At 68.8% G+C, this 112,725-nt stretch carries 121 protein-coding genes and 1 tRNA gene (2 of these 122 only partly in view); 28 read left to right on the top strand and 94 right to left on the bottom strand.

Annotated features, from left to right (window positions below; translation table 11 throughout):
* A protein-coding gene (locus OG589_RS42700) for an ABC transporter permease (protein ID WP_405144589.1) crosses the window boundary here: on the top strand, window positions 1-213 show its final stretch. It extends 504 nt beyond the left edge of the window; 213 of the gene's 717 nt are visible here — the last part of the coding sequence; its start codon lies off the left edge, out of view; its stop codon occupies window positions 211-213.
* Between the two features lie 12 nt (window positions 214-225).
* Here the strand turns inward: OG589_RS42700 and OG589_RS42695 are convergent, their stop codons facing one another.
* A complete protein-coding gene (locus tag OG589_RS42695; RefSeq protein ID WP_405144587.1) occupies window positions 226-573 on the bottom strand; it encodes a hypothetical protein in 348 nt (115 codons plus the stop codon).
* Window positions 574-766: 193 nt separating this feature from the next.
* On the opposite strand from OG589_RS42695, the gene OG589_RS42690 reads away from it, so the two are divergent.
* On the top strand, window positions 767-1,312 hold the full coding sequence (locus tag OG589_RS42690) for a hypothetical protein (protein WP_405144586.1): 546 nt from the start codon (window positions 767-769) through the stop codon (window positions 1,310-1,312).
* Between the two features lie 129 nt (window positions 1,313-1,441).
* On the opposite strand, the gene glmM is transcribed toward OG589_RS42690, so the two are convergent.
* The 3 genes from glmM to rplM are packed head-to-tail and all read right to left on the bottom strand — an operon-like array spanning window position 1,442 to window position 3,824.
* Complete coding sequence (glmM, locus tag OG589_RS42685; protein WP_405144584.1) at window positions 1,442-2,803, bottom strand: phosphoglucosamine mutase; 1,362 nt, start codon at window positions 2,801-2,803, stop codon at window positions 1,442-1,444.
* The gene (gene rpsI, locus OG589_RS42680; RefSeq protein WP_405144583.1) at window positions 2,800-3,327 is read right to left on the bottom strand and encodes a 30S ribosomal protein S9; all 528 of its coding nucleotides are present in this window, start codon (window positions 3,325-3,327) and stop codon (window positions 2,800-2,802) included. Before rpsI ends, glmM begins: the two co-directional genes overlap by 4 nt.
* Before the next feature lie 53 nt (window positions 3,328-3,380).
* Window positions 3,381-3,824, bottom strand: coding sequence for a 50S ribosomal protein L13 (rplM, locus tag OG589_RS42675; protein ID WP_405144581.1), 444 nt, complete (start codon window positions 3,822-3,824; stop codon window positions 3,381-3,383).
* Between the two features lie 375 nt (window positions 3,825-4,199).
* Between rplM and OG589_RS42670 the strand changes: the two genes are divergently transcribed.
* Window positions 4,200-4,937, top strand: a complete 738-nt coding sequence (locus tag OG589_RS42670) for a CAP domain-containing protein (RefSeq protein WP_405144580.1) — start codon at window positions 4,200-4,202, stop codon at window positions 4,935-4,937.
* Window positions 4,938-4,972: 35 nt separating this feature from the next.
* A complete protein-coding gene (locus OG589_RS42665) occupies window positions 4,973-6,370 on the top strand; it encodes a hypothetical protein (protein WP_405144578.1) in 1,398 nt (465 codons plus the stop codon).
* 1,374 nt (window positions 6,371-7,744) lie between these two features.
* On the opposite strand, the gene OG589_RS42660 is transcribed toward OG589_RS42665, so the two are convergent.
* On the bottom strand, window positions 7,745-8,185 hold the full coding sequence (locus OG589_RS42660) for a hypothetical protein (protein ID WP_405144576.1): 441 nt from the start codon (window positions 8,183-8,185) through the stop codon (window positions 7,745-7,747).
* Window positions 8,186-8,856: 671 nt separating this feature from the next.
* Between OG589_RS42660 and OG589_RS42655 the strand changes: the two genes are divergently transcribed.
* Window positions 8,857-9,735, top strand: a complete 879-nt coding sequence (locus OG589_RS42655; protein ID WP_405144575.1) for a hypothetical protein — start codon at window positions 8,857-8,859, stop codon at window positions 9,733-9,735.
* Window positions 9,736-9,751: 16 nt separating this feature from the next.
* On the opposite strand, the gene truA is transcribed toward OG589_RS42655, so the two are convergent.
* The 50 genes from truA to OG589_RS42405 all read right to left on the bottom strand — a co-directional run bounded on the left by truA (window position 9,752) and on the right by OG589_RS42405 (window position 49,131).
* Window positions 9,752-10,645 (bottom strand): tRNA pseudouridine(38-40) synthase TruA, encoded by an 894-nt coding sequence (gene truA, locus OG589_RS42650; RefSeq protein WP_405144573.1) that lies wholly within the window; start codon window positions 10,643-10,645, stop codon window positions 9,752-9,754.
* A gap of 210 nt (window positions 10,646-10,855) precedes the next feature.
* Entirely contained in the window at window positions 10,856-11,407 is a 552-nt protein-coding gene (gene rplQ, locus OG589_RS42645) for a 50S ribosomal protein L17 (RefSeq protein ID WP_405144572.1), read from the bottom strand.
* Between the two features lie 109 nt (window positions 11,408-11,516).
* Window positions 11,517-12,533: a DNA-directed RNA polymerase subunit alpha gene (locus OG589_RS42640; RefSeq protein WP_114032755.1), complete on the bottom strand. Its 1,017-nt coding sequence runs from the start codon at window positions 12,531-12,533 to the stop codon at window positions 11,517-11,519.
* Window positions 12,534-12,660: 127 nt separating this feature from the next.
* The gene (rpsD, locus tag OG589_RS42635) at window positions 12,661-13,287 is read right to left on the bottom strand and encodes a 30S ribosomal protein S4 (RefSeq protein WP_405144570.1); all 627 of its coding nucleotides are present in this window, start codon (window positions 13,285-13,287) and stop codon (window positions 12,661-12,663) included.
* Window positions 13,288-13,307: 20 nt separating this feature from the next.
* On the bottom strand, window positions 13,308-13,712 hold the full coding sequence (gene rpsK / locus OG589_RS42630; RefSeq protein ID WP_012887860.1) for a 30S ribosomal protein S11: 405 nt from the start codon (window positions 13,710-13,712) through the stop codon (window positions 13,308-13,310).
* Between the two features lie 93 nt (window positions 13,713-13,805).
* Window positions 13,806-14,186 (bottom strand): 30S ribosomal protein S13, encoded by a 381-nt coding sequence (rpsM, locus tag OG589_RS42625; RefSeq protein WP_262849274.1) that lies wholly within the window; start codon window positions 14,184-14,186, stop codon window positions 13,806-13,808.
* 205 nt (window positions 14,187-14,391) lie between these two features.
* Window positions 14,392-14,505 (bottom strand): 50S ribosomal protein L36, encoded by a 114-nt coding sequence (rpmJ, locus tag OG589_RS42620; RefSeq protein ID WP_003956441.1) that lies wholly within the window; start codon window positions 14,503-14,505, stop codon window positions 14,392-14,394.
* A gap of 106 nt (window positions 14,506-14,611) precedes the next feature.
* Window positions 14,612-14,833 (bottom strand): translation initiation factor IF-1, encoded by a 222-nt coding sequence (gene infA / locus OG589_RS42615; RefSeq protein WP_012887858.1) that lies wholly within the window; start codon window positions 14,831-14,833, stop codon window positions 14,612-14,614.
* Between the two features lie 573 nt (window positions 14,834-15,406).
* Window positions 15,407-15,874 carry a hypothetical protein gene (locus OG589_RS42610; RefSeq protein ID WP_405144553.1) on the bottom strand — a complete coding sequence of 156 codons (468 nt, stop codon included), beginning with the start codon at window positions 15,872-15,874 and terminating at the stop codon, window positions 15,407-15,409.
* A gap of 173 nt (window positions 15,875-16,047) precedes the next feature.
* Window positions 16,048-16,479, bottom strand: coding sequence for a DUF1707 domain-containing protein (locus OG589_RS42605; protein WP_405144551.1), 432 nt, complete (start codon window positions 16,477-16,479; stop codon window positions 16,048-16,050).
* Between the two features lie 62 nt (window positions 16,480-16,541).
* Window positions 16,542-17,384, bottom strand: coding sequence for a type I methionyl aminopeptidase (gene map, locus OG589_RS42600; protein WP_405144549.1), 843 nt, complete (start codon window positions 17,382-17,384; stop codon window positions 16,542-16,544).
* A 126-nt stretch (window positions 17,385-17,510) separates the two neighbouring features.
* Window positions 17,511-18,164 carry an adenylate kinase gene (locus OG589_RS42595; protein ID WP_358546915.1) on the bottom strand — a complete coding sequence of 218 codons (654 nt, stop codon included), beginning with the start codon at window positions 18,162-18,164 and terminating at the stop codon, window positions 17,511-17,513.
* Entirely contained in the window at window positions 18,164-19,471 is a 1,308-nt protein-coding gene (gene secY / locus OG589_RS42590; RefSeq protein WP_358546918.1) for a preprotein translocase subunit SecY, read from the bottom strand. The genes OG589_RS42595 and secY overlap by 1 nt, the downstream gene beginning before the upstream one ends.
* 166 nt (window positions 19,472-19,637) lie before the next feature.
* On the bottom strand, window positions 19,638-20,111 hold the full coding sequence (gene rplO, locus OG589_RS42585) for a 50S ribosomal protein L15 (RefSeq protein ID WP_405144547.1): 474 nt from the start codon (window positions 20,109-20,111) through the stop codon (window positions 19,638-19,640).
* Between the two features lie 2 nt (window positions 20,112-20,113).
* Window positions 20,114-20,296, bottom strand: coding sequence for a 50S ribosomal protein L30 (gene rpmD, locus OG589_RS42580; RefSeq protein WP_030451484.1), 183 nt, complete (start codon window positions 20,294-20,296; stop codon window positions 20,114-20,116).
* A 3-nt stretch (window positions 20,297-20,299) separates the two neighbouring features.
* Complete coding sequence (rpsE, locus tag OG589_RS42575) at window positions 20,300-20,932, bottom strand: 30S ribosomal protein S5 (RefSeq protein ID WP_114032746.1); 633 nt, start codon at window positions 20,930-20,932, stop codon at window positions 20,300-20,302.
* Between the two features lie 49 nt (window positions 20,933-20,981).
* Window positions 20,982-21,362, bottom strand: coding sequence for a 50S ribosomal protein L18 (gene rplR, locus OG589_RS42570; RefSeq protein ID WP_405144544.1), 381 nt, complete (start codon window positions 21,360-21,362; stop codon window positions 20,982-20,984).
* A gap of 2 nt (window positions 21,363-21,364) precedes the next feature.
* A complete protein-coding gene (rplF, locus tag OG589_RS42565; protein ID WP_405144542.1) occupies window positions 21,365-21,907 on the bottom strand; it encodes a 50S ribosomal protein L6 in 543 nt (180 codons plus the stop codon).
* 19 nt (window positions 21,908-21,926) lie between these two features.
* Complete coding sequence (gene rpsH, locus OG589_RS42560; protein WP_262849247.1) at window positions 21,927-22,325, bottom strand: 30S ribosomal protein S8; 399 nt, start codon at window positions 22,323-22,325, stop codon at window positions 21,927-21,929.
* A 177-nt stretch (window positions 22,326-22,502) separates the two neighbouring features.
* Window positions 22,503-22,688, bottom strand: a complete 186-nt coding sequence (locus tag OG589_RS42555) for a type Z 30S ribosomal protein S14 (RefSeq protein ID WP_248964959.1) — start codon at window positions 22,686-22,688, stop codon at window positions 22,503-22,505.
* Window positions 22,688-23,263 (bottom strand): 50S ribosomal protein L5, encoded by a 576-nt coding sequence (gene rplE, locus OG589_RS42550; protein ID WP_405144539.1) that lies wholly within the window; start codon window positions 23,261-23,263, stop codon window positions 22,688-22,690. Before rplE ends, OG589_RS42555 begins: the two co-directional genes overlap by 1 nt.
* On the bottom strand, window positions 23,263-23,562 hold the full coding sequence (rplX, locus tag OG589_RS42545; protein WP_405152231.1) for a 50S ribosomal protein L24: 300 nt from the start codon (window positions 23,560-23,562) through the stop codon (window positions 23,263-23,265). Before rplX ends, rplE begins: the two co-directional genes overlap by 1 nt.
* A gap of 9 nt (window positions 23,563-23,571) precedes the next feature.
* On the bottom strand, window positions 23,572-23,940 hold the full coding sequence (rplN, locus tag OG589_RS42540) for a 50S ribosomal protein L14 (RefSeq protein WP_189162756.1): 369 nt from the start codon (window positions 23,938-23,940) through the stop codon (window positions 23,572-23,574).
* Between the two features lie 148 nt (window positions 23,941-24,088).
* Window positions 24,089-24,373: a 30S ribosomal protein S17 gene (gene rpsQ, locus OG589_RS42535; protein ID WP_344952248.1), complete on the bottom strand. Its 285-nt coding sequence runs from the start codon at window positions 24,371-24,373 to the stop codon at window positions 24,089-24,091.
* Complete coding sequence (gene rpmC, locus OG589_RS42530) at window positions 24,366-24,602, bottom strand: 50S ribosomal protein L29 (protein WP_114032840.1); 237 nt, start codon at window positions 24,600-24,602, stop codon at window positions 24,366-24,368. The genes rpsQ and rpmC overlap by 8 nt, the downstream gene beginning before the upstream one ends.
* On the bottom strand, window positions 24,602-25,021 hold the full coding sequence (gene rplP / locus OG589_RS42525) for a 50S ribosomal protein L16 (protein ID WP_184608221.1): 420 nt from the start codon (window positions 25,019-25,021) through the stop codon (window positions 24,602-24,604). The genes rpmC and rplP overlap by 1 nt, the downstream gene beginning before the upstream one ends.
* Before the next feature lie 2 nt (window positions 25,022-25,023).
* Window positions 25,024-25,878 carry a 30S ribosomal protein S3 gene (rpsC, locus tag OG589_RS42520; RefSeq protein ID WP_358546937.1) on the bottom strand — a complete coding sequence of 285 codons (855 nt, stop codon included), beginning with the start codon at window positions 25,876-25,878 and terminating at the stop codon, window positions 25,024-25,026.
* The gene (gene rplV / locus OG589_RS42515; protein ID WP_262849231.1) at window positions 25,878-26,246 is read right to left on the bottom strand and encodes a 50S ribosomal protein L22; all 369 of its coding nucleotides are present in this window, start codon (window positions 26,244-26,246) and stop codon (window positions 25,878-25,880) included. The genes rpsC and rplV overlap by 1 nt, the downstream gene beginning before the upstream one ends.
* Window positions 26,247-26,271: 25 nt before the next feature.
* Window positions 26,272-26,550 (bottom strand): 30S ribosomal protein S19, encoded by a 279-nt coding sequence (gene rpsS, locus OG589_RS42510; protein WP_248964954.1) that lies wholly within the window; start codon window positions 26,548-26,550, stop codon window positions 26,272-26,274.
* Window positions 26,551-26,561: 11 nt separating this feature from the next.
* Entirely contained in the window at window positions 26,562-27,398 is an 837-nt protein-coding gene (rplB, locus tag OG589_RS42505) for a 50S ribosomal protein L2 (RefSeq protein ID WP_214414915.1), read from the bottom strand.
* 46 nt (window positions 27,399-27,444) lie between these two features.
* The gene (rplW, locus tag OG589_RS42500; RefSeq protein ID WP_358546942.1) at window positions 27,445-27,747 is read right to left on the bottom strand and encodes a 50S ribosomal protein L23; all 303 of its coding nucleotides are present in this window, start codon (window positions 27,745-27,747) and stop codon (window positions 27,445-27,447) included.
* Entirely contained in the window at window positions 27,747-28,394 is a 648-nt protein-coding gene (gene rplD, locus OG589_RS42495) for a 50S ribosomal protein L4 (protein ID WP_405144536.1), read from the bottom strand. The genes rplW and rplD overlap by 1 nt, the downstream gene beginning before the upstream one ends.
* A complete protein-coding gene (rplC, locus tag OG589_RS42490) occupies window positions 28,391-29,044 on the bottom strand; it encodes a 50S ribosomal protein L3 (protein ID WP_344952269.1) in 654 nt (217 codons plus the stop codon). Before rplC ends, rplD begins: the two co-directional genes overlap by 4 nt.
* A gap of 14 nt (window positions 29,045-29,058) precedes the next feature.
* On the bottom strand, window positions 29,059-29,367 hold the full coding sequence (gene rpsJ, locus OG589_RS42485) for a 30S ribosomal protein S10 (protein ID WP_012887830.1): 309 nt from the start codon (window positions 29,365-29,367) through the stop codon (window positions 29,059-29,061).
* A gap of 273 nt (window positions 29,368-29,640) precedes the next feature.
* Window positions 29,641-30,834, bottom strand: coding sequence for an elongation factor Tu (gene tuf, locus OG589_RS42480; protein ID WP_405144533.1), 1,194 nt, complete (start codon window positions 30,832-30,834; stop codon window positions 29,641-29,643).
* Between the two features lie 181 nt (window positions 30,835-31,015).
* Window positions 31,016-33,064: an elongation factor G gene (gene fusA / locus OG589_RS42475; protein ID WP_405152230.1), complete on the bottom strand. Its 2,049-nt coding sequence runs from the start codon at window positions 33,062-33,064 to the stop codon at window positions 31,016-31,018.
* A gap of 90 nt (window positions 33,065-33,154) precedes the next feature.
* The gene (rpsG, locus tag OG589_RS42470; protein ID WP_358546952.1) at window positions 33,155-33,625 is read right to left on the bottom strand and encodes a 30S ribosomal protein S7; all 471 of its coding nucleotides are present in this window, start codon (window positions 33,623-33,625) and stop codon (window positions 33,155-33,157) included.
* Between the two features lies 1 nt (window position 33,626).
* Window positions 33,627-34,001, bottom strand: coding sequence for a 30S ribosomal protein S12 (gene rpsL / locus OG589_RS42465; RefSeq protein WP_061253213.1), 375 nt, complete (start codon window positions 33,999-34,001; stop codon window positions 33,627-33,629).
* Between the two features lie 622 nt (window positions 34,002-34,623).
* On the bottom strand, window positions 34,624-38,499 hold the full coding sequence (locus OG589_RS42460) for a DNA-directed RNA polymerase subunit beta' (RefSeq protein ID WP_405144531.1): 3,876 nt from the start codon (window positions 38,497-38,499) through the stop codon (window positions 34,624-34,626).
* A 22-nt stretch (window positions 38,500-38,521) separates the two neighbouring features.
* Window positions 38,522-41,989 (bottom strand): DNA-directed RNA polymerase subunit beta, encoded by a 3,468-nt coding sequence (gene rpoB / locus OG589_RS42455; protein WP_405144529.1) that lies wholly within the window; start codon window positions 41,987-41,989, stop codon window positions 38,522-38,524.
* Between the two features lie 461 nt (window positions 41,990-42,450).
* Complete coding sequence (locus OG589_RS42450; protein ID WP_405144528.1) at window positions 42,451-42,948, bottom strand: hypothetical protein; 498 nt, start codon at window positions 42,946-42,948, stop codon at window positions 42,451-42,453.
* A 68-nt stretch (window positions 42,949-43,016) separates the two neighbouring features.
* Window positions 43,017-43,535, bottom strand: a complete 519-nt coding sequence (locus tag OG589_RS42445) for a hypothetical protein (protein WP_405144527.1) — start codon at window positions 43,533-43,535, stop codon at window positions 43,017-43,019.
* A 294-nt stretch (window positions 43,536-43,829) separates the two neighbouring features.
* Entirely contained in the window at window positions 43,830-44,219 is a 390-nt protein-coding gene (rplL, locus tag OG589_RS42440; protein ID WP_262846532.1) for a 50S ribosomal protein L7/L12, read from the bottom strand.
* Between the two features lie 90 nt (window positions 44,220-44,309).
* On the bottom strand, window positions 44,310-44,891 hold the full coding sequence (rplJ, locus tag OG589_RS42435) for a 50S ribosomal protein L10 (RefSeq protein ID WP_405144525.1): 582 nt from the start codon (window positions 44,889-44,891) through the stop codon (window positions 44,310-44,312).
* 343 nt (window positions 44,892-45,234) lie between these two features.
* On the bottom strand, window positions 45,235-46,122 hold the full coding sequence (locus tag OG589_RS42430) for a DUF1396 domain-containing protein (RefSeq protein ID WP_405144524.1): 888 nt from the start codon (window positions 46,120-46,122) through the stop codon (window positions 45,235-45,237).
* Window positions 46,123-46,339: 217 nt separating this feature from the next.
* On the bottom strand, window positions 46,340-47,059 hold the full coding sequence (rplA, locus tag OG589_RS42425) for a 50S ribosomal protein L1 (RefSeq protein ID WP_405144523.1): 720 nt from the start codon (window positions 47,057-47,059) through the stop codon (window positions 46,340-46,342).
* Between the two features lie 139 nt (window positions 47,060-47,198).
* Window positions 47,199-47,630 carry a 50S ribosomal protein L11 gene (gene rplK, locus OG589_RS42420; RefSeq protein ID WP_405144522.1) on the bottom strand — a complete coding sequence of 144 codons (432 nt, stop codon included), beginning with the start codon at window positions 47,628-47,630 and terminating at the stop codon, window positions 47,199-47,201.
* A 180-nt stretch (window positions 47,631-47,810) separates the two neighbouring features.
* On the bottom strand, window positions 47,811-48,653 hold the full coding sequence (nusG, locus tag OG589_RS42415) for a transcription termination/antitermination protein NusG (RefSeq protein WP_405144521.1): 843 nt from the start codon (window positions 48,651-48,653) through the stop codon (window positions 47,811-47,813).
* Between the two features lie 76 nt (window positions 48,654-48,729).
* Window positions 48,730-48,987, bottom strand: a complete 258-nt coding sequence (secE, locus tag OG589_RS42410; RefSeq protein ID WP_392837660.1) for a preprotein translocase subunit SecE — start codon at window positions 48,985-48,987, stop codon at window positions 48,730-48,732.
* A 71-nt stretch (window positions 48,988-49,058) separates the two neighbouring features.
* Window positions 49,059-49,131 (bottom strand) — tRNA-Trp (locus OG589_RS42405).
* A 171-nt stretch (window positions 49,132-49,302) separates the two neighbouring features.
* Between OG589_RS42405 and OG589_RS42400 the strand changes: the two genes are divergently transcribed.
* Complete coding sequence (locus tag OG589_RS42400; RefSeq protein ID WP_405144520.1) at window positions 49,303-50,517, top strand: pyridoxal phosphate-dependent aminotransferase; 1,215 nt, start codon at window positions 49,303-49,305, stop codon at window positions 50,515-50,517.
* 118 nt (window positions 50,518-50,635) lie between these two features.
* On the opposite strand, the gene OG589_RS42395 is transcribed toward OG589_RS42400, so the two are convergent.
* On the bottom strand, window positions 50,636-51,556 hold the full coding sequence (locus tag OG589_RS42395; RefSeq protein WP_405144519.1) for a peptidylprolyl isomerase: 921 nt from the start codon (window positions 51,554-51,556) through the stop codon (window positions 50,636-50,638).
* Entirely contained in the window at window positions 51,553-52,053 is a 501-nt protein-coding gene (locus tag OG589_RS42390; RefSeq protein ID WP_405144517.1) for a SigE family RNA polymerase sigma factor, read from the bottom strand. Before OG589_RS42390 ends, OG589_RS42395 begins: the two co-directional genes overlap by 4 nt.
* A 99-nt stretch (window positions 52,054-52,152) precedes the next feature.
* On the opposite strand from OG589_RS42390, the gene OG589_RS42385 reads away from it, so the two are divergent.
* Window positions 52,153-53,172, top strand: a complete 1,020-nt coding sequence (locus OG589_RS42385) for an adenosine deaminase (RefSeq protein ID WP_405144516.1) — start codon at window positions 52,153-52,155, stop codon at window positions 53,170-53,172.
* Window positions 53,173-53,243: 71 nt separating this feature from the next.
* Here OG589_RS42385 and OG589_RS42380 read toward each other — a convergent pair whose 3' ends face one another.
* Window positions 53,244-54,878, bottom strand: a complete 1,635-nt coding sequence (locus OG589_RS42380; RefSeq protein ID WP_405144515.1) for a hypothetical protein — start codon at window positions 54,876-54,878, stop codon at window positions 53,244-53,246.
* A gap of 27 nt (window positions 54,879-54,905) precedes the next feature.
* Window positions 54,906-56,615: an RNA polymerase sigma factor gene (locus OG589_RS42375; RefSeq protein WP_405144514.1), complete on the bottom strand. Its 1,710-nt coding sequence runs from the start codon at window positions 56,613-56,615 to the stop codon at window positions 54,906-54,908.
* A 321-nt stretch (window positions 56,616-56,936) separates the two neighbouring features.
* Here OG589_RS42375 and OG589_RS42370 point away from each other — a divergent pair, with 321 nt between their 5' ends.
* A complete protein-coding gene (locus OG589_RS42370) occupies window positions 56,937-57,476 on the top strand; it encodes a hypothetical protein (protein ID WP_405144513.1) in 540 nt (179 codons plus the stop codon).
* Here OG589_RS42370 and OG589_RS42365 read toward each other — a convergent pair.
* Complete coding sequence (locus OG589_RS42365; protein WP_405144512.1) at window positions 57,473-58,207, bottom strand: hypothetical protein; 735 nt, start codon at window positions 58,205-58,207, stop codon at window positions 57,473-57,475. The two genes, OG589_RS42370 and OG589_RS42365, sit on opposite strands and share 4 nt — an antisense overlap.
* Complete coding sequence (locus tag OG589_RS42360; RefSeq protein ID WP_405144510.1) at window positions 58,194-58,817, bottom strand: RNA polymerase sigma factor; 624 nt, start codon at window positions 58,815-58,817, stop codon at window positions 58,194-58,196. The genes OG589_RS42365 and OG589_RS42360 overlap by 14 nt, the downstream gene beginning before the upstream one ends.
* A 130-nt stretch (window positions 58,818-58,947) precedes the next feature.
* On the opposite strand from OG589_RS42360, the gene OG589_RS42355 reads away from it, so the two are divergent.
* The 4 genes from OG589_RS42355 (at window position 58,948) to OG589_RS42340 (ending at window position 62,403) form a co-directional block, all read left to right on the top strand.
* Window positions 58,948-59,679, top strand: coding sequence for a class I SAM-dependent methyltransferase (locus tag OG589_RS42355; protein WP_405144508.1), 732 nt, complete (start codon window positions 58,948-58,950; stop codon window positions 59,677-59,679).
* A gap of 75 nt (window positions 59,680-59,754) precedes the next feature.
* Window positions 59,755-60,255 (top strand): hypothetical protein, encoded by a 501-nt coding sequence (locus tag OG589_RS42350; protein WP_405144506.1) that lies wholly within the window; start codon window positions 59,755-59,757, stop codon window positions 60,253-60,255.
* Between the two features lie 11 nt (window positions 60,256-60,266).
* A complete protein-coding gene (locus tag OG589_RS42345; protein ID WP_405144504.1) occupies window positions 60,267-61,004 on the top strand; it encodes a response regulator transcription factor in 738 nt (245 codons plus the stop codon).
* A 34-nt stretch (window positions 61,005-61,038) separates the two neighbouring features.
* Complete coding sequence (locus OG589_RS42340) at window positions 61,039-62,403, top strand: sensor histidine kinase (RefSeq protein WP_405144502.1); 1,365 nt, start codon at window positions 61,039-61,041, stop codon at window positions 62,401-62,403.
* Here the strand turns inward: OG589_RS42340 and OG589_RS42335 are convergent.
* The 4 genes from OG589_RS42335 to OG589_RS42320 all read right to left on the bottom strand — a co-directional run bounded on the left by OG589_RS42335 (window position 62,391) and on the right by OG589_RS42320 (window position 66,754).
* Complete coding sequence (locus OG589_RS42335; RefSeq protein WP_405144500.1) at window positions 62,391-62,948, bottom strand: dihydrofolate reductase family protein; 558 nt, start codon at window positions 62,946-62,948, stop codon at window positions 62,391-62,393. The genes OG589_RS42340 and OG589_RS42335 overlap by 13 nt on opposite strands.
* Window positions 62,949-63,621: 673 nt before the next feature.
* Window positions 63,622-64,767: an acetyl-CoA C-acetyltransferase gene (locus OG589_RS42330; protein WP_405144498.1), complete on the bottom strand. Its 1,146-nt coding sequence runs from the start codon at window positions 64,765-64,767 to the stop codon at window positions 63,622-63,624.
* A gap of 138 nt (window positions 64,768-64,905) precedes the next feature.
* Window positions 64,906-65,745 (bottom strand): class F sortase, encoded by an 840-nt coding sequence (locus OG589_RS42325; protein WP_405144496.1) that lies wholly within the window; start codon window positions 65,743-65,745, stop codon window positions 64,906-64,908.
* A 70-nt stretch (window positions 65,746-65,815) separates the two neighbouring features.
* On the bottom strand, window positions 65,816-66,754 hold the full coding sequence (locus OG589_RS42320) for a hypothetical protein (RefSeq protein ID WP_405144494.1): 939 nt from the start codon (window positions 66,752-66,754) through the stop codon (window positions 65,816-65,818).
* A gap of 341 nt (window positions 66,755-67,095) precedes the next feature.
* On the opposite strand from OG589_RS42320, the gene OG589_RS42315 reads away from it, so the two are divergent.
* A complete protein-coding gene (locus tag OG589_RS42315) occupies window positions 67,096-67,932 on the top strand; it encodes a nucleotidyltransferase domain-containing protein (RefSeq protein WP_405144492.1) in 837 nt (278 codons plus the stop codon).
* 126 nt (window positions 67,933-68,058) lie between these two features.
* Here OG589_RS42315 and OG589_RS42310 read toward each other — a convergent pair whose 3' ends face one another.
* Together OG589_RS42310 and OG589_RS42305 are read right to left on the bottom strand one after the other, a co-directional pair.
* A complete protein-coding gene (locus OG589_RS42310; protein ID WP_405144491.1) occupies window positions 68,059-68,298 on the bottom strand; it encodes a DUF397 domain-containing protein in 240 nt (79 codons plus the stop codon).
* The gene (locus OG589_RS42305) at window positions 68,289-69,092 is read right to left on the bottom strand and encodes a Scr1 family TA system antitoxin-like transcriptional regulator (RefSeq protein WP_405144489.1); all 804 of its coding nucleotides are present in this window, start codon (window positions 69,090-69,092) and stop codon (window positions 68,289-68,291) included. Before OG589_RS42305 ends, OG589_RS42310 begins: the two co-directional genes overlap by 10 nt.
* Window positions 69,093-69,250: 158 nt before the next feature.
* Here OG589_RS42305 and OG589_RS42300 point away from each other — a divergent pair, with 158 nt between their 5' ends.
* Complete coding sequence (locus OG589_RS42300) at window positions 69,251-69,667, top strand: ATP-binding protein (protein ID WP_405144488.1); 417 nt, start codon at window positions 69,251-69,253, stop codon at window positions 69,665-69,667.
* Window positions 69,668-69,680: 13 nt separating this feature from the next.
* Here the strand turns inward: OG589_RS42300 and OG589_RS42295 are convergent, their stop codons facing one another.
* Window positions 69,681-70,214: a hypothetical protein gene (locus OG589_RS42295; RefSeq protein WP_405144486.1), complete on the bottom strand. Its 534-nt coding sequence runs from the start codon at window positions 70,212-70,214 to the stop codon at window positions 69,681-69,683.
* 116 nt (window positions 70,215-70,330) lie between these two features.
* Here OG589_RS42295 and OG589_RS42290 point away from each other — a divergent pair, with 116 nt between their 5' ends.
* Both OG589_RS42290 and OG589_RS42285 read left to right on the top strand, forming a co-directional pair.
* Window positions 70,331-70,900, top strand: coding sequence for a TetR/AcrR family transcriptional regulator (locus OG589_RS42290; protein WP_405144484.1), 570 nt, complete (start codon window positions 70,331-70,333; stop codon window positions 70,898-70,900).
* 378 nt (window positions 70,901-71,278) lie between these two features.
* Entirely contained in the window at window positions 71,279-72,709 is a 1,431-nt protein-coding gene (locus tag OG589_RS42285; protein ID WP_405144482.1) for a sensor histidine kinase, read from the top strand.
* 85 nt (window positions 72,710-72,794) lie between these two features.
* On the opposite strand, the gene OG589_RS42280 is transcribed toward OG589_RS42285, so the two are convergent.
* Window positions 72,795-73,655 carry a class F sortase gene (locus OG589_RS42280; RefSeq protein WP_405144480.1) on the bottom strand — a complete coding sequence of 287 codons (861 nt, stop codon included), beginning with the start codon at window positions 73,653-73,655 and terminating at the stop codon, window positions 72,795-72,797.
* Entirely contained in the window at window positions 73,652-74,878 is a 1,227-nt protein-coding gene (locus OG589_RS42275; RefSeq protein WP_405144478.1) for a hypothetical protein, read from the bottom strand. Before OG589_RS42275 ends, OG589_RS42280 begins: the two co-directional genes overlap by 4 nt.
* 388 nt (window positions 74,879-75,266) lie before the next feature.
* Here OG589_RS42275 and OG589_RS42270 point away from each other — a divergent pair, with 388 nt between their 5' ends.
* Window positions 75,267-76,412, top strand: coding sequence for an acyl-CoA dehydrogenase family protein (locus OG589_RS42270; RefSeq protein ID WP_405144476.1), 1,146 nt, complete (start codon window positions 75,267-75,269; stop codon window positions 76,410-76,412).
* A 173-nt stretch (window positions 76,413-76,585) separates the two neighbouring features.
* Window positions 76,586-76,750 (top strand): hypothetical protein, encoded by a 165-nt coding sequence (locus OG589_RS42265; RefSeq protein ID WP_405144475.1) that lies wholly within the window; start codon window positions 76,586-76,588, stop codon window positions 76,748-76,750.
* A 6-nt stretch (window positions 76,751-76,756) separates the two neighbouring features.
* On the opposite strand, the gene OG589_RS42260 is transcribed toward OG589_RS42265, so the two are convergent.
* Complete coding sequence (locus tag OG589_RS42260) at window positions 76,757-77,536, bottom strand: alpha/beta fold hydrolase (RefSeq protein ID WP_405144473.1); 780 nt, start codon at window positions 77,534-77,536, stop codon at window positions 76,757-76,759.
* Window positions 77,537-78,300: 764 nt separating this feature from the next.
* Here OG589_RS42260 and OG589_RS42255 point away from each other — a divergent pair.
* Complete coding sequence (locus OG589_RS42255) at window positions 78,301-78,471, top strand: hypothetical protein (protein WP_405144471.1); 171 nt, start codon at window positions 78,301-78,303, stop codon at window positions 78,469-78,471.
* 257 nt (window positions 78,472-78,728) lie between these two features.
* Here the strand turns inward: OG589_RS42255 and OG589_RS42250 are convergent, their stop codons facing one another.
* The 9 genes from OG589_RS42250 to OG589_RS42210 form a co-directional block, all read right to left on the bottom strand.
* Window positions 78,729-80,303 (bottom strand): aldehyde dehydrogenase (NADP(+)), encoded by a 1,575-nt coding sequence (locus OG589_RS42250; protein WP_405144470.1) that lies wholly within the window; start codon window positions 80,301-80,303, stop codon window positions 78,729-78,731.
* A 48-nt stretch (window positions 80,304-80,351) separates the two neighbouring features.
* Window positions 80,352-82,082, bottom strand: a complete 1,731-nt coding sequence (locus OG589_RS42245; RefSeq protein WP_405144469.1) for a dihydroxy-acid dehydratase — start codon at window positions 82,080-82,082, stop codon at window positions 80,352-80,354.
* Window positions 82,083-82,115: 33 nt separating this feature from the next.
* Window positions 82,116-83,039: a hypothetical protein gene (locus tag OG589_RS42240; RefSeq protein ID WP_405144467.1), complete on the bottom strand. Its 924-nt coding sequence runs from the start codon at window positions 83,037-83,039 to the stop codon at window positions 82,116-82,118.
* A 53-nt stretch (window positions 83,040-83,092) separates the two neighbouring features.
* A complete protein-coding gene (locus tag OG589_RS42235; RefSeq protein ID WP_405144465.1) occupies window positions 83,093-83,326 on the bottom strand; it encodes a hypothetical protein in 234 nt (77 codons plus the stop codon).
* Entirely contained in the window at window positions 83,323-85,101 is a 1,779-nt protein-coding gene (locus tag OG589_RS42230) for a hydantoinase B/oxoprolinase family protein (RefSeq protein ID WP_405144463.1), read from the bottom strand. The genes OG589_RS42235 and OG589_RS42230 overlap by 4 nt, the downstream gene beginning before the upstream one ends.
* Window positions 85,098-87,236 carry a hydantoinase/oxoprolinase family protein gene (locus OG589_RS42225; RefSeq protein WP_405144461.1) on the bottom strand — a complete coding sequence of 713 codons (2,139 nt, stop codon included), beginning with the start codon at window positions 87,234-87,236 and terminating at the stop codon, window positions 85,098-85,100. The genes OG589_RS42230 and OG589_RS42225 overlap by 4 nt, the downstream gene beginning before the upstream one ends.
* A complete protein-coding gene (locus OG589_RS42220) occupies window positions 87,233-88,783 on the bottom strand; it encodes a sugar ABC transporter ATP-binding protein (protein ID WP_405144459.1) in 1,551 nt (516 codons plus the stop codon). The genes OG589_RS42225 and OG589_RS42220 overlap by 4 nt, the downstream gene beginning before the upstream one ends.
* Window positions 88,780-89,832, bottom strand: coding sequence for an ABC transporter permease (locus OG589_RS42215; protein WP_405144457.1), 1,053 nt, complete (start codon window positions 89,830-89,832; stop codon window positions 88,780-88,782). Before OG589_RS42215 ends, OG589_RS42220 begins: the two co-directional genes overlap by 4 nt.
* 66 nt (window positions 89,833-89,898) lie before the next feature.
* Entirely contained in the window at window positions 89,899-90,912 is a 1,014-nt protein-coding gene (locus OG589_RS42210) for a sugar ABC transporter substrate-binding protein (RefSeq protein WP_405144455.1), read from the bottom strand.
* Between the two features lie 272 nt (window positions 90,913-91,184).
* Between OG589_RS42210 and OG589_RS42205 the strand changes: the two genes are divergently transcribed.
* The 4 genes from OG589_RS42205 to OG589_RS42190 all read left to right on the top strand — a co-directional run bounded on the left by OG589_RS42205 (window position 91,185) and on the right by OG589_RS42190 (window position 94,292).
* Window positions 91,185-91,976 (top strand): IclR family transcriptional regulator, encoded by a 792-nt coding sequence (locus OG589_RS42205; protein WP_405144453.1) that lies wholly within the window; start codon window positions 91,185-91,187, stop codon window positions 91,974-91,976.
* Between the two features lie 144 nt (window positions 91,977-92,120).
* Window positions 92,121-92,726: a dihydrofolate reductase family protein gene (locus tag OG589_RS42200; protein ID WP_405144451.1), complete on the top strand. Its 606-nt coding sequence runs from the start codon at window positions 92,121-92,123 to the stop codon at window positions 92,724-92,726.
* On the top strand, window positions 92,723-93,070 hold the full coding sequence (locus OG589_RS42195) for a YciI family protein (RefSeq protein ID WP_405144449.1): 348 nt from the start codon (window positions 92,723-92,725) through the stop codon (window positions 93,068-93,070). The genes OG589_RS42200 and OG589_RS42195 overlap by 4 nt, the downstream gene beginning before the upstream one ends.
* A gap of 1 nt (window position 93,071) precedes the next feature.
* Complete coding sequence (locus tag OG589_RS42190; protein ID WP_405144447.1) at window positions 93,072-94,292, top strand: RNA polymerase sigma factor; 1,221 nt, start codon at window positions 93,072-93,074, stop codon at window positions 94,290-94,292.
* A 38-nt stretch (window positions 94,293-94,330) separates the two neighbouring features.
* On the opposite strand, the gene OG589_RS42185 is transcribed toward OG589_RS42190, so the two are convergent.
* Window positions 94,331-95,170 (bottom strand): oxidoreductase, encoded by an 840-nt coding sequence (locus tag OG589_RS42185; RefSeq protein WP_405144446.1) that lies wholly within the window; start codon window positions 95,168-95,170, stop codon window positions 94,331-94,333.
* A gap of 117 nt (window positions 95,171-95,287) precedes the next feature.
* Between OG589_RS42185 and OG589_RS42180 the strand changes: the two genes are divergently transcribed.
* A complete protein-coding gene (locus OG589_RS42180; protein WP_405144445.1) occupies window positions 95,288-95,848 on the top strand; it encodes a TetR family transcriptional regulator in 561 nt (186 codons plus the stop codon).
* 3 nt (window positions 95,849-95,851) lie between these two features.
* Here OG589_RS42180 and OG589_RS42175 read toward each other — a convergent pair whose 3' ends face one another.
* The 4 genes from OG589_RS42175 to pdxH form a co-directional block, all read right to left on the bottom strand.
* Window positions 95,852-98,080: a SpoIIE family protein phosphatase gene (locus OG589_RS42175; RefSeq protein WP_405144443.1), complete on the bottom strand. Its 2,229-nt coding sequence runs from the start codon at window positions 98,078-98,080 to the stop codon at window positions 95,852-95,854.
* Window positions 98,081-98,245: 165 nt separating this feature from the next.
* Window positions 98,246-98,950, bottom strand: coding sequence for a metal-dependent transcriptional regulator (locus OG589_RS42170; RefSeq protein ID WP_405144441.1), 705 nt, complete (start codon window positions 98,948-98,950; stop codon window positions 98,246-98,248).
* A gap of 249 nt (window positions 98,951-99,199) precedes the next feature.
* Window positions 99,200-100,456 carry an MFS transporter gene (locus tag OG589_RS42165; protein WP_405144439.1) on the bottom strand — a complete coding sequence of 419 codons (1,257 nt, stop codon included), beginning with the start codon at window positions 100,454-100,456 and terminating at the stop codon, window positions 99,200-99,202.
* A 69-nt stretch (window positions 100,457-100,525) separates the two neighbouring features.
* Window positions 100,526-101,179, bottom strand: coding sequence for a pyridoxamine 5'-phosphate oxidase (gene pdxH / locus OG589_RS42160; RefSeq protein WP_405144437.1), 654 nt, complete (start codon window positions 101,177-101,179; stop codon window positions 100,526-100,528).
* Window positions 101,180-101,349: 170 nt separating this feature from the next.
* On the opposite strand from pdxH, the gene OG589_RS42155 reads away from it, so the two are divergent.
* Both OG589_RS42155 and serC read left to right on the top strand, forming a co-directional pair.
* Window positions 101,350-102,456: a citrate synthase 2 gene (locus OG589_RS42155; RefSeq protein WP_405144435.1), complete on the top strand. Its 1,107-nt coding sequence runs from the start codon at window positions 101,350-101,352 to the stop codon at window positions 102,454-102,456.
* Between the two features lie 179 nt (window positions 102,457-102,635).
* A complete protein-coding gene (gene serC / locus OG589_RS42150) occupies window positions 102,636-103,748 on the top strand; it encodes a phosphoserine transaminase (RefSeq protein ID WP_405144433.1) in 1,113 nt (370 codons plus the stop codon).
* Window positions 103,749-103,797: 49 nt separating this feature from the next.
* Here the strand turns inward: serC and OG589_RS42145 are convergent, their stop codons facing one another.
* From OG589_RS42145 to OG589_RS42105, 9 genes are all read right to left on the bottom strand, one after another.
* Window positions 103,798-104,208: a BlaI/MecI/CopY family transcriptional regulator gene (locus OG589_RS42145; RefSeq protein ID WP_405144431.1), complete on the bottom strand. Its 411-nt coding sequence runs from the start codon at window positions 104,206-104,208 to the stop codon at window positions 103,798-103,800.
* Window positions 104,209-104,314: 106 nt separating this feature from the next.
* Complete coding sequence (locus OG589_RS42140) at window positions 104,315-104,959, bottom strand: rhomboid family intramembrane serine protease (protein ID WP_405144429.1); 645 nt, start codon at window positions 104,957-104,959, stop codon at window positions 104,315-104,317.
* Window positions 104,960-105,137: 178 nt separating this feature from the next.
* Window positions 105,138-105,902 (bottom strand): crotonase/enoyl-CoA hydratase family protein, encoded by a 765-nt coding sequence (locus OG589_RS42135; RefSeq protein WP_405144427.1) that lies wholly within the window; start codon window positions 105,900-105,902, stop codon window positions 105,138-105,140.
* Between the two features lie 21 nt (window positions 105,903-105,923).
* Window positions 105,924-106,697 carry an SDR family NAD(P)-dependent oxidoreductase gene (locus tag OG589_RS42130; RefSeq protein WP_405144426.1) on the bottom strand — a complete coding sequence of 258 codons (774 nt, stop codon included), beginning with the start codon at window positions 106,695-106,697 and terminating at the stop codon, window positions 105,924-105,926.
* A gap of 48 nt (window positions 106,698-106,745) precedes the next feature.
* On the bottom strand, window positions 106,746-107,087 hold the full coding sequence (locus OG589_RS42125) for an STAS domain-containing protein (protein WP_405144424.1): 342 nt from the start codon (window positions 107,085-107,087) through the stop codon (window positions 106,746-106,748).
* 118 nt (window positions 107,088-107,205) lie between these two features.
* A complete protein-coding gene (locus OG589_RS42120; protein WP_405152229.1) occupies window positions 107,206-107,952 on the bottom strand; it encodes an energy-coupling factor ABC transporter ATP-binding protein in 747 nt (248 codons plus the stop codon).
* Window positions 107,953-107,954: 2 nt separating this feature from the next.
* Window positions 107,955-108,719: a cobalt ECF transporter T component CbiQ gene (gene cbiQ / locus OG589_RS42115; protein ID WP_405144422.1), complete on the bottom strand. Its 765-nt coding sequence runs from the start codon at window positions 108,717-108,719 to the stop codon at window positions 107,955-107,957.
* A complete protein-coding gene (locus OG589_RS42110) occupies window positions 108,719-109,753 on the bottom strand; it encodes an energy-coupling factor ABC transporter permease (protein WP_405144420.1) in 1,035 nt (344 codons plus the stop codon). The genes cbiQ and OG589_RS42110 overlap by 1 nt, the downstream gene beginning before the upstream one ends.
* A gap of 140 nt (window positions 109,754-109,893) precedes the next feature.
* Complete coding sequence (locus tag OG589_RS42105; RefSeq protein ID WP_405144419.1) at window positions 109,894-111,696, bottom strand: glycosyltransferase; 1,803 nt, start codon at window positions 111,694-111,696, stop codon at window positions 109,894-109,896.
* A 139-nt stretch (window positions 111,697-111,835) separates the two neighbouring features.
* On the opposite strand from OG589_RS42105, the gene OG589_RS42100 reads away from it, so the two are divergent.
* Together OG589_RS42100 and OG589_RS42095 are read left to right on the top strand one after the other, a co-directional pair.
* Window positions 111,836-112,207, top strand: coding sequence for an STAS domain-containing protein (locus tag OG589_RS42100; protein WP_405144418.1), 372 nt, complete (start codon window positions 111,836-111,838; stop codon window positions 112,205-112,207).
* Between the two features lie 177 nt (window positions 112,208-112,384).
* Window positions 112,385-112,725, top strand: the start of a protein-coding gene (locus tag OG589_RS42095; RefSeq protein ID WP_405144417.1) for a HelD family protein. Its footprint extends 1,987 nt past the window's final position; the window shows 341 of its 2,328 coding nt (coding positions 1-341); its start codon is at window positions 112,385-112,387; its stop codon lies beyond the right edge, outside the window.

Genomic DNA, 112,725 nt, shown 5'->3' with positions numbered 1-112,725 from the left:
GAGAACCTCGTCGGCGGCTACGTGCCCGGGGCGCGCAACTTCTCCATCCAGCAGTGGGCGCAGACCTTCGCCGCCCAGATCAGCGACTCGTCCTTCTTCAAGGCGTCGGTGGGCATGGGATTCGCGGTGCCCGCCGTGCTGATCGTCACCATCGGCTCGGTCATCTGGGCCGGCCAGCGCCTCCGCTCCCTCTCTCTGACGGGCGACGAGTAGGCGTCGTCCGCCTCAGCGGCGGAACATCAGGCGGACGCATACGCCTATCGCCACGCAGCCGATCGAGAACACCATCAGCACCGTCGAGGTGACGAAGCCGAGCACCCACAGGCCGTTGCCCTCCGGGCCCGGGCCCATGCCCTCCCAGAGGGCCACGAGGGGCTGCGGAGCCGCGAACGGCACCAGGATCGCCACGGCGCTCCTGACCGAGACGAAGACCCCGAGGACCACCCCGCCCAGCAGGACCGCCGCGCACAGCCAGGGATACATCAGCGAGCGGAAGAAGTCCCCGTCCGTGCCGGTGGCGGACAGCATCCACGTCGACAGCGCTCCCGCGACGAGCGAGATGAGGGCGATCAACTGATGCCTGTGCCTGTGGACCACGAGCAGTCACCCTAAATCACATCGCTCGCCCGGCGATCCGTCCTCGGCGCCGCATTCCCGGGGCCGGTGCGTGGGATGGGCTTGAGTCTCCACCAACTGGAGGATGCAGGGTTGGCCCTTGGGGCGCGCCCGCGGGCCGCCCGCATCATCCACCGAGGAGACGAGAAACGTGACCATACCGACCACGCCGTCCGCGCGAGAGCGCCGGCAGATCATCGACGACTTCGTCGGCCGGGCCTTCGCCGGTGTCGACCCCGGGGCGCCCGGAGCCCACGTCGCCCAGGGCATGCGCCAACTCCCCGCGGACTCGCCGGACGAGCCCGGCGCCGAGCAGGCTGAGGCGTGGGCGGAGCTCGCCCGCCTCGTCGCCGACGAGTCCTTCGGGCGGCGCGTGCGCCAGATGGCGCTGGCGGGCGCCGAGGCCGGCGAGCGGCCGTCGTACGACCCCGCGCCGGTGATCGAGCACGCGGGGGGCGCGGTCGCCGCGGGCGTCGCCCCAGGCTCGCCGGAGGGCAGGCTGATCCTGGACCAGATCGTCGACGCCGGCATGCCGGCCGAGGAGCGCGCCCGGCTGGCCGCCCAGGTCGAGACGTTCACCGACCGGCGGGTGGAGCGCTACTGGAAGCTGATGGGCGTGCTCAACGGCCGGGCGCCGTTTCCGTCCAGCGCCCCGGCGTTCGAGTGGTTCGCCGCCGCGCTGCGCGCCCACGGCTGAGCCGACCGGCACAGGAACGCTGGGAACGCTGGGAACGCTGGGAACGCTGGGAACGCTGGGAACGCGACAAGGCGGGGTCCTCAGTGAGGACCCCGCCTTGTCTTTCGCGTGGTTCGTGACTACGGACGCTCAGGCGCAGGCCGTGCGCACGACGTCGGCCAGCCGGTGCGCGATGAGCTCGGCCTCGTCCTGGGACTCGGCCTCGACCATCACGCGCACCATCGGCTCGGTGCCGCTGGGACGGATGACGACCCGCCCTGCGTCGCCGAGCGACTTCTCGGCGGCGGCCACCGCGGCGGCCAGCTCCTCGGACGTCGCCGCCTTCGCCTTGGAGACGTCCCTGACGTTCACCAGAATCTGGGGAAGCCGGGTCATGACCGACGCCAGGTCCTCAAGGGAACGGCCCGAGCGTGCCACCTCGGCGAGCAGGTGCAGCGAGGTCAGGAGCCCGTCACCCGTGGTGGCGTGGTCGAGCATCACGACGTGACCCGACTGCTCGCCACCGAGGTTGAAGCCCCCGGCCTTCATGGCCTCCAGCACGTAACGGTCACCGACGGCCGTCTCGACCATGGTCAGCCCGGCCTTCTTCAATGCGATCTTGAAGCCGAGGTTCGACATGATCGTGGCGACGACGGTGTTCTTCACCAGGGAGCCGCTCGCGCGCATGGCCAGCGCGAGGACGGCCATGATCTGGTCGCCGTCCACGACCTCTCCCGAGGCCGTCACGGCCAGGCAGCGGTCGGCGTCGCCGTCGTAGGCGATGCCCGCGTCGGCGCCGCGCTCCACGACGGCCTCGCGCAGCGCGTCGAGGTGGGTGGAGCCCACGCCCTCGTTGATGTTGAGGCCGTCAGGCGAGGCGCCGATGGTCTCGACGACGGCCCCGGCACGCAGCAGCGCCTCGGGCGCGACCATGTGGGCGGCGCCGTTGGCGCAGTCGACGATCAACCGCAGGCCGTCGAGGCGCCCCGGGATGCTCGTCAGGACATGGGAGACGTAACGGTCGGCCTCGCCGAACGCGTCACGCACCCGGCCGACGGCCGCGCCCACCGGGCGGTTCCACTTCTCGCCGAGCCGCTGCTCGATGTCGTTCTCGACCGCGTCGGGCAGCTTGAAGCCGCCGCGGGCGAAGAACTTGATCCCGTTGTCCGGGGCGGGGTTGTGGGACGCCGACAGCATGACCCCGAGGTCGGCTCCGAGAGCGGAGGTCAGATAGGCGACGGCCGGGGTGGGCAGCACGCCTAGGCGCAGCACGTCCACTCCGGACGACGCGAGGCCGGCGACGACCGCGGCCTCGAGAAACTCTCCCGAGGCACGCGGGTCCCGGCCCACGACGGCGACCGGGCGGCCACGCCGCCCGACGCTCGACTCGAACGCACCGGCATCACCGAGGACGTGAGCCGCCGCGACCGACAGGTCCATGGCCAGCTCGGCCGTGAGGTCGCGACCCGCGACCCCACGAACCCCGTCGGTGCCGAAAAGGCGACCTGTCAACGCTTGCTGTACTGCGGAGCCTTACGGGCCTTCTTGAGACCGGCCTTCTTGCGCTCCTTCATCCGGGAGTCACGGGTGAGGAAGCCGGCCTTCTTCAGGGGCGCGCGGTTGACCTCGGTGTCCAGCGCGGTGAGCGCACGGGCGAGGCCCATGCGGACGGCGCCGGCCTGACCGGTCACGCCGCCACCGTCGATGCGGACGAAGACGTCGAACTGGTCCTCGGCGCCGAGCGTCACGAAGGGCTCGTTGACGATCTGCTGGTGGACCTTGTTCGGGAAGTAGTTGTCCAGCGAGCGGCCCTCGATGGTCCACTTGCCGGTGCCCGGCGTGATGCGCACGCGGGCGATGGCTTCCTTGCGACGGCCGGTGCCGTACGAGTTGCCCGTGGTGATGGGCTTACGCGCGGGGACGTCGCTGCTGGGAGCGGACTCGCTGGTGTACTCGGACGGGAACTCCTCAGCGGAGTGGTCCGCAATGTCCAGCTCGCCCTCGATGGGCGTCTCGACACCGGTGGGCTCGGCCACGGTTCTCCTCTAACTTTCGATCTTGGCGTCAGCCGTCGGCCAACGGTGTGCGACTACTGGGCGATCTGGGTGATCTCGTACGTCACCGGCTGCTGCGCCAGGTGCGGGTGCTCCGAACCGGCGTAGACCTTGAGCTTCTTGGCCATCTTCCGGCCGAGGGAGTTCTTGGGAAGCATGCCCTTCACGGCCTTCTCGATGGCGCGGTCGGGACGCTTCTCGAGCAGCTCCTTGTAGGACACGGAACGCAGACCGCCCGGGTAGCCGGAGTGGCGGTACGCCTTCTTCTGCTCCAGCTTGTTGCCGGTCAGTGCCACCTTGTCGGCGTTGATGACGATGACGAAGTCACCGGTGTCGACGTGCGGCGCGAAGATCGGCTTGTGCTTACCGCGGAGCAGCGTGGCGACCTGGGTGGCCAGCCGACCCAGCACGACGTCGGTGGCGTCGATGACGTACCACTGACGCTGTACGTCGGTGGACTTAGGGGTGAACGTGCGCACGGTGGTAAGCCTTCTGTCTGGTTGACATCTGTCGGTAGGTCATGGGCGGGCGCACGACAAGGCCCAGACCTTCCGTCTCCACGAGCAGGGAGATGACGCCGGACGCGCCGCGCATCGGTCGCGAGGGACCAATCGCACACAACGAATCAGCAGACTACCGGTTGTGACAGGCGTGGGTCAAAACGAAGCACCGACGCAGGGACGTCACACCGGATCCGCACGACGAGTCTACCGGCGACCGGACCAATGCCTCAACGAAAACCAGTCCCCCGCGTCTCTTCTTTAACATGAGCCGACCTCTCTATATTTGGCAGCGGTATGTGTCAGCCTCTCCGACCCAGGCACACCCAGCGGTTCCCCCGTCGGCGGACCCACGTGGGTCTCTTGGCGTGCCTGACGGCGGCGCTGCTCGCAGGGGTCGTGATCTCACAGCTCGACACCTCCAAGGCCACCAACGAGGTCTACCTGGAGACCGGCACCCCCGCGCCTTCCGCGAGCCGGCTCCTCGCGGCTCCCGAGCACCAGGCCGAGGCCGACGGCAAGCGCCCGTCGCTCGGCCACGTGTCGCGTCCGAGCGCGCCTCCCACGAGCCAGGCCAGGCCGACCCCGACGCCCACGGCCACCCGGCGGCACAGCTCCATCGAGGGCTCGGGGTCGGAGGTTCCCGCCGGCACGACCGTGGGCACGGCGAGCGACGGCCAGGGCGGCGACACCGAGGAGAACGCCCCTCCCACCGGCGAGCTGGAGGCGGCGGCGGTCGACCTCACCAACAGGGAGCGGATGCGCGCCGGGTGCGCGCCCCTGAGGGTCGACTCGCGGCTCGCCCGGTCCGCGCGCGCCCACAGCCGCGACATGGCCGCTCGTAACTATTTCGGCCACACCGGCCCCGACGGCCGCAGCCCCTGGGACCGCATGGCCCGCGCGGGGTACTCCAACAGCGCCGCCGAGAACATCGCCCGAGGCTACGAGTCGGCCGACGAGGCCGTACGCGGCTGGATGGCCAACAGCGGCCACAGGCGCAACATCCTCAACTGCAAGATCACGACCGTTGGCATTGGCGTCGCCTACGGTTCCGGGGACACATGGTGGACGCAGGACTTCGGCTATTCCTGACCTGTTATGTCGCGCTGCCGGGCTAGTCTCGGCGCATGGGTTACCCCGGGGATCGTCAACCACGCCGCCAGCCTTACCGCCCGTACGAGACACCTCAGTCCACCGGTGACCTCCGGCCCGAGGCGCAACCGCACGAGCAGGCTCCCGAGTCGGCGTGGCCTCCCGTGGAGGAGCGCGACCCTGGTCAGCGGCCATGGTCACGGCGCGACCTCGCCCACGACCCGCTCTTCGGCCCCGCCCCCGGCACGCCCGCTCAGGGCACGCCCGCTCACGGCACGCCCGCTCACGGCACCACCGGCCCGGGTCACGTGAGCGGCCAGGGATTCGGCGCAGGAGAGCCCGCGTTCGGCGCGGGCCGGTCCTTCGGCGGGGACCCCGCCGCACCTGGCGGTGACCGGCCGTTCGAGGCGTGGCAGGCGCCCAGGGGCGCGTTCGAGACGTCCTCCCCGCCGAGCCGCCCGTTCGTGGCGTCGCAACCGCAGGGGCACGCGTTCGAGACGTCGCAACCACAGGGGCACGCGTTCGAGACGTCGCGGGGCAACCCTTTCGATGTCGGGCAGCAGCCGCGCAGCCGTCCGTTCCAGGAGACCGAGAGCCGCTCCTTCGAGGAGCGCGGAAGCGACCGGCCGCCGGAGACCGAGAAGCCGCCGTCCCAGCCCCCCATGGAGAGGCGGAGGCGCGAGCCGGAGGAGCCCTCCGGGCGGCGGCGCTCCCGCACCCCGTACTTCGTCGCGGGCGGTGTCGTAGCCCTGATCGTCGCGGCGGGCGCGGGCATCGTCATCTTGGGCGGCGGCCAGGATCCCGTGAGCACGGCCGCCCCCGCCAGCACGGGCCAGCCCGCGCAGGTCCCCCTCGTGGGCAGCCCCTCCGACAAGTACGGCTACACCGCCTCGCGGAAGAGCGACCCCCAGCCGCTCACCCTCAACGAGCTGTTCGGCCACAGGAAGGTCACCGCGCACGGTCGCTCCTACCTGATGACGGTGCGGCGGGCCGACAAGAAGTGCAAGGACGCCGTGCACGGCACGGGCATGCAGAAGGCGCTGACGGCGGGGCAGTGCACGCAGTTCCTCCGGGCCAGCTTCCGCGACGCCCCCGGCAAGCTCATCGGCACCGTCGGCGTCGGCAACCTCAAGACCTCCAGCGCGGCCAAGAAGGCCGCCAAGGCGGGCACGGGCGGCGAGCTGGAGGACTACGTCACCCCGCTTCCGGGGAAGGACTCGGCGACCAAGCTCCTCGGCAGCGGCAACGACTCCTATGCCACCGCGTGGTCGCAGGGCCACTATTTGGTCCTGCTCTGGTTCCAGTACAAGGACGGGCACAAACCGACCAAGGCGGAGCTGAAGGCTCTCAACCGAGCGGCCATCGACATCACCGAGGCGAGCGTCTTCTCCGCACTCGACACCCGAGCCCTCACCGGCGCGCGGGGCAACTGACCCCTAAAGCCGCCCAAATGCATCATTAAGCGGACAAACATGCCGTCGAGCTAGACCGGGAAACGCCCATAGCGGTATGCCGATCTCCGACTGTGGATACGCTTCCGCGTATGCGTGGCCAGGATTCCGGATCCGAGCACGAACGCGAGACCGATAGCTCGGGGGCTCCGCCGATGCCACCCCCAAGCTTCGGGCAGGCGCACAAACCCGTGCCGCGGACCGAGCAGAGCGTGACGGACCCCGACTCCCCCAAGGAGACGCCGCGGGTCCAAGACGCGTCCACTGACCAGCCGCGGCGGCCCGCGCCCTGGGGCGGCCCGGACGCCCAGCCGTGGGACCCCGCCGAGCGTTTCCCCACCGAGTACGACTGGTTCGGCCGCACCGACCTGCCCGACCAGGACGCCGAAGGCCTAAGCGGTGGAATGAGGCCGGAAGGCCTGGGCGGTGCGGGGTCTTCGGAGGGCGTGAACAGCGCGGAGGCACAACGCCCAGGCCCGGTCATGGACCCATGGCCCGGACCGAGCAGCCCGAACGCGCCTGGCGCGCAGGATCCCGCCGTCGACCCGGCGTACAGACCTCCCGGCGAGATGCGTGTCTGGGCGGCTCCGGTCGCCTTTCCCACGGAGGCACCTCCCGCTGAGCCGTTCGCCCCTTCTTCTGGCTCGGACCGTCCTGTCCGACCCGGCCACGACCCGTCTGCCGCTCCTGCCTTCCCTGCTTCGCAGGACGCCCAGCGTCCGACCTCGGCTCCATCCGAGGCAGCGCCCGCCGAACCCCGGCGAACCGCCAACTTCGTGGCACGTGACATTCCGGTCTGGCCGCCGTTTCCTGCTCCAGGAGAGCAGGAGCAGCACGGGCAGACGGCGCCACAGTCGGCCGGCGGGCTGCTCTCGGGCGAGGCCACCATCCCCGGCACCCGTACGCCCGGGTCCACCGGCGAGACGGGACGGCATGAGATGCCGGCAGCCGGTGCGGCCCTGCCTTCCGCTTCAGCAGGCGACGCCTCCAGAACGGCCACGCACGGCGCAGACACCGCCAGAACGGACGTACGCGCGTCAGAAACGTCGAGCACGGCGGCACACGCATCAGAAGGTTCCAGAGCGGACGCGCTCGGACCGCACGCATCTGGATCGGACGGACTCGCAAGAGATACGCCGGGCACGGACCCGCGTGGATCGGCCGAGCCCACCGCGAACACGCCTAGAACAGACACACTTGGAACAGGCGCCCCCGGCGCGGAGACGCTTGGGGGGAACGGGCCTGGGGTGGGCGGGCTTGGGATGGAGGGGGCTTGGCCTTCTCCTGCCGCGACTCCTTCGCCGTTGACGGCCTCTGGTCAGTCCACAGCCTCTGGTGCGTCCGCGAATCTGGCTCCTACGTCCCCATCTCCGGCTTCTGCTCCGTCCGCAGGTCCAGGCTCAGGTTCGGCTCCGTCCGCAGCTTCAGGCTCAGGTTCCGCTCCGTCCGCAGGTCCAGGCTCAGGTTCGGCTCCGTCCACAGCTTCAGGCTCAGGTTCGGCTCCGTCCGCAGCTGCTCCGTCCGTAGGTGCAGGTTCCGTTCCGGCCACGGGTTCCGCCGCCTTCGCAGGTTCGCCTCAGGGCACCGATTCCACTCCATCTGGTTCGTCCACTCCTTCGACTCCGTCCACGCCGCCGCCTCCGCCGCCGGGGCAGCCTGGGCCCGGGCCGAGGCCGGCTCCTCCGATTCCCGCGCCCTCGCCTCCGCCGGTGCCTGGACCTTCCATCCCCGCGCCGCGTCCCCCTGCGCCCGCCACCGCCCCTGAGCCCCCGCCGGGATCACCTGGCTCCGACCCATCCGGGCCGACGATCTCCCGGCGGAACCTGCCTTCGATCCTCCGGTCCCAGGCGGGCCCCCCGCCGAAGGCAGGCGCCTCCCAGCCTTCGGCGCCGGCGCCGGGCACCCCGCTGCCTCCCGCTCCGGTGAGCCTGCCCGCGCTTCCCGGGTCTTCCCCCCAAGGCGCGTCCGCGTCCGGTACGGGCGCGCCGGGCACCGGCTCATCCGGTACGGGCGCGTCAGGGGCCGGCTCGTCCGGGACGAGCCCGTCGGCGGGGGGATCGACAGCGTCCGGGCCCTCGAAACCGGCTCCGGGCACCCCGCTCCCACCAGCGCCTCTCACCAGCGACGCGCTCTCGCCCGCGCCCGGCACGCACAGACCACCCGCGCCAGGATCCTCATCCGGTACCGGCCTCCAAGCCATCTCCGGTACGGGCGTTCAAGGCACCCCTGGCACCGGTGTCCAAAGCGCCTCCGGTGTTCAAGGCACCTCCGGTGGTCAGGGCGCTTCCGGCCTCCAGGCTTCTCCGGGCGGTGGGCTTCCCCCCGCACCGGCTCCCGGGACACCGCTTCCACCGGCGCCGCGGAGCCTCTCGCCCCTCGGACCTCCCCCGCTGACCGGCCTGTCCGGGCCGGGCTCCCCCTCGACCGCCGTCACGAAGTCCGGCGCCTCCAACCCGAGCACCTCCGATATGAGCCCCTCCAACATCAGCACCTCAAAGCCGAGCGCCTTCAACGCGGAAAGGCCGCCGTCCGCGCCGGTGGTCGAGCGCCCGCCGTTCGTCCCTCCGGGCGCCGTCCGGCCCGAGCTGCCCCCCGCTCCCAGCACCGCCAAACCCGCGGGCGGTTCTTGGAAGAAGGTCGTGCTGGCCGCCGCGGTGGCGGTGGCCGTCGCCGTCATCGGCACGGCCGCCTTCTTCGGCTACCGGAGCTACAGCGACGACCCGGCGCCGGTGAGCCTGCCGACCCCCATTCCGTCAGTGGACGTCGATCTGCCCGAGCCCGACGAGTCGATCACTGCCGAGCCGACGCCCGCCGCGACCACCGTGCTCAACTCCGAGCAGACCGACCCGAAGAAGCTCACGCTCAAGGAGGCGTTCGCGCGGCAGCGCGTGAGCGTCGGAGGGCGCGTGTACACGCGTACCAAGGTCAACATCACGGCCCAGTGCGACAAGGTCGCCGTGGGCACGTTCGCCACGGCGCTCAAGCGCCAGAAGTGCAGCCGTGTGCTGCGGGCCACCTACGTCGACAGCAAGCGGAAGTACGCGGTCACGACGGGCATCGCCGTGTTCCCCACCAAGGAAGCGGCCGTGGCGGCGGACAAGAAGAAGAACCTCTCCAAGACCGTGTGGTTCCGCGGCCTCGCGGGCAACACGGGTAGCGGCGCGGACAAGGCCGACATCTCCGGTGGTTACGCCGCCGGGCTCGTCTGGGGCCGCTACATCGTCTTCAGCTTCGCCACCTACAGCGACGGCCACACGCCGAACGGGCAGGAGAAGGACCTCGGGCCGGTGAGCGGCGCCTTCCGCGACTACACCGCCCACGTGATCGAGAAGCGCGTCACCGGCTGACACCGGACGCCTGCGGTCAGCGCTCCAGCGTGCGTACGCGGCGAGTCAGCCGGGCGCGGCCGGTCAGCTCGCCGGGCTCTGGGTAGCGGACCTCTTCCAGGCACAGGCCGTGCGCCGGGGCGACGTTCACCCCAGCCGCCCGTACGCCGTTGGCGAGCACTTCCCCGGGCCACTCCACAGGCTGGTGCCCCTCGCCGACGGGGAGCAGGGACCCCACGAGGGCGCGCACCATGGAGTGGCAGAAGGCGTCGGCGACCACGGTGGCCACGAGCAGCCCGGCGTCGTCCCGCACCCAGTCCAGCCGCTGGAGCTCCCGGATGGTCGTCGCGCCGTCCCGCCTCTTGCAGAACGCGGCGAAGTCGTGCTCCCCCAGCAGGCGCGCGGCGGCCTGGTTCATGCGGTCCATATCGAGCGGACGGGCGTGCCAGAGGACCTCCCTCCTGCGCAGAGGGTCCCCCCCTCCCGGAGCGTCACAGACGCGATAGGCGTAACGCCGGGACAGGGCGGAGAAGCGCGCGTCGAAGCCCTCAGGGGCCTCTGTGACCGAGTAAACCCGCACATCTTGGGGAAGTACGCCCGCAAGGCGTCGCATGAGCGCAGAGAGCCGCTCAGCCGTGCTCATGGGCTCCTGCGCAGCGGCCCTGCGGCCCTCGACCGCCTTCAGTGCCTCGGCGGGCAGATCCACGTGGGCCACCTGACCGCGCGCGTGCACCCCCGCGTCCGTACGCCCGGCGACGGTCAGGGACGGAGCGGGGTCGAGGCGGAGGACGCGGCCGAGCGCCGCTTCAAGCTCCCCCTGGACGGTCCGGCGTCCCGGCTGGCGCGCCCACCCGGAGAAATCCGTGCCGTCGTAGGCCAGATCGAGCCGGAGCCTGCCCGTCGCGGTCTCCGGTCCAGTCGTCTCCACCACGCCGGTCCGGCCTCCTCTCCTACCGTTCACAACGCTCACCAGTGGGCTTGAACCGCCAGGACCGGCGGTACAGCCCGTTCCATCCTCATCCCCCGCGCCATGGCGGGGTCCGCCAACGCGAAGGGCCCAGCACACCGGTCGGTGCGCTGGGCCCGTTCACGATCAATCACCAGCCGGGGAGGAGAACCCCCCGCGCTACCACGGCGAAGATCAGGCCTCGTCCTTCTTGGACTCGGTCTTCTCGTCGGCGGGAGCCTCGTCGGCCGGGGTCTCGACCTTGTCGGCCGGGGCCTCGTCGGTCTCCGTCGCGGTGACGTCGTTCTCAGGGAGCTCGACGACCTCCTCGGCGGGGGCGGCGGCCGGCGCGGCGGCGGGCGTCGTGCGGCCAACGCTGACCGCGTTCAGCGGCTCGGCCACCAGCTCGATCAGCGCCATGGGGGCGTTGTCGCCCTTACGCGGGCCGAGCTTGGTGATGCGGGTGTAGCCACCGGGACGCTCGGCGAAGGTCGGAGCGATCTCGGTGAACAGGTGGTGGACGACGCCCTTGTCCTTGACCACGGCCAGGACCTGGCGGCGGTTGTGGATGTCGCCCTTCTTGGCCTTGGTGATCAGGCGCTCGGCCACGGGCCGGAGGCGCTTGGCCTTGGTCTCGGTGGTGCGGATGCGGCCGTGCTGGAACAGCTGGGTGGCGAGGTTCGCCAGGATCAGCCGCTCGTGAGCCGGGCTGCCACCAAGACGTGCGCCCTTGGCTGGCTTGGGCATGGTCGTTCTCCTTTGGGATAACCCGCTCCGGCCGTATCAGGTACCGGAGTCGGGCCGGGAGCCTCGGGCGAGGCTCCCGTTGTCAGAAAAGCGGTGAAGCCGGAGCCGATCAGTACTGCTCGGTCTCCACGTAACGGGCGTCGTCGTCGTCGTAGTCGCCACCGGCGACGGCCGTCGGGTCGAACCCGGGCGGGGAGTCCTTGAGCGCGAGCGTCATCTCGTGCAGCTTCTGCTTGACCTCTTCGATCGACTTGGCGCCGAAATTCCTTATATCGAGAAGGTCCTGCTCGCTGCGCGCGACCAGCTCGCCCACGGTGTGGATGCCCTCGCGCTTGAGGCAGTTGTAGGAGCGGACCGTGAGATTCAGCTCCTCGATCGGCAGCGCCAGGTCGGCGGCGAGAGCCGCGTCCGTCGGCGACGGGCCGATGTCGATGCCCTCGGCCTCGACGTTGAGCTCGCGGGCCAGGCCGAACAGCTCGACCAGGGTCTTGCCGGCGGAGGCCACCGCGTCGCGGGGCTTCATCGACGGCTTGGTCTCGACGTCCAGGATCAGACGGTCGAAGTCGGTGCGCTGCTCGACTCGGGTGGCCTCGACCTTGTAGGTCACCTTGAGAACCGGCGAGTAGATCGAGTCGACGGGAACCCGACCGATCTCCTGGCCGGGCTGCTTGTTCTGGGCGGCCGAGACGTAGCCGCGACCGCGCTCGACGGTCAGCTCCATCTCGAGCTTCGCCTTGCCGTTCAGCGTGGCGATGTGCAGGTCGGGGTTGTGCACCTCGACACCGGCCGGCGGCGCGATGTCGGCGGCGGTGACCTCACCCGGGCCCTGCTTGCGGAGGTACATCACGACCGGCTCGTCGTGCTCGGACGAGACGACCAGCGCCTTGAGGTTCAGGATGATGTCGGTGACGTCTTCCTTGACCCCGGGCACGGTCGAGAACTCGTGCAGCACGCCCTCGATGCGGATGCTCGTGACCGCCGCCCCCGGGATGGAGGACAGCAGCGTGCGGCGCAGAGAGTTGCCGATGGTGTAGCCGAAGCCCGGCTCCAGCGGCTCGATGACGAACCGGGACCTGGTCTCCTCGATCGACTCCTCGAGGAGGGACGGGCGCTGTGCGATCAGCATTTGGGTTCTCCCCTGGTTCCGCGGGGCCCGCTATTTGACCACCGCGACGGTGTACTTCGTTTCCTGCCTGAAGCTGTACGGCCTCCATGAAGGCCGTACAGCCCCTTGACAGACTATGCGCGAGCGCCTACTTGGAGTAGAGCTCGACGATCAGCTGCTCCTGCACCTGCGTGTCGATCTGCTGGCGCACCGGGAGCTGGTGCACGAGGACACGCAGCTTGTCCGGGACGACGCCGAGCCAGGCCGGGACGGTGCGGTCGCCCGTGGTGGCGCGAGCCACCTCGTACGGCATCAGGTTCCGGGACTTCTCACGGACCTCGACGATGTCGTGCTCGCGGACGCGGTAGGACGGGATGTCGACCTTCTTGCCGTTGACCAGGATGTGGCCGTGGCGAACCTGCTGGCGGGCGGCGTCACGCGAGACGGCGAGGCCGGCGCGGAAGACGACGTTGTCCAGACGGCTCTCCAGGATCTGGAGAAGGTTCTCACCGGTCTTACCGGTCTTGCGGTTGGCTTCCTCGTAGTAATTGCGGAACTGCTTCTCGAGGATGCCGTAGATGCGGCGGGTCTTCTGCTTCTCGCGAAGCTGGAGCTGGTACTCAGACTCCTTGGGACGGCCGCGGCCGTGCTCACCCGGGGGGTAAGGACGGATCTCGATCGGGCACTTGGGGGACTCACACTTGGCGCCCTTGAGGAAGAGCTTGGTCTTCTCACGGCGGCAGAGCTTGCAGTCCGCTCCGGTGTAACGAGCCATTTCTCTATATCTCCTGGGCCTCAGACGCGGCGGCGCTTGGGCGGACGGCAACCGTTGTGGGGAACCGGGGTGACATCCTGGATGGAACCCACCTCCAGACCGGTGGCCTGGAGGGACCGGATGGCGGTCTCGCGACCGGAACCGGGGCCCTTCACGAAGACGTCGACCTTGCGCATGCCGTGCTCCATGGCCCGGCGCGCGGCGTTCTCGGCGGCCATCTGCGCCGCGAACGGCGTGGACTTGCGGGAGCCCTTGAACCCGACGTGGCCGGCGCTGGCCCAGGAGATCACGTTCCCGCTCGGGTCGGTGATCGAAACAATCGTGTTGTTGAACGTGCTCTTGATGTGGGCGTGCCCGTGAGCGACGTTCTTCTTTTCCTTGCGGCGCACCTTCTTCGGTGCACCCTGGCGGCTCTTCGGAGGCATGTAGCGCTATCTCCTGAGGTGGTCGGTCCTGCTGCGTGGACGGGGGCGAGGCGTCGGGCCCTTGCCTGGCCCGGCTCGGCGCCCCGTCGCGGACTACTTCTTGCCGGGCTTCTTCTTGCCGGCCACGGTCTTCTTCTTGCCCTTGCGGGTGCGCGCGTTGGTCTGCGTACGCTGACCGTGCACGGGAAGACCACGACGGTGTCGGATGCCCTGGTAGCAGCCGATTTCGATCTTGCGACGGATGTCGGCCTGAACCTCGCGACGAAGGTCACCCTCGATCTTGAAGGTGGCCTCGATGTAGTCACGCAGCGGCACCAGCTCGGTGTCGGACAGCTGGTGGACGCGAAGGTCCCCGCTGATCCCCGTGACGCTCAGGACCTCCTGAGCGCGGCTGCGGCCGATTCCGTAGATGTAGGTGAGAGCGATCTCCAGCCGCTTGTCGCGGGGGAGGTCGACGCCAACCAGGCGAGCCATGGTCGGGCATTCTCCTTCGTTATGGCGGAGGTCCTGCGCGTCACTGCCCCTCCCCATGCCCGGGGTGAGGGCCTCGGCCTCCGACCGAGGGTCGCCCGCGTGGTTCGGCTTTACGCCGCCTTCGCGGGTGTGATGCGCGATTACATTTGTTCCGGGCCCGGCCCGCCTCGCCACCTGGTGGCTCGGCCGCCCTGCCCGGCCGCGATCAGCCCTGGCGCTGCTTGTGGCGCAGGTTGTCGCAGATCACCATGACGCGACCGTGCCGGCGGATCACCTTGCACTTGTCGCAGATCTTCTTGACGCTCGGCTTGACCTTCATAGTCCCTGTCGTTCCTCAGACGGCCCGCCCGCCGGCGCCACTCGGTCGAACAGCCGCGCCGTGCGTCGCACGGGCGGCCGGTCTTCCTCGCTGCCGGGAAGGGGGCTTACTTGTATCGGTAGACGATCCGCCCACGACTGAGGTCGTAGGGGCTCAGTTCAACGACAACCCTGTCGTCGGGGAGGATTCGGATGTAGTGCATCCGCATCCGTCCGCTGATGTGGGCCAGGACCTTATGGCCGTTGTCGAGTTGCACCCGGAACATCGCGTTCGGGAGCGACTCAACCACAGTGCCCTCGATCTCGATGGCGCCGTCCTTCTTGGCCATGTCCCTCGCGTTTCACTGATCGGTCGTCTGAGGTATCGGAACACTACGCAGCCGCGACCTAGAGCACGTGAGGATGCGGCGATGCCTGGACCGCCGACGCGCAATGGTCATAGTGAACCGACAAAGGAGTGTACGACAACCGGCGAGGAATTGCGAAACGCCTGGCGCTTGTCCGGACACAACCGACCACTAGCGTACCCCAGACCGCCCGCATGGTGGGACGCCCGGCCGTACGGCTTCGGGCAAGAACCGTGCACGTCTGGGGGCCGAGTGACCAGAGCGAACGTGGACGCGCCCACCCGGCGCTCGGTACCGCCGATACCGGTCCAGGGTGGGCGCGTGCTCATGGGTACGGGGAGGTGGGGGCGCACGGCGCCCCCTGACCGCTGTTGTCCGATAAAGATCACTTACCCGCCAACAAACCGGGAAACTGCCATCAGTGGTAAAGGCTGCGGCCAAATGCCCGTGAACACCAGAAGAGCGGGCGCTCCCAGGAAGCGCCCGCTCGGTGACCCCCGCCTCCGGCCCCCCTCACTGGGACCGAACGGTCAGATGCGTGGATACGAGGTCAGCTCAGAAGCTGCCGTAGCGGTGCCAGCCGCTCCAGTCGTAGTCGCTGGTCGAACCCTCGCCGACGCGGAAGCGGAACCCGTCGATGTCCTTGTCGTTGAAGAAGATCCGCTTCGAGAGGTGACCGAAGGTGCGGTACCTGTTGTAGCGGTGCCAGCCGCGGTCGTCGTGGTAGTAGACGTCGAACCACGCGTACTGCCTGTCGCGGTCACGGTCGAACAGGTCGAAGTCCAGGTGGTAACGGCCGTTCGACTTCCACCAGTAGCCCTGGGCGTAGGAGCGGTCGTTCCGGTCCTCTCCTCGGCCGAAGTCCGAGAAGAAGGGGCCGAACCGGTGGCGCGCCGACTGCGCCTGGGCCCCGGCGGTGCTGTCGGTCGTCGACGCCTGGGCCGCGGCGGGTACGGCCGCGAGGCCTGCCGCCAGCGACCCGGCGAGGGCGGTGCCGACGAGCAGGTTGCGAATCTTTCGCACGGTTTCCTCCTGTGAGCGAGCGTCCTCGGGATAAGGACGGATTCCCCGTGCCGGTCGAGCTTTGCTGGTGCCGCTCGTTCCGGACATCGCTCACGTTATGGAGGTCAAAGGATCCGTTCTGCGTACGAATCCACACTCGCGGCCGAGGGTGCATTTCTCCACAGAAGGCGTGATCAGCCCTTCCCGCCGTGGTTCTTCGAACCCGCGCCGAAAATCGTGCTGACCAGCAGGATCGCCCCCCACGGGCCCGCAACCCACATCGGCCAGAAATATCCGCCGAAGTCGGTGAGGGCCCAGATCACCGAGGTCACGGCCACCGCGGAGGCCCAGGCCGTCCAGGCAGCCCTGATCCCCTTGTCGTCCCCCTTGTGATCGGGACGCTTCGCCGGCGACTGGGCCGCGGCCGGGCGCGCGCGCAGGTCGATGTCGGGCAGGTCGGCGGTCAGCTTCTGCAGGTCACCAAAGGTCCTGCCCGCGTACACCAGCTCCAGGCGCTCGTTGAACTCCTCCATCGTGAGCCGGCCCTCGGCGCAGTGCTCGCGGAGGGCGGCCGCGACCCTGTCCCTGTCGCCGTCGGACGCCCTCATATCCGGTGTCGCAGCCATCGTCCTCAACTCCCGTGCAGACGTCCGCCGTGGAAGGCCGCCCAGCTAACGGTAAAGGGAGCTCATCGCTCCACCTTGCCGTCGGTGACGACTTCCCCTCCCAGCAGTTCGCTAAGCCGTGCTTTACCCCCGTCGATGGCGGTAAGCACCCAAGGACCATTATCAGTCACCGCGACGCTGTGCTCGAAGTGCGCGGACGCCTTTCCGTCGATCGTCACGACGGTCCAGTCGTCGGCCAGCACCCTGGTGCGGTCGGTACCGAGGTTGACCATCGGCTCGACGGCGAAGCACATGCCCACCTCGAACTTCGGGCCCCTGCCCGGCTTGCCGTGGTTCGCCACCCACGGGTCCATGTGCATCTCGGTGCCGATGCCGTGCCCGCCGTACTCCTGAGGAATGCCGTAGCGGCCCTGAGAGCGCACGTAACGCTCTACCTCATGGCCGATGTCGGACAGGTGCCCACCGACGGCCAGGGCCGCGATACCGCGCCACATGGCCTCCTCGGTCACCCGCATCAGCTCGGTCAGCTTCGGGTCGACCTCGCCGACCCCCATCGTGATCGCCGAGTCGCCGTGCCAGCCGTCGAGGATCGCGCCGCAGTCGATGGAGATGACATCTCCCTCGACGAGCGGCCGCCGGTCGCTCGGTATGCCGTGGACCACCTCTTCGTTGACCGAGGCGCAGATGGTCGCGGGGAATCCCTGGTAGCCCTTGAACGAAGGGATGGCACCCTCGTCGCGAATGGCCTTCTCGGCGATCGCGTCCAGGTCGAGCGGCGTCATCCCCGGTCGCACGGAGTTCCGCAGCAGTTCGAGCGTGCGCCCGACCACCAGGCCGGCGGCCCGCATCTTCTCCACCTGCGCAGGCGTCTTGATCTGAATCCCGTGCTTGTTCTTCTTGAACACTTACTGGCACCCCCTGGGGTGAAATAACGGACGACGCGGCATCCCAATTCCCCCAATTGTCCCCCAACAAGCCGAACGCCACCCCTGGGAAACGACCCCAGAAGTGGCGTTAGGCGGTGAAATATGTCAGTCGACGAAGCGGCGCAGCTCCGCCATCGCCCGCTGTGTGATCTCCTCGACCGGTCCGGTGGCGTCGACCCCCTGGAGGATCCCCTCATCCGCGTAGAACGAGATGAGCGGAGAGGTCTGCTCCTGGTAGACCTCCAGACGGTGGCGGATGGTGTCTTCCCGGTCGTCGTCCCGCTGGAACAGCTCACCGCCGCAGGCGTCGCAGACGCCCTCCTTGGAGGACGGGTCGAACACCACGTGCCACACCTTGCCGCAGGAACGGCAGGTGCGGCGCCCGGCGAGGCGGCGCACGACCTCCTCGTCGTCGACGACGAGCTCGAGCACGGCGTCGAGCGACGTGCCGAACTCGGCCAGCATCTTGTTGAGGATCTGGGCCTGTGGCACGTTGCGCGGGAAGCCGTCGAGCAGGAAACCCTCCTGCGCGTCGGCCTCCCCGAGGCGATCGCGGACCATGGCGACGGTCACCTCGTCGGGAACGAGGTCGCCACGGTCCATGTACTCCTTGGCAAGCTTGCCGAGTTCCGTGCCGCCCGACACGTTGGCACGGAAAATGTCACCTGTCGAGATCTTCGGGATGGACAGGTTCGATGCGATGAACTGGGCCTGTGTCCCCTTGCCCGCTCCGGGGGGCCCGACCAGGACGACGCGCACTACTTGAGGAAGCCCTCGTAGTTCCGCTGCTGCAGCTGGCTCTCGATCTGCTTCACGGTGTCCAGCCCAACACCAACCATGATCAGAATGCTCGTGCCTCCGAACGGGAAGTTCTGGCTCGCTCCTGCCACCGCCAGCGCGATGATCGGCACCATGGAGATCAGGCCCAGATACAGCGAACCGGGGGCGGTCAACCGCGTGAGAACGTAGTTGAGGTACTCGGCGGTCGGCCGTCCCGGGCGGATGCCCGGGATGAATCCACCGTACTTCTTCATGTTGTCGGCGACTTCAACGGGGTTGAAGGTGATGGACACGTAGAAGTAGGTGAAGAAGATGATCAGCACGAAGAACGTGGCCATGTAGACCGGGTGGTCGCCACGGACGAAGTTCTGCGCCAGCCACTGGACGACCGCGCCGGGGTTCTCCTTGTTGCCGAACAGCGACACAACGAGCTGCGGGAGGTAGAGCAGCGAGGAGGCGAAGATGACCGGGATGATGCCCGCCTGGTTCACCTTCAAGGGGATGTAGGTCGAGGTCCCGCCGTACATCCGGCGGCCCACCATGCGTTTGGCGTACTGCACGGGGATGCGGCGCTGCGCCTGCTCGACGAACACCACCGCCGCGATCATGAACACACCGACCACCATCACCACGACGAAGGTGAAGGCGTTCTGGCGGAAGATGTTCAGGAGCTCGGACGGGAAGACCGCGATGACCTGCGTGAAGATCAGGATCGACATGCCGTTGCCGACACCGCGGTCGGTGACGAGCTCGCCGAGCCACATGATCACGGAGGTGCCGGCCGTCATCACGACCACCATCGTCACGATGGTGAAGGCGTCGTTGTTGATGAGGAGCGGCTGGCGGCAGTTCGGGAACAGCTGCCCGGTGCGCGCGAGCGCCACGAACGCGGTCGACTGCAGGATCGCGAGGCCGATGGTCAGGTAACGCGTGTACTGCGTGATCTTCGCGTTGCCGGCCTGGCCCTCCTTCTTGAGAGCCTCAAGACGGGGGATGACCACTGTGAGCAGCTGGAGAATGATGCTGGACGTGATGTACGGCATGATGCCGAGCGCGAAGACTGAAAGTTTCAGCAGCGCGCCGCCACTGAACAGCTGCACCATGCCATAGATGTTGGCGGCGTCGCTCGACTGCGCCTCTTTCAAACACTGCTGGACATTGATGGTGTTCACACCGGGGGTCGGCAGCACCGAACCCAGCCGGAACAACACGATGATGCCCAACGTGAAGAGCAACTTGTTGCGCAGGTCGGGCGTACGGAACGCCCGGGTAATCGCGGTCAGCACGGCCCCTCCTGCGCGCCTGAAAGGCGGTATCGGTCAGCGAAGGTCTGGGAGTGATCCATCGGCACATCTCTGGTCAACGAGCCCTGGACAGCCTTCTGTCCAGCGCACTCTAACGCACTACGGGCGCGGTGGCTCTCTGTGAGCCCCCGCGCCTCGTATTGCCTGCCTACAGCTCGGTGACGGCGCCACCGGCCGCAGCGATCTTCTCCTTCGCGGAGGCGGAGAAAGCGTGCGCCTGCACGTTCAACGCCACCGAGATGTCGCCGGTTCCCAGGATCTTGACCGGCTGGTTCTTGCGGACCGCACCCCGCTCGACCAGCGTCTCCACGTTGACGTCGCCGCCATCGGGGAACAGCTCGCCGAGCCTGTCCAGGTTGACGACCTGATAGGTCGTCTTGAACATGGCGTTCGAGAAGCCCTTCAGCTTGGGCAGCCGCCGCTGGAGCGGAACCTGGCCACCCTCGAAGCCGAGAGGAACATTCGTACGGGACTTGGTGCCCTTGGTGCCACGACCGGACGTCTTGCCCTTGGACGCCTCGCCACGGCCCTTGCGGACCTTGGACTTGTTGGCGCCGGGGGCCGGACGCAGGTGGTGGATGCGCAGCGGCGTACCGCCGGCGTTGTTCTCAGCGTTAGCCATGACTAGTCGACCTCTTCCACCTCGACGAGGTGCGTCACCACGGCGACCATCCCCCGGATCTCCGGGCGGTCCTCCTTGACGACGACGTCGCCGATTCGCTTCAGGCCCAGCGAGCGCAGCGAGTCACGCTGGTTCTGCTTGCCACCGATCTTCGATCGGGTCTGGGTGATCTTGAGACGAGCCATCGGCTAGCTCACCGCCTTCGCCGCCGCGGCGGCCTCGGCGATGCCTTCGGCACGGGCCTTGAGCATGCGCACGGGGGCGACGTGCTCGATCGGCAGTCCACGGCGGGCGGCGATCTCCTCGGGCCTGCTGAGGCCCTTCAGCGCCGCCACGGTGGCGTGGACGATGTTGATCGGGTTGTCCGAGCCGAGCGACTTGGACAGCACGTCGTGGATGCCGGCGCACTCCAGGACGGCGCGCACCGGACCACCCGCGATGACACCGGTACCGGGCGAGGCCGGACGCAGGAGGACGACGCCGGCGGCGTCCTCACCCTGCACGGTGTGCGGGATGGTGCCCTGGATGCGCGGCACCTTGAAGAAGTGCTTCTTGGCCTCTTCGACGCCCTTGGCGATCGCCGCGGGCACCTCCTTGGCCTTGCCGTATCCGACACCGACCAGGCCGTTGCCGTCACCGACGACAACCAGGGCGGTGAAGCTGAAGCGCCGACCACCCTTGACGACCTTGGCCACTCGATTGATCTTCACGACGCGCTCGATGTACGAGACGCCCTTCTCGGCAGCGCCGCCGCGGCGATCGTCGCGACGGTCACGCCGCTCACCACCGCCGCCGGCACCGCGACGCGGAGCTGCAGCCATCAGTGGTTCCTCTCCTCGTTGCTCTTGATTGCGATCCTGGCTGGAGACATCAGAACTCCAGCCCGCCTTCTCGGGCGCTGTCCGCGAGGGCCGCGATGCGGCCCGCGTAGCGGTTGCCACCGCGGTCGAAGACGACAGCGGTGATCCCGGCGGCCTTGGCCCGCTGAGCGAGGAGCTCGCCGACCTTCTTAGCCTTGTCCGTCTTGGTGCCCTCGCCGGTACGGAGCGAGGCGTCCAGCGTGGACGCGCTCACCAGCGTGTGGCCGGCGGTGTCGTCCACGATCTGCACGAACAGGTGACGCGCGGAGCGGTTGACGACGAGACGCGGGCGGGCCGGCGAGCCGACGACCTTCTTGCGGACACGGCGGTGACGGCGCGAGCGCGAGAGCGCACGCGCGGCCGTGTGCTTGGCAACCTTGGTGAAGGCCATGACTACTTACCAGCCTTTCCGACCTTGCGGCGGATGACTTCGCCCTGGTACCGCACACCCTTGCCCTTGTAAGGGTCAGGCTTGCGCAGCTTCCGGATGTTCGCGGCGACCTCGCCGACCTTCTGCTTGTCGATGCCGTCCACGTGGAACAGGGTCGGCCGGTCGACGCGGAAGGTGACGCCCTCGGGGGCGTCGACGATCACCGAGTGGCTGAAGCCCAGCGAGAACTCCAGCTGCGTCGGGCCCTTGGCCTGGACGCGGTAACCCACGCCGACGATCTCCAGCGTCTTGCTGTATCCCTTGGTCACGCCGTCCACCATGTTGGCGATCAGCGTGCGGGACAGCCCGTGCAGCGCACGGACCTTGTTCTCGTCGTTGGGACGTGAGACGGCGATGTTGCCGTCGTCCCCCCGAGCCACGTCGATCGGCTCGGCGACCTTGTGTGAAAGCGTGCCCTTGGGGCCCTTGACCGTGACATCCCGGCCGTCGATGGTGATGTCAACACCATTCGGTACGGGGATGGGCAGCCGTCCAATTCGCGACATGCTGAAATTCCTCCCCTCGTTACCAAACGTAGGCGAGGACTTCCCCGCCCACACCACGCTTGCCGGCCTGCCTGTCGGTCATGAGGCCACCGGACGTCGAGATGATCGCGACGCCCAGGCCGCCCAGGACCCTAGGCAGGTTGTCCTTCTTTGCATAGACCCGCAGACCGGGCTTGGAAACCCGGCGCAGGCCCGCGATAGACCGTTCACGCGTAGGCCCGAACTTGAGCTCCACCACGAGGTTCTTCCCGACCTTGGCGTCTTCGACGGCCCAGGCCTGGATGTAACCCTCCTGCTGGAGGATCTCGGCGATGTGCGCCTTGATCTTCGAGTACGGCATGGCCACGGTGTCGTGGTATGCCGAGTTCGCGTTACGCAGACGTGTCAACATGTCTGCGATCGGGTCGGTCATCGTCATGGCCGGTGGCCCTCCTCACCGCGGTTTCCCTGTGACGGGACCTACGGTGTGGTCGTGGGCGCTTGAAGCAGCGCCCGGTTGATATGACTTATGTGCACAGCGGGCCCCGGGCGGGCCTTCACGTCGCGATCGCCGGCCGAACCGGCCACGCGTCCATCGAGAAGGCCCGCACGCGGGCTACCAGCTGGACTTGGTGATGCCGGGCAGCTCGCCCCGGTGCGCCATCTCACGGAAGCACACGCGGCACAGGCCGAACTTGCGGTAGACGGCGCGAGGCCGGCCGCAGCGCGTGCACCGAGTGTACGCGCGAACGCCGAACTTGGGCTTGCGCTCGGCCTTGGCGATCAAGGACTTCTTAGCCATCAGGCCTCCTTAAAGGGGAAGCCGAGAAGCTTGAGCAGCGCCCGGCCCTGGTCGTCATTCGTGGCGGTGGTCACGACCGTGATGTCCATGCCACGCTGACGGTCGACCCGGTCGGGGTCCACCTCGTGGAACATGACCTGCTCGGTAAGACCGAAGGTGTAGTTCCCGTTGCCGTCGAACTGCTTCGGCGACAGGCCGCGGAAGTCCCTGATGCGCGGAAGCGCCAGGGAGAGCAGCCGGTCGAGGAACTCCCACATGCGGTCGCCGCGGAGCGTCACGTGCGCGCCGATCGGCATGCCCTCGCGCAGCTTGAACTGCGCGATGGACTTGCGGGCGTGGGCGACGGCCGGCTTCTGACCGGTGATGGCGGTGAGATCGCGCACCGCGCCCTCGATGAGCTTGGAGTCCCGAGCCGCCTCGCCGACGCCCATGTTCACCTTGATCTTGGTGAGCCTGGGGATCTGCATGGCGTTCTCGATGCCGAACTGCTCGCGAAGCTTGTCCGCGATCTCCTCGCGGTAGCGCTCCTTGAGGCGCGGCGTGGGGCGCTCGGTCTCAGTTGTGGTGGCGGTCATCAGTTGTCCTCACCCGATTCGTCGGCCTTCTCGGCCTTCTTGGCGGGCTTGTCGTCCTTCTTCGCCTCATCCTTGAGCTTCTTGACGTTGCTCACGTGGATGGGGGCCTCCATGGTCTGCACGCCGCCTTCCTTGGCGCCGCGCGGTCCCTGGTGGGTGACCTTCGAGTGCTTCTTGACCAGGTTGACGCCCTCGACTATCACGCGGTCCTCGCGCGGGATAGAGAGGATCACACGACCCTTGGCACCCTTGTCCTTACCGGCGATGACCTGGACGAGGTCACCCTTCTTCACATGCAGCTTCGGCATTTACAACACCTCCGGCGCGAGCGAGATGATGCGCATGAACTTCTTCTCGCGCAGCTCGCGACCCACCGGACCGAAGATACGCGTGCCCCGAGGGTCACCGCTGTCCTTGATGATGACCGCGGCGTTCTCGTCGAAGCGGATGTAGGAGCCGTCGGGGCGGCGGCGCTCCTTGGTGGTGCGCACCACGACAGCCTTGACCACATCACCCTTTTTGACACCCGCGGCGGGAAGGGCGTCCTTCACCGTCGCGACGATGATGTCGCCGATACCCGCGTAGCGCCGACCCGAGCCGCCGAGCACGCGGATGCACAAGATCTCCTTGGCACCCGTGTTGTCGGCGACCTTGAGCCGCGACTCCTGCTGGATCACGTCAACTCCCGTGTGTCACGCCGGTTCTCATTCAGTGAGCCTGGCGGAACTAGATTCGGTCTTATGCTCCCTGGCGACGGCCCTGCCGGCGCCGAGGGGGGACGCTCGCGCGAGAGACCCCCTTCCGGGGGGCCTCCCGCAGAGCGACTTACTTGGCCCGCTCGAGGATCTCCACGACGCGCCACCGCTTGGTGGCCGACAGCGGCCGGGTCTCCATCAGGAGAACACGGTCGCCGACGCCGCAGGAGTTGGCCTCGTCGTGGGCCTTGTACTTGGTCGTACGGCGGATGACCTTGCCGTACAGCGGGTGCTTCACGCGGTCCTCGACGGCGACGACGACGGTCTTGTCCATCTTGTCGCTGACGACGAGACCCTCGCGGGTCTTGCGGTAGTTCCGCGTCTTCTTGTCGGTGGTCTCAGTTGTCTCAGCCATCGCTCGGCTCCTTCTCGACCGTGATGATTCCGAGCTCCCGCTCGCGCATCACGGTGTAGATACGGGCGATCTCGCGGCGGACGGCACGGAGCCGCCCGTGGCTTTCCAACTGACCGGTCGCCGCCTGGAAGCGGAGGTTGAACAGCTCCTCCTTGGCTTCCTTCAGCTTCTGGACCAGCTCATCCTGGTCAGAAGTCCGCAGCTCACCGGCGGTCAGGCCCTTAGCCATCACGCCTCACCCACTTCACGCTTAACAAACCGGCACTTCATCGGGAGCTTGTGCATCGCACGGCGGAGGGCCTCACGGGCCACCGGCTCGGAGACACCCGAGAGCTCGAACATGACGCGGCCGGGCTTGACGTTGGCGATCCACCACTCCGGCGAACCCTTTCCGGAACCCATGCGGGTCTCGGCAGGCTTCTTCGTGAGGGGACGGTCGGGGTAGATGTTGATCCACACCTTGCCGCCACGGCGGATGTGCCGGGTCATGGCGATACGAGCGGCCTCGATCTGGCGGTTGGTCACGTAGTGGTGCTCAAGCGCCTGGATGCCGAACTCGCCGAACACGACCCTGGTGCCGCCCTTGGCGGCTCCGCTGCGGTCGGGCCGGTGCTGTTTACGGTGCTTGACCCTGCGCGGGATCAGCATGGTCAGCTCCCTTCAGCACCCGGCTGCTCCGCCGGGCCGGTCTCGGGCGCCCCTGCGGGCGCGGTTGATTCGGTCTTGGGCCCGCGACCGCCGCCACGGGGGGCGCCGTCACGGCCACCCCGGCCGCCGCCACCGCCGCCGCCCGCGCCACGGCCACGCTGCGGCCGGTCGGTACGGTCGCGACGCTGGCCGGCACGCGCACCGGCGGCAGCCGCCTCGCGCTCGGCGCGGCTGGTCGGAGCCTCACCCTTGTAGATCCACACCTTCACGCCGATGCGGCCGAAGGTGGTGCGGGCCTCGTAGAAGCCGTAGTCGATGTCCGCGCGAAGGGTGTGCAGAGGCACACGACCCTCGCGGTAGAACTCCGACCGCGACATCTCGGCGCCGCCGAGACGACCGGCGCACTGGACACGGATGCCCTTGGCGCCGCTCTTCATCGCCGACTGCATGGCCTTGCGCATCGCCCGCCGGAACGAGACCCGGCTGGACAGCTGCTCGGCCACGCCCTGGGCGACGAGCTGGGCGTCGACCTCGGGGTTCTTGACCTCGAGGATGTTGAGCTGGACCTGCTTCTTGGTCAGCTTCTCGAGGTCGCCACGGATGCGGTCCGCCTCGGCGCCGCGGCGGCCGATGACGATGCCCGGCCGGGCGGTGTGGATGTCGACCTGAACTCGGTCGGTGGTCCGCTCGATCTCGACCTTGGAGATGCCGGCCCGCTCCATGCCCTTCTGCAGCATGCGGCGGATCGACACGTCTTCGGCGACGTAGGACTTGTACAGCTTGTCGGCGTACCACCGGCTCTTGAAGTCGGTCGTGATGCCGAGCCGGAACCCGTGCGGGTTAACCTTCTGGCCCACTAGCGGGTCCTTCCCTTCGGCCTGCCCTGACCTTCCGGCCGGGCTTCGACGATCACGGTGATGTGACTCGTCCGCTTGTTGATCCGATAGGCACGGCCCTGGGCACGGGGACGGAACCTCTTCAGCGTCGGGCCCTCATCGACCCACGCCCGGCTCACGACCAGCAGCTCGCGGTCGAGCTTGAAGTTGTGCTCCGCGTTCGCCATCGCGCTCGACAGCACCTTGTAGATCGGCTCGCTCGCCGCCTGGGGGGCGAACTGCAGCACGGCCTGCGCCTCCGAAGCGGGCAGCCCGCGAATAAGGTCCACCACGCGGCGGGCCTTCTGGGGCGTGACGCGGACGAACCGCGCCTGAGCCCTGGCTTCCATCGCTTACTCCTCGTTTCTAAGGCGCTTACCGCCGGCTACGCCGGTCTTCCTTGACGTGGCTGCGGAAGGTCCGCGTAGGCGCGAACTCACCCAGCTTGTGACCGATCATCGACTCGGTGACGAACACCGGGACGTGCTTGCGCCCGTCGTGGACGGCGATCGTGTGGCCGAGCATGTCGGGCACGATCATGGAGCGCCGCGACCACGTCTTGATGACGTTCTTGGTGCCCTTTTCGTTCTGGACGTCCACCTTCTTCATAAGGTGGCCATCCACGAAAGGACCCTTCTTAAGGCTACGTGGCATTTAGGCTGCTCCTACCGCTTCTTCCTCTTGCTCCGCCGACGGATGATCAGTCGGTCGCTGGCCTTGTTGGCCTGACGGGTACGACCCTCGGGCTTGCCCTTGGGGTTCACCGGGTGGCGACCGCCGGAGGTCTTACCCTCACCACCACCGTGCGGGTGGTCGACCGGGTTCATGGCGACACCGCGAACCGTCGGGCGCTTGCCCTTCCAGCGGTTACGGCCAGCCTTACCGATGTTGATGTTGGCCTGCTCGGCGTTGCCGACCTGGCCCACGGAGGCGCGGCAGCGCACGTCCACCTGGCGCATTTCGCCGGAGGGCATACGCAGCGTGGCGTACTGCCCCTCCTTGGCCAGGAGCTGGATCTGCGCGCCGGCGGACCGGCCGAGCTTGGCGCCGCCACCGGGCTTCAGCTCCACGGCGTGGATGAAGGTACCGGTGGGGATGTTGCGCAGTGGCAGGCAGTTGCCCGGCTTGATGTCGGCCGCGGGGCCGTTCTCGATGCGGTCGCCCTGCTTGATGCCCGTCGGAGCGAGGATGTAGCGCTTCTCGCCGTCTGCGTAGTGCAGGAGCGCGATGCGCGACGTCCGGTTGGGGTCGTACTCGATGTGAGCGACCTTGGCCGGAATGCCGTCCTTGTCGTGGCGCCGGAAGTCGATGATCCGGTAGGCGCGCTTGTGCCCGCCGCCCTGGTGACGCGCGGTCACCCGGCCGTGGACGTTACGACCACCCTTGCTGTGAAGGGGAGCAAGCAGCGACTTCTCCGGCGTGCTGCGCGTGATCTCGGCGAAGTCCGAGACGCTCGCGCCGCGACGACCCGGAGTCGTCGGCTTGTATTTACGGATGCCCATCTTTTTCGTTCATCCCTTGTCGATGTTGCTTGGCAATGCGCGGTGATCAGCTGATCTGACCGAAGATGTCGATCCGATCGCCTTCCACCAGGCTCACGATCGCCCGCTTGGTGCTCGGGCGCTGGCCGTAACCGAACTTGGTCCGCTTGCGCTTGCCCTGCCGGTTGATCGTGTTCACGCTGGAGACCTTGACGCCGAAGATCTGCTCGATCGCGATCTTCACCTGGGTCTTGTTGGCCGTCTTGCGCACCAAGAACGTGTACTTGTTGTGCTCATCGATCAGGCCGTAGCTCTTCTCGGAGACGATCGGCTTGATGATGATGTCGCGCGGGTCGGCGATCTTCTGCATCAGGCGTCTTCCTTCCCGCTCTTGCCGAGCCGAGCCACGACCTGGTCGTACGCGGTGCGCGTGAAGACCACGTCGTCGTAGCAGAGCACGTCGTACGTGTTGAGCTGGCCCGCGTCCAGGAGGTGGACCTCCGGCGCGTTCCGCAGGCTCAGCCAGGTCAGCTCGTCACCCTCGTCGACGACGACGAGAACGCTGCGAGCGTTGGTGATCTTGCGCAGCGCCTCGAGCGCGGCCTTGGTCTTCGGGGTCTCCCCCGTCACCAGGCCGTCGATGACGTACACGCGACCGCCGGCCGCCCTGTCGCTGAGGGCACCGCGAAGAGCGGCGGCCTTCATCTTCTTGGGCGTCTTCTGGGCGTAGTCCCGCGGCTGCGGGCCGTGGACGGTGCCACCGCCGGCGAACTGCGGAGCGCGGGTCGAGCCCTGGCGGGCGCGGCCGGTGCCCTTCTGGCGGTACGGCTTCTTGCCACCGCCGCTGACCTCACCACGGGTCTTCGTCTTGTGCGTGCCCTGCCTGCGCGCGGCGAGCTGGGCGACGACGACCTGGTGGATCAGCGGAATGTTGACCTTGGTGCCGAAGATGTCCTCCGGCAGGTCGACGCTTCCGGTCTTCGCGCCGGCCGCGTCGAGGACGTCAATGGTGCTCACTTGGCAGCCCCCTTCTTGGCACTGGTGCGGACGAGAACCAGGCTGCCGTTGGCACCGGGGATCGCACCCTTGATCAGGATGAGACCCTTCTCGGCGTCCACGGCGTGAACCTTGAGGCTCTGGATGGTGGTCCGGACGTTGCCCATCCGGCCGGCCATGCGCAGGCCCTTGAAGACGCGGCCCGGCGTGGCGCAACCGCCGATGGAGCCGGGCGAGCGGTGCTTGCGCTGGGTGCCGTGCGAGGCGCTGAGGCCCTTGAAGCCGTGACGCTTCATGACACCCGCGAAGCCCTTGCCCTTGCTCTTACCGGTCACGTCGACGTACTGCCCGGCCTCGAAGGTGTCGGCCAGGACTTCCTGGCCGATCGTGTACTCGGAGGCGTCCGTGGTCCGAAGCTCGACGAAGTAGCGGCGCGGGGTGATGTCGTGCTTGCGCAGATAATCACCCAGCGGCTTGTTCACCTTGCGCGGGTCCACCTGCCCGTAGCCGAGCTGAACAGCGGAGTAGCCGTCCTTGTCCTCAGTGCGGACGCGGGTCACCACGCACGGACCGGCCTCGACGACGGTGACCGGAACCATCCGGTTGCCCTCATCGAAGACCTGGGTCATGCCGAGCTTCTTGCCCAGGACGCCCTTGATCTGCTTAGCCATGTCAGTGCGTTCCCTCAGAGCTTGATCGAGATGTCGACGCCGGCCGGAAGGTCGAGCCGCATGAGCGAGTCGACGGTCTTCGGCGTCGGATCGATGATGTCAATCAGCCGCTTGTGCGTGCGCATTTCGAAGTGCTCACGGCTGTCCTTGTACTTGTGCGGCGAGCGGATGACGCAGTACACGTTCTTCTCGGTCGGCAACGGCACCGGGCCCGCGACCTTCGCGCCAGTCCGCGTCACCGTCTCGACGATCTTCTTGGCCGAGCTGTCGATGACCTCGTGGTCATAGGCCTTAAGCCGGATGCGGATCTTTTGTCCCGCCATAATGGCCTCGGTGTCCTTCGCTGTCGTCCTGCAAAAGTTTCGTGCGGCCTTTTGCCGCTATGGGTGTCCCACGTGGCGCACGCCCCGTGACCCGCCTATTTCTTCCGTGATCTTGCAGTCATCTCGGTCGCTCTGGGCCGAGACGGCTGCGAGATCACGGGCCTGGATCGGGCTCGAAGCTCGCTGTGGGCTCCGGGACCGACTGGTCGGCCCCTTCGTGGTGCGGCGGCCGGCCCCCGGTTCCCCGAGGCCGACCGCCGACCCGTGATCGCGCTACTTGATGATCTTCGTGACTCGACCCGCACCGACGGTGCGGCCACCCTCGCGGATGGCGAACTTGAGACCGTCCTCCATCGCGATGGGCTGGATGAGCTGGACGGTCATCTCGGTGTTGTCACCGGGCATGACCATCTCGGTGCCCTCGGGGAGGGTCACGACGCCCGTCACGTCCGTGGTACGGAAGTAGAACTGCGGGCGGTAGTTGTTGAAGAACGGCGTGTGGCGGCCGCCCTCGTCCTTGGACAGGATGTAGACCTGAGCCTCGAACTCGGTGTGCGGGGTGGTCGTGCCCGGCTTGATGATGCACTGGCCGCGCTCGACGTCCTCGCGCTTGATGCCACGGAGGAGCAGGCCGACGTTGTCACCGGCCCGGCCCTCGTCAAGGAGCTTGCGGAACATCTCGACACCGGTGACGGTGGTCGTGGTGCTCTTCTCCTTGATGCCGATGATGTCGACGGTCTCGTTGACCTTGACGATGCCGCGCTCGATACGACCGGTCACGACGGTGCCGCGGCCGGTGATCGAGAAGACGTCCTCGATCGGCATGAGGAAGGGCTTGTCGGTGTCACGAACGGGCTCGGGGACGTTGTCGTCCACGGCGTTCATGAGCTCGATGATCGAGTCGCCCCACTTCTCGTCGCCCTCGAGCGCCTTCAGCGCCGAGACGCGAATGACCGGCAGGTCATCGCCCGGGAACTCCTGGGCGGAGAGCAGCTCGCGAACCTCGAGCTCGACGAGCTCCAGGATCTCCTCATCGTCGACCATGTCGGCCTTGTTCAGGGCGACGACGATGTAGGGGACGCCGACCTGGCGGGCCAGGAGGACGTGCTCCTTCGTCTGGGGCATCGGACCATCGGTGGCGGCGACCACGAGGATCGCGCCGTCCATCTGGGCCGCACCCGTGATCATGTTCTTCACGTAGTCGGCGTGACCGGGGCAGTCCACGTGGGCGTAGTGGCGCTTCTCGGTCTGGTACTCGACGTGGGCGATGGAGATGGTGATACCGCGGGCCTTCTCCTCGGGCGCCTTGTCGATCTTGTCGAACGGGGTCGCCTCATTGAGGTGAGGGAAACGGTCGTGGAGCACCTTGGTGATCGCCGCGGTCAGAGTGGTCTTGCCGTGGTCGATGTGCCCAATGGTGCCGATGTTCACGTGCGGCTTGGTCCGCTCGAACTTGGCCTTGGCCACTGCTCTGTCTCCTTAGAGATTCTGACTTGACTTGCGTAGTCTCACTCGGGCTCGGAGCCCGTAGGCCCGGGGCGGCGATCGCTCACCGCCCCAGACGAGGGAGCCGGAACCGCGGGTCCCGATCCCCTCTGGCCGTCGGCCGGCGGTCTCCCACCGGCCCCAGCCATTCGGACTCCGGGGACTATTCGCCCCGAGCCTTCGCGACGATCTCCTTGGCGATGCCCGGGGGCACCTCCGAATAGGAGTCGAACTGCATGCTGTAGACAGCCCGGCCCTGGGTCTTGCTTCGCAGGTCACCCACGTAACCGAACATCTCTGACAGCGGAACGAGGGCATTGATGACCTTTGCCCCGGTTCTGTCTTCCATCGCCTGGATCTGCCCGCGGCGACCGTTGAGGTCACCGATGACATCACCCATGTAGTCCTCGGGCGTGGTGACCTCGACGGCCATCATCGGCTCCAGGATTACGGCGTCGGCACGGCGCGCGGCCTCCTTGAAGGCCATCGAACCGGCGATCTTGAAGGCCATTTCGGAGGAGTCGACCTCGTGGTAGGCACCGTCCCGCAGGGTGACCTTGACGCCCACCATCGGGTAGCCGGCCAGCACGCCGAACTCGGCGGCCTCCTGGGCGCCCGCGTCCACCGACGGGATGTACTCCCGGGGGATGCGGCCACCACTGACGCTGTTCTTGAACTCGTAACCGTCGTTGCCCTCGCCCAGCGGCTCCAGATCGATGATCACGCGCGCGAACTGGCCGGAACCACCGGTCTGCTTCTTGTGCGTGTACTCGATCTTCTCCACCTTGCGGCGGATGGTCTCGCGGTAGGCGACCTGCGGGCGGCCGACGTTGGCCTCGACCTTGAACTCGCGGCGCATCCGGTCGACGAGGATCTCCAGGTGGAGCTCACCCATACCCCAGATGACCGTCTGCCCGGTCTCCTCGTCCCGCCGGACCTGGAAGGACGGGTCCTCCTCGGCCAGGCGCTGGATCGCGGTGCCCAGCTTCTCCTGGTCACCCTTGGTCTTCGGCTCGATCGCGACGTTGATGACCGGAGCCGGGAAGTTCATCGACTCCAGGACGACCTGGTGCGTCGGGTCGCTGAGGGTGTCACCGGTGGTGGTGTCCTTCAGGCCCATGACGGCGACGATCTGACCAGCGACGGCCTGCGGGCGCTCTTCGCGCTTGTTGGCGTGCATCTGGTAGATCTTGCCGATGCGCTCCTTCTTGCCCTTCACGGAGTTCACGACCGACGTACCGGTGTCGAGCGTGCCCGAGTAGATGCGAATGAAGGTGAGCTTGCCCAGGTGCTGGTCGCTCATGATCTTGAAGGCCAGAGCGGAGAACGGCTCGTTCGGGTCCGCGTGACGCTCGATGACCTGGTCCTCGTGGCCGACCGCGTGCCCCTTGAGCGCGGGGATGTCGGTCGGGGCCGGGAGGTAGGCCACGATCGCGTCGAGCAGGGGCTGCACGCCCTTGTTCTTGAACGCGGTGCCGCACAGGACCGGGTTGAGGGAGCTGGCCAGTGTCGCGCGGCGGATGCCGGCGACCAGCTGCTCCTCGGTGGGCTCGACGCCCTCGAGGAACAGCTCCATGAGCTCGTCGTCGTGCTCGGCGACGGTCTCGATGAGCTTGTCGCGCCACTCACGGGCGACGTCGGCGTGGTCGGCCGGGATGTCGACGGTGTCGTACATCTCGCCCTTGGCCGCCTCGGCGCTCCAGATCAGGCCCTTCATCTTCACCAGGTCGATGATGCCCTTGAAGTCGGCCTCGACGCCCCAGGGAAGCTGGATGACCAGCGGAGTCGCACCGAGGCGCGACACGATCATGTCGACGCAGCGGTGGAACTCGGCGCCGACCCGGTCCATCTTGTTGACGAAGCAGATGCGGGGAACGCCGTAACGGTCGGCCTGGCGCCACACCGTCTCGGACTGCGGCTCGACACCGGCGACGGCGTCGAAGACCGCGACCGCACCGTCAAGAACGCGCAGCGACCGCTCCACCTCGACGGTGAAGTCGACGTGGCCGGGAGTGTCGATGATGTTGATCGTGTGATCAAGCCACATGCAGGTGGTCGCGGCGGAGGTGATGGTGATGCCGCGCTCCTGCTCCTGCTCCATCCAGTCCATCGTGGCAGCGCCCTCGTGGACTTCACCGATCTTGTAGTTGATACCGGTGTAGAACAGGATGCGCTCGGTCGTGGTGGTTTTGCCCGCGTCGATGTGGGCCATGATCCCGATGTTGCGGACCCTGGCCAGGTCAAGAGCGGTCGTTGTCGCCACTTCTCTCGCGTCCTCGTCGTCTCGTCGTCGCCGCTGGGATTACCAGCGGTAGTGGGCGAAGGCCTTGTTGGACTCGGCCATCTTGTGCGTGTCCTCACGCCGCTTGACGCTGGCGCCGAGGCCGTTGCTGGCGTCGAGCAGCTCGTTCATCAGCCGCTCGGTCATGGTCTTCTCGCGGCGGGCGCGGGAGTACTGCACCAGCCAGCGGAGCGCCAGCGTGGTGCTGCGCGCGGCGCGCACCTCGACCGGCACCTGGTAGGTGGCGCCACCGACACGGCGGCTGCGCACCTCAAGAGTGGGCTTGACGTTGTCGAGAGCGCGCTTCAGCGTGACGACCGGGTCATTGCCCGACTTGTCCTTGCAGCCCTCGAGGGCGTCGTAGACGATCGACTGGGCGAGCGACCGCTTGCCGTTCAGAAGCACCTTGTTGATGAGCGCGGTGACCAGCGGTGAGTTGAACACCGGGTCTGCGACAAGCTGTCGGCGCCCAGCGGGACCCTTGCGCGGCATGTCAGCTCTTCTCCTTCTTCGCGCCGTAACGGCTGCGGGCCTGCTTGCGGTTGCGGACGCCCTGGGTGTCCAGCGAACCGCGGATGATCTTGTATCGAACACCCGGCAGGTCCTTCACACGACCGCCACGCACGAGCACGATGGAGTGCTCCTGAAGGTTGTGACCGACACCAGGGATGTAGGCCGTTACCTCGATGCCATTGGTGAGCCTGACACGCGCCACCTTGCGGAGGGCGGAGTTCGGCTTCTTGGGGGTCGTCGTATACACGCGCGTGCAGACGCCGCGCCGCTGGGGGCTCCCCTTGAGCGCCGGTGTCTTGGTCTTACTGACCTTGTCCTGGCGGCCCTTGCGGACCAGCTGCTGAATCGTGGGCACCGCGTCTCCGTTCATGCTTGGCCGGTAATTCGAAAAGTCGTGCGTTTCGCAGGCTCTGCCGGTGTCATGACCTGCTGTTTTTCCCTCGGCTCCGACCCACGCGCTCGGGCGTGTCGCGATCTTTGCCGCACTGTGCCCGACGATGGCCTGACCAGTGGAGGAGATCACGCGGCGTCCGAACGACCTCCGTGGAGGCCTTGGAGCGCACGCATGTGAGCCCATGAAGCCACGGGCACGAAGGGCAAGACTACCTAGCCCATCGCAACACGTCAAAACGGTTGCGCCGAGCCGCTCATGCGGGCGGCTTCGGGGCGTGTCGTGGTCCCGCGGCCGGTTTCCCCCCGACCGCTATCAGGCTCTCATCAAGTTTACCGGCACGCGGAGACTTCTCTCGACGATTTCCCTGTCTTGCCTCGCCCGCCGCCCGACGTAGGGCCTCCGGGCCGTACGCGCGGCCGGCCGTGCGAGGCCCCCGGACCGTACGCGGGCCGCGCTCCCGGGGGCCTCGCACGGCCGGCCACGGGACCGGAGACGCCACGAGGGGCGCCCGCTCCCCTTCCGGGAAACGCGCGCCCCTCGTCCGCTCGGAGCCGGGACCGGCCGGCGAGTGCCGGCCGGGCCGCTAGCGGTTGTACTGACCGAAGTCGTACTCCTCCAGCGGGACGGCTTCGCCGCTGCCCGTGCCGAAGGTGTAGTCGGTCGCGGAGCCGTCGTAGCCGCCGACGGTGTACATCGCCGCCTTGGCCTCCTCGGTGGGCTCGACCCGGATGTTGCGGTACTGGGACATGCCCGTACCCGCCGGGATGAGCTTTCCGATGATGACGTTCTCCTTGAGACCGAGCAGGGAGTCGGACTTGGCGTGGATCGCCGCGTCGGTGAGCACCCGGGTGGTCTCCTGGAAGGACGCCGCCGACAGCCACGACTCGGTGGCGAGCGAGGCCTTGGTGATGCCCATGAGGACCGGACGGCCGGAGGCGGGGGTGCCGCCCTCGGCGACGACCTCGCGGTTGACCATCTCGAAGCGCGGCCGCTCGACGAGCTCGCCGGGCAGCAGGTCGGTGTCACCCGACTCGAGCACGTTCACGCGCTTGAGCATCTGCCGCACGATGATCTCGATGTGCTTGTCGTGGATCGACACACCCTGCGAGCGGTACACCTGCTGGACCTCGGCCACCAGGTGGAGCTGCACGGCCCGGGGGCCGAGGATGCGCAGCACCTCGTTGGGGTTGACCGCACCGGCGATGAGCTGCTGGCCCACCGTCACCCGCTGGCCGTCGGCGACCAGCAGGCGCGACCGCATCGACACCGGGTAGGCGATCTCCTCGGAGCCGTCGTCCGGAGTGATGACGATCTTGCGGGTCTTGTCGGTCTCGTCGATGCGCACGCGGCCGTCGGCCTCGCTGATCGGGGCGACACCCTTGGGGACGCGCGCCTCGAACAGCTCCTGGACACGGGGCAGACCGTGGGTGATGTCCGCGCCCGCCACACCACCGGTGTGGAAGGTGCGCATCGTCAGCTGCGTGCCGGGCTCACCGATCGACTGGGCCGCGATGATGCCGACGGCCTCGCCGACGTCCACGAGCTTGCCGGTCGCCAGCGAGCGGCCATAGCAGGTGGCGCAGACACCGATCTTCGCCTCGCACACCAGCGCGCTGCGGGTCCTGACCGTCTCGATGCCGGCCTCGACCAGCGCGGTGACGGTGATGTCGCTGATGTCGACACCCGCCGTCGCGATGATCTTGCCGTCCACCTCGACGTCCTCGGCCAGGATGCGGCCGTGCACGTTGCTCTCGGCGTTCTCGGCCTTGGAGAGGTTGCCGGAGGAGTCGCGCTCGCCGACGTGCAGCGGGACGCCGCGGTCGGTGCCACAGTCGATCTCACGGACGATGACGTCCTGCGCGACGTCCACCAGACGACGGGTCAGGTAACCCGAGTCGGCGGTACGCAGAGCGGTGTCCGCGAGGCCCTTCCGCTGTCCGTGGGTGGAGATGAAGTACTCCAGCACCGACAGACCCTCGCGGAAGGAGGACTTGATCGGCCGCGGGATCGTCTCACCCTTGGTGTTGGACACCAGACCACGGATGCCCGCGATCTGACGGACCTGCATCTTGTTGCCTCGGGCGCCGGAGTTGACCATCATCCAGACGGAGTTGGTCGCCGGGAAGGCGTTCACCATGTCGGTCTCGACGTCCGCCGTGGCGTGCGTCCAGATCTCGATGAGCTCCTGGCGGCGCTCCTCGTCGGTGATCAGACCGCGCTCGTACTCACGCTGGACCTTGTCGGCCCTCCGCTCGTACGACTCCATGATCGCGGCCTTGTTCGGCGGCGCGACGACGTCGTCGATGGAGATCGTGACGCCGGAGCGGGTCGCCCAGTGGAAGCCCGCGTCCTTGAGCGCGTCCAGAGCGGTCGCGACCTCGACCTTCGGGTACTTCTCAGCGAGCTCGTTGACGATCGTCGAGAGCTGCTTCTTCCCGATCTGCGAGTTCACGAACGGGTAGTTGTCCGGCAGCGTCTGGTTGAACAGGCACCGGCCCAGGGTGGACTCCAGGCGGTAGGCCTCGCCGGCCTCCCAGCCCTCGGGCGCCTGCCAGCCCCGCGGCGGCGGGACGTCCTTGACGCGCACCTGGATCTTGGCCTGGATGTTCAGCTCGCGCCGGTCATAGGCCATGAGCGCCTCGGACACCGAGCCGAAGACCCGGCCCTCGCCCTCGGCGCCGTCGAGCTGGGTGGTCAGCCAGTAGAGGCCGATGATCATGTCCTGGGTGGGCATGGTCACGGGCTTGCCGTCGGCCGGCTTGAGGATGTTGTTGGTCGAGAGCATCAGGATGCGCGCCTCGGCCTGGGCCTCCGCCGACAGCGGCAGGTGGACCGCCATCTGGTCGCCGTCGAAGTCCGCGTTGAACGCGGTGCAGACGAGCGGGTGGATCTGGATCGCCTTGCCCTCGACAAGCTGCGGCTCGAAGGCCTGGATGCCGAGGCGGTGCAGGGTCGGCGCGCGGTTGAGCAGCACCGGGTGCTCGGTGATGACCTCTTCGAGCACGTCCCACACGACCGGCCTGGCCCGCTCGACCATGCGCTTCGCCGACTTGATGTTCTGCGCGTGGTTCAGGTCGACCAGGCGCTTCATCACGAACGGCTTGAAGAGCTCCAGCGCCATCTGCTTGGGCAGGCCGCACTGGTGCAGCTTCAGCTGCGGGCCGACGACGATGACCGAACGGCCGGAGTAGTCGACTCGCTTGCCGAGGAGGTTCTGCCGGAAACGGCCCTGCTTGCCCTTGAGCATGTCGGACAGCGACTTCAGCGGACGGTTGCCCGGCCCGGTGACCGGACGGCCGCGGCGGCCGTTGTCGAACAGCGCGTCGACGGCCTCCTGGAGCATCCGCTTCTCGTTGTTGACGATGATCTCGGGCGCGCCGAGGTCCAGAAGCCGCTTGAGGCGGTTGTTCCGGTTGATGACGCGGCGGTACAGGTCGTTGAGGTCCGAGGTCGCGAACCGGCCACCGTCGAGCTGCACCATCGGGCGCAGGTCCGGCGGGATGACCGGGATGCAGTCGAGGACCATGCCGTTGGGCGAGTTGCGCGTCGTGAGGAACGCGGACACGACCTTGAGCCGCTTGAGCGCGCGAGCCTTCTTCTGACCCTTGCCGCTGCGGATGGTCTCGCGCAGCGACTCGGCCTCGGCGGCCAGGTCGAAGTTGTTCAGGCGCTCCTGGATGGCCTGGGCGCCCATGCCACCGCGGAAGTAGCGGCCGAAGCGGTCGCGCATCTCGCGGTAGAGCAGCTCGTCACCCTCGAGGTCCTGGACCTTGAGGTTCTTGAAGCGGCTCCAGACCTCTTCCAGGCGGTCGAGCTCGCGCTGGGTGCGGTCGCGGAGCTGACGCATCTCGCGGTCGGCACCCTCGCGCACCTTGCGGCGCACGTCACCCTTGGCGCCGGTGGACTCCAGCTCGGCGAGGTCGGTCTCGAGCTTCTTCTGCCGGGCCTCGATGTCGGCGTCGCGGCGCTGCTCGATGTGCTGCCGCTCGACGGAGATCTTCGCCTCCAGCGACGGCAGGTCACGAGCACGCATCTCGGTGTCGACATACGTGATCATGTAGGCCGCGAAGTAGATGACCTTCTCAAGGTCCTTCGGGGCCAGGTCCAGCAGGTACCCGAGGCGCGACGGGACGCCCTTGAAGTACCAGATGTGGGTGACCGGAGCGGCCAGCTCGATGTGGCCCATCCGCTCACGACGCACCTTGGCGCGAGTCACCTCGACGCCACAGCGCTCACAGATGATGCCCTTGAAGCGGACGCGCTTGTACTTACCGCAGTAGCACTCCCAGTCGCGGGTGGGGCCGAAGATCTTCTCGCAGAAGAGCCCGTCCTTTTCCGGCTTCAGGGTGCGGTAGTTGATGGTCTCGGGCTTCTTAACCTCGCCGTGCGACCACTGACGGATATCGTCGGCCGTGGCGAGACCGATTCGCAGCTCGTCGAAGAAGTTGACGTCGAGCACTTCTTATCCCCTCGCTTGAAAATCAGACCTCTTCGACACTGCTCGGCTCGCGCCGGGACAGGTCGATGCCGAGCTCCTCCGCCGCGCGGAAGACATCCTCGTCGGTGTCCCGCATCTCGATGGACATGCCATCGCTGGAGAGAACCTCGACATTGAGGCACAGCGACTGCATTTCCTTGATGAGGACCTTGAAGGACTCAGGGATACCCGGCTCGGGGATGTTCTCGCCCTTGACGATGGCCTCGTAGACCTTCACTCGGCCGAGAACGTCGTCGGACTTGATGGTCAGCAGCTCCTGGAGGGCGTAAGCCGCTCCGTAGGCTTCGAGCGCCCACACCTCCATCTCACCGAACCGCTGGCCACCGAACTGGGCCTTACCGCCGAGCGGCTGCTGGGTGATCATGGAGTACGGACCGGTCGAGCGAGCGTGGATCTTGTCGTCGACCAGGTGGAGCAGCTTGAGGATGTAGATGTAGCCGACCGAGATGGGGTGCGGGAACGGCTCCCCGGAGCGGCCGTCGAACAGCCGGGCCTTGCCGCTGACGCCGACCATGCGCTCGCCGTCGCGGTTGACCAGGGTGTTGTCGAGCAGACCGGTGAGCTCCTCCTCGTGGGCACCGTCGAACACCGGGGTGGCGACGTTGGTGCGAGGCGCGACCTGGCCGAAGCCCTTGTCGCGCAGCCGCTCCGCCCACGCCTCCTGGATGCCCGTGATGTCCCACCCTCTGGCGGCGATCCACCCGAGGTGGGTCTCCAGCACCTGGCCGACGTTCATCCGGCCGGGCACGCCCAGCGGGTTGAGGATGATGTCGACCGGGGTGCCGTCCTCCAGGAACGGCATGTCCTCGACGGGGAGGATCTTGGAGATGACGCCCTTGTTGCCGTGGCGCCCCGCCAGCTTGTCACCGTCGGTGATCTTGCGCTTCTGGGCGACGTACACCCGGACCAGCTCGTTCACGCCGGGGGGGAGCTCGTCGCCCTCCTCGCGGCTGAACACGCGGACACCGATGACCTTGCCCATCTCGCCGTGCGGCACCTTCAGTGAGGTGTCGCGGACCTCGCGGGCCTTCTCACCGAAGATCGCGCGCAGCAGGCGCTCCTCCGGGGTCAGCTCGGTCTCGCCCTTGGGCGTGACCTTGCCGACGAGGATGTCACCGGGCACGACCTCGGCGCCGATGCGGATGATGCCGCGCTCGTCGAGGTCGGCCAGGACCTCCTCGGAGACGTTCGGGATGTCCCGGGTGATCTCCTCGGGGCCCAGCTTGGTGTCGCGGGCGTCGACCTCGTGCTCCTCGATGTGGATCGAGGAGAGCACGTCGTCCTGCACCAGGCGCTGGGACAGGATGATCGCGTCTTCGTAGTTGTGACCCTCCCACGGCATGAACGCCACGAGGAGGTTCTTGCCCAGGGCCATCTCGCCGTTGTCGGTGCAGGGACCGTCGGCGACGACCTGGTTCACCTCGATCCGGTCGCCCTCGCGGACGATGGGCTTCTGGTTGAAGCAGGTGCCCTGGTTGGAGCGCTTGAACTTCGCCACGCGGTAGGTGGTGCGCGTGCCGTCGTCGTTCATCACGGTGACGTAGTCGGCCGAGACCTCCTCGACGACGCCCGCCTTCTCGGCGGTGATCACGTCGCCGGCGTCGGTCGCGGCGCGGTACTCCATGCCCGTGCCGACCAGCGGGGCCTCGCTCTTGAGCAGAGGCACCGACTGGCGCTGCATGTTGGAGCCCATGAGCGCGCGGTTGGCGTCGTCGTGCTCCAGGAACGGGATCATGGCGGTCGCGACGGACACCATCTGGCGCGCCGAGACGTCCATGTAGTCGACCTCGTTCGGCCGGATGAACTCGACCTCGCCGCCCTTACGGCGGACCAGGACGCGGTCTTCCGCGAATGCTCCGTCAGCGCGCAGCGGCGTGTTGGCCTGGGCGATGACGTGCCTGTCCTCCTCGTCGGCGGTCAGGTAGTCGATGTCCTCTGTGACACGGCCGTCCACGACCTTGCGGTACGGGGTCTCGACGAATCCGAAGGAGTTGACGCGGCCGAAGGACGACAGCGAGCCGATGAGGCCGATGTTCGGGCCTTCAGGCGTCTCGATCGGGCACATCCGGCCGTAGTGGGACGGGTGCACGTCACGGACCTCGAAGCCGGCCCGCTCACGGGACAGACCACCGGGGCCGAGCGCGGACAGACGCCGCTTGTGCGTCAGGCCGGCCAGCGGGTTGGTCTGGTCCATGAACTGCGACAGCTGCGAGGTGCCGAAGAACTCCTTGATCGACGCCACGACGGGGCGAATGTTGATCAGGGTCTGCGGCGTGATCGCCTCGACGTCCTGCGTGGTCATCCGCTCGCGGACGACGCGCTCCATGCGGGCCAGGCCCAGACGGACCTGGTTCTGGATGAGCTCGCCGACCGTGCGCAGGCGGCGGTTGCCGAAGTGGTCGATGTCGTCGGTCTCGACGACGACCTCACCGTTCGCCCCGGGCATCGAGATCTCGCCGGCGTGCAGCCGGACGATGTACTCGATCGTGGCGACGATGTCCTCTTCGGTCAGCGTCCCCTGGGTGATCTCGGAGTCGACGCCGAGCTTCTTGTTGATCTTGTAGCGGCCGACCTTGGCGAGGTCGTAGCGCTTGTGGTTGAAGTACAGGTTCTCGAGCAGCGTCTGAGCGGACTCCTTCGTGGGAGGCTCGCCCGGGCGCAGCTTGCGGTAGATGTCGAGCAGCGCGTCGTCCTGGCCGGACGTGTGGTCCTTCTCCAGGGTGGCGCGCATCGACTCGTACTGGCCGAAGCGCTCGAGGATCTTCTCGCTGGTCCAGCCGAGCGCCTTGAGCAGGACCGTGACGGCCTGCTTGCGCTTGCGGTCGATGCGGACACCGACGCTGTCCCGCTTGTCGATCTCGAACTCGAGCCAGGCACCGCGCGAGGGGATCACCTTGCAGCCGTACAGGTCCTTGTCGGAGGTCTTGTCGACCGAACGGTCGAAGTAGACACCCGGGGACCGCACCAGCTGGGAGACCACGACACGCTCGGTGCCGTTGATGATGAAGGTGCCCTTCGAGGTCATGAGCGGGAAGTCGCCCATGAACACCGTCTGGCTCTTGATCTCACCTGTGGTGTTATTGATGAACTCCGCCGTGACGAACATCGGGGCGGAGAAGGTCATGTCCTTGTCTTTGCACTCATCGACTGAGTACTTGGGAGGCTCGAACCGGTGGTCGCGGAACGACAAGGACATCGTTCCGGAGAAGTCCTCGATGGGACTGATCTCCTCGAAGATCTCTTCGAGACCGGATTGGGCCGGAACGTCCTTGCGCCCGGCCTGGCGAGCCGCTTCGACCCGCGACCGCCATTTCTCGTTGCCGAGCAGCCAGTCGAAGGACTCGGTCTGCAGGGCGAGAAGATCGGGAACTTCGAGCGGCTCCTGAATGCGCGCGAAAGAGACGCGGCGGGGACCAGCGGGTACGGCGAAGGCGTTGCGCGAGGCTGCCAACAGATGTCCTTCCGAGGGCTCGCGGACTGACTACACGCACGCCAGACGACCATGCATCAAAGTTACCTAGAGAAGCGGGTCGTCAAAGGGCAGCGCAAAGGGGCAGTGTAGCCGATGGGCATACACCTGTCCACTTCAGTCTCGCTCTGCGCTCCACGTTGGACGCAGCATCGCCCGTCAGCGCCGAAACGTCAAGCCCGTGAGGCCTGATTCGAGCGAACCAATGGCCGTCACGCTGGGTTTTCTTCCCTACTGGAGACTGAGGGGCCGGCCGGATCCAGACGATACCCGCGAGGCGGATCGGCTAACGCTCAGTCACACGGAGGGTCGAAGGCTTGCCGCCCCACGACGCTGTCGTGCCCTTTGACATCCCCAAGCTCGCATTCCTCAAACCCAAGCTTTACTAACAATTTAATAACGCGCCACGCCGGGGCAGGTCCAGGGCCTCGGTGGACGGGATCTCAGCTGGTCGGGGCATTGCCGATCAACGTCGACAACTCAGACACCAGCCAGTGGCCCTCGCCTCTGACCAGCACGAACCGGGCGCGGTTCTGGACGACCTGTTTCTGGGGTTGCTTCTCGCCCGGGAACACCTTGGTCGTTCCCATGTTCATGAAGAGCAACACCTGAACCCGGTCGGGCGTCGCGGATTCGACGGCCGCGGCGGCCACCACCGCCTGCTGGACGGTCTGCTGCCTCCTGACGGTGGGGGCCAGCACCCGCGTCAGCTCGCGGTAGTGCTCGGCGAGATCGCCCGTGGCGTACCCCCGCGCCCGCGCCAGGTCGGCGTCGATCGTGCGGTAGTCGTACGACAGCATGTCCGGCGCGTACGTGCGGGCCGCCGCCAGCGCCTCGGCCGAGGCGGACTCGCTGTCGCGCAGATCGCGGAGGCGCAGATGGCCGACGGCCACCAGAACGGCCAGAACGGCCGCCAGAAGGCCCAGGAGCGCGACGGCCACAACATATGCCCAAGGCCGCGAACGGCGCCGACGACCGCCCTCCAGGGGCTCCAGGGCTCCATCGGCGGTCACGCGATCTGCTCCAGTCTCGACACCCACCACGCGCCCCGGATCTTGGTGACCTCCACGCTCCAGCGGTAGAAGCGGTCCTGGGGGGCGGTCTTGGCCCCATCCCACCGGATCACCGAGTCGGCCACGACCAGCACCCGCGCCGTGCTCTTGGGCCCGTCCATCGAGACGATGCCGGCCGCGCGCACCACACCCGTCTGGACGGCCTTGTTCAGCCGGGTCGCCGCCTTGAGCCGCTCGGCATCTCTGGCGTACTGGTCCTTGGCCTGGCCCATGGAGGTGTCCAGGACCCGCTGCACGTCGCGGTCGACCGTGCGGTAGTCCACGGCCATCAGGGTGAGGGCGTAGCGCTCGGCGGCCTGGACGGCGGCGAGGCGGTCGCGCGCCGCCGACCGCGCCTGGTCGAGGTCGTCGCCGACGCGCACCCAGGCGGTGCCGAGGAGGCCGATGAGCACGAGCAGCACGCAGATCACGAGGATCCTCGACCTGCGAGGGGACCGCGCCGCGTGAAGCGCCACCTGTTCCCTCCCATCGCCCGGTCCGCCGCGAGGCGGCGCCACGACGACCCAAGACGACCCAAGACGACATGGACGCCGGAAGCGGAGGCCGACCAGTCAGCCGGTCGCCGGATCATAACCCGGTCTGAAGATCCACATCGGCGATCATCCCGTTTCGGACCGCCCGGCCGCGAGATAAGGGCGCAAAGCAACCGGCCGCGAGATACGGGCGCAAAGCAAAAGGGGCGGGTCACCCGGCACCTGGGTGATCCGCCCCTTTTGTGTGGAGCTTTGTGAAACGTCAGACGCGAGACGTCACTTGACGGTGACGGTGGCGCCGGCGCCCTCGAGGGCGGCCTTGGCCTTCTCGGCGGCTTCCTTGTTGACCTTCTCGAGCAGCGCCTTGGGGGCACCGTCGACGAGGTCCTTGGCCTCCTTCAGCCCGAGGCTCGTGAGCGCGCGGACCTCCTTGATGACCTGGATCTTCTTGTCGCCGGCGGCCTCGAGGATGACGTCGAACTCGTCCTGCTCCTCGACCTCCTCGGCGGCGGCGCCTCCACCGGCGGGGCCGGCGGCGGCGACGGCGACCGGAGCGGCGGCCTTGACGTCGAAGGTGTCCTCGAAGAGCTTCACGAAGTCGGAGAGCTCAAGAAGGGTCATCTCCTTGAACGCGTCGAGCAGCTCGTCGGTGCTGAGCTTCGCCATGGTGGTGATTCCTCCGTATTAATTACAAAACTTGGAAACGGACCGCGGTATGCGCCTGAATCCCCTGCTGTGGTCGCTTTCGCGCCCGACCTACTCGCCTGCGTCCTCGCTGGCGTCCGCCACAACGGCGTCCGCCACGACCGCGTCCGCTCCGCCGGTCTCCTCGCGCTTGGCGCGAAGAGCCTCGACGAGCCGGGCCATGGTGGTGGGCAGCGCGTTGAACGTGGCGGCGGCCTGAGACTGCTTCGCCTTCATCGCGCCGGCCAGCTTCGCGAGGAGGACCTCGCGCGACTCCAGGTCGGCAAGCGTGGTGATCTCGGCCGGGGTCATCGACCTGCCGTCGACGACACCGCCCTTGATGACCAGGAGGGGATTGGCCTTGGCGAAGTCACGCAGACCCTTGGCCGCCTCGACCACGTCGCCACTGACGAACGCGATCGCCGTCGGACCCGTGAACAGGTCGTCCAGGACGGTGACCCCGGCCTCGTTGGCCGCGATCTTCGACAGCGTGTTCTTCGCCACGGCGAACTTCGCATTCCCACCGAGAGTGGTGCGCAGCTGCTTCAGCTGAGCCACGGTGAGACCGCGGTACTCGGTCAGGACAGCGGCGTTCGAGCTCTCGAACCGATCCTTGAGCTCGGTGACCGCGGTCGCCTTTTCCGCCCTCGCCATGGGCCTCCTTCCAGATGTGCCACCGGCGAAGGGCCCAAGGCGTCCACGAAACGAAAAAGCCCCGGCGCAGGCGCACGGGGCTCACACACGGACGTCGCGCGGCTGGCGCCGCACGAGAGACCATATGGAAACTCACATCACACCTACGCGGGCCGTCCACAGTCGTGAACCTTGGGCCACCGAGCCATTGACAGGCTCAGCGACGACCGGCGGTCTTCGGCATTGCACACTGTACGCGGTGTTCACGCCGCACGCCAAATCCAGGCGTGGATGAGGCAACGCACCCCCCGATCGAGATCGAGGGGTGCGCGCGAGCCGCGAGGCCCGGAGGTCACGCTCGGGGTCAGCTGCCCGTGGTGGCCCCGTCGGCGCCCGGGAGGCCCTTCATGTCCCCGAGGTTCGCCGGGAGCTCGCCCACCTGGTCGGCGGGCGGCGCGGTGACCTCGGCCGCGTCGTTGAACGAGCTGAACAGCGAGGTGAGCTTGAAGGTGCCCTCGCCGGCTCCGCCGTTCATCTCGACCTTGCGCGGGAGGCTCTGCCCGTCGATCCACGCGTCGAACTTCATGTCCCTGACGTTGGTGAGCTGGCCCTGCAGCTTCTGCTGCATCTCGGGCGTGAGCTGCTTGACGGCCTCCGCGACCGTGAACGTGCCCTTGTAGTGCGTGGTGTCGGTGCCGCCGACGGTCTCGGTGCCGACCTTGGTGACGTCCTTGGAGGTGGTCAGCATCTTCACGCTGCTCTGCAGGTCCATCTGCTGGGCCTGCCCGAGGAACTGGTTGACGTCGACGCCCGCGGACTGGCCGGCCTTGGCGAGGTCGATCTTGATCCAGGGCTTGGTGCCGCCCACGAGCTTGCTGAGCAGGTCGACCTTCACGTACGCGGTCTGACCGAGGAGGATCACGCGCGCGCCGCCCGGGACGTTCTGCCCGCTGACGTTGATCTGGTCGAGCGTGACGTCGGAGGCCACCTGAGGCTTCTGGTGGTAGACCATCGTGCCCTTCACCGAACCCGCGCCCTCCTTGGGGGCGTTGAAGTCCAGGGCGAGCTGCGCGGTGTACGAGGTGACGGCCTCGGCGTTCTCGGCACTCTGCTGCAGCGTCTCGGCCGCGGAAAGCTGCACGGCACCGAGCGACTCGGTGGAGGTCTGCGCGGTCTGCTGGCCACATGCTGATACCGCGATGAGCATGGCCGAGCCCACGGCCGCGATCGCGGGTGTCATTCGACGCTTCACTTGGTATCCCTTCGTATCCCCCGGAAGTGCTTTCGACCCTACGCGCCAGCACTACCCCGTGCGGCGTCTTATGCGCATCGATTGCCAGGCCGTAGGCGTGACCGCATTGGCGAAATGCACTCTCACCTGCGCAGAAAGAAGTATCGGAGAATACGAAAAAGGGCCCGCGCCCGAAGGCGCGGACCCTTTCGCGTTGAATCGGCGGGCGTCTCGGACGTCAGGCGTCGAGGTCGGCCGTGATGCCCCGCGTCACGTTCGGGTCGACCGGGATGCCCGGGCCCATGGACGTGGAGAAGGTGACCTTCTTGAGGTAGCGCCCCTTGGCCGCGGACGGCTTGAGACGGATGACCTCGTCGAGCGCGGCGGCGTAGTTCTCCAGGAGCTGACGCTCCGGGAACGACACCTTGCCGATGATGAAGTGGAGGTTCGCGTGGCGGTCGACACGGAACTCGATCTTTCCGCCCTTGATCTCGGTCACGGCCTTGGCCACGGCCGGCGTGACGGTGCCGGTCTTGGGGTTCGGCATGAGACCACGCGGGCCGAGGACGCGGCCGAGGCGGCCGACCTTGCCCATGAGGTCGGGCGTGGCCACGACGGCGTCGAACTCGTTGAGGCGGTTGCCCTTGGCGATCTCTTCGATCAGCTCGTCGGCGCCGACGATGTCGGCGCCCGCGGCGCGGGCCTCCTCGGCACGGTCGCCGGTCGCGAAGACCAGGACCCGGGCGGTCTTGCCGGTGCCGTGCGGGAGGTTGACGGTGCCGCGGACCATCTGGTCGGCCTTGCGGGGGTCGACGCCCAGCCGCAGTGCCACCTCGACGGTCGCGTCGAACTTGGTGACCGAGGTGCCCTTGGCCAGCTTGGCGGCGTCCACCGGGGTGTACAGCTGCTCGCTGTCGATGGTGTCCGCTGCCTTGCGGTAGCTCTTGCTGCGCTTCACTTGCTTCTCCTCGTGGAGTATGTGGTCACGGGCCGGCGCTGGCCCTCCCACGGTTGTTCTGTGCTTGCTCTGCCTCGCTGCGCTCGGCGGCTCGGGGCGCCCTTCAGGCGAGGGTCTTCCTCGTCGCGCCCCTCGCGTGTCAGTCGGCGATCGTGATGCCCATCGACCGGGCGGTGCCGGCGATGATCTTCTGAGCGGCCTCGATGTCGTTGGCGTTGAGGTCGGGCATCTTCGTCTCGGCGATCTGGCGCAGCTGCTCCTTGGTGAGCTTGCCCACCTTGTCGCGGAGCGGGTTGGAGCTGGCCTTGTCGAGCCCCGCGGCCTTCTTGATCAGCTCGGGCGCCGGCGGCGTCTTCGTGACGAAGGTGAAGCTGCGGTCTTCGAAGATGGTGATCTCGACGGGGATGATGTTGCCCCGCTGGGCCTCGGTAGCAGCGTTGTACTGCTTGACGAAGTCCATGATGTTGACGCCGTGGGGACCGAGGGCCGTACCGACCGGCGGCGCGGGCGTGGCCTGGCCGGCGGGAAGCTGGACCTTAACCAGGGCCGCGATCTTCTTCTTAGGAGGCATTGTCCTACTCCGGGTCCTTAACTCCTGCGTAACTCCCACAGGGCGTGGGAGCCCCCGGGGGCACGCGACGGCCAGGATTGGCCATTGCTCCCCTGGGATTCACCCCACGAAGTCGCTCGATCCGTGGGGACGACTTATCAGTGTATGCGCGCCGTCAGATCGCCGAGACAGGGTTCGGCGTCAGATCTTGGAGACCTGGTTGAACGACAGCTCGACCGGCGTCTCGCGACCGAAGATCGAGACGAGCACCTTGAGCTTCTGCGACTCGGCGCTGATCTCGCTGACCGTGGCGGGAAGGGTGGCGAACGGGCCGTCCATGACGGTGACGGACTCGCCGACCTCGAAGTCGACGGTCGCGGCGGCGGCCTTGGCGGCCGTCGTCTTGGTCTGCTCGGTGGGCTCGGGCGCGAGCAGCTTGGCGACCTCGTCGAGGCTCAGCGGGCTCGGCCTGTTGGAAAGGCCCACGAACCCGGTGACACCCGGCGTGTTGCGCACCGCGGACCAGGACTCGTCGGTCAGCTCCATGCGCACCAGCACGTAGCCCGGGAGCACGCGCTCCTTGACCGGGGTGCGCTTGCCGCCCTTGAGCTCGGTGACGGTGTGGACCGGCACCTCGACCTGGAAGAGGTAGTCCTCCATGTTGAGGGACTGGGTGCGGGTCTCGATGTTGGACTTCACGCGGTTCTCGTAACCGGCGTAGGAGTGGATGACGTACCACTCACCGGGCATGCCGCGCATGGCGCTCTTGAACTCTTCGACGGGGTCGACGTCGGGGAGGACGTCGCCGTCCTCGTCGACGGCGCCGGCGGCCGGGCCCTCAGCCTCGTCGCCGGCCGGAATCTCGTCGTCTTCGCCGACAGGAGCCTCGGCGTCGTCGACCGGAGCCTCGGCGGCCTCGCCGGGCTCTTCGGCATCACCGAAGGTGGCGGCCTCGCCGGACTCTTCGGTGTTCTTGACCGCCTCTTCCGGCTCTCCCTCCCACTTTTCGTGGGAAGCGCCAGCCGACAGTGGGGACTCGGACACGGTGACTCTTTCTTCTCTCGTCGATGTTGCGATCTTCGACCGCCCGGTCGGGGACGGTTGTCGCGCGGCGGCCGGCTCAGGCTCCGCCGAAGACCGCCAGCACACCCTTCGTGAGCAAGAAGTCGATCCCGGCAACGAGGCCAACCATGATCAAAACGAATACGAGGACCACGGTGGTGTAGGAGATCAGATCCTTGCGCGTCGGCCAGATCACCTTGCGAAGCTCGGCGACCACTTGCCGGTAGAAAAGTGCGGGAGAGGTGCGCTTTTTAGCGGTCGGGCCAGACGACTTACTCGGCCCCTCAGCGGCCTCGCCGCGTGTGTCGATCGCCACAGTCCTCACCTGATCTGTCGTTCCTACGCAACTTTCGGCGGCTACGCCATCGGTGCGCGGACCGCACTCCGCAGGGCACGAGGGACTCGAACCCCCAACCGCCGGTTTTGGAGACCGGTGCGCTACCAATTGCGCTAGTGCCCTCTGCCGTGAACCACCTTACCCCGAGCAGCCGGGGGCGCGTCGCTCACTAGTTGCAGAAGTGTACGGGTGAATGCGCCTCACGTCGAACCAACTCGTCCGGCACCTCACGGTGATTTACCGCGTGTCCACATCCTGGATATGCGGCGGCAGCGGTCCGAGACGTCTGGAAACATGGATGGTATGACCCGTCCTCGCATCTCAGCGCGCATCTCCGCGATCTCCGAGTCCGCCACGCTGGCCGTGGACGCCAAGGCCAAGGCGATGAAGGCGGAAGGCCGCCCGGTGATCGGCTTCGGCGCCGGCGAGCCCGACTTCCCGACGCCCGACTACATCGTCGCGGCCGCCGTCGAGGCCTGTGGGAACCCCAGGTTCCACAAGTACACGCCGGCCGGCGGCCTTCCCGAGCTCAAGCAGGCCATCGCCGAGAAGACCCGGCGCGATTCGGGCTTCGAGGTCGAGGCGTCGCAGGTGCTGGTCACCAACGGCGGCAAGCAGGCCGTGTACGAGGCGTTCGCCACCCTGCTCGACCCGGGCGACGAGGTCCTGGTCGTGGCCCCCTACTGGACCACCTACCCCGAGGCCATCAAGCTCGCCGGGGGCGTCCAGGTCGACGTGGTGACCGACGAGACCACCGGCTACCTCGCCTCGGTCGACCAGCTGGAGGCCGCGCGCACCGAGCGCACCAAGGTCCTGCTGTTCGTCTCACCGTCCAACCCGACCGGCGCGGTCTACTCCCCCGAGCAGGTCGAGGCGATCGGCCGCTGGGCCGTCGAGCACGGCCTGTGGGTCGTCACCGACGAGATCTACGAGCACCTGATCTACGGCGACGCCACCTTCACGAGCATCGCGACGGCCGTGCCCGAGCTGAGGGACCACGTGCTCGTCCTCAACGGCGTCGCCAAGACCTACGCCATGACCGGCTGGCGGGTGGGCTGGCTGATCGGCCCCAAGGACGTCGTGAAGGCGGCCACCAACCTCCAGTCGCACGCCACCTCGAACGTCTCGAACGTCGCCCAGGTGGCGGCTCTGGCGGCCGTCTCGGGCGACCTGTCGGCCGTGGCGACCATGCGCGAGGCGTTCGACCGGCGCCGCCAGACGATGGTCCGCATGCTGAACGACATCCCGGGCGTCGTCTGCCCCGAGCCGCTCGGCGCCTTCTACGTGTATCCCTCCGTCAAGGGGCTGCTGGGCAAGGAGATCCGCGGCAGGCGCCCGCAGACCTCCGCCGAGCTGGCCGAGATCATCCTGGAGGAGGCCGAGGTCGCCCTGGTCCCGGGTGAGGCGTTCGGCACGCCGGGCTACTTCCGCCTGTCCTACGCGCTCGGCGACGACGACCTCGTCGAGGGCGTCAGCCGCCTCGCCAAGCTCCTCGCCGAGGCACACTAGCCACAACGCCACCGAAGCCCCGGGCCGCGAGGCCCGGGGCTTCTCTGTGTGGATCAGTGGGACCGGCGGCGGGACCACGGGCCGCCCACCGCACCACCCCGGGGCTTCGCTGTGCGGATCAGTGGGACACGGTCACGTTCTTGATGATCACCGGGACCTTGGGGGCGTTGGAGCCCTCGCCGCGCAGGTCGGCCATCGGGTCGCCGTTGAACGGGATGATGCCGCCCTTGGCGATCTTGTCCACGACGTTCATGCCCTTGACCACCACGCCGAACGGCGTGTAGGCCGACCCCTGGCTCGTGAGCTGGGTGTTCTCGTCGGAGAACGAGATCCAGAACTGACTGCCGTTGGAGTTGGCGTCCTCGCCGCCCTGCGCCATCGCGACCGTGCCCCTGGTGTAGGGGATGCCGCCGAGGTTCTCGTCGTCGAAGAGGTACCCCGGGCCGCCCGTGCCGTCGTCCTTGCTCCTGCCGTCGCCCTTGGCCAGCGGGTCGCCGCACTGGAGCATCCCGAGGCCCGTGGTCTCCGGCGTCGCCAGGCGGTGGCAGTGGGTGTTGTCGAAGAAGTTCTTCTTCGCGAGGAACGTGAACGAGTTGACCGTGCACGGCGCCTGCGCGGTGGCGAGCCTGATGACGATCGTGCCCTGGTTGGTGGCGATCGTCATGGTCTTGGCCTTCAGATCCGGCTTCGACGGCGGGGTGCCCACCTTCCTGGCCGGAGTCCCGCTGGTGTCCTTCCGGTAGGAGCAGGTCGCGGCCGTGGAACTGGGCGGCGCCACCGTGGCGGAGGAGACGGGCTCCGACGGGAGCGAGGCGGCGGGCCCGTTGAGACTCCGCTGCGGGGCCTGGTCCGGGGTGAGCGCCATGTAGGCGGGAAAGGCCCCGGCGACCGCCACGGTCAGCACGGCCGCCCCGGCCGTACGGAACCGCACGACGTGCGAGCGGTGCCTCCTGCGCACGGCCTGGCCCATCATCACCGGCGCGCGCACGTCCGCGACGTGCGCCGACATGGCGTCCTTGAGTGCTTCCTCCACGTTCATACCGGCGTTCCCTTCAGGGCGCCGATCCGCGCCCGCATCCTGGCGAGGCCACGTGCGGCCTGGCTCTTGACGGTTCCCACCGAGCAGCCGAGCAGGGCCGCAGTCTCGATCTCCGACAGGTCGTCCCAATAGCGCAGGACGACGACGGCGCGCATCCGTGCCGGAAGCCGCCGGAGCTCCTCCACGAGGGTGTCCCGCAGGTCGAGGTCCGACTGGGGCGCCGCCGTCTCGGGAGGGCGGGCGAAGGCGATCTCCTGGATCACCTTGCGGCGCCGCGACCGGGAGATGGCCGCGTTGACCACCACCCGCCTGGCGTAGGCCTCCGGGTTGTCGTGCCGGATGCGGGGCCAGTGCCGGTACACCTTCTCCAGCGCGCCCTGCGCCAGGTCCTCGGCGTCATGGGCCGACGCGCCGCAGACCAGAACGGCCGTGCGGAGCAGGGCGGTACTTCGGGCGGCCAGGAACTCGTCGAAGGCCGCTTCGTCGTCATCCGTCATGGCTGATCCCCTTTCGCCCTCCCCAACGCGCCAAGGCCATCGGAGGTTGAGTGGCGGAGTAGGCAACGGCGCCCGATCGGCGTACGGCAGGATATGGAGATGGCACGCCCGCTCGACGAACTCCCCAAGGCCCATCTCCACCTGCACTTCACCGGCTCCATGCGGCACTCGACGCTCCTGGAGCTCGCGCGGGAGCAAGAGCTCCATCTGCCCGACGCGCTGGTGCAAGATTGGCCGCCGAGGTTACGTGCCACCGATGAGCGGGGCTGGTTCCGCTTCCAGCGGCTGTACGACATCGCGCGCTCGGTGCTCCGCCGCGAGGAGTACGTCTACCGGCTGCTCCAGGAGGCCGCGGAGGACGAGGCCGCCGAGGGCTCCCGGTGGCTGGAGATCCAGGTCGACCCCTCCGGCTACGCCCAGCGGTTCGGCGGGCTCACCGCGACGCTGGAGCTCGTGCTCGACGCGGCGGCCAAGGCGGCGAAGTCCGCGGGCGTCGGCATCGGCGTGATCGTCGCCGCCAACCGCACCCGCCACCCGCTCGACGCCAAGACGCTCGCCCGGCTCGCCACGCAGTACGCCGACAGGGGCGTGATCGGCTTCGGGCTGTCCAACGACGAGCGCCGCGGCCGGGCCCGCGACTTCGACGGGGCCTTTCGCATCGCCAAGCGCGCGGGGCTGCTCGCCGTGCCGCACGGCGGCGAGCTGTCCGGGGCGGCCAGCATCGCCGAGTGCGTCGATGACCTGGACGCCGACCGCATCGGCCACGGCATCAGGGCCGCCGAGTCCGAGCGGCTGATGGAGCGCCTCGCCGACCGCCAGATCGCCTGCGAGGTGTGCCCGACGTCGAACGTCGGCCTCGGCGTGGCCTCGCGCATCGCCGACGTGCCGGTGAAGCGGCTGTTCGACGCGGGGGTGCCGATCGCGCTCGGCGCCGACGACCCGCTGCTGTTCGGCGCGAGGCTCCTGCCGCAGTACGAGCTGGCGCGCGACGTGTACGGCTTCCGCGACGCGGAGATCGCCGAGCTGGCCCGCCAGTCGATCCGCGCCTCGACGGCGCCGGAGTCCTACAAGAAGGAGCTGCTGGCGGGCATCGACTCCTGGCTCGCCGCCGAGGGCTGATCGCCGTCCCCCCCGGCGCGGGCAAGCGGCCGTCCCGTTGCGGGCCACCCGTCAGGTGGCCCGCTCGCGGGTCACTGGGAGTGGATGTAGACCTCGTCGAAGACCTCGGCGAGCTTGGTGAGGTCCTGGGTGATCCCCTTCTCGGGGTCGCTGGCGTCGAAGGTCACCGAGAGCCGGCCGAGCCCCTTGCGGGCCTGGAGGGCCTTCCACATGGTGTTGGTCGCCAGGCCCTGGTCGAGGAGCCGCCAGGTCGCGCCGTCCCAGCTCTGGCGGTGGGTCCAGAGCATGACCGTCTGCACGCCCGCCTGCAGGGGCAGGTCGACGCGCAGCTTGGCCGCCGCCTCCGCCTGCGCGGCGGTGAGCTTGTTGGCGCCGCTGTGGGCCAGGCCCACCTCCCTGGCGCCGATGTGGACGCGGGTGTCCCAGCCGCGGGCCCGCACGCCGATCCACTGGTTGCGCAGCGCCTTGTCCGGGGTGATCTTGTACTTGGCGTACTCGCTGGCGAACAGCCCGCTGGAGACGTTGACGTGGTCGACGTCGCCGGTGAGGACGTACTTCTCGACGTTGGCCCGGGTGATCAGCGGGTACTTGGTGCGGAGCGCGGCCTGGCAGGGCTCGGAGACCCCGCAGCCCATCTCCGGGACCACCACGTCGACCGCGAGCTGCTTGCCCGCCGGCATGGCCGCCCGCAGGGCGGTGGAGGCGTCCTTGACGAACTTGCGGACGTCGGTGGCGGACTTGAAGCCCCAGTAGCCGAGGTCCTGGGCGAACTTCACGCCCACGACTCCCGGCCTGTTCGCCTGTGCGGCCATGGAGGCGACCGCGGCGTCGAACTGGTCCTTGCCCGCGGTCCACGCGGGGGCCAGCTCGCTCTCGATCCAGACCCGCATGCCGAGCTTGACGGCCGTGGCGGCGGCCTTGCCCGTGGCGTCGTCGGGCGCCGCGAGGGGCTGCTTGGACGCCGTGGGCGCCGCGCTCGGCTCGGGGGCCGCCGAGGCGGTGGGCTCGGGGGCGGGCTCGCTCGCGCTGGCGCTCGGGGCGGGCTGCTCGGTGCCGTCGGGCACCGTCGAGCTCTCGACCAGCGGCGCCTGGCTGCCGGTGGGCTCGTCCTGGGTCTGCGTCGTCTGGTCCGTCTGGTTCTGTGCTACGGGCTCGCCCTGGTTCTGCGTGGTCCCGTCAGGCGTCGGCAGCGCGCTGGCGGTGGCCCGCCCGGAGTTCGTCGACGGAGCCGCCGACGCCCCCGATCCGTCACCTGAGCAGTCGAACTCGCCGCCGAGGCAGGCCTTGTCCGGCGGGTTGGTGACGTTGCCGCTGGTGTCCTTGCAGACGTACTTGCCGACGCTCTGGTCGTACTTGCACAGCACCTGGTCCTTGTCGGCGCAGCCCTGCATGCCGGGGCCCTTGTTGGTCTTGTCCTTGCAGAACAGGACCGGGCCCGGATAGGGCACCGCTTCCTTCAGCTTCTCGCCGTCGTTGCGCGCCCAGAACCGGACGGTGTCGAGGGCGTCCTTGGGCGTCTTCGCCATCCAGGAGCAGTACATGAACTCGGGGGTTCCGGTGCCCAGGATGTCGTCGCACTCGCTGTTGGAGGCGGGGTCGGTCGCTCCAGGATCGGCCAGGGCCATACCCGTGGGGATGCCGATGGTCAGCGTGAAGAGCACCGCGATGAGAGCGATGATCCACTCGCGTTTGCGGAGTCGGGGCATTCGCGGTCTCTCCTCGTATTGATCGGTCTAGCAGGACTTCGTGTAGGTGATGTTCACCCCGATGGTTCCGGAGCCTTTGGTGCCTTGGTTGTCGCCCGACCAGGAGATGGACATGTACGCCTCTCCGGTCTGGCCGCATGCGACCGATCCCTTCACCGTGAACTGGATCGTCGAGCTCTGACCGCTCCCGGTGCTGCCGCTGCCGGGAGAGGTGATGATGTCCCTGCCTATCGCCTGCCAGCTGATCGCCCCCACGCCGGAGCGCACCGACACAGAGCCCTCGTAGTTCGAGCCCACGTTGATCGAGGTGCTGGACGCGGCGAAGGACGGGGGCGGCGGGGGCGGCGGCGGAGGGGGCGGAGCCGCGGTGGTCTGCTTCGTCTGGGGCTGGGAGCTCTCCTTCGGCGACGACTTGGGCGATGACGAGTCCGTCGGCCGCGACGTCTTGGGCGGCGGCGGAGGGTCGTTGGGCCCGTCGTTGGTGGAGGGCGGGTCGGCGCGCCTGGTCTTGGTCGGCGTCGCCGTGGGGTGGGAGCTGGCCGGCGGCGGGACCACCGGCACCGACACGGTCGGCTGGGCAACACCCGGCCGGGTGGCGCCGACCCGGCTCGGCACCGCGGTGACCGGTGCGCTCGTACCGCCGGGGGGCGGCGGGGGCGGGGAGTCGACCAGGGGCGGCAGCGAGTCGCCCGGCGTCACGAAGACCGTGCCGCCCGCGGCCTCGACGTCGACCGGCTTGTCGGTGCCGCCGGGGCTGAAGACCAGCGACCAGATCACCGCCGTGGACGCCACGGACACCAGCGTCACCAGGCCGACGCGTCCCCACCGGATGCGGCTCTCGGGGTCGTCGGCCTCGGGGTCGGGCTCCCAGAACTCCGTGGGCGGCTTGGCGCCGTCGGGCCGCTCGGGGGTGAAGCCCTCCTCCACCGTCAGCGGCGCCTCGGGCGGGGGCGGGTCCTCCAGGACGTCGGGCTGCACGGGGAAACCGTCGGGGTGCCAGCTCTCGGTGCGCGTCTCGGCCGCGGTGAACGAGGCGTCGGCTCCGGCGAAGAGCCGCTCGGAGGGGGCCGGGCTGGCGAGGATCGGCATGCGCGTCATCAGGGCGGTGATCGTGACCCCGGACGTCGCGGTCTGGCAGTCCTTGCAGGAACGGACGTGCTTGCTGATGTGGGCGCGTAACAGCCGCGTCGGCGAGTCGGCCCACGACTTCACCAGGCCGGGTAAGACGGAGCACTTTGGGCTCGGGCTCCTGGCGTCCATGACGGCGGCCAGCCACTGCTCGGCGTGGCGCCTGCCAAGACGCGCGGCCGACTCCACGGAGTCCACCGAGATGTCGAGGACCCTGGCCACCTCGTCGGCCTTGAGGCCGTGGCGCAGTGTCAGGTCGAGGATCTCGCGCTCGCGCGGCTCCAGGCAGGCGAGCACCTCGACGGCCAGCTCGGGCGAGCCTCCGCGACCCTGCCTGGCGTACGAGCCCTTGTGCGCCACCCCGGCGAGCCGCGACTGGGCCTCGGCGCGGGCCAGGGCGTACAGCCAGGCGCGCAGCCGTGTCGCGTCGTACAGCCGGTCGGTGTGGGCGACGGCCCCGTAAAGGGCCCCCACCGTCGCGCTGAGAGCGTCCTCGTCGTCGAGCAGGGACTGGCAGTAGTCGTAGAGATGGTCACCGTACTCGCGGCACAGTCGCTCCAGCGCGGCGGGATCATCCCTCCTCAGCACGGGGCTCAGCTCTCCTGACATAGTTGCAAATGATAAATCCGGTACTAGCAAAGCAGTCAGAAATATACGGGAGGAAGGGCAAGCTTCTCATATCACTTTTGTTACATAACAAACTTCTATACTCTGTTGACTGCCTAGTGGTCTTTACCCACACATGAATGCACAAGTAGTGACGATCGTCGCGATGTGCAGCAGACGTCGACCCCGCCCCCGGAGACCAGCATCGTGCGAGAGAACTGGGATGAGCCTTCACCGCGACGTCGTCCGCCGTATGCCAAAGATTCCAGCACCGGAAACGGTCCGCGGGCAGACCGATGGCGCACGTGGGAGACCTCGATCGATATGGACGATGACGACGAGCCGACCCGGCGGTGGCTCGGTTATGACCGGCGCGGTCCCATCCTCATCGGCCTGACCCTGGTGGCGGCGGTGGGAGCCGGCATCTGGTTCGCCTGGCCGGCCCCCTCCGGCGGCGGCTCCGAATCCCCTGCCGCGATCCAGAGCGCCAGTGCCCACGGCGGCAGTCCCAAGTCGTCACCCGTCGACCTGTCCATCGGCGTGGAGTCGCCCCCGCCGCCGCCCGCCAGCGAGCCCGCGCCACGCCGCACGAAGAAGACCGCGCCCCCGGCCCTCCCCTCCGCCCCGCCGTCCAGCCGCCGGACGGCGCTGCCCCCGCCCCCGCCGGCGGCCTCACGTGCGCCCTCGAAGCCGCCCGCGCCGACGAAGACCGCCAAGCCGCGCAAGACCCCTGTGTCCCAGACCGGGCCCACGGCTCCCCCGCCGCCACCCTCCTCCGCCAAGCCAACCCAGAAACCCCCCGCGAACCCCACCACCAACCCCGAAACCGGCCCGACCCTCCCCCCACCGCCACCCGGCACCTAGCGGATCGACTCCGCGATCTTCTGGGCGCGGCTCAGGTCGGAGGGGCCTTCCAGGCGGTAGGCGACCGTGGGTCGCTGCCAGATCAGCGTGGGGCCCGCCCGGCGCGCGAGGTTCTGGGCCGTACCGCCGCCGCGCGGGATGTACGTCAGGCCGTGCGGGCCGGCGATCCACCAGCCCGGCGACGAGCCGATGAGGACCTCCTGCGGCCACGGCTCGCCGAGGTCCTTGCGCCAGACCACGCTCAGCACCCCGTCGTAGGCGTCCAGCCGCACCCCGGGCCAGAACATCGAGACGACGCGGCCTCCCTCGATCACCCGGACGTCGTCCGGATCACCGAGCTCGGCGGGCACCAGGACGGGGAACTTCGCCGTCCTCCGCGCCGTGTCGAGCGAGACGCGCTTCTCACCGGGCAGCGGGCCGGGCACTCCGGACGGCAGCGGCACCGGCTCACCGGCGTGGATCTCGACGCCCGCGAACCGCAGGACGTGCGCCACCGCGGCCTGGCCCTGCGGGGTGAACCCGAGCAGTACCACCAGGCAGGCCGCGACCCCGGCGGTGACCCACCGCCACCTCGGCCCGCGCCGCCGCGCCGGGCTCGCGTCGGGCGAGGGCTCGGGTCGCTCAAGGCGGGCTCGTACGGCTCGCGCCACGTCGGCGGGGGGCGGAGCGGGGGCGCCGAGGGCCTCGCCGAGCGCTCGCAGCTCGGCCTCCAGGTCGTCAGGAAAGTTCATCGCCCACCTCCTTCCGCAACTTGGCCAGCCCTCGGAACGTCCGGGACTTCACCGAGCCGAGCGGGCACCCGAGGACCTCGGCGGTCTCCGCCTCGGTCAGCTGAAGGAAGTACCGGCAGACCACCGCCTGACGTTCCCTCTCGGGCAGAGTACGTACGGCGTCCAGGAGCCGGGAGCGCCGGTCGGTGGCGATCGCGGCGCCCTCGGGATCTTCGGGGGCCCGGAGCTCGGGCTCGGCGCCGATCTTCAGCGCGAGGTCGGTACGGCGCCCGCGCGAGCGGGTCATCGTGTGGGTCTCGTTGGCCACGATGCGGAGCAGCCACGGCTTGAAGGCCGCCTCCCGCCGGAACCCCGCCAGATGCCGGAACGCCTTGACGAAGGCCTCCTGGACGACGTCCTCGGCCTCGTCCCCCGCGCCGAGGAGCGCGGCCGTACGATGCGCCACCGCGCTGTAGCGCGCGACCAGCACCTCGTAGGCGGCGAGGTCTCCGGCCAGGGACCGGGTTATCGCCTCGTCGTCGTCCGTGGGGGGCTCCTTGGCTGATCCTTCAGCGACAAAAGGTAGTTTCCATCGACCTTTTCCGCAAAGGATGTGCAAGGAGTTGGTCACCGTTGTTTCAGGCTCGGCTCGCCGGGAAGTTGGAACCCTCGCGGAGCGGGACGGCTAGACTCGGTGCCCATCCGTGGCCGTGGTCCCCGAGGACCGCGGTTTTTGAGTGAGCGAAGCTGGGCGGGGACGCATGTCTGGGTATGACCGCGTGGTGCAACCGGCGGCCGGTGACGAGGCCTTGGAGAACCACCTCGGCGGCGACGAGGCCAAGAACTACCGGCAGTACGAGTTCGACATGGTCGCCCCGCACGTCGGCAGGTCGATGCTGGAGATCGGTTCGGGTCTCGGCCACTTCGCCGAGCAGTTCCTGCCGCGCCTCGACCGGCTCGTGGTCAGCGACTTCGACCCCTACTGCGTCGAGCAGCTCGGCAAGCGCTTCGAGGGCCGCGACGACATCGACGTGCTGCGGTTCGGCCTCCCCACCGACATCCCGCTCGCGGACCCGGTCGACACCGTCGTCCTGATGAACGTCCTTGAGCACATCGAGGAGGACGTCGAGGCGCTGCGCTCCCTGGCGAGGGTCACCCAGCCCGGCGGCCGCATCATCATCTGGGTGCCCGGCTACATGCAGCTTTATGGCGACTTCGACCGCAAGGTCGGCCACGTCACCCGCTACACGCCCACCACTCTCGGCAAGACCGTCGCCGAGGCAGGGCTGAAGGCCGACGTGCTCAAGCCGATCAACTTCCTGGGCGGCATCGCCTGGTGGGCGGCCGTGCGCCGCGGCGGCGTCGGCTATCCCGACCCGCGCCTGGTCAAGATCTACGACCGCACGGTGGTGCCGGCCACGAGGTTCATCGAGCGGTTCGTCCGCCCGCCCTTCGGCCAGACCGTCTTCTGCGTCGCCCGCGTCCCCGGCTAGCACCCGCTTCCCGTTCACCGGGATATCTCAGGGTTTCCTGTCACTTCTCCTAGCCCGGGGAGGTGATCTGAGCACATGAGAAACCTATCCAAGGTGCTGATCGGCGGTGCGCTGGCCGGCGCTCTGACCGTGGGGGCCTTCGGCGGCGTCGCCGTGGCGCGCCAGGCCGGGCCCGCCGGCGTTCCGTACGAGCTGCTGTCGGCCGACTCCGCCGCGGACGAGGCCGTCGCCCTCACCCAGGCGCCGAAGGGCGACCCGAGGCTGCGCGTCGGCATCCGCCGTGGCCTCATCGGCGTCCACGGGGAGGCCACCGTCCGCGCGCGCGGCGACTTCGCCACCTACACCTGGCAGCGCGGCGACGTGACCGCCGCGTCGGCCACCTCGCTCACCGTCAGGAGCGCCGACGGCGTGAGCTGGACCTGGACCGTGAACGCCGACACCAAAATCCGGAAGAATGGCGCCAAGTCCACCTCGTCGGCGGTCGCGACGGGCGATAACGTCTTCGTCCTGGGACAGCCGAACGGCGACGCCCGCACCGCGCAGGGAGTCGTGGTCCCCAAACGCTCCAAGGAGTGATCGAAGGACGCATGAGCGACCAGACAGACAAGCCACGGGTCCTCGTCGTCGACGACGAGCGCAACATCCGCGATCTGGTGGGTGTCGCGCTCCGGTTCCACGGGTTCGAGGTGGTGAGCGCCTCGCGCGGGTACGAGGCGCTGGAGCTCGCGCGGTCGGGGGCCCCCGACCTCCTCGTGCTGGACGTGATGCTTCCCGATCTGGACGGGTTCGAGCTGTGCCGGCGGTTGCGCGCCCAGGGAGACGACGTACCGGTCATCTTCCTGACGGCGCGCGACGCCCCGGCCGACACCGTGCACGGCCTCACGCTGGGCGGCGACGACTACGTCACCAAGCCGTTCCTGGTGGAGGCGCTGGTGGCCCGGGCGCGGGCCGTGCTGAGGCGTAGCCGCCGGGGCGAGTCCAGCGCGGACTCCGCCCTGGTCGCAGCCGACCAGGCGGTGCTGACCGTGTCCGACCTGGAGCTCGACGAGGCCCGCTGGGAGGTGCGGCGGGGCGGCACGCCGGTCGAGCTGTCGCCCACAGAGTTCAGGCTCCTGGCCTTCCTGATGCGGCACCCCGGCCAGGTGCTGACCAAGGCGCAGCTCCTGGAGAACGTGTGGGGCTTCGGCACCCAGTCGCAGGTCGTGGAGACCTACATCTCCTACCTGCGGCGCAAGCTCGACCCCCTCGGGCCGTCGCTGATCCACACCCAGCGAGGCGTGGGGTACGCCCTGCGTCCCTCACCCGCCTCCGACGCCGAGCGCTGAGCGCCCCGATGACGCCCAGCGCCACGGCCGTCCCATGACGCTCAGCGGACGACTCCTCGCCGGCCTGCTGTCCGTCACGGCCGTCGGCCTGGCCGCGCTGTCCCTCGTCAGCGTCGTCGTGCTCCACGGGCACATGCTCGACCGTACGGACGGGACGCTCACCGCCACCGCGCAGGTCTCCGCCGCCCGGCTCGTACGGGCGTCCAACATCGCGCTGGTGAACGCCAGCCCGACGTACGCGGTGGCGGTGCTCAACCTCACCACGGCGCGCGGAAAGCTGATCTCGGGGGACGATCCCGAGGCCGCGAGCGTCCCCGCGACGCTGGAGCGGATGGGGGCCGCCGCACTCGGACGGCTGGCGGACGGCGGCAGGGCGTTCACCCTCACCGACCGCCTCAGGGCGGCGGCGGCCCGGATGACCGTAGGCGATCGCATCGTGGTCGTCGCCGTGCCGCTCGACGAGGTCAGGGACTCGATACGGCGCCTGGTCGTCACCGAGATCATCACCGCCGCCGTGCTGATGGCCCTGCTCGTGCTGCTCGGCAGGTCGCTGATCGGCAAGGGCCTCGCTCCGCTGTCGCGGATGGCGAGCACCGCGCGGCTCGTCGCCGAGGGCGGCGACCTGTCCGCGCGCATGCCGGAGGGCAAGTCGGAGGCCGGGCGCCTCGGCTCGACGATCAACCTCATGCTGACCCGGATCCAGGACGCGTTCGCGGCCCGCTGGGCGTCGGAGGAACGCGTGCGCCGGTTCGCCGCCGACGCCTCCCACGAGCTGCGCAACCCGCTGACCACGATCCACGGGTACGCCGAGCTGTACCGCCAGGGGGCCATACCGGACGAGGAGGTGCCGCAGGTCATGCGCCGCATCGAGGACGAGGCGACGCGCATGACGCGGCTCGTCTCCGAGCTGCTGGAGCTGGCCCGCCTGGACAAGGGCACGCCGCTCGCCATGGCGCCCGTCGACCTGACGGCGGTGGCCATGGAGGTGGCCGACGACTTCACCGCGCTCAACCCCGACCATCCGGTGGCCGTCGAGGCGCCGGGCAAGATGGTCGCCGTCGTGGACGAGGCCAGGATCCGCCAGGTGCTGGTCAACCTGCTCGCCAACGTCCGCGCGCACACCCCGCCCGGCACCTCGGTCACGGTACGGCTCGCGCCTCCGGTGGTCCTGGAGGTGGCGGACAACGGGCCGGGCATGTCCCCCGAGAACGCGGCGCTGGCCTTCGACCGGTTCCACCACGCCTCCCCGGGAGACGGCAGCGGCCTCGGCCTCGCGATCGTCCAGGCCATAGCCATCGCCCACGGCGGCCAGGCCACGCTCCGCTCGCTGCCGGGCAGAGGCACCGTGGTCCGCGTGGAGCTGCCGACATGGCGGCCCGCTGGTGATCAGCGCTGGTAGTGGAGGAGCACGGTCCGGCCGTCCAGGATCCGCGATTCGACGAGCCGTAGGTTGATCCGGTCCTTCTGGTCCGCGAACAGCGGCCTGCCGCCGCCGAGGACGACCGGGTGGACGGCGATGTGGTACTCGTCGATCAGGCCGTGCTCGGTGAGCGCGGCAGCGAGGTTCGAGCCTCCGGTCAGCAGGAGGTCCTTGCCCGGCTGCCGCTTCAGCTCTGTCAGCGCTTCGGCGATGTCGCCGTTGATCACGCGGGTCTTCCAGTCGGCCTTCTCCAGGGTCCTGGAGAAGACGACCTTGGGGGTCTCCCGCCAGATCGGGGCGAACGCGAGGTCGTGCTCGTCGTCCGACATCGACTCGGCCTGCGGCCAGAACTGGGACATCCCCTCCCAGACCCCGCGCCCGTAGAGGAAGGTGTCGACCCGGTCGTCCAGCCCCAAGGAGTACGCGGACAGCTCCGGCCCCATGGCCGGCCAGTCCAGCTCACCCTCCGGCCCGTCGATGAATCCGTCGACCGACGAGTGGATCCAGTAGATGACCTTCCGCATGACGGGCTCCTTCTGCCGAGGCCCCTCGGGGCCACGCGCCCCGGCGGGCGCTCTCATGCGTGAGTCGGAGCCGCCCACGCCTTCTCGACACCCCTACCGCGACGGTCAATAAATGAGTTGTGCCGTCGGGGGCCGGGCTCGTACCTTCGGTTCATGCGCATTTTCCTCTGATGACAGCGTCGATCAGTCCGTGGTGACTGATCCGCTGGCTCTCAGCTCTCTGGTCCCGTCCATCTAGACGCGGCGGCTGAGGCTTCCGACCGGCATGAGTTCCCTGCCGCGTCGCCATCTGCGAGGAGACTTATATGCGTGCACGTTTCAGCCGAAACACGGCTACCAAGGCCGATCAGGCCACTGAGGACACCAAGGCATCACTTCCGGCGCCCGGCTTTTCCCTGCCGGGGCTCCAAGCGGGCCTTCCGCAGCCGGTCATCCAGCCGGGCGCCATCCAGGGCTCTTCGCAGCCCGAGCGGCAACTGCCTCCGGCTCCCCGCCGGATCCCGGTGCCGCCCGCGCCCGTACGGCGTGTGACGCCGCCTCGGCGCCAGCCGAAAGGTCGCTGACCGGCTCACCAAGGTGTCCCCGAGCCTTGGGGACACCGCGAGAAACGGCGGTGCCCCGCCCCTCCTTCCCGGGGCGGGACACCGCCGTCTCTCAACGCTGGAGCCACCGGTCAGAGGCGCTCGATGATGGTGACGTTGGCCTGGCCGCCGCCCTCGCACATGGTCTGCAGGCCATAACGGCCGCCCGTGCGCTCCAGCTCGTGGAGCAGCTTGGTCATGAGGATGGCGCCCGTGCCGCCGAGCGGGTGGCCGAGCGCGATGGCTCCGCCGTTCGGGTTGGTCTTCGCCGGGTCGGCGCCGATCTCCTTGAGCCAGGCCAGCGGGACCGGCGCGAACGCCTCGTTGATCTCGATCGCGTCGATGTCGTCGATCGACAGCCCCGCCTTGTCGAGCGCCTTGCGCGTCGCGGGAATCGGCGCGGTGAGCATGTAGACCGGGTCGTCGCCGGTCAGCGCGAGGGTGACGATGCGCGCCCTCGGCGTCAGGCCGTGGTCCCTGACCGCCTGCTCCGACGCGATCAGCAGCGCGCCCGAGCCGTCCGAGATCTGCGAGGAGGTGGCCGCCGTGATCTGGCCGCCGTCGCGCAGCGTCTTCAGCCCGGCCATCTTCTCCAGCGTGGTGTCCGGCCGGGGTCCCTCGTCGTCCTCGACTCCGTTGATCGGGGCGATCTGGTCCCTGAAGTAGCCGTTGGCGATGGCCTTGGCGGCGCGCTGGTGGCTCTCGTACGCGAACCGTTCCAGCTCGTCGCGCTTGAGGCCCCACTTCTCACACATCAGCTCCGCGCCGCGGAACTGCGAGATCTCCTGCTTGCCGTACCGCTCGACCCATTTGTCGCCGAAGGGGAAGGGCATGCCCTTCTCCAGCGCGGCGGTGATGCTCGACCCCATGGGGACGATGCTCATCGACTCGACGCCGGCCGCGACCACGAGGTCCTGGGTGCCGGACATGACGCCCTGGGCGGCGAAGTGGATCGACTGCTGCGACGAGCCGCACTGCCGGTCGATCGTGACGCCCGCGACGGTCTCAGGGAGGCCCGCCGACAGCCACGCGTTGCGCGCGATGTCCATGCTCTGCGGGCCGAACTGCATGACGCAGCCCATGATCACGTCTTCGACCGCCGAGGGGTCCACGCCCGTACGGTCCACCAGGGCCTTGAGGGCGTGAGCGGCGAGGTCAGTGGGGTGGACGGTGGACAGGCCGCCCTTCTTCTTTCCGACCGGGGTACGGACCGCCCCGACGATGTACGCCTCTGCCACAGTGCCTCCTGGGTTCCGTCCCGGATGAAACCGAGCAATGTTCGGTCTATACGAGGTTACAACAGAATAATCCTCCGTGAATGTGAGGGTCGCGTCACGGCCCCGTGGTGACCACGGCCGGTCGGCTCGGCGGACCGGTCAGCTACGGGAGGAGCTCTTCCCGGTGCTGGTCATCCGCGCGTAGACGATGACGTTGTCCACGTAGTGGCCGGTGGTGCGGTTGTAGGTGCCGCCGCAGGTGATCAGGCGCAGCTCCGCCGCGTCGGCGTTGCCGTACACGCGGTTGGTGGGGAACGTCTGCTTGTCCGCCTGCTCGATGCCGCCCACGGTGAAGATCGCGATCGTGCCGTCCATGCGGGTGACCTCGATCGTGTCGCCGTACTGCAGCTCGTGCAGCCGCTCGAACACGGCCGCGCGGGTGGTCGTGTCCTTGTGGCCGAGCATCACGGCCGGGCCCGCCTGGCCCGGCGTCGGGCCGTGCTGGTACCAGCCGACGAGGTTCGGGTTGTTGATCGGCGGGGTCTCGATCGCGCCCTTCTTGTCGGTGCCGACCGGTTTGATGGGCGCGTTGATGCCGAGCTTCTTGATGATCAGCCGCTTGGGGGTCGACGGCTGCATCGCGGGCGCCGGGGGCAGTGATGGCACGGGGGGCGGTGCCGTCGGGTCGGCCTGGGTCAGCGGCTGCCCCGGGCCGCCCGGTCCGACCGACGGCGCGAAGGCCTGGCCGGCGGGCGGCTGCGCCTGGATCTTGAGCGGCGTACGGGCCCCGGTCATGCCGTACTCCTCGGGCGAGCCCGCCATGAGCAGCATTCCCACGACCACCGTGACCACCCCGGCGACGGCGGCCAGGATGAGAACGGCGCGCATGATCTGCCCGCGGTCGACCTCCGACTTCGGCTGCTCCCAGTGGCCGCCGGGGTACTGACCGGGGTGGGCGTACTGGTAGTACACCTGCGGCATGTACGGCTGGCCGTGCACAGGCTGTGGATATCCGTCATGGCCTTCCGGCGGCGGATATTCGGGCGGCATCGTCACCCCGGGCCTCCGGTCAGCCCCGGTTCGGACGCCGGCGGCGCATCATGAGCCCGCCCACTCCGGCCCCGAGCACCAGAACCGTACCGGCCATCACGAACATCCGCCCATCGGGCCCCACGTCCCCACCACCACCGGTGGCCGCGCCACCACCAGGCTTCCTGGTCACCTGCTGGGACGGCTTGTTGGTCACCGTCTCGTAGACGGTGTGGGTCGGCTTGGGAGTCGTCGCGGTGGGCGTCGGCGTCGGCGTTTCAGACGGCGTCGGGGTGGGCGATGTCGCCGCAGCGGAAGGCGCGACAGTGAACGTGATCGCAGCCGCAGCCGCCTCCGCAGCGGTTTTCGGCGTACAGGTGTACCAAGTAGCCGTCGGGCTTGCGGCAGCCGTCGGTACCACCTTGAGGAGGAACTTGTCCGGCTTGACCTCAACAGGCCCGGTAGCCGTAGGTATTACCGTCACGAACATGGTCGGTAGGGGCACGGCTGCGTCTTCCGCAACGTCAACCGCGGGGACGGCGGAACCTGATGCCTTCTTCGTGGTGGGCTGTGGAACGACTGGAGTGCCGGAGACGGCAACGTCTCCTTCCAGCACGATCTTGTTGGAGGCAGTCGCAGGGAGAGAACTCACCGCCGGCAATGGACTTGCCGCCGCGGCCGTCGGCTGCAAGATCTTCCAGGTCAACGTTGCAGTAGCACCTTGGGTCGCCGCCGGAATGGGTGACATCAGCTCGACATTGAAGTCATATTCAGCTGATCCACAGGTGTAAGTGACATCAACGGCGGTGAGGGCAGCGATTGCTGGAACTCCGACGAGCAAGACGCCTGCGCTGAGGACTCCGGCTACGGCAGCCTTGGTGGCGATGCGACGGCGTGCCTGTGACTTCAGCACGTATATCTCCATTTCAGCAGCGTTGACCGGTTTGCCAGGCGTATCAGGATCCCAGTCTCTGGTCACAGTTCAGTAGAGATCCTACGGAGGCTTCATCCCGGCTCGCTGTGGTTTGGGGGTTCCCGTCACCTCTTGGAGACATAACCGCAGGTCAGCGGCATACAGATAACTAACTTAATTTTGTCGGAACCGTTGGCGACCACTGGCCGCTCGATAGCTCTGCGTACACGTCGGTGTGACCACAGTAGCCTTGCGTCCGATTTCAGGCCCTGGACAGTGACTCATCGCAACCTACCGACCCCGTTCTTCGGCCCGCGAATACCCTCATACACCGACAGAGCCACCTCGGGCCGTACGCCTATCGAAGTGGTCACCCGAGAAAACGGGAGTGAGTGGAGTATCGGTGTGTGATCGAATACGCCCCTGTGGATGATGTCGCGCTGGGGGCGCTCGCACAGCGACTGGTAGAGATCCCCGGGGTGGTCGCGGTGGTGCTCGGCGGTAGCCGAGCCCGAGGTACGCACCGCCCGGATTCAGACTTCGATCTGGGGCTGTACTACCGAGGCGATCTGGACGTGACGGCGCTGCGGGCGCTTGCCGTGCAGGAGGCCGGCGAACGGGCCGAAATGACCGCGCCGGGTGGCTGGGGACCATGGGTCAACGGCGGCGGCTGGCTGACCATCAACGGCCGGCGAGTCGACTGGATCTATCGCGATCTGGATCGGGTGCAAGGCATCTGGGCGGACTGCCACAAAGGCCGCTACGAAGTCGGAGTCCAGGCCGGACATCCGTTGGGGTTCTACTCCCACTCCTATGCCGGCGAGGTGGCGCTTTCCCGGGTGCTGGCCGATCCCAGCGGGGAGCTCACCGACTTGCGGGAGAGTACCCGCGCCTACCCTCGGGCGCTGAGCGCCGCGCTCGTGGACGGGCTGTGGGAGGCGGACTTCTCTGTAGGACTGGCGCGGTACGGGGCGGTCGGCGCCGATCCGGCTTATGCGGCCGGCTGCCTGTTTCGCGCCGTCGGCGTCGCCTGCCAGGCACTGCACGGTCACGCGGGCCAGTGGCTGATCAACGAGAAGGGCATGGTGGCCTCAGCCGGCCGACTGCCCACAGCCCCACAGGACTTCACCGCGCGGGCGCAGAGGCTGTTCAGCCATGTCGGCGAGTCGCCACAGCAGATCGAGCGGACCGTGACCGACGCGGCCGCCCTGGTAAGGGAGGTACAGACCGCGGTCGGTCGCTGACCGCGGTCCGTGCTACGCCCCGCTCTCGGACCGACACCGGACGCTCATCGACGAGGGCCATGCGCGTGCGGACGTACAGGATGGGCGCCTTTACACCAGCGTCTGGCCGCCCCAGGTCCCGCGACCCTAATTACGGTCGAACTCGCTGGCCTTGACGCCGTTGAGGAAGGCATCCCACTCGGCGGGAGTGAAGAACAGCTTCGGACCGTCCGGGTCCTTCGAGTCTCGTACAGCGATCAACTCGGGATACTCGGCCTTGTGTGCCGGCCCATCGGCAACATCCTTGAGCTCCGCCACCTCGACGCAGTTGCCGCCGTTGTCTCCAGTCCAGGTGGACTTACGCCACTGCGCCTTGCTCAGGTCCATTTTTCGTCTGCCGTCCTTTTAATGAGGTCCAACGACATGCGAAGAGGCAACGCTTCGGTCCTGATGGACTCGAACCTCTGCACTGCGTGTTCAACCTCGTCCTGCTCACTGACAGTGAGGCCACGTATAGCCGTGTCCACGTAAGCTACATCGCTTCCACCGTCAAGCGTCGCGATAACGAAGCCGCTTAGCAAGCCCGGATGCATCCCGTGCGGTACCACTTGGACGCTCAACCTCGGGCTGACCATGGCAACCAAATGGTCTAGCTGTTCTCTCATGTCTCTGGCACTTCCGATGGGGCGGGAGAGAACGGCTTCATCAATGATGCAACGGAAGATCGGTGGCTCAGGATCATCGCGAGTGAGGATCGCTTGACGCTCCATGCGGCCAGCCAACGCCATCTCGTCATTACGCAGGACCACACGGGCGTAAGCCTCGGTCTGAAGCAGGCCAGGAATCAGGAGAGGCTCGTAGGCACGCAGCACCGTAGCGGCCTGCTCTTTGTCCCTCCATTTGCCGAACCACAGCGGAAACCGCTGCCCGCGTCTCCAGTCGAGGAGGCGGTGGAGGGCGCCGCCGGTGGTGAGGGTGGTGTCGCAGGACTGGGCGAACTCGGGGCTGGCGGGCAGTTGGCCGGTTTCGACGCCGCTGATCAACCCCTCGCTAAAGTGGATCTTCTGGGCTAGCTGAGCCTGTGTGAGGCCTGCCGCCTGCCGGTAATGGCGGAGCTCTCTGCCCCAAATGGCCTGGGGTGTGAACTGATCGACCATCGTGCCCCAATCGCCGAGGTTCAACGAACAGCGTCCGACATTCAAAGCTGCCTATTAGTAAGCGTTCGCCTACCGAGCGTAGCCCCATCTCGACACTCTTGGCATGCGAAATACGCAGCAAGGAGAGAGGGCATGACTGGGGCATGGGGACTCACGTAACGCCATCCGAGCACCACTGTGGGATGGACGATCGCACCGCTCTACTGGGGCAGAAGTGGATACCGCGCGACCTGAAATGCGTCGCGACCACCCGTCGCTTCGTACGGGACGTCGCCGCCGACTGGAACGCGGCCCACGACGTCCCGGATATCGCGGAACTGCTCGCCTCGGAGGTCGTCACGAACGCGCTGACTCACGGGGCGATGACGATTCCCGCCGCGAGCACCGTACGAATCGCCGTCGGCCGTGACGGACGGCTGATGACCGTGGACGTGTACGACTCCTGCATAGCCGTTCCCCATATGCGGAGTGCCGATTACATGGAGACGTCCGGCAGAGGACTGGCCATCGTCGAAACCCTGTCCCACAAGTGGGGCTGGAACCTCCACCCCCACGGCAAGTCGGTATGGTTCCAACTCGCCGCGTGGCCCGAGAGATAGGCCGAATCCCTCATCATGCGGTCGCGCGTTCCTTGACCGCCGCCAGCATCACGCGCCTCAGCAGGGAACTGCCGAACCGGATGAACATCCAGTAGCGGCGAAAGTCACGAAGGGCGTCCGGGCTCGTGGCCTCCACCCGGGTCTCGGTCACCAGCCGGATTCGCCCGGGGCCGGCATCCTGAAGCTCCACGCTGAACGTCCCCTTGGCGTACCCAGGCTGGTCGAACGCCTCGAACGCCTCGCGGGAGTCGATGGGCACGTTGCCCGCGCCGCCCAGCTTCCACCACTGCCCGACCAGGCCGTGCACGAGCTCCCGGCCCGGAACCTCGGCCAGTGCGGTGAAGGTCGCCACGTCCAGCTGTGGATGCCCGTTGCGAAGCCGGGATGCCAGATCGCGGGCGGCAAGGAGCGGGCGGGCGAGCTTGAGGTCGCTCACCTTGAGGGTGACGGCGGCGTCCCAGACCCGCTCCCTGGACGCGTTGATCACGATGGCGTGCCGCGTGACGGTGTCCGGCCGCGGAATGAGCTGATCAGCCAGCGTTGACACGAAGGACCTCCCGATCCAGGCCATCGATGGGCTTGAGGGACCATCATCGGCCTGCCATACGGTTGCGTATGGTTCGACTATACGCAACCGTATGGCAGGCTGGCAGTGTGGGTGCGTTGAACGCGGATGACTGGGCGAAGGCCGCGCTGGCCGCCCTGGCCGAGGGAGGCCTTTCGGCCGTGGCCGTGGAACCGGTCGCGGCGCGCCTGGGCGTCTCGAAGGGCAGTTTCTACTGGCACTTCGCCAATCGCCAGGCCCTGGTCCAGGCCGCGCTGCGGCGGTGGGAAGCCCAGACGGACAAGGTCATTGAAAAGCTCCAGCGCATCGCCGACCCGACGGCGCGGATGCGCACCCTGCTGGAGCTCGCCTTCTCAGACGATCAGGCCGCGATCTCCTTCCGCCTGATCGCCGAGGCCGAGGACCCGTTCGTCGCCGATGTGGCGCGGCGGGTGAGCGCGCGCCGCATCGACTACATGCAGACCATCCTGGAAGAGCTGGGCGAATCGCCGGAGGAGGCGAGGAGCCGCGTGATCGCCGGGTACGGCAGCTACCTCGGCATCGCCGCTCTGCTGCGGATCGGCGTCATACAAGCGACCCCCGCCGACATCGTCGACCACGCCCTGGCCGAACTCTTCCGGGTCACGGCCGAACCCCTCACGGGGGAGGAGCCAGACCTCCGCCAGTGACTGCGGATGGCAGCCACCACCGCTCCCACCTGCGAGTTTACGAAGATCCCACCATGGGAAACTTGGATTGTTCCTTTACTTGAATCGTTCAAGTTTGGTGCTAGCGTGAGCGCATGGCAGGCATCGGCCGACTTTGTCCAGCCTGGCCGGCGGGTGGCTCCAGCTCGGCCAGCCGCCATGCGTCGCGCCGCGCCCCCAACCGGCGCACACCAAGCCATGATCACCGAACGACGTCTCGTAGAAGACCTCGGCCTGTAGTCGTTCAGCGGCGTCCCGGTCGGATTCCCGCGCCTGCACCACTCTGCGATCGGGATCGATTTCTGCCGCGCACCGGGCGAGGACCAGTTGCCGACCACACGCTTTCAGGAGGGAGGGAACATGCCACGTTCGCTGCGTCCGCGCTCGATTCGGGCGCGTTACACGATCGCTGCGACAGTGGTGTCGCTGGTCTTTCTGACGACAATCGGCGGAGTCGTTGGTATCAGCGTCCGTAACAAGGTCCAGGCCCGTGTCTACGCTGAAACCCAGCGGGTCGCCGCCGAGTGGATATCGGCGATGGCGTACGGCGATGTGTCCCGAACGGTGCCCAAGAGCCATGTCAACCTCCTCCAGGTGGTGGACGTCCACGGCCGGATCGTGGGCTCCAGCGCGGCCATGTCCGGCAAGCCGCCACTGAGCACGCTTCGTCCCCCTGTCGACGACCGGATCGAACATCTGACCCAGTGCTCCTCGGCCGGCAAGTGCGTCCTGCTCACGGCCATCCGGCTCTCCCCCGCCGAGGCCGGGCGGCTCCGGCTCCCCGATTCCCCAGTGGTCTACGCCGGAATGCGCCAGCCGCCCATCCTGGCCACCCACCGCCTCGAACTGTTCCTCTCGGCCGCGATCGCGCTGATCGCCGCCCTCATAGCGTGGACGACCTGGTGGGCGGTGGGCCGCACTCTGCGCCCAGTGGAAGCCATCCGCACAAGAACGGCCGAGATCACGCTGAGCGACCTGAGCCTCAGGCTCCCCCAGCCTCCCGGCGACGACGAGATCGCGCAGCTCGCCCGCACTACCAACCAAACCCTCGTCCGGCTCGAAGCAGCCGTGGAGCAGCAACGCAACTTCGCCTCCGTTGTCTCCCATGAGCTCAGAAACCCCGTCGCCGGCCTGCACACACAACTTGAGGAGGCACTGCTGTACCCGGGCGACGTGGATGCTCACGACACGATTCAAGCCGCGCTGTCCACCACCGGCAGACTCCAGGCGATCATCGACGATCTGCTGGCACTCGCCCGTCTACGGACCGCCGTCCCTGAGGCACCCGCGCCTGTCAACCTCGGCGCGCTAGTGGAGACGGAAGCGGCGGCGAGAGTCCGTGGGGTGCCCGTGCGAGCCCACATCAGCGGTGAGGTGAAGGTTCTCGGCAACGAGCTGCAGTTGATCAGAGCGCTGAACAACCTGCTGGTCAACGCGCAGCGGCACGCCGAGGCCGCCGTCGAGATCACCGTAGAACGCTCGGACGGCCAGGCCGTTGTCACCGTGACAGACGACGGTGACGGCATCGCACCGGAGGATCGCGAGCTCGTCTTCGAACCTTTCGTCCGCCTGAGTGACGGACACCGTCGCGACCCCGGAGGCAGCGGGCTCGGCCTTCCCATCTGCCGCGCGATCATCAGCGCTCACTGCGGAACCCTTCGGATCGAAGACTCGCCGAGAGGCGCCCGATTCGTGATTCGGCTTCCGCTGATCGATGGCGATCGCCGGGCGACCGCTACGGGACCATGCGGATCGCAAACTCGCAATGACGCGTACGGCTTCGTACGTTGAGGTTCCCGTACGCTGCAATGTGGACGCCCTGACGATGGATCTTGCTCCATGAAGGGGAGTGTCCGGGTGGTTCCGCCGCCGACCGTCAGCCGTGGGCGGATGCCGACAGCGTCGCGTACACGATGATGTTGTCGGTGTAGCTGTGCGCTCGTGGGTTGAAGACCCCGCCGCAGGTGATCAGGCGCAGGCTCGGGCTGTCGACGTGGCCGTACACCCGCTTGGTCGGGAACCGGTCCTTGCTCGCCTGCTCGGCACCGTCGACCGTGAACTGCGCGGCGGAGCCGTCCGCACGTACCACCGTGATCTTGTCGCCGCGCCTCAGCTCGCGCAGCCGGCTGAACACCGCGGGGCCACGCGTGGTGTTCACATGCCCGAGGATCACGGCCGGGCCCATCTCGCCCGGGGCCGGGCCGAGGCGGTACCACCCCGCGAGCTTGGGCTGGCTGAGCGGCGGCACCTCGATCTCCCCGTTCTTCTCGACCCCGACGGACCGGAGCGGCGCGTCCACACCGATCCCCGGGATCCGGATCCTGGTGGGCGCCGACTTGCCGAGCGGCGTGACCGGCACGGCCGCTGGGGACGGCGGTGGCGCCGTGGTCGCGGCTTCCACGAGAGGTACGCCCACTCCCCCGGGGCCTACCGTTGCCGAGCCGGCCGCCGCCGGATCGGTGGCGGGGTCGACGGCGGACGAGTTCGCCGAGGACGCGTTCGTCGTGGCGTCGACCGGAGCCATCTGGGCGATCATCGGCGTCGGCTCCGCCCCGGCCGCCGCTCCGCTCTCCTGCGAGGGTGACAGGTACGCCAGCAGGCCGACCATCACGACGGCGATCCCGGCAAGGGAGCCGACGGTCAGGAGTACGGGCAGCAGAGCGGCCGTCCAACGACTGCGGGCGGGAGGGGCGTCGTCACCCGAGGACGCGTGCCCGGGTGGTAATGACCCGCTCAACCGAGGTTTCCTTGATCAGCGCTCCCGTGTACGGCCCGGCGTCGTCTCAACGCGAGACCGCCTACGACGCCGCCCAGCGCCAGCGTGGTGCCGTACCCGATCAGGAGCGGTGCGGAGCCGTTCTCCGGAGCCTCGCCTGTGTGCGCGCCGCCCTTGGGTGTTACGCGCACCTGGGGAGTCTTGGTCGCCTTGGACGTCTTCGTGGGCTTGGCCGTCTTGGTGGCGGTAGCCGTAGCCGTAGGAGCCCCATGCCCCTGCCCCCCACCAGAAAGCACGATCACCCCCCGATCCGAGTCATCCCCATCGGTGATCTGCCCTTTCCCGTTGTTGTTGCCGTTGTTCCCACCGTTAGACCCGTCCCCGCTACCGGAGGCCGCCACAACGTCCACAGTGGCCGTGACAGGGTTTCCCACGTAGTCGCACTTGGTCCTGAATATCTCGGTTGCCGGTGGGTTCGAGAGCTGATCCGTGATGATGTTGAAGGCGTCGAGCAGCATGTAATTGCCTGGGTCAGCCTTGTTCGTGACCGTCACCGTGTGTTCCTTATACGGCAGGTTGTGAACAGACCACAAGACTTGCTGACTCTTTCGGGTCGTCACCTTGGTCACGTTGTCAGCCTCTAGCGATGCGTTCGGTTGCGTGGCCAAGGGAGCATCGTTGTCGATCTTGATCTGAACTTTCCCCATGTCAGAGAACCGCTCAGTGACATATTCCAGACCCGTCCCGACAAATGTCACCGACACCATACGCTCCGGGACGTTGGTCCAATGCACGTCCTGCTGGTAGTCGTCATGCCTCGCCGGTTCACTACTGTCTGAGTATGACCACTGGGGGCTGTAACCGATCACCGGCCGCCAGTGCCACCCCCCAACGCCGGGCGAGCTTGAGGGATTGTCATCGTTGACGGTGATCTTGTCCGCAGGTGGGATGAAGTCAAGTATCAAGCTCTTTGGGGTGATCGATAGCTTGCCTTCTTTAGTTGTGGCAACCGAGCCTGAAATCGCGGTTGGCAATTCGAGCGGGCCGCCAAGCGCAAGATTGCCTTGATCCTTGCTTCCCGAGGAGTCCAGTTTCCCCTGCCACAACCCGACGACGTCAACAGTGCCGGTAGCCATGAGGCGACCACCCGCCTTGAAGACGGCAGGCGAGGCAAATGGTGAGTCGCTCAGCGTCCATTCCAGCGCGAGGCGTTCCCCAACGCGGACTGTCTTAGGGATCGACACCTGTGCCGTGATAGTCCGGGAACTCGTAGCGGGCAGGAGAGCGCCCTGATCAACGCAGGTGTACTTGTAGACGTAGTAAGCCGTGTCCGCCGCGCTAGGAGCCGCAGGCAGCAGCACTACGCTCGTGCAGGCGCCGAGTACCCCCGCTGCCAGTGATCTACGAACCCTGGATCCCCACGTGTTCAAGATCGCCTCCGATCACCCCGTGGCCGTACGGCCGGAGGTAGATCGTATGACTTTCAACTCTTATGGCGACCTTACGGATAAGTCATCCACACGGAACGTAGCTGATTTGTTACGTGCACCCGGCTCTCGACCTGACCAGCCCGAGATGCCCCCCTGACGACCAGAATCGTATTCTGTTGGGCGTACCCCCAAGGAGGAACGAATGCAGCGAGACCTCTTCGAGGAGGAGCACCTGCTCTTCCGCGAGACCGTGCGCGAGTTCATGACCCGTGAGGTCGTACCCCACCACGAGCAGTGGGAGAAGGACGGGATCGTCCCCCGCGAGGTGTGGAAGAAGGCCGGCGAGATTGGCATGTTCGGCTTCTCGGTCCCCGAGGAGTACGGCGGCGCCGGGATCACCGACTACCGCTACAACACGGTCATCGTCGAAGAGATCATGAGAATCGGCGCGACCGGCCTCGGCTTCGGCCTGCACAACGACATCATGGCGCCGTACGTCGTCGACCTCACCAACGACGAGCAGAAGCAGCGCTGGCTGCCCGGCTTCGCCTCCGGCGAGCTGATCACCGCCATCGGCATGACGGAGCCGGGCGCGGGCAGCGACCTGCAGGGCATCAGGACCACCGCCGTGCGCGACGGCGACCACTTCGTCGTCAACGGGCAGAAGACGTTCATCACGAACGGCATCAACTCCGACCTCGTGGTGGTCGTCGCCAAGACCGACCCGGAGGCCGGGGCGCGCGGCACCACCCTGCTGGTCGTCGAGCGGGGCATGGACGGCTTCTCCCGTGGCCGCAACCTGGAGAAGATCGGCCTGCACGCGCAGGACACCGCCGAGCTGTTCTTCGAGAACGTCCGTGTCCCGGTGGCCAACCGGCTCGGCGACGAGGAGGGCCAGGGCTTCTTCCAGCTCATGAACAACCTCCCGCAGGAGCGCCTGTCGATCGCCGTGGCGGCGGTGGCGGCGGCCGAGTCGGTGCTGGAGACCACCATCGAGTACTGCAAGACCCGCAAGGCCTTCGGCCGGAACATCGGCGCCTTCCAGAACACCCGCTTCGTCGTCGCCGAGCTGGCGACCGAGGTGGAGATCGCCCGCCACTACGTCGACAAGTGCATCCGGGCGCTCAACGCCAAGGAGCTCACGGTCGTGGACGCCGCCAAGGCGAAGTGGTGGACGACCGAGCTCCAGCAGAAGGTGATCGACCGCTGCCTCCAGCTCCACGGCGGATACGGCTACATGACGGAGTACCCGGTGGCCAAGGCGTGGATGGACAGCCGCGTGCAGACCATCTACGGCGGCACCACCGAGATCATGAAGGAGATCATCGGCCGCTCCTTCGGCTTCTGACCCACTCGCACCCCCCGAAGCCGGCCCGCCGGAAAACGGCGGCGCGCTGGCCCGACGTTCCCGCGCGCGGCGGCGATCCGCCGCATACTGGTCAGCGGAGGCTCCCGGCGCGGGATCCCCAGGCGGGCCGGCGAGAGCGGGTTCCAGAGAGCGGGCTCCCGGAGGCGGTGGCGATGGACAACGGCGGACTGATCCTGCTGGTCTTCCTGGCGTTCTTGTTCGTCTGGGTGCTGAACCGCGTCCGCCGGACGCTGCGGTTCGGCCCGGTGGCCTACACCGGCGTCGTCATCACGTTCATCATCGTGATGCTCGCCCTCTACACCCAGACCCAGCGCTGACGCCGCTCACGTACGCGAGCTGCCCTCCAGCAGCACCCGGGCGACCAGCCGGGGGTCGTCGCTCATGGGTACGTGCCCGCATCCCCTGAGCAGCTTGACCCGCTGCTCCGACCACCTGGCCGCCCGTACGGCCTGCCGGCGGAGCAGCAACCGGTCGTGCTCGCCCCACGCGATCGTGATGGGCGCCTTCGGCCGTCCCGGAGGCGCGATCGAGGAGAACGCGGCCAGCGTCTCGTCGAAGCCGGCCGCGTCGCGGAGGGCCTGGCCTCCCGCGATCACCGCCTCGGGGGTCATGCGCGAGGGGTGGGCGACGATCAGCCCCACCGACAGCGCCCGCCCCACCGCGGACCTCGCCACCACGTCCGTACGCCCCGGGGGAAGCGAGCGGGTGAGCCCCCGCATGCTCCGCAGGATCGCCCGCGCCAGCACCGGCTCGGCGCCGGACCAGAAGCCCGCGGGCGACAGCGCGGTGGCCGAACGTACCGCGCCCCGGGCGGCCAGCGTCAGCGCGACGTAGCCGCCGAGGGAGTTCCCCGCCACGTGCGGCTCGCGCACCCCGAGGCGGGCGCAGAAGGACTCCACCGCGTCGGTGAGCGTCTCGGGGTTGTACGGCACGCCGGACGGCAGCGGAGGCGAGGCGCCGAACCCGGGGAAGTCCACGGCGATGACGTCACGCGAGGTGGCGAGCAGGTCGATGACGGGCTCCCAGGCCTGCCAGTGGTGACCTATGCCGTGCAGCAGCACCAGTGGCGGCCCGGAGCCGCGCCGCTCGAAGGCCAGTTCCATGCGCCCGAGTCAACCACCCATCCCCAGCTCTGTCACTGACGCGACGCCCCTCCGCCGGAGGTCCGCTCGGAAGTGAAGATCGCAAGGGATAAAGGTTCTTTCCCCGTTCTTTCGGCCAATTTTGTACACGCGGAGCCGTGGCCATATGGCACGCGTCCGGACCGGGAGTGATCCTGACCAGAGCGCCATCACCTGGCGCGAGAAGAGGTCTCATTTACCCGGCAACAGAACTGATATGGGAGAACCGAGTGATTTCTCGGGACAGAAAGCGAATTTCGCGTCCGTCGGCGAATGCGGCCGTATGGGCCGTCGCGGCGACGACGTTTGCGACCGGCGGGCTGATCGCCATGACATCTCCGGCGTCGGCCGGTGTGGGGTCGGAGGCGCGACAAGCCACCGGCCACCTCGGGGCGACCTGGTCCCACGTCCCTCTCGCGGGGACCTGGAGCATGCGCTGCCCAGGGGCGACGGTGTCGCCCGACGACGACTGCAAGCATTCGGACAAACCTCGGAAGAAGAAGTGCAAGGGATGCGTGGGCCCCGAAGGCCCGGCGGGACCAGAGGGACCCGCAGGACCGACGGGACCGCAAGGACCGCCGGGAGCGTCGGGGACTTCCATATCCACCGCGTTCCAGGGGAACACGAAGTTCATCGGTTACGCGCCGGGCGACGGGAGCACCCTGATCCGGGACCCGCGGACCACTCCGCCCTGGCACGACATCAGCAGCGTTACCGGTTATCCCGGGAAGGTGACCGGCGTCTCCTTGTCCGTGATGGGAAACACCCTGCACGTCACCGTGGCGAACGCCAGCGGCAGCATCGCGCAGTCGCAATGCACCGTGACCCCGACTCCGGGTACGGGATCGAATCCCGCCTGGCCGGGCAACTGCACCGCGTTCACCAATTTCACCCCGCCGCTCAGGGTGAGGATGTGAGTTAGCCGAGAATTCTCGGAACGCGGAACGGCGCAATTCGTCCAGGTCTATCAGGCGCCATGAGGGACCTGGGCAACGAACGGCGGGTGATCGGATCTGTCAAGGTCTTGATCGCCCGCCGAGTTGGAGAGCGGACGCCGGGTGTGGCAGGCGCAGGTCCTGGTCGAACGTCACGCACTGGTCACCTGTGAAGAGTCGCCCGTGAAGAGTCACCCGTGACGAGGCGCAGGGGCGGCGGTCGCCCCTCGCGGACGTTCTCAGTCAGCGGCCTCGGGCCGGGAGCACGAACCGGAACCTCCGCCGGAGGTCCGCTCGGAGTCGACAAGGCGGGGAAGCCCGAGCGGGTTACCCTCGCGCAGCGCCTCCGGCAGCACGGCGTCGGGCGTGTTCTGGTACGCCACCGGCCGCAGGAACCGGCGGATCGCCGCCGGGCCCACGGAGGTGTGGGCGGGCGCACTCGTGGCGGGGTACGGGCCGCCGTGGTGCATGGCCTCGGTCACCGCGACCCCGGTCGGGTAGTCGTTCCAGACGATGCGCCCGGCCCGCTCGGCGGCGAGGGCCACCACCGGGTCGAGGGAGTCCCCCGGCTCGGCGTGGAGGGTGAACGTCAGGCTGCCCGGCAGGAGGTCCAGCATCGACAGGAGCTGAGCCCGCGAACCGTACCTGACCACGACGGAGGCGGGGCCGAAGTGCTCCTCGCGCAGGCGCGGCCGGGTGAGGAAGGCCTCGGCGTCCGCGAGGACCAGGGTGTTCTCCACCTCGACGTCCGACAGCCGGTCGCCCCCGGCCGCGAGACGGACTCCCGGTGTCGCGCACGCCTCCGCGAGCGCCGAGGTCAGCGCCCCGGCCATGCCCGCGCTCAGCATCGGCCCCCGCCCTCCGGCGGTCAGCTCGCGGCGCAGCCCGTCCACCAGCGCGTCGCCGTACTCGCCCTCGGGGACGAAGAGCAGGCCCGGGCTGGTGCAGAGCTGCCCGGTACGGGTCAGCAGCGACGCGGCCAGCTCGCTCGCGATCCGCGCGCCGCGCTCCCTCAGCGCGGAGTCGGAGATCACCACCGGGTTCACGCTGCCCATCTCGGCATAGACCGGGATCGGCTCCGGGCGCGCCGCCGCGAGGTCGTACAACGCCCGTCCGCCCACCGTCGACCCGGTGAAGCCGACGGCCCTGATCCCCGGCTCGGTGACCAGTTGCCGGGCGACCGTGTGAGAAGCCCCTTGGAGCAGGGCGAACGTGCCCTCGGGCGCCTCGACGTCGCGCAGGGCGGCGTCCACGGCCTCCGCGCACAGCGCCGAGGTGACCGGGTGCAGCGGGTGGCCCTTGACGACGACCGGGCACCCTGCGGCCAGGGCCGACGCCGTGTCGCCCCCCGCCACCCCGAAGGCGAGCGGGAAGTTACTGGCCCCGAACACCGCGACGGGGCCGAGCGGCACGTTCATCCGGCGCAGGTCGGGGCGGGGCGGGCGGGCGCCGGGGTCCGCGTGGTCGATCGTCGCCTCAAGCGGGCGGCCGGTGAGCACCAGGCGGGAGAACATGCGGAGCTGGCCGACCGTGCGGAGGGACTCGCCCTCCAGCGCGGGCACGGGCAGGCCCGTCTCCTGGCGGGCCGAGGCGACGATCTCCCCGCTCCGGTCCTCCAGCGCGGCGGCGACGGCGTCCAGCAGGGCCGCCAGCCGGGACGGCGGCCAGGTGCGCAGCTCCCGGTAGGCGTCGGTGGCCGCCGCCACGGCCGCCGTGACCTCGGCCGGGGTGGCCTCGTGGATCGAAGGACCATCCTGTCCCGTCAGCGGGGAGGTGGCCCGGAAGGACGTCGGCTCGGGGGCATGAGAGGGCATCGCTGCTTCCTTTGGGAGTTGCGATTCGGATGAGGCCACACGGGGACTTCAGGAACGCCCGACGACGGGCTCCACGAAGCGGCGGTGCTCGGGGGTCGGCGCCTGGAGGAAGTCGAGGTCGCAGCCTTCGGGCGCCTGGGTCACGTGGTCCTGGTAGAGGCGGGGCCAGCCGCGCAGGTGCGGCGTGCGGAACGGTTCGGCGAGCCTGCGGCGCTCATCCAGCTCCGCCTCGGGGACATCGAGGTGCAGCAGACCGGCCTCCACGTCGAGTTCGATCATGTCCCCGTCCTGGACCAGGCCGAGCGGGCCTCCGGCCGCCGCCTCGGGGGCCACGTGGAGCACGCAGGTCCCGAAGCTGGTCCCGCTCATGCGCCCGTCGCTGATGCGGACCATGTCTTCCACCCCGGCCGCCGCCAGGCGCGCGGGGATCGGGATCATCCCCCATTCCGGCATCCCGGGCACGGCCTTGGGGCCGCAACCGGTCAGCACGAGCACTGTGTCCGCGCTGAGCGGCAGGTCCGGATCGTCCAGGCGCCGCCGCAGGTCGTCCCATCCCCGGAAGACGACGGCGGGGCCACGGTGGCGGAACAGCGCGGGATTCGCGGCGGCGGTCTTCAGGACGGCCCCGTCGGGAGCCAGGCTCCCCCGGAGTACGGCGATGCCGCCGCGCTCCTGCACCGGTGAGTCCAGCGTACGGATCGCGCCGCGCGGGGAGCCCCCGGTGGCGGAGACGTACCCGCTCAGCGGGCCGCCGGTGACCGTCGCCGCCTGGAGGTCGAGATGGGCGGCGATCTCGGCGAGCAGGACGGGCAGCCCGCCCGCCCGGTCGAAGGCGTCCATCAGGTACCGCCCGGACGGCGACACGTCGGCGAGGACGGGCACCCGATGGCCCAGCTCCTGGAACCGTTCGAGGGGGATCCGCAGCCCCAGCCGGCCGGCGATGGCGCAGAGATGGATGACGGCGTTGGTGGACCCGCCGATCGCGGCGAGCACCGTGACGGCGTTGTCGAAGGCCGCCGAGGTCATGATCGCCGAGGGGCGGAGCCCCTCCTCCACCATGGCCACGACGCGGCGCCCGGCCTGCTCGGCCCCCACCCGGGCGCGCGGGTCGCCGGTGGGGATCGAGGACGTGCCCGGCAGGGACATGCCGAGCGACTCTGCGAGCAGGGCCATCGTCGAGGCCGTCCCCATCGTGTTGCAGGCGCCGGGACCGCAGCTCAGGCAGCGCTCGAACGCGGCCCAGTCCTCCGAGCTCATCCGCCCGTTGCGGTACTCCTCCCAGTGCCGCCAGAGGTCGGTTCCCGTGCCGACCGGCTTACCCCGGAAGACCGCCACCGGACGGGATCCGCCGGCGACCTGGATCGCCGGAAGGTCGGCGCTCGCTGCGGCCATGAGCTGCGCGGGGATCGTCTTGTCACAGTTGCCGAGCAGCACCACACCGTCGATGGGGTGCGCCCGCAGGGTCTCCTCGACGTCCATGGCCATGAGGTTGCGGTACAGCATGGCCGTGGGCTTCATGAGGTCCTCACCCAGGCTGATGGTGGGGAACTCCAGCGGGATTCCCCCCGCCGCGCGCACACCCTCCTTCACCGCCTCGGCGAGGTCGCGGAGCCCCTCGTTGCAGGGGTTGAGGTCGCTGACGGACTGCGCGATGCCGATGACCGGCCGGGGGTCGCCGGGCGAGACGGCGATCCCCAGCGAGCCGAGCGCGGCGCGGTGCTCGACGGCGACCTCGTCGTCGCCGCCGAACCACGCGGCGCTGCGCAACGGCGGCGTCATCGCCCGGACCACCGCCTCCGGTCGGCGGTCACGCTAGGCCGCCCTGCGGGGAAGGCCGAGCCCCGCCGCGTGCGGCTTGGACTGGACGGCCTCACTGCCGGAGCGGGCCAGCCATTCGAGGGCCACCGCCGCCCGGTGGACCTTGGCGCGGACGTTGCGCACGGCGACGTCGAGCAACTGCTCACCGCACGGGTAGACGTCCTTGGCGTTGCGCAGGCCGAACTTCGCGTACAGCGGTGCACCGATCGCGACGAGATCGGCGATCTCGTGGCCCCGGACGACGCCCCCGAGGGCGTCCGACGACTCCAGGTAGAGGTCGAGCGGGAGGTCGGTGACCGCCCGCATGTCGGCCAGGTCGGGGTAGGTCAGGTCCGAGGGGACGTTGACCGTGGAGGCCCCGAGGTCCGCGAGCACCCGCAGCGCCGCCGGGTTGGACGGCGCGAGGGAGACGCTGACCTTCCACACGCACTCATCCGGGAGGTCGCCGGCCCGCTGCAGGTCGCGGAGGGCGACGAGCAGCCCGATGTCGGCGATGAGGAAGCTCCGGATGCCCGCGTCGACGGCACGTACGACGTCCTCGACCCCGTACATGAGCTGGCGCACTCCGCGCAGCTGCCCGCCGCGTCCCGCGCCCTCGGGGGTGCGCGCGTTGGCCCCCACGTCGAACGACTCGCGCGGCCCGACGAACAGCGACACCTCGACGCCGTTCTCGGCGCCCAGCGCGGCCATGTCGCGCAGCTCGGAGGTGGTGAGCAGCATGGCGCCCGACCCCTGCGACACGCGGTTCACGACGACACCGTGCGTCGCGGCGGCGGACAGCACCGCCTCGAAGACCGACGGATTCTCCACGCTGGGGATCTCGATGCGGAAGCTCGCGCCGTCCGGAAAGCGCCCAGGGCTCGGAGGGACGTCGTGCCGATACGGCAGCCGGTAGGTCTGGTTCACTAGCGTTGGCATTTTTCTCCTCGATGAGAACGCCAAAGACGGGACGGTCGGTGAGGCGGCGGGCCTCACTCGCGGGCGGCGGCCACCAGGCCGGGCGGCGGCGTGTGGCCGGCCGGCGGGTAGCCGGCCCGGAAGCGCTTGAGGCGGTGCCACAGCGCCTCGTCCTCCTGCCGGCAGGCCCGCAGGGTGGCGTCGCCGTCGGCGAACTCCCAGTACGTGTGGATCAGCAGGTTCCCGCACACGTCGCAGTAGTCGACGGAGGTGTCCTGCCAGCTCTTGGTCAGATCCTGCCAGCTCATGCGGATGTCCCTTCACGGAGGCGGGCGGTGGCCGCGGGGTCGACGTCGCCGGCGGCGTCCAGGCGCACCTTGTACACCGACTCGGCCTCCTCGGGGCTCACGTAGCCCTCGCGGACGTCCTGCGCGACCAGTTGGGGAACGCGCTCGGCCGGGGGGCCGTACCCGGCGCCCGAGGGGGACGTCAGGCGCACCCGGTCGCCGCGGTGCAGGCGGACGTTGGTGAACTTCGTGGGGCTCACCAGCCCGAAGTGCTCCTGGAAGCTGACGAACTCCTCGCTTCCCGCCGGGCTGATGTCGATCCGGGTGCGGCTGCCGTCCGACCCGCCGAACAGGCCCCACGGCTCCTGGTGGGCCCGGTCGGACAGGGCGCTGACGGAGATGGTCTCCGCGGCGACCTCCAGCACCCGCACCACGCCCGCGCCGCCGCGCAGCCGTCCGGCCCCCACCTCGTCGCGTGCGAGGCGGTAGCTCTCGTGGATCCACGGCCACCGCAGCTCGAAGATCTCGACCGGGGTGTTGCGGCAGTTGGCGTGGGGAGGCATGGTCGCGTTGTTGCCGTCGGTGCTCATCCGGCCGCCCCAGCCGGTGGCCTCGAAGTGGTAGTGGGCGTAGTAGTCGCCCGACCTGGGGTCGATGCCGCCGAACAGGAAGTTCAGCGAGGTGTTGCCGCTGGACGCGGCGGCCCGCTCGGGGAGCAGCGGCCCGAGCACCTGGCCCATGATCATCTCCATGACCCGGGGCTGGTACTCGGTCTGGCCGCCGACGCAGGCGCCCGGGAGCTGGACGCAGCAGATGGTGCCGGGCTTGGTGACGATGCGCACCGGGCGGTTGAGGCCCGCGTTGACCGGCAGGTCCGTCCCGATCATGTACAGGAGCGCGTTCAGCGACGCGGACATGGTCACGACGTACGGCGCGTTGATGGGCCCGGTCGCCTGCGGGTCCGACCGGGAGTAGTCGAAGATGATCTCGTCGCCCTCCACGATCAGGCTCAGGCGGATCGCGTACGGGGTGGCGGTGATGCCGTCGTCGTCGAACCACTCCATCCCGTGGTAGACGCCGTCGGGCAGGGCCCGGATGTTCTCCCTCAGGGCGGCCTCGGTGTAGTCCTGGATGCCGCTGAACACGCGGGTCACCAGGTCGGTGCCGCGCTCCTCCATCAGCTGCTCCAGGCGGCGCCGGCCCACCTGGAGCGACCCGTACATCGCGTGCAGGTCGCCCCAGGAGTCGTTGGGCGTCCGGTGGTTGGCGAGCATGATCCGCCAGATGTCCCTGACGGGCTCGCCGCCCTTGTAGAACAGCACCGGGGGAAGGCGGAGCCCTTCCTGGTAGACGTCGGTGGCGGTGGCGGCGAAGGATCCGGGCGCCATGCCGCCGATCTCGGCCATGTGGGCGATGTTGCCGATGAAGGCGACGAGCTCCCCGTCCACGAACATCGGCATGACCATCATGTGCTCGGGCATGTGCGACCCGCCGCGGTAGGGGTCGTTGTGAATGTATACGTCGCCCTCGGCGAAGTTCTCCGCACCCACCTCCCGCACGATCCAGGTCGCCGCGTACAGCGACGCGCCGAGCATCGAGGGGTTCAGGCCCGCGTTGGCGACGAGGTTGCCCTCGCGGTCGAGGATGAGCGTGGAGAAGTCCAGGCCCTCCGAGAAGATCGGCGAGTAGGCGGTCCTCATCATGGACACGGCCATCTCGTCGCAGGTGTTGACCAACTGGCGGTGGACCAGGGTCAGGGTGATCTTGTCCACGTCCGTGCCCGTCCGTGTGCTCACGCGTCCGCTCCCGTGTCGAGGCTCTCGCCGAGGTCCTTGACGGCCTCGATGATCAGGCAGTACGTCCCGTCGACTTCCATGCGGTAGCCGGGAGGGACGAAGGTGGTGGAGTTGGGTTCCTCCACGATCGCCGGTCCGTTCAGCGCGTAGCCAGGCTGGAGCTCCTCGCGGTCGACGACCACGGTGTCCGCCCAGACGCCCTCGCCGACCTGCACCCTCCTGGTGGAGATCCGCGGGTTCGGGGTGGTTCGCGTGTAGGGGACGAACTTCACCTCTCCTCCCGCGAGCAGGGCGGTCGCGCCGACGTAGACGCTCTGCACGGCCTGCTCCGGCAGGTCGTACCCGTACACGCGGGCGTGCGAGGCGTGGAACATCTCCACCAGGCGCCGGTCCAGGTCCGGGTCGTCGGGAGAGGCCGTGAGCACCGACTCGTACGAGCGGTCGAGGTGGCCCCGGTAGGTCCTGATCTCCTGCTCGTAGTTCTGGCCGACGTACCGGCAGCTCACGTAGGTGGTGACGACGATGTCACCGGTCGCGTCGGCCCTGCGCTGCTCGGCCAGCTCCGCGTGCGCCTCGCGGGCGAGACGGGCGAGGATGCCGGCCAGGTCGGTCGCCTCCGGGGAGTCGAGCCGGCGGACGGCCGTCATCCTGCGGTCCACCCGCTGGTCGGAGATGATCGTCCCGAACGCCGACACCAGGCCGGGCGTCGGGGGCACGATGACCCGCCGCATCCGCATGTGCCGGGCGATGGCCGCCGCGTGGAGCGGGCCCGCGCCGCCGAAGGCGACCAGGTCGAACTCGCGGTAATCGTGGCCCCTGTCGACGGTGACCAGCCGCACGGCGCCGGCCATGTTCTCCACGGCCAGGGTGAGCACCGCCTCGGCGGCGGCGTCGACGCCCAGTTCGAGCGACTCGGCCAGCTCGCCGACGGCCGCCTCGGCGCTCTCGGCGTCCAGGGCGAGCTCCCCACCGAGGAAGTGGTCGGGATGCAGCCGCCCCATGACGAGGTTGGCGTCGGTCACGGTCGGCTGGGTGCCGCCCCGTCCGTAGCAGACCGGGCCGGGGTCGGCCCCGGCGCTCTCCGGCCCGACGTGCAGCAGCCCGTCGTTGCCCACGTACGCCAGCGAGCTGCCGCCCGCGCCGATCGTCGAGACGTCGATGATCGGAACGGCGATGGGCACGCCCCACTCCACCTCGAACAGTCCGGTGTACTGGAGCTGGCCGTCCACGACCACGCCGACGTCGGCGCTGGTGCCGCCCATGTCGAGGGTGACGGCCTTGTCGGAGCCGACCGCCCGCGCCCAGTAGCCGCCGCCCATCATGCCGCCGGCCAGCCCGGACAGGACCAGCTCGATGGGACGGTCGGCGGAGTGCTCCAGCGGCACCTGGCCGCCGTTGGACTTCATCAGCGCGTGCCAGCCGGACATGGCCCGCTCGCCCAGGCCGTTCGCGAGCGTGTGCGCGAACCGCTGGACGATGGGGCTCACGTAGGCGTCCATCGCGGTGGTGGCCGTGCGCTCGTACTCGCGCCACACGGGGGCGACCTCACCGGACAGCGAGACCGCCACCTGCGGGAAGGCCGCGCGCAGCTTCGCCGCCAGCGTGCGCTCGTGGTCGGGGTTGAGGTAGCTGTTGAGCAGGCTGACCGCGATGGCCGCGCCGTCGTGCTCGGCCAGCAGGCCGCCGACGGTCTCGATGACCCGGTCGACCTCCTCGTCCGCCAGCGTCAGGCGTACGGTCCCGTCGGCGAGCACCCTCTCCTTCACGCCGACCGTGGTCCGGCGGGGGGCGTAGGGCTCGGCCTTGACCCACTGGAGGTCGTACCGGCCGGGGCGGTCGATGCGCTGGATGTACAGCACGTCCTCGAACCCGGCCGTGGTCAGCAGGATGACCGGGGCGCCGCGGCGCATGATGACGGCGTTGGTGGCGATCGTGGTGCCGAGGACGAAGTCGTCGAGGTCGGCGGTCAGGTCGAGTCCGGTGCGCTCCAGCGCGGCGAACACCGCGTCCGAGGGGTTCCGGGGGGTGGAGCTGACCTTCCTCAGCAGCAACTGTCCCTGGTCGGACAGCGCGACGAGGTCGGTGAACGTCCCACCCGTGTCCATCCCGACGCGCCAGCGGGGCGAGGTCGTCACGATGATTCCTCCGTACTATCGGACGGGCCCGCGAGGGTCGCGAGACCGTTCACGGGCCGGTCCTGGGTCGTTTCGACGCCTTCGAGCAGCGCGAGGGCGTGCGCGAAGGCGTCGACGGTGTCGTAGTCGCCGACCGCCAGTTCCTGGACGATGCGGCCGCCTTCCAGGACCATCACCCGGTTGGCGACCTCGAAGACCTCGGGGGCCTCGGTGCAGAACACGACGACGGCGCGGCCGTCGGCGGCGAACTCGTTGAGCATGGTGTAGATCTCGGCCTTGCTGCCGATGTCCACCCCGCGGGTGGGCTCCTCGATGACGAGCACATCGGGCATGGTGGCCATGGCGGAGGCGATGGCGACCTTCTGCTGGTTGCCACCGCTGAGGGCCGACAGGTTCTGGGCGGGGCCCGAGGTGCGCACGGCGTACCGCTCGATCATCCGCTCCGAGCGCGACTGGATCTCCCGGCGGCGGAGGCGGGCGAACGGCCCGCAGATCTCGCGCCGTCCGAGCCGGAGGACCAGGTTGTCGCCCACGGACATGTGCTGGAAGAGCATCTCCTGGCGGTCCGCCGAGAGGTAGGAGGTCCTCTCCCGCAGGGCCTTGGCGCCCTGCGCGCCGTTCAGCCGCGCGTCGCCGGTCGCGGGACGGTGCCCGCCCAGGGACGCCACCAGCTCGCGCCCGCCCGAGCCCTCCACGCCGACGACCGCCAGCACGTCTCCCCGGCGAAGCTCCAGGTCGAGCGGGCGGAAGGATCCGGCCCCGTCGGTCCAGCCGGTGACGGCCAGCACCCGCGCGGCGGCGTCGCCGTCGGTGAGCCGGGAGGTCGCGCGGCGCTCCGTACGGAGCGTCTGGCCGGCGACGAGCTCGACGGCGATGGCCGGCTCGGTGAGCGCGTCCCCGGTCAGGGTCGCCGCCGGTACGCCGTCCCTGATCACCACCACGCGGTCGCAGTGCGCGACCATCTCCGACAGGCGGTGGGAGACGAAGACCACGATGTAACCCTGGTCGGCCAGCCCGTGCATGAAGGCGAAGAGCGCGTGGGACTCCTCGTCGGTCAGTGCGGAGTTCGGCTCGTCGAAGAGGAAGAACCGGGCCGACCTGACCAGGGCGCGGGCGATCTCCGTGCGCTGCCGCACAGCGAGGGTGCACCGTTCCAGCGGCTGGTCGGCGAGATGCGCCACTCCCAGCGATTCGAGGATGCGCCGCTGTTCCTCCCCCGCGACCGGCGCCCGCCACCAGGCACCTTCGTTGCCCACCAGGAGGTTCTCCTCCAGGGTGAGGTTGGTCCACACCTGGGGTTCCTGGTGGACGATGGCGATCGGGTCCGAGACGTCTCCCGGCTGCCACGGGCGCCCGTCGACGAGGATCTCGCCGGAGTCCATCGACTCCTCGCCGCAGAGGATCTTCGTCAGCGTGCTCTTGCCGGCGCCGTTGGGGCCCGCGATGCCGAGGATCTCGCCGCCGCGCAGGGTGAGGTCGACTCCGGCAAGCGCCTGGGTGCTTCCGAACCGCTTGCGCACCCCGCGGATCTCCATGGTGGTGGTCATGAGGTCGCCGTCGCCGTTCCCCGGCGGCGGTTGCCGAGATCGCTCGTCACCCGGTCGAGGATCACCGCGCCGATGGTCACGAACCCCACGAACAGCAGCTGGGCGAAGGCGCCGATGCCGAGCAGGGCGAGGCCGTTGGCCAGCACGGCGAGCAGCACCGCTCCGAGCAGGGTGCCCCAGATGGTCCCCCGGCCGCCCATGAGGCTCGCCCCGCCGATCACCACGGCGGCGATCACCTGGAGGTTGAGCTGGCCTGCCGAGTTCGGTCCGACCGAGCCGACGTAGGAGAAGTCGAGGATGCCCGCGACGGACGCCATGAGCGCGCTGACCATGAAGACCACCAGGCGGTAGCGCCTGATCGGCAGGCGCGCGATCGCCGCGGCCTTGGGGTTGCCCCCGATGGCCAGCAGGCGGAACCCGACGATGCTCCGGTGACGCAGGAACCAGAAGACCCCGAAGAAGAGCACCAGCCACAGCACCTGGATCGGGATGCCGAACGGGAGCTGCGTGCCGCCGAGGGCCTGGAAGATCGAGAGCTCCCCCGAGGGCGGCAGCGGGGTGTTGTACGCGGGGTTGAACGTGGAGGCGTTGCTGATCAGCAGCTCGGTGCCGGACGCGAGGCTGAGCAGCCCGAGCGTCGCGATGAACGAATGGATCTTGAGGTAGGCGGTCAGGAAGCCGCTCAGCGCGCCGGCGAACAGGCCGATGAGCAGCGCCGCCCCGAGGGCGGGGAGGAACGGAAGCGTGAAGGGAAGGCTTCCGCCGCCCAGCCACAGCACCGCCAGGGAGGTCGAGACCAGCCCGTAGATCGCGCCCACGGCGAGGTCGATCTCGCCGAGCAGGATGACGGAGAGCTGGGCGAAGGCGATGATGCCGAGCGAGGACATCGACCGGAGCAGGGTCAGCAGGTTGTCGCTGCTGAGGAACGTCGACCGCTGTGACTGGAAGAACAGGCCGATCAGGATGATCGCGAGCACCAGCCCCAGGGTCCGCAGTCGCTCCAGGGGCAGGGACACGCGCTGGAGGGGTGGGCTAACGGCGGTTGACATATGACACCTCCTGACACTCGATGCAGGTTGGGCGGTTCGTCGCGGCTGTTCCTGCGAGGCGCACGTCTACCGCGTCGTGGCGTCGGCGAGGCGCTTGCGTGCCTCGGCGGTGGTCATGAGCCCGGAGCCGCCGTCCTTGGTGATCACGATCGGCTGCAGGTACTGAAGGGGTTCCGAGGGGACCTTGCCGGTGGTCAGGTAGTCCACGCACGCGGAGACCGGCGCCTCGGCCTGGTTGTCGAAACCCTGGTCGATGGTGACCAGCGTGCGGCCGGCGTCGATCGAGTCGAGGATCGGGCCGCTGACGTTGAAGCCCGACGTCCACACCTTGCCGGTCAGGTTCTTGCTCTTGATGATGTCGCCGACCCCCTCGACGCCCTGGTCGGTGTGGAAGAAGAGGTTCACATCGTTGTGAGCGAGAAGGAACGGTCCCACGCTGTTGAGCACTTCCTGGGTGGTGAAGTTGTCACCGGTCGGGATGCCGCTCTTGGGGTCGTTGAAGAACTTGGCTGCGGGGAAGGCGGACTTGAACCCGGCGACGAAGCCGGTCATGCGGGCCTGCGCCCACGGCCCGGCAGGCTGCCCGCTTCCGAGGGCGACGGTGTCCAGGGTGAGGCCCTTGGCCTTGACGATGGCCGCGGTGGTCTTGCCGTTGATCTCCCCGGACTGCTGCTCGTTCAGCGCGTAGAAGGCGAACCGCTTGGAGTTGGGAACGTCGTTGTTCAGGGTGAAGACAGGTACGCCCGCCTTGACGTACTTGTCGATGATGCCCACGTACTGGTCGGGCAGGGGTGACTGAAGTCCCAGGCAGTCGACCTGGTTGCCGCTGAGCAGCGTCTCCAGCTCGGCGAGCTGCGCCGAGGTGTTGGTGGTGACCGGGCCGGTCAGCCGGCACGCGATCGCCAGCCTGGCCTGCTCCTTGTCGCAGCCGCGCTGCATGCCGATGCGCATCTGGGCGCCCTGGATCGGCAGCGCCGTGCCCTGGATGTCGATGATGACGTTCGCCTGCTCGCCGCTCTTGATCTTCTCGGCGATGCGCGGCGCGAGCTTGAACTCGCCCCACGAGAACGTGTGCGACATCGCCTGAGCAGGCACCTCGGTCCCCGTGGAGGTCGATGTCTTCGAGCTGCTCTGACAACCTGCGGTCGCGAGGACGGCCGCGAGACCGGCCACGCCTAGCGACCAGGAGCGATAGCGGAGCATACGTTCCACCCTAGATCTTGTTCGGTATCACCAAACGGGGTTATGTGATGCAAAACTATGGCATTGGGAAATTTAGGACGTCAAGGGGGTATACGTCACTTTACGCGCGAGGGTTGACGTCTGCGTTCGGTCATACCGATAATCGTTCGGTGACCCCAAACAGTGACAACGCCGACAAGTACCGCGTGAAAAGCCTCGACCACGCCCTGGACGTCGTGGAGGCCCTCGCGCACGGTGGACGCGAGGGCCTCGCCGTCACCGAGATCGCGACCACCGTCGGCATGTCCAAGAGCAGCGCCTACTCGATCCTGCAGACGCTGCTGCGACGTGGATTCGTGGCCAGCCACGGCACCGGCCCGACCCGGCGCTACCGCCTCGGCCTGAGCTTCGCCTACCTGGGAGACCAGGTGACGTCCCAGACCGGGCTCCGCGAGGTCGCGATGCCGTACCTTGAGGAGCTGACCCGCGTGGCCGGCCTGACCTCGCGTCTGGCGATCTTCGACGAGGGATACGCCGTGGCCATCGGGCGCATCGACGGGCCGGGCACCATCCGCATCGCGCCGTTCCTCGGCCGCCGCGAACTGCCCCATGCCACCGCGATCGGCAAGGCGATGCTCGCGACCCTCGGCGACGACGAGGTACGCGCGATCATCGAGTCGATCGGCCTCCCGGCGCGCGGCCCCAACACCATCGTCGACATCGACACCCTGCTGCGCGATCTCCACCGCACCGCCGAGCGGGGGTACGCGGTCGACGACGAGGAGGACACGGCGGGAGTCGTCTGCATCGGCGCGAGCGTGCTCGACCGCACGGGCACCTGCGTGGGGGCGATCAGCGTCACGGCGCTCAAGCACGAGATGCGCGCCGACTCCGCCGCCGAGATCGGCGCCCTCGTACGCCGCTACGCCGACACCATCACCACCGAGCTGGGAGGACGCTGACCGCCGGGTCGTCTCTTGGGGTGACGAACCGCCGCCGGAGGTCCATTCGGAGTTTCCTGGCGGCAGGTGTCGATCGCGTCCCCGGCGGTTCGTTTAGGTGGTGAGCAGCCGGCGACGGGCCGGCTGACCGCGGGAGGAACGACCATGGGGAATGTGATCGTCACCAACAACGTCTCGCTCGACGGCGTCATGCAGGCTCCGGGCCGCCCGGACGAGGACACCCGAGGTGACTTCACCCGGGGCGGCTGGGCGGTGCCGTACAACGACGAGGTCATGATGCGCGCGATGGGCGAGGGGATGGCCAGGAGCGGCGCGTTGCTGTTCGGCCGCCGTACCTACGAGGACTTCGCGTCGTTCTGGCCGCACCAGGAGAACAATCCGTTCACCGAGGTGCTGGACAAGACGCAGAAGTACGTCGCGTCGACCACGCTCACCGAGCCGCTACCGTGGCAGAACTCGACACTGCTCACCGGCGACGCCGCCGACGCGGTGGCCGGGCTCAAGCGGGCCGACGGTCCCGACCTGTGCGTGCTCGGCAGTGGCCGGCTGATCCAGTCGCTGCGCCGGCGCCACCTGATCGACGAGTACAACCTGCTCATCCATCCACTCGTGCTGGGCACCGGGTACAGGCTGTTCGCGGACGGGGGTCCGCAGGCCGGTCTGCAGCTCGTCGACAGCATCCCGACGACCACGGGTGTCATCATCGCCAGGTATCGGCCGGCGAACCGCACGGAGGAGGGCGTGGAATGACGCAGTACCTGTTGAGCATCTACCAACCCGACGGCGAGCTTCCCGCGCCCGAGGAACTGGCGGCGGTCGGCCAGAGGCTGCACGTCCTCAACGAGGAGTTGCGGTCCTCCGGCTCGTGGGTCTTCACCGGCGGGTTGCACGCGCCGAGCACGGCCACGGTCGTACGGCCCGGCGGCGGGCTGATCACCGACGGTCCGTACCTGGAGGGCAAGGAACACATCGGCGGCTTCTGGGTGATCACCTCGCCCGACCTCGACGCGGCGCTGGAGTGGGGCCGCAAGGCGGCCGAGGCGATCGGACTGCCGATCGAGGTGCGCCCGTTCCAGGACCGCGACGCGTACTGAGGTGACGTCCCGCGAGGAGGTCGAGCGCGTCTTCCGGGCCGAGTACGGGCGGGCGATCGCGGTCCTGGTCAGGGTCTTCGGCAGCATCGACATCGCCGAGGACGCCGTCCAGGACGCGTTCGTCACCGCGACGACGCGATGGCCGGCCGACGGGCCGCCACCGAGCCCGGCGGGCTGGATCATCACCACGGCCCGCAACCGGGCCATCGACACCCTGCGCCGCGAGGCATCCCGCGACGACCGGCATGCCCAGGCGGCGCTGCTGCACGTCCGCGACGAACCGATCGAGGAGGGACCAGTGCGCGACGAGCGGCTACGACTGATCTTCACCTGCTGCCATCCCGCCCTCGGCAGGCCCGCGCAGGTCGCGCTGACGTTGCGCCTGCTCGGTGGCCTGACCACGGCGGAGACCGCGCGGGCGTTCCTCGTGCCGGAGCCGACCATGGCGCAACGCATCGTCCGAGCGAAGGCCAAGATCCGCGACGCCAACATCCCGTACCGGGTGCCGCACGACGCCGACCTGCCGGCCCGGCTCCAGGCCGTCCTCGCGGTCGTCTACCTGATCTTCAACGAGGGGTACGCGGCGAGTTCCGGGGCCTCGCTGGTGCGCTCGGAACTGTGCGCGGAAGCCCTCCGGCTCGCGCGGCTGCTGGCCGATCTGATGCCCGACGAGCCGGAGGTCTGGGGGCTGCTCGCGCTGATCCTGCTGATCGAGTCACGGCGCGCGGCCCGCACATCCCGGGCCGGCGCGCTCGTACAGCTGGCCGACCAGGATCGCGGGCTGTGGGACTCGTCGCTGATCGCTGAAGGGCAGGCGCTCGTGCGGCGGTGCCTGCGACGCGGCCGGCCCGGTCCGTACCAGATCCAGGCGGCGATCAACGCGGTGCACAGCTCCGCCTCGTCCTTCCACGAGACCGCGTGGGACCAGGTCGTCGCGCTGTACGACCAGCTGGCGCTGTTCGACCCGAGTCCGGTGGTGGCACTTCACCGGGCGGTCGCGGTGGCGGAGGTCGACGGGCCGGCGGCGGCGCTGGACCTCGTCGACGGGCTGGACCTGGACGGGTACTACCTGTTCCACGCGGTACGCGCCGACCTCCTGCGCCGGATCGGGCGCGCATCAGACGCCGCCATCGCGTACGACGCCGCGATCATCCGGACCGGCAACGAGGCGGAACGGGAATTCCTGCGCCGACAGCGGGCCGCCGTGGCCGACCCACACTGATCCGAGTACGGCCCGGCGCGGGGCCCACGCTGATCCGATCACTCGCCGGGCGGGAAGTCGGCGGACCTGCTCACGTCGGCCCACTTCTCGGCTTCCTCGGCGCGAGCCTTGGAGGCCTCCTGGGCGGAGGTGACCGCGTTCGCGCCCAGCAGGAGGCGGAGCGGCGGCTCGTCGAGATCGACGATGCCGGTGATGATCGCGGCCGCGCGGGCCGGGTCACCCGGCCAGGTGCTGGTGGTGGACTCGCGGAAGCGGTTCATCGCGCCGACCGTCTCGTCGTACCCGTCGCTCACGGGCGGGGTTCGCATGGAGGAGGCGCCCCAGTCGGTGCGGAAGGCGCCGGGCTCGATGATCGTGACCTTGATGCCCAGCGGCCTCACCTCGTTGGCGAGCACCTCGGAGAAGCCCTCGACGGCCCATTTCGCGGTCTGGTAGGCCCCCATCCCCGGCGTGCCGCCGACGCGCCCGCCGATGGACGAGAACTGGATGAAGTGGCCCGAACGCTGCTCGTGCAGCACCGGCAGCGCCGCCTTGGTGACGTTGACCACGCCGAACAGGTTCGTCTCGATCTGGGCGCGGAAGTCGTCATCCGGGGTGTCCTCGATGGACGAGGAGTTGGCGTAACCGGCGTTGTTCACGACGACGTCCAGTGATCCGAACGCGTCGATCGCCGTCTGGACGGCCGCGCGGGCGGCCGCCGCGTCGGTGACGTCGAGCGCGATCGCGCGGACGCGGTCGCCGTACTGTCGCACCAGGTCGTCGAGCTGCTCGGGCCTGCGGGCGGTCGCGACCACACGGTCCCCGCCGTCGAGTGCGGCCTTGGCGAGCTCCCGCCCGAACCCACGGGAGCTGCCGGTGACCAGCCAGGTCTTCGTCATGAGTGGTTTCCTCGCTCGCCTGCCAGTAACTAACTGACTAGTTGGATACTTCCTGACTCCATGAGACACCCGGGGATGGCCGCTGTCAACTAACTGGTTGGTTGGTAGGGTGGCGAGATGGCACGAGACGCGGACCGGACCAGAAAGCGGCTACTGGAGGCCGCGGCCGTGGAGTTCGCGGCGCTGGGCATCGCGGGAGCCCGGGTCGACCGCATCGCCGAGGCCGCCGAGTGCAACAAGGCGATGATCTACGCCTACTTCGGCAACAAGGACCAGCTGTTCGACGCGGTCTTCAGCGCCCACGTCGCCGCCTTCCTCGAACGCGTGCCGTTCGACGCGACCGACCTGCCCGGCTACGCGGGACGGCTGTTCGACTCCTTCGAGGACAACCCCGCGACACTGCGGCTCACCACCTGGTACCAACTCGAACGGCCCGACGGCGAGCCGCTGCGGGCCCTGGTCTCGTCGAATGCCGCGAAGCTCGAAAAGCTGGAGCGCGCCCAGCGCGACGGCGTACTGCCCGGCCGCTATGCCCCGGTCGAGCTCCTGTCGCTGGTGCGGGCGATCGCCATGTCGTGGGCGCTGATGACCCCGGAGCTCGGCGCGAACGCCCCGGCCGATCGCGACCGCCGCAGGCACATCGTCACCGACGCCGTGAGCCGCCTGCTGACCCCGTAGAGCTCAGCGGCCCCTCGTCGGGATCTCGAACCAGACTGCTTTGCCTTCCTTGGTGGGGCGGGAGCCCCAGCGGCGGGCGAGTTGGTCGACGAGGTAGAGGCCTCGGCCGCCCTCGTCGTTCTCGCCGGCGCTGCGGATGCGGGGCAGCCGGAGATCCTGGTCGAAGACCTCGACCCAGATGGACTCCTCGCCACGGCGGAGCCGCAGCGTGAACTCCTTCTCGTTGACGATCTCGTTGTCGAAGCCGGGAACATCCCAGGACTCGTCGAACGGCAGGGGCGGGCCGTCGAGCACGAGCTCCCTGCGCGGGACGCTGGCGCTGGCCGCGTGGAGCACGACGTTGGTGACGACCTCGGAGACGAGCAGGCAGGCCAGCTCGGAGCGCTCCTCTGGGACCCCCCAGGTGGTGAACGCCTCCGACGCCATGCGCCGGGCCTCACCGACCATGATCGGCTGCGCGGGGAACGTGCGCTCCTCGAACTTCAGCTCCTTGCCCGCCGACCGGATCACCAGGATCGCCATGTCGTCGTCGATCTCACCGGGAACGGCCACCGTGGCGGCGTCGGCGATGCGCTCGACGGAGTCGGCCGAGGCCTTGGCGACCTCCTCGCACAGGACGCTCAGGACCTGCTCGTCGGTCAGTGGCGCCTCGCCGGACTCGCGCGCGGGCCGCCGATCGACCAGGCCGTCGGTGTAGAGCAGGAGCGCGGCGCCGGGCGGGAGCACCCGGCTCTCCTCCTTGTAGACCAGGTCGGCGTGCACGCCCTTGGCGTTGACGCCGAGCGGCTGGCCCACCTCGAGAATGTCGAGCTCGGACACCACGCCGTCGACGATCAGCAGGGGCGGCGAGTGCCCCGCGTTGGCGAACGAGAGCTGGCGCGACCACGCGTCGTACACGAGATATTGGCAGGTGACGATGGGCGGGGTGCTGACGTCGGTGCCGTAGTCGTCGCGCTCGGGCGCGGCGATGATGCGGGTCCACTCGTTGAGCCTGGCCAGGATGTCGGCCGGGGACTTGTCGTCCTGGGCGAAGGCGCGCAGCGCGGCCCTGAGCTGGCCCATGACCGCCGCCGCCTTGGCCCCCCGGCCCTCGACGTCGCCGATGACGATGCCGACCCGGCCGGCGGAGAGGGGGATCACGTCGTACCAGTCGCCGCCGACCTGGGTCTGGATGCCCTGGCCGTGGGAGGCGAGCGGCGCGGCCGGGTAGTAGCGGACGGCGATCTCAAGGCCGTCGAGCTGCGGCAGCTCGCGCGGGAGCAGGTACTTCTGGAAGGACTCGGCGGTGTGCCGCTCCTCCTCGAACAGCAAGGCGTTGTCCACCGCTATGGCGACCCGGGTGGCGATGGCGCCGACGAAGTCGCGGTCGAAGGCGTCGTAGTGTGGCGAGCGCCGGTCGGTGAGGTTGGACAGGCCGAGGTACATCAGGCCGAGGGTCTCGCCACGCGCGCAGAGCGGCGCCACGATGGCGGAGGTCATGCCGATCTCGCCGCAGAGCTTGGCGCTCTCCTCGCTCGGCGAGGGATAGCTGGTCTGCGCGAAGTCCTCGACGATGATCGTCTCCTGGCGGCGCAGGGCGATCTCGGCGTAGTGGCCGGCCGGGTAACGGATCTCGGAGCCGATGGGGCGCCAGGTGCCGGCCGGAGGAGTCCACCCCTGGACGTGGGTGGAGACCTTACGGACGAGCCGGTCTCCCTCGGTGAGCTCGATGAAGCAGTGGTCGGCGAACTGGGGCACCAGCATCTCGGCGACGCGGTTGAGGGTCTCCTCGACGTACAGCGAGCTGGCGAGCCGCTCGCCGATGCGCTCAAGCAGGCCGAAGCGGTCCTTCTCGCGCTCGTTGCTGCGCATCGCCTCGCGGGCGGTGATCACGATGCCGGTGACGGAGCCGGAGGGGTGACGGAGGGGGACCGCCTGCGCCCGGACGTAGATGATCGTGCCGTCGGCGCGGGCGACGTCGAAGGTGCCCTCCCAGACCCCGCCCTTGAGCACGTGCTTGGCCAGCTCGACGGCGAGGGGGTGGTCCTTCTCCATGATGCCTAAGGAGAGAACGGTCTGCTCGACACCCGCCGGCCGGTCGGGACGGCCGAAGAGCCGCTCGGCGAACGGGTTCCAATAGAGCACGTTGCTGAAGCGGTCGGTGACGACCACGGCCATCTCAGCGTTGTCGAGAACCGACTCGGGCGTCAGATGATCGGCCGCGTCCTGCGAAAGGTCCCCCCATCGCTTCATCTGGCGGCCACCCCTCGAAGGGTGTCAATCGCATAGCGGACCACATGCGCTCCTGCAGCAGCCTCGACGGCAAGGCGGCGTTCCCCCGGGGGCTCCGGGACGGCCAAGTTGTCGAACAAGGGAAGGGATAACTCCCTACTGGGAACCAACCAAGCACGCCCTGGGTCAGCGTCGGGAGACGAAGACGTGCGCGGCGACATCACGCGGGAAGTCCGCGGGAATGTTGTGCGCTTCATCGTCACCCGTCACCCGTACACCGTCGTCGCTCGCCGCGAGCGTCACCTCGCGTCCGGGTTGTATCCCAACTTGCTTGAGTTTAAGCATCACAGCGGGATCACTTTGCACTTGTTCGCTAATTCGGCGGACGACCACGGGGATATCTCCGGGCCCTGCCAGATCGGCCATGGCGGAGATCACCTCATGGACGGACTCATCGGGCTCTTTGACCCCCAGCTCGTCGAGTCCGGGGATGGGGTTGCCGTGGGGGCAGACCACCGGGTTGCCGAGGAGGTTGACCAGGCGGGCCTCCACCGACTCGGACATGACGTGCTCCCAGCGGCAGGCCTCGACGTGCACCTCTTCCCACGGGAGGCCGATGACCTGGGTGAGGAGGCACTCGGCCAGGCGGTGTTTGCGCATGACGCGGGTGGCGAGAGTGCGCCCGAGGTCGGTCATGGTCAGGTGGCGGTCGCCCTCGACGCGGACGAGGCCGTCGCGCTCCATGCGAGCCACCGTCTGACTGACCGTCGGGCCGCTCTGCTGCAAACGCTCGGCGATGCGGGCACGCAGAGGGGTGATCCCCTCCTCTTCCAGCTCGAAGATGGTGCGAAGGTACATCTCCGTGGTGTCGATCAGGCCGTGTGCGGTCAAAGCTCCTCCCCTCCAAGTATCGATGCTACGTCCGGCTCCCGGCCTTGCCGGTCGTGTCCAGAACAGGGTGAGGACACTCTCGCCAGGGGCACGGATTCGACGTCTGAACAGAGCTTACGCAGACCTACTGACAGAACGGCCCGAGATGGCGAATGACCGCGAGCAGCGGGAAGGACGTGACTCCTCCCCAAGGATCTCACTGTTCGCGGGCGGCGTCGCGCCAACGCCCATAACGTGATCTTTCGGATCTCACCGTCCGAGACGCCCGGCCATCGCGTCGTAGTTCCTGAAGGCGGGCACGGCGAGGCCGGCGACCAGCACGATCGCGGCGCACAGCAGCCCCCCGCCCGCCCAGGCCGGGACGAGCCCGAAGGCGCTCGCCGTCGTGCCGGCCCGAAGGTCCCCGAGCCGGGGGCCGCCCGCCACGACGACCATGAACACCCCCTGCATGCGCCCGCGCATCTCGTCGGGCGCGTAAGTCTGCAGGATCGTCTGCCGCCAGACGGCCGAGACCAGGTCGATCGCGCCCCCGACCGCCAGCAGTGTGACGATCAGCCACAGCGGCTGCGCGAACGCCGCCGCGGCCACCGTGAGGCCCCAGAGCGCGATCACCACGGTCAGCGCCACCCCCTGCCGGCGCACCCGGCCGACCCATCCGGACAGCAGCCCCGCCGCGACCCCGCCGATGGCCAGGCTGGCCGAGAGCCAGCCGAAGGCGATGGCGGACCCTCCGAAGCGCTCGGCGGCGAGCTCGGGATAGAGCGCCCTGGGCATCGCGAACGCCATGGCGATGATGTCGACCACGAAGGACATCATCACGATCGGCTGCCCCGCGATGTAGCGGAGCCCGTCGACCACAGAGCGCAGCCCGGGCCGGGAGATCTCACCGATGGGGTCGAGGCGCGGCAGCCGGAAGGCGGCGTAGAACCCGGCGCTGAAGAGGATCACGTCGATGAGGTACGCCATCGCGAACCCGGACTTCGCGAGCACGATGCCGGCCAGCAGCGGCCCGAGCACCGTCCCGACGCTGCTCACCAGGAAGTTCAGCGTGTTGGCAGCGGCGACCCGCTCGGCCGGGACCAAACGGGGGATGATCGCGCCCCGTACCGGGGAGGTGATCGCGAACCCCGTCGACTGGACGGCGACCACGGCGAGCAACAGATAGACGTTGCCCAGCCCCGACAGGGCGTGGAGCAGCAGGGCGAGGGTGCCCGCCCAGGCGACCAGCGAGCCGGTGAGCAGCAGCCTGCGGCGGTCGACCGCGTCGGCGACGGCGCCGCCCCACAGGCCGAAGACCACCAGCGGAATGAGGTTCACCGGGCCGAGAATGCCGACCCACAACGAGGACCCGGTGATGTCGTACACCTGGGCGCTCACCGCCACCGAGGTGAGCTGGAAGCCGATGAACGAGACGCCCTGCCCCATCAGCAGCCTGCGGTACGCCGGGACGCGCAGGGGCCTGGTGTCGACGGCGACGCGCCTCAGCCCCGACTGGACCCCCGCCATCCCCACCTCGCCGACCCCGCGCAACTGGCATGTACCCGGGCACTGTACCCAGGCAAGCTGAGCGACAGCTCAGGGGGCCAGGCGTTCGACCACCCACTTCTGGCCGGAACGGCGGTAGCGCAGCCGGTCGTGCATGCGGTCGACCTGCCCCTGCCAGAACTCGACCTCCGAGGGAACGACCCGGAAGCCGCCCCAGAAGTCGGGCATCGGCGGCTCCTGCGGCCAGCGTTCGGCCAGCTCGCTGTAGCGCGCGTCCAGCGCTTCCCTGGACGGCACGACCGCCGACTGCCGCGAGGCCCAGGCCCCGATGCGCGAGCCGTACGGGCGGGAGTTGAAGTACGCGGCGGAGTCCTCGCGCGGCAGCCGCACCACATGGCCCTCCACGCGGACCTGGCGCCGGAGCGGGTGCCAGGGGAAGACCAGGGACGCGCGCGGGTTCTCCGCGAGGTCGCGGCCCTTGCGCGACTCGTAGTTGGTGTAGAAGACGAACCCCTCCTGGTCGTACCCCTTGAGCAGGACGGTTCTGGCGGTCGGCCGGCCCCCGGCGGAGGCGGTGGCGACGATCATGGCGTTCGGCTCGGGAAGCCCTGCCTCCACGGCTTCGGCGAACCACGAGGTGAACTGGGTGACGGGGTCGGCGGCGAGGTCGGCCTCTCTCAAAGGCAGTCCCTCGTATGTACGGCGGAGCCCGGCGAAGGACGGCGGGCTCGATGCGGCATCCACAGACCGGTATTCTTCCGCGTTCGGCACCACCACCGAAGCGGTACCCCCTACCAGGGACGATCCCGTTTCGGCGGGTCCGGAGGCGGAGCACTCCCGCCTAGGGGGTTGAATATGACCCGCCGGTATCTCGACATCAAGGCTTTGACTTCAAGAAAGGGAGGCGGCCGAGAATGTCCGACTTCAAACCCGGGCTGGAAGGCGTAGTTGCGTTCGAGACCGAGATCGCGGAACCGGACAAAGAAGGGGGCGCCCTTCGCTACCGGGGCGTCGACATCGAAGAGCTGGTCGGGCGGGTCTCGTACGGACACGTCTGGGGCCTGCTGGTCGACAACAAGTTCAAGCCGGGCCTGCCCCCGGCCGAGCCGTACCCCATTCCTGTCCACTCCGGTGACATCCGCGTCGACGTCCAGAGCGCCCTGGCCATGCTGGCCCCGGCGTACGGCTTCCGCCAGCTTCTCGACATCGACGAAGACCAGGCCCGCGACGATCTCGCACGCGCCTCGGTCACCGCGCTGTCGTTCGTCGCCCAGTCCGCCCGCGGGCTCGGCCTGCCCATGGTGCCCCAGTCGCGCGTCGACGAGGCCGCCACGATCGTCGAGCGCTTCATGGTCCGCTGGCGCGGCGAGCCCGACCCCAAGCACGTCAAGGCCATCGACGCCTACTGGACCTCCGCCGCCGAGCACGGCATGAACGCCTCCACGTTCACCGCGCGCGTCATCGCCTCCACCGGCGCCGACGTCGCCGCCGCCCTTTCGGGCGCGGTGGGCGCCATGTCCGGCCCCCTGCACGGCGGGGCCCCGGCCCGCGTGCTGCACATGATCGAAGAGGTCGAGCGCATCGGCAGCGCCGAGACCTACGTCAAGAAGGCCCTCGACAGCGGTGAGCGGCTGATGGGCTTCGGCCACCGCGTCTACCGCGCCGAGGACCCCCGCGCCCGCGTGCTGCGCCGCACCGCGCAGGAGCTGAACGCGCCGCGCTATGAGGTGGCGTGCGCGCTGGAGACCGCCGCGCTGGCCGAGCTGCACGCCCGCAAGCCCGACCGCGTCCTCGCCACGAACGTGGAGTTCTGGGCGGCGATCATGCTGGACTTCGCCGAGGTGCCGCCGCACATGTTCACCTCGATGTTCACCTGCGCCCGCACCGCCGGCTGGGCGGCGCACATCCTGGAGCAGAAGCGCACGGGCAGGCTGGTCCGCCCCAGCGCCAAGTACGTCGGCCCCCCGCAGCGCTCGGTCAACGACGTCCCCGGCGCCGGCGAGGTCGTCGGCAAGCACTGACTGCCCCCCGGGCCTCCCCTTCGTCCCGGTACCCACCCCCTACAGAGGGCCCGCAGCCCCCAGTTGCGGGCCTTTCGCGCGTCCGGGCACGGCCCGTGACGTAGGCGGACACGAGCGCGTGTATCTCACGATCCGGACCCGGGGCGTAACCACCGAGACGGCTCACTACCCTTGGTTACGTGGCTGACATCGAGATTCCCGCTGAACTCAAGCCCGCGGACGGCCGTTTCGGCTGCGGGCCTTCGAAGGTACGCCCCGAGCAGCTCGCCGCCCTGGCAGCCGCCGGCGCGAGCGTGATGGGCACCTCCCACCGCCAGAAGCCGGTGAAGAACCTGGTGCGCCGGGTCCGCGAGGGCCTCGCCGACCTGTTCTCCCTCCCCGAGGGGTACGAGGTCGTGCTGGGCAACGGCGGCACGACCGCGTTCTGGGACATCGCCGCCTTCGGGCTCATCAAGGAGAAGTCCCAGCACCTGCACTTCGGCGAGTTCTCGTCGAAGTTCGCGGCCGTCGCGGCCAAGGCGCCGTGGCTGGGCGAGCCGACCGTGATCAAGTCCGCGGTGGGCAGCCACCCGAGCGCGATGCCCGAGGCCGGCGTCGACGTCTACGCGCTGACCCACAACGAGACCTCCACCGGCGTCGCGATGCCGATCAGGCGCGTGGGCGGTGACGACTCGCTGGTGCTGGTCGACGCCACCTCCGGCGCGGGCGGCCTGCCCGTCGAGGCGAGCGAGTTCGACGTCTACTACTTCGCGCCCCAGAAGAGCTTCGCCTCCGACGGCGGCCTGTGGATCGGGCTGTTCTCGCCCCGCGCGCTGGCCCGGGTCGACGAGATCGCGGCAACCGACCGGTTCGTCCCCGAGTTCTTCAGCCTGCCGACGGCGATCGACAACTCCTCCAAGGACCAGACCTACAACACCCCGGCCGTGGCCACGCTGTTCCTGCTGGCCGACCAGCTCGACTGGATGAACGGCAACGGCGGCCTGGCCTGGACCACCGCGCGCACCGCCGACTCGGCGTCCCGGCTGTACAACTGGGCCGAGAAGACCTCCTACACCACGCCCTTCGTCGCCGACCCCGCTCAGCGGTCGAACGTCGTCGGCACCATCGACTTCGCGGACGAGGTCGACGCGGCCGAGGTGGCGAAGGTCCTGCGGGCCAACGGCATCGTCGACACCGAGCCCTACCGCAAGCTCGGCCGCAACCAGCTGCGCATCGCGATGTTCCCGGCCATCGACCCGGCCGACGTCGAGGCGCTGACGGCCTGCGTCGACCACGTGGTCGAGCGTCTCTGAAAGCCGGACCAGTGCCCGAGACCCTGGGCCGGGCATCCGTGACCAGGGTCTAGGGCGAGGGCGGCGGCACCCAGCCGGGGCCCCCGACATGCCTGTGCCCGCCCGTGCGGCGGGCCAGCTCCTCCAGCAGCCGCAGCGCGTCGTCGAGGTCGACGCTCCGCGCGAAGCACGAGAGCACGGGGGCCCGGTCGGGGCTTTCTGCCAGAGCCTCCAGCATCACCGCCGTGACGTGCTCGTCGCGCGAGCGGCTGGCGGAGTAGCGGAAGGCCTTACGCTCGGGGGTGCGGCTCAGCAGCCCCTTCTTGACCAGGCGCTCGGCGACGGTCTGCACCGTGGTGTACGCCAGCGGCTTCTCGGCCTCGGCGTTGAGCACCGCCTGGAGCTCGCGGACGAGCAACGGATGGGTGGAATCCCAGAGCACCTCCATGATGGCGCGCTCCAGAGATCCCAGGTTTTTCACGCCGACATTGTCCCCCAGCGACCGCCGACACGACTAGTAACGGTTGCTGACTGCCTGACTCCACATCGGAGCACGCTGCGGTGATCCGCCGGCGTGACCTGCCGTCTCAGGCCACCGCGACGGGCCGCCTCCTGCGGCGCAGCACGTATGCGGCGAGCACCCCGCCCACCAGCCCGAACAGGTGGCCCTGCCAGGAGATGCCGGGCTGTCCCGGGAGCACTCCCCAGATCAGCGAGTAGTACAGGACGGCGACTCCGATGCCGAGCGCGATGTCCAGCAGATGCCGGTCGAACAGCCCGCGCGTCACGACGTACCCGAAGTAGCCGAAGACCAGCCCGCTGGCGCCCACCGTGAGCCCCCCCGGCTGGCTGTACCACCACACCCCGAGCCCGCTGACGATGATGATGATCAGGCTGGCCACGAAGAACCGCCCGAGGCCGCGCAGCGCGGCGAGGAAGCCCAGGATGGCCAGCGGCATGGTGTTCGCCATCAGGTGCGCGAAGCCCGCGTGCAGGAACGGGGCGATAAGGATGCCGACCAGCCCGTTCCGGGTGCGGGCGACGATGCCGTACTGGTCGAGATCCTGGGGCAGGACGTAGTCCGCGACCTCGACGCCCCATTCCACGGCCACCAGGAGCGAGACGACGATGGCGGCACCGAGGGCTCCCGTGACCAGGCCGACCATGCGCTGCTTGACCACCTCGCCCGAGGATCGGCCGGCAGGTGCAACCCCGGTCGCGTAGTCGCTCATCGCTCTCCTCTTGTGACGTGCCCTCGGATGCGCTTTGTCCTCCCTTTACCGTACGCAAACGGTGTTTAACCCGTGATTTCGCGTGAGACACGAATAAGGCGCATGTTGCCCACCATCGGGGCAACATGCGCCTCTAAATGATCAGTGAAGCGCGGTGCCGATCATTAAGGGGCGGAGATCACTCCCCCGCCCAATTGGGGGCGCGCTTCTCGGCGAAGGCCGCCGCGCCCTCCATGGCGTCCTTGGAGCCGAACACCGGGTTGATGATCTCCCCCTGCTTCGCGAACATCTCGTCCCGCGACCAGTCCGCCGACTCGACCAGGACGCGCTTGGTCGCCAGGAGCGCCAGCGGAGCGTTGGCGGCGATCTTGGCCGCGATCTCCTTGGCCGTGGCCAGCGCCTCCCCCGCAGGGGTGACGCGGTTCACCAGGCCCAGCTCGTACAGCCGCGACGCCGGGTAGTGATCGCCGGTCAGCGCGATCTCCATGGCGATGTGGTACGGGATGCGGCGCGGCAGCCGCATCACGCCGCCGGCCGCGGCGACCAGGCCGCGCCTGGGCTCCGGCAGGCCGAACTTCGCCTCCTCCGAGGCGACGACGATGTCACAGGCCAGCACCAGCTCGAAGCCGCCGGCGAGCGCGTAGCCCTCCACGGCCGCGACGATGGGCTTCCTCGGCGGCCTCTCGGTGAGACCGCCGAAGCCCCGCCCCTCGACGAGCGGGAAGTCGCCGGTCAGGAACCCCTTGAGGTCCATGCCGGCGGAGAACGTGCCACCGGCCCCTGTCAGGACGTACGCGGAGACGTCCTTGCGCTCCTCCAGCTCGTCCAGGGCCGCGACGACGGCGCGTGCGACGTTGCCGTTGATGGCGTTCCTGGCCTGCGGCCGGTTGATCGTGATGACGGCGATGCCGCCCTCGACCTCGACGAGTACCTCGTCAGACACCCTTACCTCCGGTTGGCGGTCTCACTTGGGCTGGAAACGGATGCCGCCGTCGAAGCGGATGACCTCGCCGTTCATGTAGTCGTTCTCGATGAGGGCGCGCACCAGGTGGCCGAACTCGGACGCCCGGCCCATCCGCTTGGGGAACGGCACGGGCGCCGAGAGCTTGGCCTTGAACGCCTCGGACTCGGGGCCCGACCCGTAGATGGGAGTGTCGATGATGCCCGGCGCGATCGTCAGGACGCGGACGCCGATCGCCGCGAGGTCACGCGCGGCGGGCAGGGTCATGCCGATGATGCCGCCCTTGGAGGCGCTGTAGGCCACCTGGCCGGTCTGCCCCTCGATGCCCGCGACCGAGGCGGTGTTGATGACGACGCCACGGGCTCCGTCGGCGTCGGCGGGCTCGGTCTTCGCCATGGCCGCCGCGCCGATGCGCATGAGGTTGAAGGTGCCGATGAGGTTGACGTCGATCACCTTGCGGTAGCTGGCCAGGTCGTGCGGCGAGCCGTCCCTGCCCACCGTACGGGAGGCCCAGCCGATGCCCGCGCTGTTGACGACGGCGCGGAGCGGCTTGCCCGTCGCGACGGCGGCGTCCACGGCCGCCTGGACCGAGGCCTCGTCGGAGACGTCGGTCTGCGCGAAGACGCCGCCGAGCTCGTCGGCGAGGGCCTTGCCGCGCTCGACGTTGAGGTCGGCGATGACGACGGTGGCGCCGATGCCCGCCAGTTCGCGTGCGGTCGCCTCGCCGAGGCCGCTGGCACCGCCTGAGATGATTGCTGCTGCTCCGTTCAGGTCCATATCCCGGACCCTAACGTGGCAACCGAATGAAGTTCTACTAGGGGTGGCTCAAATCTCGCCCGAAATGGCCGCGTCGACGTCGGGGTAGACCTTGATGCGCCGGTCGAGCCCGGTCGTGCGGAGGATGCGCGCCACCGGAGCCTGCGGAGCCGCCAGGGAGACCCCGCCGCCCTCGCCCGTCGCGAGGCGCCACGCCTCGATGAGCACGGACAGGCCGCTGGAATCCATGAACGACAGCGCGCCGAGGTCGAGAACGAGCCGGTTGCTGTCCTGCTTGATCGCCTCGCGCACCTCGTCGCGAAGGAACGGCGCCGTGAACAGATCAAGCTCACCCTCGACAGCCACGACGACGGCGTCGCCGAACGCGCGCCGCGCAAGCCGCAGCTTCATGTGGAACCTCCTCGCGGGCCCACTTTACTTCGCAATCACCGTGACAGAAGTCACGTGGCCATAAGATCGGCCGCTCACCGGACGCCGGTACGGCCCGCGCGGGGGCGGCCGGGGCGGATCAGTGCGGCCGTTCTGCGACCGCGAAGCCGTACGGGAGCTCCAGGCGGTGGGCCGCGAGCAGGGCCGGATCGCCGAGGATGTCGCCGGTCGGGCCGTCGGCCGCGATCACGCCTCCGGAGAGGATGAGTGAGCGCTCACAGAGCTCCATGGCGTACGGCAGGTCGTGCGTGACCATCAGCACGGTGACGTGCAGCGAGCGCAGGACTTCGGCCAGCTCACGCCGCGAGGCGGGGTCGAGGTTGGAGGACGGCTCGTCCAGCACGAGGATCTCGGGACGCATGGCGAGCACCGTCGCCACGGCGACCCTGCGGCGCTGCCCGAACGACAGGTGGTGCGGCGGCCGGTCGATCACCTCGGGCAGTCCGACCTGGTCGAGCGCGTCGCGCACCCGGCGCTCCAGCTCGGGACCGCGCAGGCCGAGGTTCGCGGGGCCGAACGCGACGTCCTCGCGCACCGTGGGCATGAAAAGCTGGTCGTCGGGATCCTGGAACACCAGGCCGACCCGGCGGCGGATCTCCCCCAGAGTGTCCTTGCGCACGGGCAGGCCCGCGACCTCGACCGACCCGTGCCCGGCGGTCAGGATGCCGTTGAGGTGCATGACCAGCGTGGTCTTGCCCGCGCCGTTCGGCCCGAGCAGCGCGACCCGCTCGCCGCTCCCGATGGTGAGGTCGACGCCGAACAGCGCCTGGGTGCCGTCAGGATAGGCGTAGGCCAGCTCGCTGACGCGCAGGGAGGGCGGGGGCAGGGTCACGAAAGGCTCCAGGAAAGGACGGCGGTCGCCAGCGCCGCCGCCGGCAGGAGCGCGGCGGTGGCCCAGCTCGCCACCGATGCGCCCCCCTCGTGGACCACCGGCATCGACCCGGTGTATCCCCTGCTCAGCATAGCCAGGTGCACCCGCTCGCCACGCTCGTACGAGCGGATGAACAGCGCCCCTGCGGACTTCGCCAGGACCGGCAGGTGCCGCACGTCACGCGCCGCGAAGCCGCGCGACTCGCGGGCGACCCGCATCCTGCGCATCTCGTCGAGGATCACGTCCATGTAGCGGAGCATGAACGTCGCGATCTGCACCAGCAGCTGGGGCAGCCTGAGCCGCTGCGCGCCCAGGAGCATCATGCGCGGCTCGGTGGTCGCGGCCAGCAGGATGCTCGCCACGACGCCGAGGGTGGCCTTGGCGAGGATGTTCCACGCGGCCCACAGCCCCTCGGCGCTGAGCGACAGTCCGAGCACCTCGACGCGCGCGCCCAGCCCGATGATCGGCAGCGCGACGGCGAAGACGACGAACGGCACCTCGATGACCATGCGCCGCAGCACGAACCCCGCGGGGACGCGGGCGACCACGGCGACGGCCGCCAGCAGCAGGACGTACACCCCGAAGGCCCAGAAGGCGTCGCGCGGCGTGGCGACGACGACCACGGCGAACCCCGCCACGGCCGGTAGCTTGCATTCGGGCGGCAGCCGGTGGACGACGGTGTCCCCCGGCCGGTAGAGCTGGTGGTGGTGGCCTGAACCCACTACGCGCTCGCCCGTTCGGTGTCACGGCCCCGGCGGCGCACGGTGTAGAAGATCGCGCCACCGGCCAGCACGGTGATGCCGACGCCCGCGACGCCCGCGACCCCGACCGCCAGCCGCTCGCTGCCGACGCCCTTGACGCCGTAGTCGGCGAAGGGCGAGTCGCCGAGCGGGTGGTGCTCCTCGTTCACGTTGAGGCCCTTGTCGCCCGCGACCTTCTCCAGCCCGTCGGGGCTGCTCGACGCGTAGAAGGAGACCACGCCCGCGAGGAGCACGGCGACCAGCGCGCCCCCGGCGAGCAGCGGCCGGATGCTGCGGGCCGGCGCGGGGGCCGGGGCCGTGGTGACCTCGGTGCTCCCGCCGCCCGCCGTGCGCAGCACCAGCGGAGCCGTGAGGCCCCGCGCGCCGTACACGAGGTCGGGCCGCACGGCCAGCACGCTGCTCACGGTCAGCGCCGTGATCACGCCCTCGCCCAGCCCGATCAGGACGTGCACGCCGCCCATGGCCATCGCGACCGACGACACGTCGATCGGGGCGGTGCCGCCGATCCAGAACAGCACGGTGAAGGCCAGCGCCGCGACCGGCACGGAGATCGCGGCCCCGACGAAGGCGGCGACCGAGACCGCGGTGCGGCCACGCGGCGCGGCCCGCACGACCAGGCGGAACACCGCCCAGCCGACGACGGCCGTCACGATCGCCATAAGGGTGATGTTGACGCCCAGGGCGGTCAGGCCGCCGTCGGCGAAGAAGAACCCCTGGACGAGCAGCACCACGGCCACGCACAGAACCGCGGTGTACGGCCCGACCAGGACCGCTGCCAGCGTGCCGCCCAGCAGGTGACCGCTCGTGCCGGCCGCGACCGGGAAGTTGAGCATCTGGACGGCGAAGACGAAGGCCGCCACGAGGCCCGCCATCGGGGCCGTACGGTCGTCGAGCTCGCGTCGCGCGCCGCGCAGGCAGACGCCGAGCCCCGCCGCCGCGAACGCGCCCGCGGCGATGGACACCGGCGCGTCGAAGAAACCGTCTGGTACGTGCACCACTAGCCTCCGGAGCGATCGAGCTGCGACAACTCTAGGCCATGGGGTTGTAGTTGCAAATAGGTGGCATTAGCGAACGAAGCATGAACAGTCAGGCCTGGTGGCGCTCTCCATGTATACGGCGGGCCACCGACAGATCGTCACCGCCCGATGCGGATGGACCGGCGCACCACCGCTTTCGGACCTCGGGCGAGGACCGTGACGACGAGCTTGCGCCTGACCTTGGATGCCCTGGCCATCGCCGTCCAGCGCCGCCGCCCGCGCCACCACGCCACCCCCGGCCCCAGCTCGGCCTCGCCCACCTGGACGGGGTAGCGCACGGGCGGCCCGCCGAGGTTGAGCTCCAGGTTGGCCTCCCAGGTGCCAGGGACGTCCAGCGTGGCCGTGGCGGTGAACAGCGCGTCGTCCACGGCCGACGCGGGCGCCCGGCGCTCGTTGCCCGAGGACCGCTCGCGCCAGACCACCTGGCGCACGCACCGCGCGGCCGGGCACCCGCCCGCGACGGCGACCGTGCCCTCGATCGTCAGCACTCCCTTGCCGGCCCACGAGGCGCGCGTCAGCCGCGCGGACCCGGGAACCGTGACGACGTGGCCGCCGACGTCCACGCTGAGGTTGCCCTGCGGGCGGGTGAAGTACGGAGCCGTGACGGCCGCCGCGAGGCGCGGGCCGGGACAGCGCACCTCGGGCTCGCGCTCGGCGCCGAACCTCGCCACCCGGCGCACACCCTCGCACGCGATCACGACGTACATGTCCCAGACGCCGGGCGGCAGCCGCGACACCTCGACGCTTCCCGCGAAGACGTCCGCCACGGAGGTCACCGGGATGCGGCGCTCGGTGCCGGTGGAGCGCTCCCGCAGGAGCAGGCCGACGGTGACGCCGTTCCACGAGTCGGTGAGGACGGCGCGGCCGGACACCTCCAGCCGGTCGCCCACCCACCCGAGCCCGGTGAGGCTGTGGCGGACCGCGGCGGTCTCGACCCGCGCGAGCCGCACCAGCCGGTCGACGTCGCCGAGCGAGGCGGCCCTGAGCCGGTCGATGGGACGTAAGCGCTCCAGCACCCCGTCGGTCAGCCAGATCGCGCACAGGTCGGACGCCTCGCGGACGATCGCGCGCTGGGACGCGGCGTCCTGCGACAGGAACGGGGCGCCGAGCTGGCCGAGGATGTCGAAGCGGAAATGCCTGCGCAGGAGGTGGTCACGGAGCGGCCCGGCGGGGATGTGCCTGGTCATGAGCTCGATGGGCGCGCGGATCATGCGCAGCCAGGCGAGGGGGTCGCGGCTGCCCGGCTCCTGCATGATGCTGCTGCCGTCGGGACGGGACACCAGGTGGTAGCAGTCGTGGTCGGCGACCACGGAGATCGTCTCGGCGTGGCAGTACGCGTGGACGGAGAAGACGATGTCCTCGCCGACCCTGAGCGACTCGTCGAACATGATGCGGTGGCGGATGAGCAGCTCGCGGCGGAACAGCTTGAAGCAGGTGAGCGAGTTGTAGACGGTGGTCTCGCCGAGCGGGGCGCGTTCGCGGTTCTCCCGGAACATGGAGGTGGGAACCTTGCGGCCGTGGCCGACCATCTTGCCGAGGACGATGTCGGAGCCGTTGCGGTCGGCCATCGCGAGCATGCGTTGCAGCGCCTCGGGGCCGAGGTGGTCGTCGGCATCGCAGAAGAAGACATAACGCCCGCTGGCCTGGGCGATCGCGCGGTTCCTCGGTTTGCCGGCGCCGCCCGAGGCCTGCTGGTAAGACACCCGTATTTCCGGATATTTCGTCGCATAGTCGGCGAGAAGATCTCGGCTGCCGTCGGTGGAGCCGTCATCGACGATGACGATCTCCTTGCTGACGCGCTGCTCCAGCAGCGAGGTGAGGCACCGGTCGAGATAGGGGCGGCAGTTGTGGACGGGCACCACGATGCTCACGTCGACGCGCCGACTACTTTCCGTCTTCATTGCGATTCATTATGTAACCGTCGACCCGCGCCACGAGGCCCAATCAACGCGTTGGCGCCACCCGCCCTACCTGCTTATTTGGCTATGTGGGCTTATTACCTTTTTGCCAGGGTAACGAGTCCGCAACGGAGGTGATCGCATGGCTTACCCGGCAGGTGAGAGAGGACTGGGCATTCGTCTGAGGCGAGAGGAAGCATGCACGATCGTCGAGATCACCGGCGAGCTGGACATGAACGCGGTTCCCCTGTTACGCGCGGAGCTGGACGGCGCGGTCGAGGCGAGCCGCCCGCCGTACCTGGTGCTCGATCTCACCCGCACCACGTTCTGTGACTCTCTCGGCCTGGGGCTGCTGGTCCACACCTACAACAGGGTGCGCGAGATGCGCGGAAGGCTGGCGCTGGCGGTGGCTCCCGGCATGATCTCCAGGCTGCTCACGATCACCAATCTCGACCACCACTTCGAGACCTTCCCGACCACGAAGGAAGCCGTCAGCATCGTACTGGCGGCCTGACCGGTCACGAAGCGCCCGCAGGGCGGCATGTTCCAGGCTTAAGTGTCGCGACTACCCGCGAACCGGCACGAGCCCATGCCGATCGGTTGGAGCCCGGGCGAAAGCTGATAAGCTCAACTGTTCGGCACGGTCATCAGAGGCCCGTGCAGCACTGCCCGTTAGGAGTATACCACACCGATGGAGCATCGTGCATCCGAAACCGCCCGCGCGGAAGCCCTGCAGGCCGAGCAAGCCTATGTCTCGATGCTGTACGACCGCCTCGACACCGTACGAGAGCGCGCCGAGACCTCGCTCAGCGAGGAGCACGGGCGCGGCACGCCGGGCGGCACTCACCAGGCCCGGTTCGAGCGTGACGTGTCGTCCCACGAGCACGCGCGGCGCGTCGCGCAGCTGTCCGGGGTGGAACGCGGGCTGTGCTTCGGCCGCATCGACGACACCGACGGGGACACCTACTACATAGGCCGCGTCGGCCTGCGCGACGCCGACAACGAGCTGGTCCTCATCGACTGGCGCGCACG

The sequence above is a fragment of the Sphaerisporangium sp. NBC_01403 genome (assembly GCF_045040145.1).
Classification (GTDB): Bacteria; Actinomycetota; Actinomycetes; order Streptosporangiales; family Streptosporangiaceae; genus Sphaerisporangium; species Sphaerisporangium viridialbum.
This window is presented reverse-complemented; position numbering and strand designations above follow the sequence as displayed.

Bases quoted from the DNA above. Each gene is read 5' to 3' on its own strand.
- rpsS (WP_248964954.1), bottom strand. From the start codon at position 26,550: ATGCCACGTAGCCTTAAGAAGGGTCCTTTCGTGGATGGCCACCTTATG.
- OG589_RS42155 (WP_405144435.1), top strand. From the start codon at position 101,350: ATGTCCGACTTCAAACCCGGGCTGGAAGGCGTAGTTGCGTTCGAGACC.
- rpsG (WP_358546952.1), bottom strand. From the start codon at position 33,625: ATGCCGCGCAAGGGTCCCGCTGGGCGCCGACAGCTTGTCGCAGACCCG.
- OG589_RS42310 (WP_405144491.1), bottom strand. From the start codon at position 68,298: ATGGACCTGAGCAAGGCGCAGTGGCGTAAGTCCACCTGGACTGGAGAC.
- rplJ (WP_405144525.1), bottom strand. From the start codon at position 44,891: ATGGCGAGGGCGGAAAAGGCGACCGCGGTCACCGAGCTCAAGGATCGG.
- OG589_RS42385 (WP_405144516.1), top strand. From the start codon at position 52,153: ATGGCACGCCCGCTCGACGAACTCCCCAAGGCCCATCTCCACCTGCAC.
- rpsH (WP_262849247.1), bottom strand. From the start codon at position 22,325: ATGACGATGACCGACCCGATCGCAGACATGTTGACACGTCTGCGTAAC.
- rpsD (WP_405144570.1), bottom strand. From the start codon at position 13,287: ATGGCTCGTTACACCGGAGCGGACTGCAAGCTCTGCCGCCGTGAGAAG.
- OG589_RS42185 (WP_405144446.1), bottom strand. From the start codon at position 95,170: ATGACGAAGACCTGGCTGGTCACCGGCAGCTCCCGTGGGTTCGGGCGG.
- OG589_RS42665 (WP_405144578.1), top strand. From the start codon at position 4,973: ATGGGTTACCCCGGGGATCGTCAACCACGCCGCCAGCCTTACCGCCCG.
- OG589_RS42100 (WP_405144418.1), top strand. From the start codon at position 111,836: ATGGCTTACCCGGCAGGTGAGAGAGGACTGGGCATTCGTCTGAGGCGA.
- OG589_RS42660 (WP_405144576.1), bottom strand. From the start codon at position 8,185: ATGGGTCGGAGCCAGGTGATCCCGGCGGGGGCTCAGGGGCGGTGGCGG.
- rplW (WP_358546942.1), bottom strand. From the start codon at position 27,747: ATGCAGAAGATCGCCGACCCGCGCGACATCATCATCAAGCCGATCGTC.
- OG589_RS42200 (WP_405144451.1), top strand. From the start codon at position 92,121: ATGGGGAATGTGATCGTCACCAACAACGTCTCGCTCGACGGCGTCATG.
- rplL (WP_262846532.1), bottom strand. From the start codon at position 44,219: ATGGCGAAGCTCAGCACCGACGAGCTGCTCGACGCGTTCAAGGAGATG.
- rplF (WP_405144542.1), bottom strand. From the start codon at position 21,907: ATGTCGCGAATTGGACGGCTGCCCATCCCCGTACCGAATGGTGTTGAC.
- rpsE (WP_114032746.1), bottom strand. From the start codon at position 20,932: ATGGCTGCAGCTCCGCGTCGCGGTGCCGGCGGCGGTGGTGAGCGGCGT.
- rplR (WP_405144544.1), bottom strand. From the start codon at position 21,362: ATGGCCTTCACCAAGGTTGCCAAGCACACGGCCGCGCGTGCGCTCTCG.
- rpmC (WP_114032840.1), bottom strand. From the start codon at position 24,602: ATGGCTAAGGGCCTGACCGCCGGTGAGCTGCGGACTTCTGACCAGGAT.
- OG589_RS42215 (WP_405144457.1), bottom strand. From the start codon at position 89,832: ATGTCAACCGCCGTTAGCCCACCCCTCCAGCGCGTGTCCCTGCCCCTG.
- OG589_RS42235 (WP_405144465.1), bottom strand. From the start codon at position 83,326: ATGAGCTGGCAGGATCTGACCAAGAGCTGGCAGGACACCTCCGTCGAC.
- OG589_RS42220 (WP_405144459.1), bottom strand. From the start codon at position 88,783: ATGACCACCACCATGGAGATCCGCGGGGTGCGCAAGCGGTTCGGAAGC.
- OG589_RS42605 (WP_405144551.1), bottom strand. From the start codon at position 16,479: ATGGCTGCGACACCGGATATGAGGGCGTCCGACGGCGACAGGGACAGG.
- rpmD (WP_030451484.1), bottom strand. From the start codon at position 20,296: ATGGCTCGTCTCAAGATCACCCAGACCCGATCGAAGATCGGTGGCAAG.
- rplQ (WP_405144572.1), bottom strand. From the start codon at position 11,407: ATGCCCAAGCCAGCCAAGGGCGCACGTCTTGGTGGCAGCCCGGCTCAC.
- OG589_RS42355 (WP_405144508.1), top strand. From the start codon at position 58,948: ATGTCTGGGTATGACCGCGTGGTGCAACCGGCGGCCGGTGACGAGGCC.
- OG589_RS42345 (WP_405144504.1), top strand. From the start codon at position 60,267: ATGAGCGACCAGACAGACAAGCCACGGGTCCTCGTCGTCGACGACGAG.
- OG589_RS42380 (WP_405144515.1), bottom strand. From the start codon at position 54,878: ATGCCCCGACTCCGCAAACGCGAGTGGATCATCGCTCTCATCGCGGTG.
- OG589_RS42655 (WP_405144575.1), top strand. From the start codon at position 8,857: ATGAGCCCCTCCAACATCAGCACCTCAAAGCCGAGCGCCTTCAACGCG.
- OG589_RS42350 (WP_405144506.1), top strand. From the start codon at position 59,755: ATGAGAAACCTATCCAAGGTGCTGATCGGCGGTGCGCTGGCCGGCGCT.
- OG589_RS42300 (WP_405144488.1), top strand. From the start codon at position 69,251: ATGGACGATCGCACCGCTCTACTGGGGCAGAAGTGGATACCGCGCGAC.
- OG589_RS42180 (WP_405144445.1), top strand. From the start codon at position 95,288: ATGGCACGAGACGCGGACCGGACCAGAAAGCGGCTACTGGAGGCCGCG.
- rplC (WP_344952269.1), bottom strand. From the start codon at position 29,044: ATGGCTAAGCAGATCAAGGGCGTCCTGGGCAAGAAGCTCGGCATGACC.
- infA (WP_012887858.1), bottom strand. From the start codon at position 14,833: ATGGCCAAGAAGGACGGCGCCATCGAGATCGAGGGCACTGTGGTTGAG.
- OG589_RS42395 (WP_405144519.1), bottom strand. From the start codon at position 51,556: ATGAACGTGGAGGAAGCACTCAAGGACGCCATGTCGGCGCACGTCGCG.
- rplV (WP_262849231.1), bottom strand. From the start codon at position 26,246: ATGGAAGCCAGGGCTCAGGCGCGGTTCGTCCGCGTCACGCCCCAGAAG.
- fusA (WP_405152230.1), bottom strand. From the start codon at position 33,064: ATGGCCCACATCGACGCGGGCAAAACCACCACGACCGAGCGCATCCTG.
- OG589_RS42175 (WP_405144443.1), bottom strand. From the start codon at position 98,080: ATGAAGCGATGGGGGGACCTTTCGCAGGACGCGGCCGATCATCTGACG.
- OG589_RS42370 (WP_405144513.1), top strand. From the start codon at position 56,937: ATGGACGATGACGACGAGCCGACCCGGCGGTGGCTCGGTTATGACCGG.
- OG589_RS42270 (WP_405144476.1), top strand. From the start codon at position 75,267: ATGCAGCGAGACCTCTTCGAGGAGGAGCACCTGCTCTTCCGCGAGACC.
- OG589_RS42195 (WP_405144449.1), top strand. From the start codon at position 92,723: ATGACGCAGTACCTGTTGAGCATCTACCAACCCGACGGCGAGCTTCCC.
- rpsK (WP_012887860.1), bottom strand. From the start codon at position 13,712: ATGCCTCCGAAGAGCCGCCAGGGTGCACCGAAGAAGGTGCGCCGCAAG.
- OG589_RS42210 (WP_405144455.1), bottom strand. From the start codon at position 90,912: ATGTCGCACACGTTCTCGTGGGGCGAGTTCAAGCTCGCGCCGCGCATC.
- rpmJ (WP_003956441.1), bottom strand. From the start codon at position 14,505: ATGAAGGTCAAGCCGAGCGTCAAGAAGATCTGCGACAAGTGCAAGGTG.
- OG589_RS42375 (WP_405144514.1), bottom strand. From the start codon at position 56,615: ATGTCAGGAGAGCTGAGCCCCGTGCTGAGGAGGGATGATCCCGCCGCG.
- OG589_RS42130 (WP_405144426.1), bottom strand. From the start codon at position 106,697: ATGGACCTGAACGGAGCAGCAGCAATCATCTCAGGCGGTGCCAGCGGC.
- OG589_RS42335 (WP_405144500.1), bottom strand. From the start codon at position 62,948: ATGCGGAAGGTCATCTACTGGATCCACTCGTCGGTCGACGGATTCATC.
- OG589_RS42250 (WP_405144470.1), bottom strand. From the start codon at position 80,303: ATGCCCTCTCATGCCCCCGAGCCGACGTCCTTCCGGGCCACCTCCCCG.
- OG589_RS42245 (WP_405144469.1), bottom strand. From the start codon at position 82,082: ATGACGCCGCCGTTGCGCAGCGCCGCGTGGTTCGGCGGCGACGACGAG.
- OG589_RS42400 (WP_405144520.1), top strand. From the start codon at position 49,303: ATGGATGGTATGACCCGTCCTCGCATCTCAGCGCGCATCTCCGCGATC.
- OG589_RS42555 (WP_248964959.1), bottom strand. From the start codon at position 22,688: ATGGCTAAGAAGTCCTTGATCGCCAAGGCCGAGCGCAAGCCCAAGTTC.
- rplK (WP_405144522.1), bottom strand. From the start codon at position 47,630: ATGCCTCCTAAGAAGAAGATCGCGGCCCTGGTTAAGGTCCAGCTTCCC.
- OG589_RS42340 (WP_405144502.1), top strand. From the start codon at position 61,039: ATGACGCTCAGCGGACGACTCCTCGCCGGCCTGCTGTCCGTCACGGCC.
- rpsJ (WP_012887830.1), bottom strand. From the start codon at position 29,367: ATGGCGGGACAAAAGATCCGCATCCGGCTTAAGGCCTATGACCACGAG.
- OG589_RS42140 (WP_405144429.1), bottom strand. From the start codon at position 104,959: ATGAGCGACTACGCGACCGGGGTTGCACCTGCCGGCCGATCCTCGGGC.
- OG589_RS42390 (WP_405144517.1), bottom strand. From the start codon at position 52,053: ATGACGGATGACGACGAAGCGGCCTTCGACGAGTTCCTGGCCGCCCGA.
- rplO (WP_405144547.1), bottom strand. From the start codon at position 20,111: ATGGCTAACGCTGAGAACAACGCCGGCGGTACGCCGCTGCGCATCCAC.
- OG589_RS42125 (WP_405144424.1), bottom strand. From the start codon at position 107,087: ATGAAGCTGCGGCTTGCGCGGCGCGCGTTCGGCGACGCCGTCGTCGTG.
- OG589_RS42640 (WP_114032755.1), bottom strand. From the start codon at position 12,533: ATGCTGATCGCACAGCGCCCGTCCCTCCTCGAGGAGTCGATCGAGGAG.
- rplP (WP_184608221.1), bottom strand. From the start codon at position 25,021: ATGCTGATCCCGCGCAGGGTCAAGCACCGTAAACAGCACCGGCCCGAC.
- rplB (WP_214414915.1), bottom strand. From the start codon at position 27,398: ATGGGCATCCGTAAATACAAGCCGACGACTCCGGGTCGTCGCGGCGCG.
- OG589_RS42165 (WP_405144439.1), bottom strand. From the start codon at position 100,456: ATGGCGGGGGTCCAGTCGGGGCTGAGGCGCGTCGCCGTCGACACCAGG.
- rpsM (WP_262849274.1), bottom strand. From the start codon at position 14,186: ATGGCTCGCCTGGTTGGCGTCGACCTCCCCCGCGACAAGCGGCTGGAG.
- OG589_RS42365 (WP_405144512.1), bottom strand. From the start codon at position 58,207: ATGAACTTTCCTGACGACCTGGAGGCCGAGCTGCGAGCGCTCGGCGAG.
- rplE (WP_405144539.1), bottom strand. From the start codon at position 23,263: ATGACCGCCACCACAACTGAGACCGAGCGCCCCACGCCGCGCCTCAAG.
- OG589_RS42240 (WP_405144467.1), bottom strand. From the start codon at position 83,039: ATGCCAACGCTAGTGAACCAGACCTACCGGCTGCCGTATCGGCACGAC.
- OG589_RS42260 (WP_405144473.1), bottom strand. From the start codon at position 77,536: ATGGAACTGGCCTTCGAGCGGCGCGGCTCCGGGCCGCCACTGGTGCTG.
- OG589_RS42105 (WP_405144419.1), bottom strand. From the start codon at position 111,696: ATGAAGACGGAAAGTAGTCGGCGCGTCGACGTGAGCATCGTGGTGCCC.
- rpsQ (WP_344952248.1), bottom strand. From the start codon at position 24,373: ATGGCTGAGACAACTGAGACCACCGACAAGAAGACGCGGAACTACCGC.
- OG589_RS42285 (WP_405144482.1), top strand. From the start codon at position 71,279: ATGCCACGTTCGCTGCGTCCGCGCTCGATTCGGGCGCGTTACACGATC.
- OG589_RS42265 (WP_405144475.1), top strand. From the start codon at position 76,586: ATGGACAACGGCGGACTGATCCTGCTGGTCTTCCTGGCGTTCTTGTTC.